Genomic DNA, 89,719 nt, shown 5'->3' with positions numbered 1-89,719 from the left:
CGGGGGGGGGGGGGGGGGGGGGGGGGGGGGGGGGGGGGGGGGGGCCCCCCCCCCCCCGGCCCGGGGGGGGGGGCGGGGCCCCCCCCCCCCCCCCGCCCCCCCCCCCCCCACGACCGGTTTTCACTCGCGATCGCGCGGTGACCGGACTGGACTGGACTGGACCGGATCGCCGGCGGTACGCACCGCGCACCCGGCGGTAACCGGACGGGCTGTGCTCTGTGATTCGGCCAAACACCGTGCGGCGGCAGCCCATGTGATGGGGTGTGAGCGTCTGTAGATCTTTCGTCGGAAGGGCGCCCATGACGCAACGTTCCTTCACACGCAGGAGATTGATCGGCACGGCGGCCGCCGTCGGCGGCGCGGCGCTTCTCGCCCCGCTCGGCGGTACGGCCGCCGCGTCGCAGCCCACCGGGAGGCGGTGGCCCACCGGCTTCCCGCTGCCCGACGGCTTCCGGCCCGAGGGCATCACCATCGGCTCGGAGCCGTACGCCTATGTCGGATCGATAGCCCACGGCTCCGTGCTCCGTGCGAGTCTCGCCACCGGACACGGCCGGATCGTCGTCCCCGGGCTCGGTCCGGATCATCCCGTCATCGGGCTGAAGACCGACTCCCGGGGCCGGTTGTTCCTCTGCGGTGGCGTGAGCCGTGAGATCCGGGTCGCCGACGTGCGCACGGGCCGGATCACGAAGACCTTCACCGTGGGCACGGCCGGCACGATGGTCAACGATGTGATCCTGACGCCCGGCGCCGCCTGGTTCACCGACTCGTTCCATCCACAGCTCTACAGGCTGGCGCTGGGACGCGACGGTGAGCCGGGCGACGAGGTCACCACTCTGCCGCTGAGCGGGGACTGGGCGCAGGGGCCGGCCCTCACCGCGAACGGCATCACGGCCACACCGGACGGCCGGGCGCTGCTCGTGGTCAACAGCTTCGTGAACGGCGGCGGGTTGATGCGGGTCGATCCGGACACGGGTGTCGCGCGTACGGTGGATCTCGGCCCGGCCCGGCTGCCGAACGGCGACGGTCTGCTGCTCCTCGGCCGGACCCTCCATGCCGTGCAGAACCGGCAGAACGCCATCGACGTACTGGAACTCGACGACGCGGGCACGCGGGGCACCGCGATCACCCGGATCACCGCACCGGACCGCTTCCGGGTCCCGACGACGGCCGCGGTCTGGCAGGACCGTATCTATCTGCCCAACGCCCGCTTCGATGTGGCGCAGCCGACGCCGGAGACGGACTACGACGTCGTGTCGGTCGACCGGGTGAGGGCCGCCGGGTCCTGACCGCGTGAGTACGGGAGCGGGGCGGCGCCCGACGGCACCGCCCCGCTCGACGTTTCGGTTCCCGTGCCCGGTTGGACGGGCGGGTCTCGATCTCCTCGGTCCCGGACGGGACTTCGCGATGAGCGGTCTCAGTCCCCGGACGAATCGTCCTTGTCGTCCGTACCGGCACCGGAGTCCGGCTTCGTGTCCTTGCCCGGTGCGGCGTCCTTGCCCGGCCCGGCGTCCCTGTCCGTATCGGCGTCCCCGTCCGGACCGGAATCCTTGCTCTTTTCCGGGCCGGTCTCCGCCTCCGTCCCCGGGCCGGTCTCCGCCTCCGTCCCCGGGCCGCTCTCCGTATCCGCTTCCGGACCGCCGCGCGGTGGCTTCTGCGGACGTGCCCGGCCACCCGGCGCGTCGCGCAGGAAGGGCGCACCGTCACCGCTCTCCGTGGCATGGCTGCCCGCGCCGCCGGGACCACCCGGTCCTCCCGGCGCCGGGCCGGGACCGCCGTCACGCCGTCGCAGATACCGCTCGAACTCCCGGGCGATGGCCTCGCCGGACGCCTCGGGAAGCTCCGCGGTGTCCCGCGCCTCCTCCAGCGACTGGACGTACTCCGCCACCTCGGTGTCCTCGGCGGCCAGTTGGTCCACCCCCAGCTGCCACGCCCGTGCGTCCTCCGCCAGTTCACCCTGCGGGATCCGGAGGCCGATGAGATCCTCCAGGCGGTTGAGCAGCGCCAGCGTCGCCTTCGGGTTGGGCGGCTGCGACACGTAGTGCGGTACGGCGGCCCACAGGCTCACCGCCGGTACGCCCGCGTGCGTGCACGCCTCCTGGAGGATGCCGACGATGCCGGTCGGGCCCTCGTACCGCGTCTCCTCCAGGTCCATCGTCCTGGCCAGGTCCGTGTCCGAGGTGACCCCGCTGACCGGCACCGGCCGGGTGTGCGGGGTGTCGCCGAGCAGCGCGCCCAGGATGACCACCATCTCCACGCCCAGTTCATGGGCGAAGCCCAGCAACTCATTGCAGAACGACCGCCAGCGCATGGACGGCTCGATACCGCGGACCAGCACCAGGTCACGGGGTTTCTCGCCGCCCACCCGCACCACGGAGAGCCGGGTGGTCGGCCAGGTGATCTTCCGCGCTCCGCCGTCCAGGTAGACCGTGGGCCGGTTGACCTGGAAGTCGTAGTAGTCCTCGGCGTCGAGCGCCGCGAACACCTCGCCCTTCCACTCCCGGTCCAGATGCGCCACCGCTGTGGAGGCTGCGTCGCCCGCGTCGTTCCAGCCCTCGAACGCGGCCACCATGACCGGGTCGATCAGCTCGGGAACCCCCTCGAGCTCGATCACCCAGTGCCTCCTTCCGAAGTTCCCTCTCGTACGGACCAACCTTACGGCTTTACCTCTGCCCGTCCGCAGCCCCGTGCACGCTCGGGTGAACTTCGCCGTACGCGCGCATGGGTCGGTGGGCCGCTGGAGATTTACTCCAGCGCTCAACAGTTCGCTCCACCGATTCATCCGAGCTGTGGCCCCGGTCCCTCACCGGGCGCAGCCGGAAATCTCGTCCCGGCCCTGGACGGTCGGGCGTGCCCACCGCTATACATCGGATGACCGAAGAGGTCCGATGTTCTTCTTACGGGAGCGTGCATGAGCCAGACCGTCACGGGGTTCGAGGTCCACGACATCCGCTTCCCCACCTCGGAACAGCTCGACGGCTCCGACGCCATGAACCCGGACCCCGACTACTCGGCGGCCTATGTGGTCCTGCGTACCGACGACGGCGCCGAGGGGCACGGCTTCTGCTTCACCATCGGGCGCGGGAACGAGGTCACCGCCGCCGCCATCGAGGCGCTGCGCCCGTACGTCCTCGGGCACCCGGCCCCGCACGACGCGGCCTCTCTCGCCGCGCTCTCCACCGCACTCACCCACGACTCGCAACTGCGCTGGCTCGGCCCGGAGAAGGGCGTCACGCACATGGCGGCGGGCGCCGTGATCAACGCGGCCTGGGACCTGGCGGCCAAGGCCGCGGCCAAGCCCGTCTGGGAGTTCCTCGCCACGATGACGCCCGAGGAACTCGTCTCGCTGGTCGACTTCCGCTATCTGACCGACGCCCTCACCCCGGACGAGGCGCTGGCCATCCTGCGCGCCGCGGAGCCGGGCCGTGCCGAGCGGACCGCCCGGCTGCTGGCCGAGGGCTACCCCGCGTACACCACCTCACCGGGCTGGCTCGGTTACTCCGACAGCAAACTGGTCGCGCTGGCCGAACAGGCGGTCGCCGACGGTTTCGAGCAGATCAAGCTCAAGGTCGGCGGTGATCTCGCGGACGACGTACGGCGGATGAAGCTGGCCCGCGCCGCCGTCGGCCCCGGCGTCCGGATCGCCGTCGACGCCAACCAGCGCTGGGACGTGCCCGAGGCGCTGCGCCGGCTGTCCGCCCTCGCCCCCTACACACCGCACTGGATCGAGGAGCCGACCAGCCCCGACGACATCCTCGGGCACGCGGCCGTACGGGCGGGCCAGCCGGTCAAGGTGGCCACCGGCGAACACGTCGCCAACCGGGTCGTCTTCAAGCAGCTGCTCCAGGCCGAAGCCGTCGACTACGTCCAGATCGACGCGGCCCGGGTCGCCGGAGTCAACGAGAACCTGGCGATCCTGCTGCTCGCGGCCAAGTTCGCGGTCCCGGTCTGTCCGCACGCCGGCGGCGTCGGACTCTGCGAACTGGTGCAGCATCTCGCGATGTTCGACTACATCGCCGTCTCCGGCAGCCAGGAAGGCCGGGTCATCGAGTACGTCGACCATCTCCACGAGCACTTCGCCGACCCCGTGGTGATCACCTCCGGGCGCTACCGGCCCCCCGTCGCCCCGGGTTTCTCCGCCCGGATGCTCCCCGCGTCGATCGCCGCACACCGCTATCCGGAGGGGCCCGTCTGGCAGGCCCGCCGTACCACCGTCCCGTCCCGGACCGAAGCTCAGGAGGCAGACGCATGACGGCCGTACGCGATTTCGAGGGGCTCGGCGCCCTGGTGACCGGCGGCGCCTCCGGTATCGGGGCGGCCGTCGCGAGACTGCTGCTGGAACGGGGCGCCCTGGTCGCCGTACTGGACCGGGAGTGCGCCGGAGCACCCGCCGGGGCGCTCGCGCTCACGGCCGATGTCACCGACGACACAGCCGTACGGGAGGCGGTGGACGCGGCGGCCGCGGAGTTCGGCGCGCTGCACACGGTCGTCTCCAACGCGGGCATCGGCGCCATCGGCACCGTCGCGGACAACACCGACGAGGAGTGGCGGCGCGTCCTGGACGTCAATGTCCTCGGCATGGTCCGTACCGCCCGCCACGCGCTGCCCCATCTGCGCCGCTCGGCCGTCGACCGGCCCGGCCTCGTCTCGGTCACCCACACCTGCTCCATCGCCGCCACCGCCGGGCTGCCGCAGCGCGCCCTCTACAGCGCCAGCAAGGGCGCGGTCCTGTCGCTGACGCTGGCGATGGCCGCCGACCATGTCCGCGAGGGCATCCGCGTCAACTGCGTCAACCCCGGTACGGCCGACACCCCCTGGGTCGGCCGGCTGCTCGACCAGGCCGAGGACCCGGTGGCCGAGCGCGCCGCCCTCGAAGCCCGCCAGCCCATGGGACGGCTGGTCGGCGCGGACGAGGTCGCCGCGGCCGTCGTCCATCTGGCGAGCCCCGCCTCGGCAGCCGTCACGGGCACGGCGTTCGCCGTCGACGGCGGCATGCAGGGCCTGCGCCTGCGTCCCGCCACCTGACCCGCGTAGACACCCCCGACAGCCCGACAGCCCGACAGCCCGACAGCCCGACAGCCCGACAGCCCGACACTCCCCAGGGACCAAGGACGGGACATCCATGCCACGACACACCGTGGGGCGTTCCCCACTTCGCGGACCACGTCCGGTACTTCGCGGCCCGCGTCCATTACTCCGCGCGCTGCGTACGACGAGCGCCTCGGCCTGCGCCGTACTCCTGGCCGTCACGGCCCTGGCCGGCTGCAACCGCGACCAGGGCAGCGGCGCGGCGGGTGGCGGCAAGGTCGGTATCGATCTGCCGCGCAGCGACAGCGACTTCTGGAACTCCTACCAGGGGTACGTGGAGAAGGGCGTCACGGCGGACGGGATCGACGCGCTCCCGCTGACCAACTCGCAGAACGACATCGGCAAGCTCGTCTCCAACGTCCAGGTCTTCACCGACCAGGGCGCCAAGGCCGTTGTCATGGCCCCGCAGGACACCGGGGCGATCGCCGAGACGCTCCGGACGCTGAGCGAGAAGAAGATCCCCGTCGTCAGCGTGGACACCCGGCCCGACACGGGCGATGTCTACATGGTCGTACGGGCCGACAACCGCGCGTACGGCGAACAGGCCTGCCAGTACCTGGGCGAGCGGTTGAAGGGCAGGGGCAAGGTCGCCGAGTTCCAGGGGGACCTTTCTTCGATCAACGGGCGTGACCGCTCCGAGGCGTTCAAGTCCTGCATGCACCGGAAGTACCCCGGCATCAGGGTCTTCGAGCTGGCCACCGACTGGAAGGGCGATGTGGCCTCGGCCAAGCTCCAGTCGACGCTCGCCGCCCACCCCGACATCAACGGCATCTACATGCAGGCGGGCGGGGTCTTCCTCCAGCCGACCCTGGCCCTGCTGGAGCAGAAGAAGCTGCTCAAGGCGGCCGGCACCCCCGGTCACATCACGATCGTCTCCAACGACGGCATCCCGGAGGAACTGGACGCCATCCGCGCGGGGAAGATCGACGCCACCGTCTCCCAGCCGGCCGACCTGTACGCCGAGTACGCGCTGTACTGGGCCGAACGGGCGCTGGAGGGCAAGACCCCGAAGGCGGGGCCGACCGACCACGGCTCCACGGTCATCAAGATCCCGAACGGCTTCGAGGACCAGCTTCCCGCGCCCCTGGTGACCAAGGAGAACGTGGACGACGACAAGCTGTGGGCCAACCAGCTGGAGAAGAAGAGCTAGCCATGGAGCCGAGGGAGCGGGAGGCCAGGGAGACACGGGAGGTCAGGGAGACACGGGAGGCGAGGGAGGCCCAGGAAGCGCGGGAGGCACAGAAAACCAGGGAGGCAAGGGAAGCGCCGGCCGCCGTGCACGCGGAAGGCATCGTCAAACGTTTCGGCCCCACCGTCGCCCTCGACGGAGTCCGGCTCACGGTGCGCCCCGGCGAGTCCCACGCGCTCGTGGGACGCAACGGCGCGGGCAAGTCCACCCTGGTCGGCGTGGTCACCGGGTTGCACAGGCCCGACGCGGGACGGGTCACCTTCGGTGGCGAGCCCGCGCCCGCCTTCGGAGACACCACGGCCTGGCAGTCCAAGGTCGCCTGTGTCCACCAGAAGTCGATGGTCGTCCCCGACCTGACCGTCGCCGAGAACCTCTTCCTCAACAACTACGGTCTGTCCGGGGCCGGTTCCGGCAAGAGCCGCCGGTTCATCGGCTGGCGGGAATTGCGCGGGCGGGCGCGGGAGCTGCTCGCGGAGTACGGAGTCGAGGTCGACCCGGACACCCGCGCGAGGGATCTCCCCGTGGAACAGCGGCAGTTCGTGGAGATCGCGCGGGCGCTCTCCTTCGGCGCCCGGCTGATCATCCTGGACGAGCCCACGGCGCAGCTCGACGCACGCGGTATCCAGCGGCTGTTCGGCAAGCTCCGCGAACTGCGCGGCCAGGGAGTGGCGTTCCTCTTCATCTCCCACCACCTCCAGGAGGTGTACGAGCTGTGCACCGCCGTCACCGTCTACCGCGACGCCCGCCACGTGCTGACCGCGCCGGTCGCCGAGCTGTCCAAGCCGGACCTGGTGACGGCGATGACCGGCGAGTCCGCCGGTAGGACCGCCACCTGGCACGCCGTACGCGCCACGGGGGTACGGGATCCCTTACCGGATCCCGTACTGGAGGCCGAAGAGCTGGCGCTGGACGGGGAGTTCGAGCCGCTCGACCTCGCGGTACGCCCCGGCGAGGTGCTCGGCGTGGCCGGAGCCGCGGCCAGCGGCAACACCGCCCTCGGAGAGACCCTCGCCGGGATGCGCGCGGCGACCTCGGGACGCATCGCCGTGCACGGCCGCACGGTCAGACCCGGCAGCGTCCCGCACGCGCTGGACGCGGGCATCGGCTACATCCCCGAGGACCGGCACCGCCAGGGGCTGGTCCCGGACCGCAGCGTCGCGGAGAACGCCACGCTCACGGTCGCAGGCCGGCTCGGCCCCTGGGGGACCGTACTGCCCTCCCGTACGCGGGAGTTCGCCCGGTCCCTGATCGCGTCGCTGGACATCAGGACCACCGGCCCCGAGCAGCCGGTCTCGGGCCTCTCGGGCGGAAACCAGCAGAAGGTCGTCGTCGCCCGCGCGCTCGCCCGCGATCCCCATGTCCTGGTCGCCCTGCGGCCCACCGCCGGCGTCGACGTCCGGTCGAAGGACTCGCTGCTCGGCGTGGTGCGCCGGGTGGCGGACGAGGGCGGCGCGGCCGTGATCGTCTCGGACGAACTGGACGATCTGCGGGTCTGCGACCGGGTGCTCGCGCTGTTCCACGGGCGCGTGGTGGCCACATTCGGCAGCGGGTGGACCGACCGGGAACTGGTCGCCGCCATGGAAGGTGTGGGGGAGCGGGAATGACCGGGACCATACGTCCGCCGGTGGCCGAGGACACCAGGAGCGCGAGCCCGCCGAACCGGCTCCGGTTCATCCGGTGGAGCGACTTCTCGCTCGTACCGGTGATCCTGGTGCTGATGGTGATCGGCTTCATCGTCTCGCCGGTCTTCCTCACCGCGGGCAATCTGATCAGCGTCGTCCAGCAGTCCTCGGAGCTGAGCCTGCTCGTGCTCGGCCAGGCGCTGATCCTGATCTGCGGACGGATGGACCTGTCGCTGGAGTCGACGATCGGCATCGCGCCGGTCCTCGCCATGTGGCTGGTGCTGCCCGCGGAGGGAGGCCGCTTCGCCGGGCTCGGTCTGCTGCCGCTCTGGACGGCCGTACCCGCCTGTCTGCTGGTCGGTATGGCCATCGGCGCGGTCAACGGTTTCCTGATGCTCAAGCTGCGGGTCAACGGATTCATCGCCACCCTCGGCATGCTGACCATGCTGCGCGGTCTCCATATCGGCATCACCGAGGGCAAGTCGATCACCGATGTCCCGGAGTCCTTCCGGTACCTGGGCAAGACCGACTGGCTGGGCGCCCCGGCCGCCGTCTGGATCTGCCTGGCGCTGTTCGCCCTCGGTGGCGCCGCGCTGGCCTGGCTGCGGCACGGACGCGCGCTGTATGCCATCGGCGGCAACCCGGAGGCGGCGCGCGCCGCCGGGATCAGGGTGGACCGCGTCACCTGGATCGTCCTCGCGATCGGCGGGCTGCTGGCGGCGTTCGCGGGCATTCTCTACACCGGCCACTACGGCTCGGTCGCGGCCACCCAGGGCAACGGCTGGATCTTCCAGGTCTTCGCCGCGGCCGTCATCGGTGGCATCAGTCTCAAGGGCGGGCGGGGCACGCTCTTCGGGGCGCTGACCGGGGTGCTGACCCTGCAACTGGTGGTCAATGTGATGACGCTGGGGGGCGTACCGGCGCTCTGGAACCAGTTCCTCAACGGCGCGATCATCATCGTCGCGCTGGTCATCTCGCGCTTCGCGAGCGGTGAGAAGCAGGACTGACGCGTGGTGCGAAAGCCCGGGAGGCAGCGGCTCAGAGCGTCGATCTCAGCCACATCTCCACGCTCGCGATGTGCACGGTCGCCCAGGACCTGGCCGCCTCGGCGTCCCGGTCACGGAGCGCCGACAGGATCGCCCGGTGCTCGTGGAGCGTACGGCTGACCGCGTCCTCCTGGGTCAGCCCGCGCCAGATCCGGGCCCGGGTGGTCGGTCCGGAGAGCCCGTCCAGGAGCGAGCAGAGCACCGAGTTGCCCGACGCCTGCACGATGCCGCGGTGGAACTCCAGGTCGGCCGCGACCAGTTGTTCCACCGAGGGAGCGGGACCGAGGGCGTCCAACTGGGCGCTCAGCGCGTCCAGTTCGTCCTCGCCGATCCGGACGCTCGCCATCGCCGTGGCGGCCGGCTCCAGGATGCGCCGTACGGCCAGGAACTCCAGCACGGTGTCGTCCCGGTGGAAGTCCACGACGAAGCTGAGTGCCTCCAGCAGCAGTTGGGGATCGAGGCTCGTGACATATGTGCCGTCGCCCTGCCGTACGTCGAGGATGCGGATGAGGGACAGTGCCCGTACCGCCTCGCGCAGGGAGTTGCGGGACAGCCCCAGCTCGGCGGCGAGCTCGCTCTCCTTGGGGAGACGATCGCCCGGACGCAGCGCGCCGGAGACGATCATTCCCTTGATCCTCTCGATGGCCTCGTCGGTGACAGCCACGGGCGACCTCCATACATCCGATGTATCGGCCCCCATTATGCGTCCCGTGGGAATACGGGTGAGGGGCGCTCCCCGAAGGAAGCGCCCCTCACCCGCGTACCCGTGCCGTCAGTCCCGCTTCTTCAGCAGGTCCTCGACCTTGGAGCGGATCTCGTCCGTGGCCAGGCCGCGGATCGTCAGTGTCGTACGGCGGCGCAGTACGTCGTCCACTGTCTCGGCCCACTCGTGGTCGCGGGCGTAGACGGCCTGCGCCCAGATCTCCGGCGCGTCCGGGTGGATGCGCTCGGCCAGCTCCGGGTGCTCGTTCGCCAGCCGCACGATGTCGAAGGCCAGCGAGCCGTAGTGGGTGGCGAGGTGCCGGGCGGTGTCCCCCGCCATGGAGGGCCCCTCGCCGCCGCCGTCGATCAGCAGCCGGTGGGCGACCGCGTTCGGGCTGGCGATGCCCGGCAGCGGAAGCTTCTTCGGCAGCCGCGCGACCGGCTCCATGCCCTGGCCGAGCGGGTGCCCCGGCAGGGACTCCAGCTTCGCCAGCACCGTACGGCCGATGTGCCGGAACGTGGTCCACTTGCCGCCGGCGACCGACAGCATGCCGCCCCGGCCCTCCGTCACGACCGTCTCGCGCTTGGCCTTGGAGGTGTCGCCGGGCCCGCCGGGCAGCACCCGCAGCCCGGCGAAGGAGTACGTGATCAGATCGCGGGTCAGCTGCTGGTCCCGGACCGAGAACGCCGCCTCGTCCAGGATCTGGTGGATGTCCTTCTCGTTGACCGAGACGTCCGCGGGGTCGCCCTCGTACTCCTCGTCCGTCGTCCCGAGCAGCAGCATGTCCTCCCAGGGGAGGGCGAAGGTGATGCGGTACTTGTCTATGGGAGTGGCGAGCGCGGCCTTCCAGGGCGCGGTGCGCTTGAGGACCAGGTGCGCGCCCTTGGAGAGCCGGATGGAGGGGGCGGCGTCGGGGTTCTCCATCTTCCGCAGGTGGTCGACCCAGGGGCCGGTGGCGTTGAGGACCAGCCGCGCGTTGACGCCGAACTCCGTACCGTCCGTACGGTCCTTGAGTTCCGCGCCCGTCACCCGGCCCTGGGTGAAGCGCAGTCCGGTGACCGAGGCGTGGTTGAGGACGGTCGCCCCGGAGTCGACCGCCGCGCGGACGGTCATCAGCGCCATCCGCGCGTCGTTCATCTGGTCGTCGCCGTAGACGGCCACGGCCTTGAGGTTGTCCGTACGCAGCGCGGGCACGGACTGGCGGGCCTTGGCCGGGCTGATCACATGGCCGACACCGTCACCGAACGCGGAGAGCGCGGAGTAGGCGAAGACGCCCGCGCCGAGCTTTGTCGCGCCGTGCGGGCCGCCCTTGTACACCGGCAGGTAGAACGTCAGCGGGTTGGCCAGATGCGGTGCCACCTGCCGGGACACCGCACGCCGCTCGAAGTGGTTCTCCGCGACCAGCCTCACCGCGCCGGTCTGGAGGTAGCGCAGGCCGCCGTGGAGCAGCTTGGAGGAGGCGGACGAGGTGGCACCGGCGAAGTCGCCGCCGTCCACGAGGGCCACCCGCAGTCCCGACTGGGAGGCATGCCAGGCGGTGGAGATACCCAGGATGCCGCCGCCGATCACCAGGAGGTCGTACGTCGCGTTGGACAGCTGTTCCCGGGTTTCGGCACGGCTCGGCAGGGAACCGCCGGCCGGGTGCGTCCCCAGGGCGGGGACACTCTGCAGGGTGCTCATGTTCTACTCCTCTTCAGCTCTCTCCGGCTGAACCGCCGGCCGGCTGTTGGTTGGTCAGCTGTCGTCGACGTCGAGCCAGCCCATGGTCCGCTCGACGGCCTTGAGCCAGTTCTTGTACTCACGGGCGCGGGTGTCCGCGTCCATCCGGGGCGTCCACTCGGCGGCCCTGCGCCAGTTGGCGCGCAGTGCATCGGTGTCCGGCCAGAAGCCCACGGCCAGACCCGCGGCGTAGGCGGCGCCGAGGCAGGTGGTCTCGGCGACCATCGGGCGCACCACCGGTGCGTCGAGGACGTCGGAGAGCGTCTGCATCAGCAGGTTGTTGGACGTCATTCCGCCGTCGACCTTGAGCGAGGTCAGCTCGACACCGGAGTCCTTGGTCATGGCGTCGCTGATCTCGCGGGTCTGCCAGGCCGTGGCCTCCAGCACGGCGCGCGCGATGTGCGCCTTGGTGACATAGCCGGTCAGACCGGCGATGACCCCACGGGCGTCGGGGCGCCAGTGCGGTGCGAAGAGCCCGGAGAAGGCGGGTACGAAGTACGCGCCGCCGTTGTCCTCGACCGAGGACGCCAGGGTCTCGATCTCGGCCGCGGACTTGATCAGGCCCATCTGGTCGCGCATCCACTGCACCAGCGAACCGGTGACGGCGATGGAGCCCTCCAGGGCGTACACCGCCGGCTGGTCGCCGATGCGGTAGCCGACGGTGGTCAGCAGGCCGTTGTAGGAGTTGACGGGCTTGCCGGCGGTGTTCATCAGCATGAACGTGCCGGTGCCGTACGTCGATTTGGCCTCGCCCTCGGCGAAACAGGTCTGGCCGAACAGCGCGGCCTGCTGGTCGCCGAGCGCCGAGGCGACCGGAATCCCGTCCAGGACGCCGCCCTTGGCCCTCCCGTACACCTCGGCGGAGGAGCGGATCTCCGGCAGCATCGCGGCCGGTACCTCCATCGAGGCGAGGATCTTGGCGTCCCACTGAAGGGTGTGCAGGCTCATCAGCATCGTGCGGGAGGCATTGGTGACGTCCGTGACGTGCACACCGCCGTCGGTGCCGCCGGTCAGATTCCAGATGACCCAGGAGTCCATGGTGCCGAAGAGGATGTCGCCGCGCTCGGCGCGCTCGCGCAGGCCCTTGACGTTGTCCAGCAGCCAGCGGGCCTTGGGACCGGCGAAGTAGCTCGCCAGCGGCAGGCCGGTCTCGCGGCGGAAGCGGTCCTGGCCGACATTGCGGCCGAGTTCGCGACAGAGCGCGTCGGTACGGGTGTCCTGCCAGACGATGGCGTTGTGGACCGGTTCACCGGTGTTCTTGTCCCAGAGCAGGGTCGTCTCGCGCTGGTTGGTGATGCCGATCGCCTTGACGTCGGCGGAGGTGATGCCGGCCTTCTCGATGGCGCGGGCCACGACCTCCTGGACGTTCGTCCAGATCTCGGTGGCGTCGTGTTCCACCCAGCCCGGCTTGGGGAAGATCTGCTCGTGTTCCTTCTGGTCGACGGAGACGATCCGGCCGTCGCGGTCGAAGACGATGCAGCGGCTGGAGGTGGTGCCCTGGTCGATCGCCGCGATGAACGGTCCCGTGCCGTGGGAGGAGGTGCCGGTGGATGTGGTGTCGCTCACGGTGTCTGCTCCTGTTCGATGCGTGGAGGGAGGCGCTTACGCCAGGACCCAGTTGTAGTAACCGCCGGCCAGCGCGCCGCCGATCAGCGGCGCGAGAACCGGTATCCAGGCGTAGCTCCAGTCGGAACCCCCCTTGTTGGGCAACGGCAGCAGCGCGTGCACGATCCGTGGCCCGAGGTCACGCGCCGGATTGATCGCATAGCCGGTGGGGCCGCCGAGCGAGAGGCCGATACCCACCACGACGAACGAGGTGATCAGGACGCCGAGGGTGCCCAGACCGTTGCCGGAGTTGTTCAGACCCTGTGTGAGGATCGCGATGACCAGGACGAATGTGGCGATGATCTCCGTGAGCGCGTTCTGTAGCGGGTTCCGTACCTCGGGTCCCGTCGAGAACACCCCGAGCACGGGCCCCGCCGCGGGCGCCGACTTCTGGTCGACGAGTCCCTCGACCCGCGGCTGCGCCGCGATGATCTCCGGGTCGGTCAGATGAGCCTTGAACTGGCCCATGTAGGCCACCCAGACCAGGAAGGCGCCGATGATCGCCCCCAGCATCTGGGACCCGATGTAGAGCGGGACGTCGCTCCACTTCGTTCCGCCCTCGATGGCGAGACCGATGGTGACCGCGGGGTTGAGGTGGGCTCCGGAGAGCCCGGCCGAGAGATACGCACCGACCATGACGGCGAAGCCCCAGCCGAAGCTGATGGCGACCCAGCCGGCGTTCTGCGCCTTGGAGCGCTTGAGTACGACGCCGGCGACCACGCCGCCACCGAGCAGGATCAGCAGGGCGGTACCTGTGACCTCGCCTATGAAGATGTCGAAGTTGGACACCCGAGACTCCTTCGTCCAGGGAATGGCAAACCGCCGGCTCGCACCAGTGGTCCGCGCCCTCGTGGTGAGGGCGTGATCGGCCCTTGGCGTTGTCACACACTAACTCGTATTGTCGGTAAGTGTTCGACAATGCCGACCGCTGAACGGCAGTTTTGTCCTGCGGCCCGACACTCGTCAAGGGTTCGGTGGTCGAAACCTCGCCTGATTCCGATGATCCGCCATCCGGTTCAGAAGCGCCCGGCGCCGATGTCCCGGGAAACGGCGCGCGCGCACTCCCGTACCGCCGCCACCAGCTCCGAGCGCACCTCCCCGGCCGGGCAGATGCGTTCCACCGCACCGGTGATGGCGATCGCCCCGACGGGCATCCGCCGCCGGTCGTGGATGGGGGCGGCCACCGCGGCCACGCCCTCCCAGGTCTCCTCGACGTCCGCGGCCCAGCCGCGCGCCCTGGTCAGATCGAGCACCTTCTCGAACTCCGCCAGATCGGTCACGGTCCGCGAGGTGAGGGCCAAGCGCTCGCTCTCGACCGCCTCGTGGTGGGCCACCGGGTCGTACGCGGTGAGCACCTTGCCCAGGGCGGTGGAGTGCAGGGGCTGCATGGCGCCCACCTCCAGCACCTGCCGGCTGTCGTCCGGGCGGAAGACGTGGTGGACGATCAGTACGCCCTGCTGGTGCACGACCCCGAGATGGACGCTCTCACCGCTGGAACGGGCGAGGTCGTCCGTCCAGACCAGGGCGCGCGCCCGCAGCTCGTGCACATCCAGATAGCTGTTCCCGAGCCGCAGCAGCTCCGCCCCCAACTGGTAGCGGCCGGACGGGGTGTCCTGCTCGACGAAGCCCTCCGCCTGGAGTGTGCGCAGGATGCCGTGCGCCGTGCCCTTGGCCAGTCCGAGCGAGGAGGAGATCTCGGACAGGCCGAGTCTGCGCTCGCCTCCCGCGAGGAGCCGGAGCATCGCCGCCGCCCGCTCAAGGGACTGGATGTTCTTCGCCATCGGACCCGGTCCTCCACTACGTTCGACAATGCTGAACACTATCGGTCGATGCCGACCTTGTCTCACTGTGGAGAGAGTCTGTCAAGACCGTGTGCCCTGGGTGTTCCCGCGGAACAGGATGCCGTCCGCCCGCTGGGACGCCGCACCGTTATGAGGCGCGCGACGCTACGCTGGCCGGGTGCGCCGTCCATCCGCAGGCGCAAAGCCGACAGCCGTCGCAGCCCCGGGAGTACTTTTATGGCCTCGTCGCCAACCCCCTCGACCGACAGCCGGACCCGTATCGATGCCTTCCGTGAAGCCCTCGCCACCCGCGTGGTGGTGGCCGACGGCGCGATGGGCACGATGATCCAGGCGCAGGACCCGACGCTTGAGGACTTCCAGGATCTCGAAGGCTGTAACGAGATCCTCAACGTGACACGCCCGGACATCGTCCGGGCCGTGCACGAGGAGTACTTCGCCGTCGGCGTCGACTGCGTGGAGACCAACACCTTCGGCGCGAACCTCGCGGCGCTCGGCGAGTACGACATCCCGGAGCGGGTCTTCGAACTCTCCGAGGCGGGCGTCCGGATCGCCCGCGAAGTCGCCGACGAATTCACCGCCTCCACCGGGCAGCAGCGCTGGGTGCTGGGCTCGATGGGCCCCGGCACCAAGCTGCCGACCCTGGGCCACGCCCCGTACACCGCGCTGCGCGACGCCTACCAGCAGAACGCCGAAGGCATGATCGCCGGCGGCGCGGACGCCCTCCTGGTGGAGACCACCCAGGACCTGCTCCAGACCAAGTCCGCCATCCTCGGCGCCCGCCGGGCCCTGGAGGCCACCGGCACCAATCTGCCGATCATCTGCTCCGTGACCGTCGAGACCACCGGCACGATGCTGCTCGGTTCGGAGATCGGCGCGGCCCTGACCGCGCTGGAACCGCTGGGCATCGACATGATCGGTCTCAACTGCGCCACCGGACCCGCCGAGATGAGCGAGCACCTGCGCTATCTCGCCCGGCACTCCCGCGTCCCGCTGTCCTGCATGCCCAACGCCGGTCTCCCGGTGCTGGGCAAGGACGGCGCGCACTACCCGCTGTCGGCCGAGGAACTGGCCGACGCCCAGGAGACCTTCGTACGCGAATACGGTCTCTCGCTGGTCGGCGGCTGCTGCGGTACGACCCCGGAGCATCTGCGCCAGGTCGTCGAGCGCGTCCGCGGCCAGGAGACCGCGGCCCGCGAGCCGCACCCCGAGCCGGGCGCCGCCTCCCTCTACCAGACCGTCCCCTTCCGCCAGGACGCCTCGTACCTCGCCATCGGCGAGCGGACGAACGCCAACGGATCGAAGAAGTTCCGCGAGGCCATGCTGGACGGCCGCTGGGACGACTGTGTGGAGATGGCCCGCGACCAGATCCGCGAGGGCGCGCATCTGCTGGACCTCTGCGTCGACTACGTCGGCCGGGACGGCGTCGCGGACATGGCCGAGCTGGCGGGCCGGTTCGCCACCGCCTCCACCCTGCCGATCGTGCTCGACTCCACCGAACTCCCGGTCATCCAGGCCGGACTGGAGAAGCTGGGCGGCCGCGCGGTCATCAACTCGGTCAACTACGAGGACGGCGACGGCCCCGAGTCGCGCTTCGCCAAGGTCACCGAGCTGGCGGTCGAGCACGGTGCCGCGCTGATCGCGCTGACCATCGACGAGGAGGGCCAGGCCCGCACCGTCGAGCACAAGGTCGCCATCGCCGAGCGCCTCATCGAGGACCTGACCGGCAACTGGGGCGTACACGAGTCGGACATCCTCATCGACTGCCTCACCTTCACCATCTGCACCGGCCAGGAGGAGTCCCGGGGCGACGGCATCGCCACGATCGAGGCGATCCGCGAGCTCAAGCGCCGCCACCCGGACGTCCAGACCACGCTCGGTCTGTCCAACATCTCCTTCGGCCTCAACCCGGCCGCCCGGATCGTCCTCAACTCCGTCTTCCTGGACGAGTGCGTCAAGGCCGGCCTGGACTCCGCGATCGTGCACGCCTCCAAGATCCTGCCGATCGCGCGCCTGGAGGAGGAGCAGGTCAAGGTGGCCCTCGACCTGGTCTACGACCGGCGCGCCGAGGGGTACGACCCGCTCCAGAAGCTCATGGAGCTCTTCGAGGGCGTCAACACCAAGTCGATGAAGGACGGCCGGGCCGAGGAACTCCTCGCCCTGCCGCTGGACGAGCGCCTCCAGCGCCGCATCATCGACGGCGAGAGGAACGGCCTGGAGGCCGACCTGGACGAGGCCCTCCAGACCCGCCCCGCGCTCGACATCGTCAACGCCACGCTGCTGGAAGGCATGAAGGTCGTCGGTGAACTGTTCGGCTCCGGCCAGATGCAGCTGCCGTTCGTGCTCCAGTCCGCCGAGGTCATGAAGACCGCCGTGGCCCACCTCGAACCGCACATGGAGAAGACCGACGACGACGGCAAGGGCACGATCGTGCTCGCCACCGTCCGCGGCGACGTCCACGACATCGGCAAGAACCTCGTGGACATCATCCTCTCCAACAACGGCTACAACGTGGTGAACCTGGGCATCAAGCAGCCCGTCAGCGCGATCCTGGAGGCCGCCGAGGAGCACCGGGCCGATGTCATCGGCATGTCCGGTCTGCTGGTGAAGTCGACCGTGATCATGAAGGAGAACCTGGAAGAGCTCAACCAGCGCCGGATGGCGGCCGACTACCCGGTGATCCTCGGTGGCGCGGCGCTGACCCGGGCGTACGTCGAGCAGGACCTGCACGAGATCTACGAGGGCGAAGTCCGCTACGCGCGCGACGCGTTCGAGGGCCTGCGCCTGATGGACGCCCTGATCGCCGTCAAGCGCGGGGTCCCCGGCGCCACGCTCCCCGAGCTGAAGCAGCGACGGGTCCGCGCGACGGCGAACACCGTGGTGGAGGAGCGGCCCGAGGAGGGCGCGGCCCGCTCCGACGTCGCGGTCGACAACCCCGTACCGGTGCCGCCGTTCTGGGGCACCCGCGTGGTCAAGGGCATCCAGCTCAAGGAGTACGCGTCCTGGCTGGACGAGGGAGCGCTCTTCAAGGGCCAGTGGGGCCTCAAGGAGGCCCGCAAGGGCGGCGGCCCCAGCTACGAGGAGCTGGTGGAGACCGAGGGCCGGCCCCATCTGCGCGGCTGGCTGGACCAGATGCAGACCCAGAACATGCTGGAAGCGGCCGTCGTCTACGGCTACTTCCCCTGCGTGTCCAAGGGCGACGACCTCATCCTGCTCAACGACGACGGCTCCGAGCGCACCCGCTTCACCTTCCCGCGCCAGCGCCGCGGCCGCAGGCTCTGCCTGGCGGACTTCTTCCGCCCGGAGGAGTCCGGCGAGACGGATGTCGTCGGCCTCCAGGTCGTCACCGTCGGCTCGAAGATCGGTGAGGCCACCGCGGAGCTGTTCGAGTCCAACTCCTACCGCGACTACCTCGAACTGCACGGGCTCTCCGTCCAGCTCGCCGAGGCGCTCGCCGAGTACTGGCACGCCCGGGTCCGCTCCGAGCTGGGGTACGCGGGTGAGGACCCCGCCGAGGTCGAGGACATGTTCGCCCTGAAGTACCGGGGCGCCCGCTTCTCGCTCGGCTACGGTGCCTGCCCCGACCTGGAGGACCGCGCGAAGATCGCCGAGCTGCTGGAGCCCGAGCGGATCGGTGTCCAGCTCTCCGAGGAGTTCCAGCTCCACCCCGAGCAGTCCACGGACGCCATCGTCATCCACCACCCGGAGGCGAAGTACTTCAACGCGCGCTGATCCGTCCGCGCTCACCGACGCCTCACACGCGCCCCGGTCCGCTCCGCGGACCGGGGCGCAGGACGAGCGGACGAGTCGTACACTTGTCGGCCCAGCGCAGGCCGGTCGCCTGTCCCGGCGGGGAGACCCGGAGGGAGAGGTGACCGGCCTTCTCGTCCCTCATGGAGGTGTGCCGGATGACCAGTACGGTCCCCGCGTCGATGACCCGAACGGCCGATGGCTCCATGCTTCAGGCCGTCCTGCTCGACATGGACGGCACCCTCGTCGACACCGAGGGATTCTGGTGGGACGCGGAGGTCGAGGTCTTCAAGGCCCTCGGACACGTCCTCGACGAGGCCTGGCGCGATGTGGTGGTCGGCGGGCCCATGACCCGCAGCGCGGGCTTCCTCATCGAGGCCACCGGCGCCGCCGTCACCCTCGCCGAGCTGACTGTGCTGCTCAACGACACCTTCGAGGACCGCATCGGGCGCGGGGTGCCGATGATGCCCGGCGCGGAGCGGCTCCTGGCCGAACTGGCCGCGCAGGGGGTGCCCACCGCCCTGGTCTCCGCCTCGCACCGGCGCATCATCGACCGGGTGCTGGCCTCGCTCGGGCCCCAGTACTTCGCGCTCACCGTGGCCGGTGACGAGGTACCCCGTACGAAGCCGCACCCCGACCCGTACCTCCTCGCCGCCCGGCGCCTGGGCGCCGATCCGTCGCGGTGCGCCGTCATCGAGGACACGGCCACCGGCGTCGCCTCGGCGGAGGCCGCGGGCTGCCGGGTGGTCGCCGTCCCCTCGGTCGCCCCGATCGCACCCGCCGACGGGCGGATGGTCGTCGGGTCGCTGGAGGAGGTCGATCTCGTATTTCTGCGCGAGATGATGACGCGCGGCCACTGATTCGTGTACCGAGCGTTGTGCTTGAATGCGCAACGGAAACTCCCGGCATGGGCACGGACGTTTTCCGTTGCTCTCCCGGGCCGCATTCATGATCCCCGCAAAGGGCTTCGAGAGTGACCTTTGTCACCCTCTCTCTCATCGACAGGCGCGGGCGGGGCTGATCCGCCCCGCCCTGTGGCGGGTCCACCTGGGGCCTTGTGTCCTGATTGATACGGACGTGTACGAAACATTCCGGCGCCCGAATATCCACACGCGGCTATTGCCGATCACTGTGTGATGTCGAATCGCTTCAAGCCCGTTCCGGCATTCCTGGCGCCTCCGACTAATCTCTTCGCGAGCACTTCGCCGCATCAACGACGTGTCCCGGCGGCCACCCAAGTCGCCATGAGCACAGGACCGATCGCCCTGTTTCCCGGCCCGATCGCACTGCCCCGAACGGGCAAACGCGGCGGAGTCTCCCATGTGCACCGCTGTATGTCAGTGCCGGATGAGGGAGTACGTCCAGGATGAACCGCAAGACTTTGGTGCTGTCGGCCGTCATCGGCCTGCTTGCGCCCGTGCTCGCCGGCTGCGGCGACTCGGACGGTGGCTCCGACGGCGGTGACGCCATTGTTGTGGGCACCACGGACCAGTACGCGGCCACGAAGGACGCACCCGCGCCGCTGGACCCGGCCGCCGCATACGACATCGGCACCTGGAACATCCTCCGTCAGACGGTCCAGACGCTGATGCAGATTCCGCGCGGCGGTGGCGCGCCGGTGCCCGAAGCGGCCTCCAAGTGCGGGTTCACGGACCGTGAGAACCAGAGCTACCGCTGCACCCTGCGCGAGGGGCTCCAGTTCGCCAACGGCGACCCCATCACCGCCGAGGACGTGAAGTACTCCATCCAGCGGACCCAGGACATCAAGGCCGCCAGCGGCGTCTACGCGTTGATGGGGAACGTCGACGCGCTGGAGACCAACGGCGACTCCGAGATCATCTTCCATCTCAAGTCCTCCGACGCCACGTTCCCCTACAAGCTGTCCACCCCGGTGGCCGGCATCGTGAGCTCGAAGCTGTACCCCAAGAACAAGGTCCGCGACGGCTTCGAGATCGACGGCTCAGGGCCGTACACCTTCAAGGCCGACGTGAAGGACGACACGATCGTCCAGGCCACCTTCACCAGGAACCCGAACTACAAGGGTGACCGGAACATCCAGAACGACAAGGTCGAACTCCGGTCCTTCAAGGACTCCGACTCCATGGGCAAGGCGCTCGACTCCGCCGACATCGACGTGATGACCCGGGCCATGTCGCCCCAGCAGGTCCAGAAGATGCTCAGGAGCCCCAAGGACGGCATCCAGCTCACCGAGCTGCCCGGCCTGGAGATCCGCTTCCTCGGCTTCGACACGGATGCCCCGGCCGCCAAGGAGAAGGCGGTCCGTCAGGCCGTCGCCTACACCATCGACCGCGGTGACCTGATCAGCAAGGTGTACGACGGCATGGCCGAGCCGCTGTACTCCATCATCCCGTCGAACGTCGCCACGCACACCAACTCGTTCTTCAACAAGTACGGGGACCGCGACCTGGCCAAGGCCGAGTCCACGCTGAGCGACGCGAGCATCAACACCCCGGTGAAGCTGACGCTGCACTACACCAGCGACCACTACGGCGCGGGCACCCAGAAGGAGTTCGAGACCCTCCGGGACCAGCTCAACAGCAGCGGGCTCTTCGACGTCTCCATCAAGGGCGAGGAGTGGAAGAACTTCCGGCCCAACCAGATCGACGGCGACTACGAGGTCTACGGCATGGGGTGGTTCCCGGACTTCCCGGACCCGGAGAACTACATCGTGCCGTTCCTCGACGCGGACAACACCCTCAATTCGCCGTACACCAACAACACGCTGCGCGGGCAGCTGATCCCGCAGTCGCGCCGCGAGGCCGACCGCAGCGCCGCGACGAAGACCTTCGGCAAGATCCAGGACATCGTCGCCGACGATGTGCCGGTGCTGCCGCTGTGGCAGGGCAAGACGTACGTCGCCTCACACGACGACATCGCGGGTGTGGAGTGGGCGGTCAACTCGTCCGCCGAACTCTCGCTGTGGGAGCTGCGCCGCGGATCCTCCGCGCCCGCCGCCTGACCGCTGCCGACACATGCCTGGGGCGCCGCCCGAGCGGCGCCCCAGGCATGTCACGGCGGTGCCGCCGCGTGCTTCACGGCAGCGCCACCGCTCTCACTCACTGGGCGCCGGGGCGTACCAGGCCGCTCTCGTACGCGTACACCGCGGCCTGAACCCGGTCGCGCAGCCCCAACTTGGTCAGCACATGACCGACATGGGTCTTGACCGTGGTCTCACTGACGAACAGATCCGCGGCGATCTCCGCGTTGGACAGCCCGCGGGCGACCAGCTTGAGCACCTCGACCTCGCGCTCGGTCAGCGTGTGCAGCGTGTCGGGCATCGGCTCCTCGCCGGACGGCAGTTGATCCGCGTACTTGTCGAGCAGCCGGCGCGTGATGCTCGGCGCGAGCATCGCCTCGCCCGCCGCGACGACACGGATCGCCTGCACCAGCTCATTGGCGGGCGCGTCCTTGAGCAGGAAGCCGCTGGCACCCGCGCGCAGCGCCTCCACCACGTACTCGTCGAGGTCGAAGGTCGTCAGGACCAGCACCTTCGCCGGACCGTCCCGGCCGGGGCCGGTGATCTGGCGGGTCGCCTCGACCCCGTCCATCCGGGGCATACGGATGTCCATCAGCACCACATCGGGCTGCAACGCGCGGACCTGGTCGATGGCCTGGAGGCCGTCCCCGGCCTCGCCGACGACCGCGATGTCCTGCTCCGCCTCCAGGATCATCCGGAAGCCGGTGCGCAACAGCGGCTGGTCGTCGACCAGTAGGACGCGGACAGTCACGGAGAACTCCTTCAATAGACCGGCCCCATTCTGCCCTGACCGCCCCACCACGACTCCGCCGGGCGCGGAGCCCAGGTCCTGTCCGGTCGATCTCTGCCGGGCCCGGAACGCCGCGGTGACATCAGCCCGCCACCGCGGCGGGCGCTACCTCGCCACGTTGCCGAAACGCCCACAGGAAACCACCCCGCGCGCGCCCTGGCGCTTGCGATCCACGGCACCAGACCCCGCTCCCTGATCCGGCCTGATCCAAACGAAAGACCCTAGGCGCCCTCCGGCACGCTCACGCTCTCCCGCCCCGCCTCCTGCTCCCGCCCGCCGCCGTCCACCGGCGTGGCACCCACCGGCGCGACACTCAGCGGATACACCGGAGGCGTACCGCCGAATTCCGGGCAGAACGCCTGGTGGTCGCACCAGCCGCACAGCTTGGTGGGCCGTGGCCGCCAGTCACCCGTCTCGGTGGCGAGCTTGATCGCGTCCCACAGCGCCAGCAGCTTGCGCTCCACCCGCTCCAGATCAGCCTCCACCGGGTCGTACGTCACGATCTCGCCGCTGCCCAGATACACCAGTTGGAGACGGCGCGGCAGCACCCGCTTCAGCCGCCGGATCACCAGGGCGTAGAACGTCATCTGGAACCGCGCCCCCTCCGCGTACTCCGGACGCGGGGCCTTGCCCGTCTTGTAGTCGACGATCCGCACCTCGCCCGTGGGCGCCACGTCGACGCGGTCGATCACCCCGCGCAGCCGCAGCCCCGAGTCCAGCTCCGTCTCGACGAACAGCTCCCGCTCCGCGGGCTCCAGACGAGTCGGATCCTCCAGCGAGAACCACCGCTCGACCAGCCGCTCCGCCTCCGCCAGCCAGCGCGTCAGCCGCTCGCCCTCCGTGTCCTGCGCGAACAGCTCGCCCAGCTCGGGCCGGGACTCCAGCAGCCGGTCCCACTGACCGGGCACCAGAGCCCTGGCCCGCGGCGCCGTGCGCTCGACGGCGGGCGCGTCGAAGAGCCGCTCCAGCACGGCATGCACCAGCGTCCCCCGCGTCGCGGCCTCGCTCGGCTTCTCCGGCAGCTTGTCGATCACCCGGAACCGGTACAGCAGCGGGCACTGCATGAAGTCGCTCGCACGGGACGGAGACAGCGAAGAAGGCGGCAGGCTCGTACTCATGACGCAGACCCTACGACCCGACACTGACAGCGAGCCGAATACCATCGACTACAGAGCCTCTCGCACTGCATGATCGAGCGAGCGACGCTGCCGACGAAGGGAACCCGTGAAAGAGGAAGACGAGCGCGGCGAGAGCAAGACGCCGCAGCCCGGTAAGGGGGACACGGGCCCCGGTGGGAAGCCGCCGCGGCGCGAAGACCCCGGTGGCGGCATTCTCATGGGCCGCCCCTTCGGCGTGCCCGTCTATGTCGCGCCCAGCTGGTTCCTGGTGGCCGCGCTCATCACCTGGATCTTCGGCGGCCAGCTCGACCGCGTCCTGCCCGATCTGGGCGGCCTCCGGTACCTGGTGTCCCTGTTCTTCGCGGTCGCCTTCTACGCCTCCGTACTCGTACACGAATTGGCCCACACGGTCGCCGCGCTGCGCTTCAAACTGCCCGTGCGCCGGATCCAGCTCCAGTTCTTCGGCGGCGTCTCCGAGATCGAGAAGGAGTCCGAGACACCGGGCCGTGAGTTCATCCTGGCCTTCGTCGGGCCGCTGCTCTCACTGGTCCTCGCCGGCGTCTTCTACCTCGGCCTGCTGGCCGTCGACGCCGGAACGGTCCCCGGGGTCCTGCTCGCCGGTCTGATGATCTCCAACCTCATCGTCGCGGTCTTCAACCTGCTGCCCGGCCTGCCGCTGGACGGCGGCCGGATGCTGCGCGCGGTCGTCTGGAAGATCACCGGAAAGCCGATGAGCGGCACCGTCGCCGCCGCCTGGGTCGGCCGCGCACTGGCCGTCGCCGTCCTCATCGGCCTGCCACTGCTCACCCAGACGGGTGTACTCGGCGCGTCCACCGAACATGTCAGCGGCATGGAGACCGTCACCGACGCGCTGCTCGCCGCGATCCTCGCCGCGATCATCTGGACCGGCGCCGGCAACAGCCTGCGGATGGCCCGGCTCCGCGAACACCTCCCCGAGCTCCAGGCCCGCGCGCTCACCCGCCGCGCGGTGCCGGTCGAGTCCAGTACCCCGCTCTCCGAAGCCCTCCGCCGCGCCAACGAGGCGGGCGCCCGCGCCCTGGTCGTCGTCGACGGCCACGGGGACCCGACGGCGCTGGTCCGCGAGTCCGCGATCGTCGGCGTCCCGCAGCACCGCCGCCCCTGGGTCGCGGTGAGCGGACTGGCGCAGGACCTCACGGAAGGCATGAAGGTGCCGGCGGAACTGGCCGGAGAGGCGCTCCTGGAACGGCTGCGGGCGAGTCCCGCGACGGAGTACCTGGTGCTGGAGGAGACGGGCGAGATCTACGGGGTCCTGTCCACGGCGGACGTGGAGCGAGCCTTCGTCGCGGCGATGGCCCGGCCGCAGTAGGGGCGCCGTACCCGAGGTGCCGCGCACCCCCACCGCCCCCGCCTGACGGCGCGCCGAGCCCGTAAGAAAAGCAGCTAGGCTGGTCGCATGTCCGAACCGACCGGTGCCGCCCGTCGTCGCGGCCCCTTCAAGGTCGGGGACCAGGTCCAGCTCACCGACCCCAAGGGACGCCACTACACCTTCACGCTCGAAGCCGGGAAGAATTTCCACACCCACAAAGGGTCCTTCCCGCACGACGAGCTGATCGGTGCTCCCGAGGGCAGTGTTGTCCGTACCACGGGAAACGTCGCCTACCTCGCGCTGCGCCCCCTGCTCCCCGACTATGTCCTGTCCATGCCCCGCGGCGCCGCGGTGGTCTACCCGAAGGACGCCGGCCAGATCCTGGCCTTCGCCGACATCTTCCCCGGCGCACGCGTCGTAGAGGCGGGTGTGGGCTCCGGCTCGCTCAGCGCTTTTCTGCTGCGTGTCATCGGAGACCAGGGCATGCTGCACTCGTACGAGCGACGCCAGGACTTCGCCGACATCGCCCAGCAGAACGTGGAGCGCTACTTCGGCGAGCCGCACCCCGCCTGGCAGTTGACGGTCGGTGACCTTCAGGACAATCTGTCGGACACGGACGTCGACCGGGTGATCCTGGACATGCTCGCCCCCTGGGAGTGCATCGAGGCCGTCTCCAAGGCGCTCGTTCCCGGCGGCATCCTCTGCGCGTACGTCGCGACGACCACACAACTCGCCCGCACCGTGGAGACGATCCGGGAGTTCGGCACGTTCAACGAGCCGGCCGCCTGGGAGTCGATGATCCGCAACTGGCACGTCGAGGGCCTGGCCGTACGCCCGGACCACCGGATGATCGGCCACACCGGCTTCCTGGTGACCGCCCGCCGTCTCGCCGACGGCGTCGAACCGCCGCTGCGCCGCCGTCGTCCCGCCAAGGGCGCGTACGGCGACGACTACGACGGTCCCGGCAGCGGGAGCGGCGGCTCGCGCGGCTGACCCCAACACGGCAACGCCGCCGTCGAGTTCCCGCTCAGGAAGCGGAACTCGACGGCGGCGTCTTCATGTTGTGCGTACGCACACCCCGCTGTTCCGTCTCACTGTGACGTGTGGCACGATGCTGGCACCTTCCCACCGTTGTTTTTCCCCGGCAACGCCTTCACAGGAGACACTCCGCGTGCAGCTCTCCGACGCCCCGGACCTCCCGCACACCCGGCCCCACCCGATGCACTGGCTCGCGACGGCCACCGCGATGGCCGCTGTCGTCGCCCTGGCGGGACTGATGGAACCAGGCGACGCCAAGGCGTCCCAGTCGGGTGCCGGGACCCTGAGAGCAGCGGCCCCCGGACAGGACCTGTCCGCCCCCGATCCGTCCGGTGCGGACTTCCCGCTGGAGTGCGGGGGAGCGGCCATCGTCGTGGCGCGGAAGGCCTCCGGCGATCTCGACGGGGACGGCGCCCCCGAGACGGTCGCGGCGGTCCGTTGCGACGCCGGCTCGGGCACCCCTCCGAGCGGTGTGTACGTGCTGACCGGCGCGTCGAAGTCCGGGCCGAGGGTCGTGGCGACCCTGGTCGATCCGGCGGACAAGCAGAGCGTCGGACCCGACTTCGCGATACGTGACGGAGCGGTCCTGGCGACCCTGCTCGGCTACTCGGGGCCTGACGTGCCGCGCTGCTGCCCCGACCAGGAGGAGCGGGTCTCCTGGCAGTGGAAGAACGGCGCCTTCGTACGCGGCGAACAGCCCGCGGCACGTGGCATGTGAGCAGTCACTCCGAGTAACGCTCGGGAGCTGGATCCGGCCATCTATGCCGCTATTCCGCGTCGGGTCCGTACACCTCGACACTGTCCGAAACCCGACGTACGTGAATGCAGTCACCCGGGCACTCCTTGGCCGAATCGACGACGTCGTTCAGCAGCGTGAGGGGCACGGGTGTGGTGGCGCCGGGTGACTGGAGCAGTTCGTCCCCGGAACTCTTCACGTAGGCCAGGCCGTCGATGTCCAGCTCGAAGACCTCCGGGGCGTACTGAGCACAGATCCCGTCCCCAGTACAGAGATCTTGGTCGATCCAGACCTCGAGGGGTTCACCGGTCCCGGTGGCGCCTTCGGTGGGGGCCTCCTGCTGCACGCTCATTCTCCTGCCGTTTGCTGCGTCGAGTGGCGCGTTATGAAGTAAATCGCGCCAGCCTTGACGGGTGTTGAACACTTCGACGATACAACCGGCGGCTTTCCGGTGTCGCTGGGTGGGTATTCCCCTGGCGTGAGGGAGAGCGCAAGGGTGAAGATCGGACACACCCCGACAGTCTTTGTGATCTAGGGGTTTCAATCATCACCCACCCAGGTAGGGTCAGGAAGCGTCCAGCTCCCCTTGGAGGAGGTGAGGACCGTGGCAGCCCACGACGACGACATCAACCGCGGCATCCGGCCCGGGCGGGGGTCTGAAGACCCAGCCGGCCAGGTTGCCTATCTCGAGCAGGAAATCGCCGTCCTGCGACGTAAGCTCGCCGACTCTCCGCGGCACACGAGAATTCTCGAAGAGCGGATCGTCGAGTTGCAGACGAACCTGGCGGGTGTGTCCGCGCAGAACGAGCGGCTCGCCAATACGCTGCGTGAGGCCCGCGACCAGATCGTGGCCCTCAAGGAAGAGGTCGACCGGCTCGCGCAGCCGCCGGCGGGCTTCGGGGTCTTTCTGCACGCGAATGAGGACGGTACGGCCGACATCTTCACCGGGGGCCGCAAGCTCCGGGTGAACGTCAGCCCCGGCGTCGAGCTCGAAGAGCTCCGGCGCGGCCAGGAAGTCATGCTCAACGAGGCGCTCAATGTGGTCGAGGCCATGGAGTTCGAGCGCGCCGGGGACATCGTCACCCTCAAGGAGATCCTCGAGGACGGCGAGCGCGCCCTGGTGATCGGGCACACCGACGAGGAACGGGTGGTGCGGCTCGCGGAGCCGCTGCTGGACATCACCATCCGCCCCGGCGACGCCCTGCTGCTCGAACCCCGCTCCGGCTATGTCTATGAAGTGGTTCCCAAGAGCGAGGTCGAAGAGCTGGTCCTCGAAGAGGTACCGGACGTCGACTACGAGAAGATCGGCGGTCTGGGCGGCCAGATCGAGATGATCCGCGACGCGGTCGAGCTCCCGTACCTCCACCCGGACCTCTTCAAGGAACACGAACTGCGGCCGCCGAAGGGCATCCTGCTCTACGGCCCGCCCGGCTGCGGCAAGACACTGATCGCCAAGGCCGTGGCCAACTCCCTTGCCAAGAAGGTCGCCGAGGTGACCGGCCGGCCCGCGGGGAAGAGCTATTTCCTCAACATCAAGGGTCCCGAGCTCCTCAACAAGTACGTCGGTGAGACCGAGCGCCATATCCGCCTGGTCTTCCAGCGTGCCCGGGAGAAGGCGAGCGAGGGTACTCCCGTCATCGTCTTCTTCGACGAGATGGAATCCCTCTTCCGCACCCGCGGATCCGGTGTCAGCTCGGACGTGGAGAACACCATCGTTCCGCAGCTGCTCGCCGAGATCGACGGTGTGGAAGGCTTGGAGAACGTCATCGTCATCGGCGCCTCCAACCGCGAGGACATGATCGACCCTGCGATCCTGCGGCCCGGCCGGCTCGATGTGAAGATCAAGATCGAGCGTCCGGACGCGGAGGCGGCGAAGGACATCTTCGCCAAGTACCTGACCCCCTCGCTGCCGCTGCACGTGGACGACATCTCCGAGCACAAGGGCTCGAAGGAGGCCGCCGCGCACGGAATGATCCAGTCCGTCGTGGAGCAGATGTACGCGGAGTCCGAGGAGAACCGCTTCCTCGAGGTCACGTACGCCAATGGCGACAAGGAAGTCCTCTACTTCAAGGACTTCAATTCCGGCGCGATGATCCAGAACATTGTCGACCGGGCCAAGAAGATGGCCATCAAGGCCTTCCTCGACCACGACCAGAAGGGCCTCAGGGTCTCCCATCTCCTCCAGGCGTGCGTGGACGAGTTCAAGGAGAACGAGGACCTGCCGAACACCACCAACCCCGACGACTGGGCCCGTATCTCCGGCAAGAAGGGCGAGCGGATCGTGTTCATCCGCACCCTGGTGACCGGAAAGCAGGGCGCGGACACCGGGCGCTCCATCGACACGGTGGCGAACACCGGACAGTACCTGTAGAGCGCGGACCGGCTGCGGGTGTCCGGAAGGGCATCCGCAGCCGGTTGTTTTCACCCGCACCGTCCACCCCACGGGCCAACCACCACACCAGGCCAATGACGGAAATGATCTCCCCAGCAGCGCAGAGGCGTTCTAGGCTCTTCCGTACCGCCGCGTCGCGCAGTGCGGGGCCGGGCACCGCACACGCACCGGAGCACCAGCGGTACTTGAGCGCCGCTCCCGGAGGGGAGCGCCGCCGGGCAAGGAGGGCCGCATGACCGTACGGCGAGTAATGGGCATCGAGACGGAGTACGGAATCTCCGTCCCGGGCCACCCGAACGCCAATGCCATGCTCACCTCGTCCCAGATCGTCAATGCCTACGCGGCGGCGATGCACCGGGCGCGACGCGCCCGCTGGGACTTCGAGGAGGAGAATCCGCTGCGGGACGCCCGTGGCTTCGACCTCGCCCGCGAGACAGCCGACTCCAGCCAGCTCACCGACGAGGACATCGGCCTGGCCAATGTCATCCTCACGAACGGCGCGCGGCTGTACGTCGACCACGCCCACCCCGAGTACAGCTCTCCGGAGATCACCAACCCGCGTGACGCCGTCCTCTGGGACAAGGCGGGCGAGCGCATCATGGCCGAGGCGGCCGAGCGGGCGTCCCAGCTTCCGGGCGCCCAGCCGATCCATCTGTACAAGAACAACACCGACAACAAGGGCGCTTCCTACGGCACGCACGAGAACTACCTGATGAAGCGGGAGACCCCGTTCTCGGACATCGTGCGCCATCTGACGCCGTTCTTCGTCTCCCGGCAGGTCGTCACCGGCGCGGGCCGCGTCGGCATCGGCCAGGACGGCCACGAGCACGGCTTCCAGATCAGCCAGCGCGCGGACTACTTCGAGGTCGAGGTGGGGCTGGAGACCACGCTCAAGCGCCCCATCATCAACACCCGCGACGAGCCCCACTCGGACGCGGAGAAATACCGCCGGCTGCATGTGATCATCGGCGACGCGAACCTGTCGGAGATCTCCACCTATCTCAAGCTCGGCACGACCTCGCTCGTCCTGTCCATGATCGAGGACGGCTTCATCAATGTCGACCTGGCCGTGGACCAGCCGGTCCGTACGCTGCACCAGGTCTCGCACGACCCCTCCCTCGGCCGTCTCGTCACGCTCCGCAGCGGCCGGACACTCACCGCTGTCCAGCTCCAGATGGAGTACTTCGAGCTGGCCAGGAAGTACGTCGAGGAGCGGTACGGCGTCGACGCCGACGAGCAGACCAAGGACGTCCTGGGCCGCTGGGAGGACACGCTCAACCGGCTGGAGAACGATCCGATGAGCCTGTCCGGCGAGCTGGACTGGATCACCAAGCGTGAGGTCCTGGAGGGCTACCGCCGCCGCGACGGCCTGGACTGGGACGCGGCACGGCTGCATCTCGTGGACCTCCAGTACGCCGACGTCCGTCCCGACAAGGGCCTCTACAACCGTCTGGCGGCCCGCGGCAAGATGCGGCGGCTGCTGGACGAGCAGGACGTGGAACGGGCCAGAACCAAGCCTCCGGAAGACACCAGAGCGTATTTCCGCGGCCGCTGTCTGGAGCAGTACGCGGACGATGTGGCGGCGGCGTCCTGGGACTCGGTGATCTTCGACCTGCCGGGCCGTGACTCGCTGCAACGGGTGCCCACTCTGGAGCCGCTGCGCGGCACCCGGAACCACGTCAAGGAGCTGCTCGACCGGTGCCGCACCGCGGAAGAGCTGGTCCGGGTGCTGTCCGGAGGCTGAAATGGTCTCCGTCCGGGAATCATGAAGGTGGTCCCCGTACGTTCGAGAAGTACGGGGCCGATGTCGGACCCGGCTTGTAGGGTCTGATCTTGAAGGTCACATCGAGCGGGGCGAACCGAGCGGGGTGAGGGATATGGCGACCAAGGACACCGGCGGCGGACAGCAGAAGGCAACGCGTTCCACGGAGGAGACCGAGGAACAGGCGCAGGACGCGCAGGGCTCCGAGGACCTCAAGGAGCGCCAGGAGAAGCTGTCGGACGACGTCGACTCCGTGCTGGACGAGATCGACGACGTACTCGAAGAGAACGCGGAGGACTTTGTGCGCTCCTTCGTCCAAAAAGGCGGCGAGTAGCAGCCGTTGTCCGTCCCGGGGCCGGCCGGTGAAAGCCGGTGGCACCGGGGCGGATGACCGGCGACGGCGCGGGTAAGGTCCGTGCACAGTGCGAAAGATCGGCCCGGCGCGAGTGGCGGGCCGCCGCCCTTCCGGAAGGAATCGTGTGGAAGCCAATCCTCGGAGCACCGGGCGTCTGCCGGCCGCCTTCCTGACGCCCGGCTCGTCCTCGTTCATGGACTTCTTGTCCGACCAGTCGCCGGACATGCTGCCCGGCAAGCGTTCGCTGCCGCCCCTGCAGGGCGCCATCGAAGCACCGCACGGCACGACGATCGTCGCGGCGTCCTTCCCCGGCGGTGTGGTGCTCGCCGGTGACCGGCGGGCGACCATGGGCAACATGATCGCCCAGCGCGACATCGAGAAGGTCTTCCCGGCCGACGAGTACTCGGCCGTGGGCATCGCCGGCACCGCCGGTCTCGCCGTGGAGATGGTCAAGCTCTTCCAGCTGGAGCTGGAGCACTTCGAGAAGGTCGAAGGGGTCCAGCTGTCCCTGGAGGGCAAGGCCAACCGGCTCTCCACGATGATCCGCAGCAATCTGGCCATGGCCATGCAGGGCCTGGCGGTCGTCCCGCTGTTCGCCGGCTGGGACGTGGACCGGCAGAAGGGCCGCATCTTCTCCTACGACGTGACGGGCGGCCGTTCCGAGGAACACGGCTACGCGTCCACGGGATCCGGCTCGATCTTCGCCCGTGGCGCGATGAAGAAGCTCTTCCGTGAGGACCTGACGGAGCAGCAGGCCACCACTCTGGTCATCCAGGCGCTGTACGACGCCGCTGACGACGACTCGGCGACGGGTGGCCCCGACGTGGCCCGCCGGATCTATCCGATCGTCACCGTCATCACCGATGAGGGCTTCAAGAAGCTCACGGAGGCCGAGTCCTCCGAGATCGCCCGCTCGATCCTCGAGCGTCGGCTGGAGCAGCCCGACGGCCCGCGTGCCGCGCTGCTCTGACGGCCGCCCTCTTCTGAACAAAAATGCCACTGACAGAAAGGGACGGATAGCCGGTGTCGACGCCGTTCTATGTCTCACCCCAGCAGGCGATGGCCGACCGGGCGGAATACGCCCGCAAGGGCATCGCACGCGGTCGCAGCCTGGTTGTGCTGCAGTATGCCGACGGCATTGTCTTCGTCGGCGAGAATCCGTCCCGTGCGCTGCACAAGTTCAGCGAGATCTACGACCGCATCGGTTTCGCGGCCGCGGGCAAGTACAACGAATACGAGAATCTGCGCATCGGCGGCGTCCGCTATGCCGATCTGCGCGGTTACACCTATGACCGCGACGATGTGACGGCCCGTGGCCTCGCCAATGTCTACGCCCAGACGCTCGGCACCATTTTCTCCAGCTCCGCCGAGAAGCCCTACGAGGTGGAGCTGGTCGTCGCCGAGGTCGGCGCGAGCGCGGACGGCGACCAGATCTACCGGCTGCCCCACGACGGTTCGATCGTGGACGAGCACGGCTCGGTCGCGGTCGGCGGCAACGCGGAGCAGATCAGCACCTTCCTCGACCAGCGGCACCGCGACGGGATGTCTCTCGCCGAGGCGCTGAAGCTGGCCGTCCAGGCGCTGTCCCGGGACACCAACGGCGGCGAGCGGGAGATCCCCGCGGAGCGGCTGGAGGTCGCCGTCCTGGACCGTACGCGACCGCAGCAGCGCAAGTTCAAGCGGATCGTCGGTCGCCAGCTCTCCCGCCTGCTGGAGGCGGACGGTGCCGCGTCCACCCCGACGGACGCTCCCTCGGACACCGAGGAGGCGGAGGACACCGACGAGTGACCGGTGTGTTCCCGCCTGTGCCCCGCTCCGCGCCCGCGGAGCGGGGCACAGGCGTCTGAGGGGTCCTTGCGGCCAAGTCGTCCGGGCCGGGCCCGCCCGGCCGGCGTGGTGTGCTCAGGGGCGGGATATCGAGGGCGGCGGCGCTGTCGAGGCGCGGACCACCAGGCGTACCGGCAGATCGCCGGTCTCCGGCCGCTGTCCGTCCAGGACCGCCAGCAGCGCCGACATGCCGCGCTCGCCGATCCGCTCGGCGGGCAGCCGTACGGTGGTCAGCTCCGGTTCCACCGCCGTCGCGAGGGCCAGATCGTCGAAGCCGGTCACGGAGAGGTCCTCGGGCACCCGCAGGCCGAGCCTGCGCACCGCCTTGCAGGCTCCCGCGGCCAGGATGTCGTCGTCGCAGACCAGCGCCGTGGGCCGGGGGCCAGGGGCGGTCAGGGCGCGTTCCACGACCTCTCGTGCGGCGCCCACTTCCAGCGGTGCGTGGACGGTTCGTACGGTCGCGTCGGGGACGCCGCGTACCGCACCGGCCAGCGCGTCGGCGCGTACGTCGAACGTCCAGGAGGCGATCGCGGAGGCGAGATGGACCAGGTGCCGGTGGCCGAGCCCGAGCAGGTGTTCCGTCACCTGCCGCATGCCGTCGGCGACATCCAGATTCACCCGGGCAGCGGCCCCGGGCGCCGCCGGATCGCTGTCCAGCATCACCAGCGGCAGATCCGCGCCGTCCGCGCCGCGGATCGCGTCCAGCGCGCCGGTCGCCATCGAGGAGGCGATCACCCCGTCCAGCGCGGCCCGCGCGGAGGCGAAGGGGTCCCTGGCGGGCCCCACTCCGGCGGGGGAGGGGTAGAGGACCACCCCGAAGCCGTGCTCGCCGGCGACCTCGGCCGCGCCCGTGTAGACCCGGGCGAAGAACTCGTTGGTGAGCGCGGGCACGACCAGGAGCGCCGTCCTGGTCCGGCCCAGCCGCAGGTTGCGGGCCGCGAGGTTGGGGCGGTAGCCGAGCGCGTGCGCCGCCTCCCGCACCAGCCCGGCGGTCCGCTCCGAGACCCGGCCGCGCGACTTGCCGGCGAGCACGAGGGAGACGGTGGCCTGGGACACTCCCGCGGCCCGTGCCACATCTCTGCTGGTGGGCCGGGCGGACTGCTCTGTCATCGTTGCCGTTCTCCGTCGCGCGGTGTGATCGCGGGTGGACCCGCGGACTGCGCACATGGTACGTATGACGCTCGAAGTTATACGTAAAACCCCGGTCGGGCCGGGACGACCTGAGGAAGAGGGGGCGGGACATGGCCACGGGTTATGTGGACATTCTCAAGGCGCCGCACGCCGCACGGCTGCTCACCGGGACGCTCGTGGGCCGGCTGCCGAGCGCCACCGGCCACATCGCGATCGTCATGTTCACCCGCGCCGAGGGCGGCAGCTACACCCTCGCCGGCGCACTCGCGGCGGTGTACGGCATCGCCATGGCCATCGGCCAGCCGCTGCTCGGCCGGGCCGTGGATCTGCTGGGGCAGCCACGGGTGCAGCTCCCCGCGGCCGTGGTCTCCGCGCTGGGCATGGTCGTCTTCGCCGCCGTCGGAACGGACGCTCTGCTGCTCGCCTACGCGGCCGTGACGATCGGTGGCTTCTTCACCCCGCCGCTGGAGGGCGGGCTGCGGGCGCTGTGGCCCAACGTCCTGGGCGGGGACGACCGGGTGCACCGGGCGTACGCCATGGACGCCGTGGCCCAGGAAGTCATGTTCACCGCCGGCCCGCTGCTCGTCACCGTACTGGTCGCGCTCTGGTCCCCGGCCGCCGCGCTCCTGGTCATCAACGTGATCGGGGTGTGCGGCGCGCTCTCCGTCATCCTGTCCAGGCCCTCCCGGGCCTGGCGCTCCGCACCACGCGAGGCGCACTGGCTCGGTGCCCTGCGGTCGCCCGGACTCCTCGCCCTGCTGTGTGCGTTCCTCTTCGTCGGTATGGCGATGGGCTCGATCACGGTCGCGGGCATCGCCTACGCCGACGACCACGGCCGTGAGTCCATCTACGGGTGGCTGATGGCGGCCCTCGGGCTCGGCGCGCTGGTGGGTGGCATGGCGTACGGAGCCCGCGAGTGGGCCGGTACCCCCGAGCGCCGGCTCCGGGCGATCGTCGTCCTGCTGGCCCTCGGCTATCTGCCGTTGACGCTCACGCCGGGCGTGGCCGTGATGACCGTGCTCTGCGCCGTCGCCGGAGTCTTCCTGGCGCCCGCGCTGGCCTGTGCGTTCGTGGTCGTCGACCGGCACGCGCCCCGAGGCACCGTCACCGAGGCGTTCTCCTGGCTCGTCACCACCTTCGGCGTCGGCGCCTCGCTCGGAACGGCCGTGGCGGGCCCGGCCGTCGAGATCGGCGGCACGCCCGCGAGCTTCGGGGTCGCGGGGGCCGGAGGGATCGCCGCTCTGCTGGTGCTGCTGGCCACTCGGCGGGTCCTCGCGGATCCGGTCAGTCCGTCGAATGCCACACCTCCGACGGAAAATGATCGAAGCGGGGCGGCCGAACCCGGTTTCAGCTCAGGCCATCAGGCGTAATGTTCAGACATGGACCGCCGCATTTTCGGGCTGGAGAACGAGTACGGCGTCACGTGCACGTTCAGGGGACAGCGCCGACTGTCACCTGACGAAGTGGCGCGCTACCTCTTCCGCCGTGTTGTCTCATGGGGCCGCAGCAGCAATGTCTTCCTGCGGAACGGTGCCCGTCTCTACCTCGACGTGGGTTCGCATCCGGAATACGCAACTCCCGAATGCGACAACATCTCCGAGCTGGTCACGCATGACAAAGCGGGCGAACGCATTCTCGAAGGCCTGCTCGTCGACGCCGAACGCCGCCTGCACGAGGAGGGAATCGCGGGCGACGTCTATCTCTTCAAGAACAACACCGACTCGGCGGGAAACTCCTACGGCTGCCACGAGAACTATCTGGTCGCCCGTCACGGAGAGTTCTCCCGGCTCGCGGACATCCTCATCCCCTTCCTCGTCACCCGGCAGCTGCTCTGCGGCGCCGGCAAGGTGCTCCAGACCCCGCGGGGTGCCGTCTACTGCGTCAGCCAGCGGGCCGAGCACATCTGGGAGGGCGTCAGCTCCGCCACCACGCGCTCCCGCCCGATCATCAACACCCGCGACGAGCCGCACGCGGACGCGGAGCGTTACCGCCGTCTGCATGTCATCGTCGGCGACTCGAACATGTCCGAAACGACCATGCTGCTCAAGGTCGGCGCCACTGATCTCGTGCTGCGCATGATCGAGGCGGGCACGGTGATGCGTGACCTGACCCTGGAGAACCCCATCCGGGCGATCCGGGAGGTCAGCCACGACCTCACCGGCCAGCGCAAGGTGCGCCTGGCGAGCGGCCGGGAGGCCTCCGCGCTGGAGGTCCAGCGGGAGTACTACGAGAAGGCCGTCGACTTCGTGGACCGGCGGGGCATCCGCACCGGCACCGTCGCACAGGTCCTGGAGCTCTGGGGCCGTACGCTCGACGCGATCGAGGCGGAGGATCTCGACCGTATCGCCACCGAGATCGACTGGGTCATGAAGTACCAGCTCATCGAGCGGTACCGGGCCAAGCACAACATGACCATGTCGCATCCGAGAGTCGCTCAGATAGACCTCGCCTACCACGACATCCACCGCCGTCGTGGTCTCTATTACCTGCTGGAGAAGAAGGGCCAGGCCGCCCGGATCTGCAACGACCTGAAGATCTTCGAGGGCAAGTCCGTGCCCCCGCAGACCACCAGGGCGCGACTGCGCGGCGATTTCATCCGCCGCGCCCAGGAGCAGCGCAGGGACTTCACCGTCGACTGGGTGCACCTCAAGCTCAATGACCAGGCACAGCGCACGGTGCTCTGCAAAGACCCGTTCCGGTCTGTCGACGACCGGGTGGAAAAGCTGATCGCCGGTATGTGATCCGGTATGCCTGGCGGTATGTCAGCAGGCGTGTGACACGCATTGGTGGAATGCGGACCGGGCCCCGTACGTATCGCGTACGGGGCCCTCGTCACGCCTTAGAGTGTCGGGCAACTACTGTGCCGTCTGAGATCTGAGGAACACGTGCGCCGACTTGCCGGCCTGATCGTCGTCCCCTTGCTGCTGCTGTCGACAGCAGCTTGCGGAGACAGCGGAGGCTCCGACTCCACCTCGTCCAAGAACGGACTTCCCGCGGTCACCGCCGGAAGCAAGTTCGGTGAGAAGCCGACCCTCGAGAAGGGGGAGGGGAGCCCGCCCAAGAAGCTGACGGTCGATGTCCTCAGCAAGGGGGACGGCGCCACGGTCAAGAAGGGCGAAGCGCTCCAGGTCAACTACCTCGGTCAGAGCTGGGACTCCGCCAAGCCGTTCGACAACAGCTTCGACCGCAAGCAGCCCCTCGACCTGACCCTCGGTGCCGGACAGGTCATCAAGGGCTGGGACCAGGGCCTGGAGGGCCAGAAGGTCGGCAGCCGCGTCGAGTTGGGGATCCCGCCGGAGCTCGGTTACGGAGCCCAGGGCCAGGGCGACATCAAGCCCAACGCCACGCTGGTCTTCGTCGTCGACATCGTGAAGGCGACCCAGGTCCCGAAGTCCGCCAAGGGCTCGGAGGTCGCGCAGAACGACGCCGACCTGCCGAAGGTGGGGACCAACGACGACGGCAAGGAGCCGACGGTCACGATCCCGAAGACCGACCCGCCCAAGAAGCTGGTCTCCAACTACGTGCTGGAGAGCAAGGGCGCCGAGGTCAAGGCCTCGGACACGGTCGTGCTGAACTACAGCGCGTTCATCTGGAAGGACCGCAAGCAGTTCGACAGCACGTACAAGACGGGCCGTACCGCCACCTTCCCGCTGCCGCAGCTGACCCTGAAGGGTCTCAAGACAGGTGTGGTCGGCAAGAAGGTGGGCAGCAGGGTCCTCATCGTGCTTCCGCCGGACCAGGCTTTCGGCGACCAGGAGCAGCAGGGCATCCCGAAGAACTCCACGCTGGTGTTCGCAGTGGACATCCTGGCGAAGGTGTAACACTGTCCCGGTTGCCCAGTTCATCATTTGGAGGAGCAGTTCAGTGAGCATCGACAAGCCCGAGGTCGACTTCCCGGGTGGCGAGCCGCCGGCCGATCTGGAGATCAAGGACATCACCGAAGGCGACGGCCCGGTGGCCAAGGCGGGCGACACCGTCTCCGTCCACTACGTGGGCGTGGCCTTCTCCAGTGGCGAAGAGTTCGACGCCTCCTGGAACCGCGGCACCCCGCTCCAGTTCCAGCTCGGCGCCGGACAGGTCATCGCCGGCTGGGACCAGGGCGTGCAGGGCATGAAGGTCGGCGGCCGCCGGCAGCTGATCATCCCCGCGCACCTCGCGTACGGCGACCGCGGCGCCGGTGGCGGCCGTATCGCCCCGGGCGAGACGCTGATCTTCGTCTGCGATCTGATCGCGGTCTGATCATCTCCTGCTGATCGCTTCGCTTTCGATCAGGCGATCAGGTCCGGACATCCGAGGGCCCATGCCGTCCGGCGTGGGCCCTCGGCTTGTGTCCGGACGGTTGCCCGGACCGTGGCCACGACTTTGCCGCGACACCCGGGGGCGGTACGGTCAGCGGGCGGATGCGGCACGATCAAGTGGGGTGTGGGGCGTCGATGGCGATTGCCAAGGCCGAGCGGCTGATGAATCTGGCGCTGTGCCTGCTCGGGACCCGGCGTCCGCTCAGCAAGCGCGAGTTGCGCGAATCCATCGAGGCCTACCTCGAAGCGGGCACCGACGAGTCCTTCAACCGGATGTTCGAGCGCGACAAGGACGATCTGCGCGAACTGGGCCTGGTCATCGAGACGGTGGAGAACCTGGAAGGGGAGACCGGATATCTCGCCCGCCGCGACAGCAACCGGCTGCCCGCCATCACGCTCGACGCCGAAGAGGCCGCCGCGCTCGGGCTCGCCGCCAAGGTCTGGCAGCAGGCGCGGCTGGCCGGTGCGGCGAGCGGTGCCCTCCAGAAGCTCCGCGCCGCCGGAATGCCCGAGGCGGAGGACTCGTACGAGGCACACCACAGTGCCCTCGAACCGCGCATCCCCGTCCACGAGGCCGCGTTCGAACCGCTGATGCTCGCCTGCCGCGACCGGCGCCCCGTCGTCTTCGACTACCGCAAGGCCAACGCCGCCCGCCCCGAGCCGCGCCAGGTCGAGCCCTGGACGCTGGAGTGCTGGCGCGGCCACTGGTATCTGGCCGGCTGGGACCGCGACCGCGGCGCCGAGCGCGTCTTCCGGCTCTCCCGCATCACCGGCAAGGTCCGCTCCCGCGCCGGAGTCTTCGGCGCGCCCGTGCCCGATGTGGTCACCGTGCGGGAGACCGTGGAGGGCTGGGCGGGGGAGACCGCGACCCGCTCCGCACTGATCAAGCTGCGCTCCGGGTGCGGCTATCCGCTGCGTTCCAAGGCGCTGTCGTCGAGAGAGCTGGGCGACGGCTGGGACGAACTGGAGATCCCGTACGGCCACGGTCTCGACGCCTGGCTCGTGGAGTTCGGGCCGGACGTGGTCGTACTGGAGCCCGCGGACCTGCGGGCGGACGTCGTGGACCGGCTGCGCGCCGTGGCCAAAGGCTGAGGGGGCTCGTACACACCATGGCAGCCAACGCCATCGACCAGACCCGGCGGATGCTCTCGCTGGTGACCTACCTGCGGGAGCGCCCCGGCGCCCATGTCAGTGATGTCGCGCGCGCGTTCGGTATCAGTGAGGACCAGCTGATCTCCGACCTCGACGTCCTTCCCATGTGCGGGACCAGCTTCCGCGGCGGCGACCTCCTCGACATCGACACCGACGGTGACCGGATCTGGTGGCACAACGCGGACGATGTCGCCGAACCGCTGCGGCTGGCCGCCGACGAGGCCACCGCACTGCTCGTAGCGGCCCGAGCCGTCGCCACCCTGCCCGGTCTGCGCGAGAGCGACCGGCAGGCGCTGCTGCGTGCCACCGCCAAGCTGGAGACCGCGGCCGGGGAGGCGGCGGGCGCCAGCTCCCGGCTCTCGGTGACCTTCGAGGCCGAGGGCGGGGTGTTCGCCGATGTCGACCGCGCCATCTCCGAGCGCCGCAGGCTGTGGCTGCGCTACTACTCCCCGGCGCGGGACGAGCTGACCGAGCGCGAGGTCGACCCGATCCGGCTGTTCGCCGTGGGCCACACCTATATGGAGGCCTGGTGCCGGCTCTCCGAGGCGCGGCGTACGTTCCGGCTCGACCGGGTCGCCGAGATCAGGCTGCTGGATGCTCCGGCGGCGCCCCCGGAGCTGGAGCTCAGGGACCTGTCGGAGGGGCTGGTGCAGCCATCGGCGGAGGACCCCGAGGTGGTGGTCGAGGTCGGCCCCGGCGGCCGGTGGGTGGCGGAGTACTACCCGCACGACTCCGCGGTCGAGCTTCCCGACGGCGGTCTGCGCATCACCCTGCGCACCTCCGTGCCCACCTCGCTGAGACGGCTCGCGCTACGGCTCGGCGGGGACGGACGGATCGTGTCCCCACCGGATCTGGCGAAGAGCGCGCGGCTGGCGGCCGGTGACGCGCTCGCGGCGTACGACGTCCAGCAGTGAACGGCTCAGTGCCGAACGGCTGGGGACAGTGTTGAACGGCTGGGGACAAGGAGAGCCAAGGAACATGTCGGCGATAACTGGACTGCCGGGATTCTCGACCGTTGTCCCGGTCCTCTTCAGAGCGGCCTGCCCCGAGTGCCGTGGCCGCTTCGAACTCTCCCCGGGCGCGCTGCGTCTCGCGATCGGGGCCAGCCGGAAGACCACCTTCTACTCCTTCACCTGCCCCGAGTGCGAGACCGCGGTCCGCAGGCCCGCCGGTGAGCGCATCATCGAACTCCTCACCGGCGGTGGTGTGCGGACGCTGCGCCTCCACTCGACCGTCTAAGGTCTGTCCCGCGAAGATCCGCCGGACAGGCCCTGGCGGCTCTTGCGCGCGGCTCCTCCGTGCCGCACCTCCCTGCGGTTCTTCCGCAAGGTCGTTTCAAGCAATTTCAAGCAGCCTCGGATTCAGCTGTCCGGGGATGAGAAGTCTCTGAGAACGGTCTAGGTTCTGCCCATGTTCTGGCCCATGCTCGCCATCGCTCTGGGGTTCTTCGGCATCGCCGTACTCGGGGTCCTGGCGATCCGTGTCTTCCTCGAAGCCCAGCGACTCGGCCGCCAGGTCGCCGCCACCACGGACCGGATCAACCGGGCCGCCGAGGACCTGGAGCGTGCGGCCACGAGGCTGGCCTCGACCGGAGACGCGCTGCGGTGACGGAGGGCGGAATCGTCTGCGGTCATGAGCGCCGCCGCACTCTCCTCGCCGATCCTTCCTGGCGGTAGGGTGACGATCGTGGCCCGGACTTCGCGGCGAGGGCCGCCGCCGGGCGTATGCACAGGCATTGCCTCACGTTTACTCCCGCGGGTTACGATCGCTGTCGGCACCATTACCGGGCCCGGCCCGGTCGAAAGGGCAGCCCCACTCCAGCCGCCTCAGTGAGAAGGAAGTCGCACATGATCGGCAATCTGAAGCCGCTCGAGATCTTTTTGATCATCGCAGTCGTCCTGCTGCTGTTCGGCGCCAAGAAGCTTCCCGACATGGCGCGTTCGCTCGGCAAGTCGGCCCGCATCCTCAAGAGCGAGGCCAAGGCCATGAAGAAGGACGACGAGAAGACGGCTCCCGCCGCCGACGCCTCGGCCGACACCACCGCCCACCAGCCGGCTGCACCGCGGACGATCCAGGCGTTCCCCGGCGATGTCGCCGGCGCTCGTCCAGTCAGCGAGCCGAACCGCAGCACCACGCAGAGCTGACGCACTTCACCTGACGGCTGCCGGCGGCCGCTGACGGACGCCGCTACGAGACAAGGGACGCGGGTTGCTCAAGTCTGCCCCGAAGCAGGAGAAAGACGCCGAGGGGCGCATGCCACTCGCGGAGCACCTGCGTGAGCTGCGAAACCGACTGCTCAAGTCGGTGCTGGCGATCGTATTCATCGCGATCGTCGCCGCGGTCTTTTATACGGACATCATCGCCTTCCTGATCAAGCCCGTCCTGGAGTCGGTCGGTTGCGCTGGCCCTCTGGGACGTCAGGAGAATGGTCAGCCATGCGCTGACATGACGTTCAATGGCCTGCTCGCGCCCTTCTCGACGGCGCTGAAGGTTTCCCTTGTCGCGGGTGTGGTGCTGTCCACGCCGATCTGGTTGTACCAACTCTGGGGATTCCTGGCGCCGGGCCTGCACAACCACGAGAAGAAGTACGCGCTGATGTTCGCCGCGGTCGGTGTACCGCTCTTCCTCGGTGGTGCCGTTCTCGCCTACGAAATTCTTCCGCAGACCGCCAGGGTCATGCTCGGCTTCACCCCCGAGGACACACGCAACCTGTTGCCGGTGGACGACTACCTCGATCTCGTCGTGCGGATGGTGATCGTCTTTGGGCTGGCCTTCGAGCTCCCCCTGCTGCTCGTGCTGCTCAACTTCACCGGTGTGCTGACGGCGAAGCGGCTCGCCGGCTGGTGGCGCGGTTTTGTGCTGGGTATCACGGTCTTCGCCGCGTTCGCGACCCCGACCGGCGACCCGCTCACGATGCTTTCGCTGGCTGCTCCCATCATCGTTCTGTACTTCATGGCGCTGGGCGTTTGTTTCGTCAATGACCGACGGCGCCGCCGGAACAACCCGGACGCGGATCTCGATGACGACGAGGCATCGGACCTGGACCTGACTCCCGAGAGGATCAGTGCCGTCGAGCCCGTCTCGCCACCCTTCGTGCCTGAGCAGTCCGACACGGGCCGGACCAGCCACCGGCTGAATGGTTACGACGACATCACCTGATTCTCAGGTTGGTGAGCTGGCACGTTGCCGCACCAGGTGTTCTATCCACCGGGGTTGGTGACGAACGCCACGGCTCTGTGGTCCCTGGATAAGTGAGGGCCTTCTTGCTCGGTGTGGATTGCGACATCCGCATCGGTAACCAGAAAGGCGCTCATGCCGCGCCGCGTCTCCCTTAACTGAGATCGCGCGTCTGCGGCAGGCCCGCTGTGTCGTGGATGACGGCTGGCCGCTGCGGCAGGCCGTCGAACGAGTGCTGGCGAAGCGGTACGGGTCGTGGGAAGACCGGCTTCGGGCGGTTCCGTGGCTGTCGACGGATGGAATCGTGGGACCCGCGAAGCGCTCGGACGCTCACACGGCGGACTGAGCACGAAGATTTCTTCTCGCCTGCGACGGTCGCGGACACCCCCTCGCGTTCCTGCGAACGCGGAGCAGGCCGACCCGTGTGGGGTCGGGACGACAATGGCTACTCGGCCCGCGAAAACCACGCCTACCTGTGCAGACGTGACATCGCCTGCACGATCCCCCGAGCGCGTCGACCGGATCAGCGGACGCCGACGCCGCGGCGAAAGCCTGCGCGACCTCGGCTGCCAGGTCTACTGCTGCCGCAACGTCGTCGAACGCTGCTTCAACCGCCTCAAGCAGAAACAACGCTCGCGCGCTACCCGCTACAACAAACGAGACCGCCTCCTTGAAGCCAGACGGGTTGAAGAGCGCATACTTGTGGTGCTCCCGGGTGTTACCAGGTACCGACATGCACCCGGTGACGCCACCGAAGCTGAACTGAAGGCGCTTGGTTGAGCCGCAGTTGTTGGTGGCGTAGATGGTTGTCGAGATGATGCCGCTGTCATCCCAGGAGTAGCTGAAACATGTGGTGCTACCTCTGTGGATTTCCTGCGGTGTGGCTTCGGTGGCTGTGGCCGGACCAACGGTCAGCAGCCCCACGACTGCCGCCGCCGTAGTGCCTATTTCGCAGGTGCGTTCCTGGCTGCGTTAAAGATCGCGCCGACTGTCAGAGGTGGCGGGTAGGCTCGATCGCAAGATGACTGAGGACCTCTCACCCGCCGAGCGCTACGCCGCTGCCCGGATCCGCGCCGCCGAGCAGGCCACGGCGTTCGCTCCCTTCCGCGAGATGTACGACTTCGGCCTGGACCCTTTCCAGATCGAGGCCTGCCAGGCCCTGGAGGCCGGGAAGGGCGTGCTGGTCGCGGCGCCCACCGGCTCGGGCAAGACGATCGTCGGCGAATTCGCCGTACACCTGGCCCTGACCGAGGGCCGCAAATGTTTCTACACCACACCCATCAAGGCGCTCTCCAACCAGAAGTACGCGGACCTGGCCAAGCGCTACGGAGCGGACAAGGTCGGCCTGCTGACCGGCGACAACAGCGTCAATTCCGACGCTCCGGTGGTCGTCATGACCACCGAAGTGCTCCGCAACATGCTCTACGCGGGCTCGCAGTCGCTTCTCGGACTCGGCTATGTGGTCATGGACGAGGTGCACTACCTCTCCGACCGCTTCCGGGGCGCCGTCTGGGAAGAGGTGATCATCCACCTCCCCGATTCGGTCACCCTCGTGTCGCTCTCGGCGACCGTCTCCAACGCCGAGGAGTTCGGCGACTGGCTGGACACCGTCCGGGGCGACACCGAAGTGATCGTCTCCGAGCACCGGCCCGTGCCGCTGTGGCAGCACGTCATGGCCGGACGCCGGATGTACGACCTCTTCGAGGAGGAGACCGACCACGGCGGCCGTGGCGGGGGCCGGCGTGAGGTCAATCCCGATCTGGTCCGGCTGGCCCGGATGGAGAATCAGCGCACCTACAACCCGCGCGAGCGCCGGCGCGGGAAGATGATCCGTGAGGCGGACCGGGAGCGCGAGCGTCGGCAGCGTGGCCGGATCTGGACGCCCGCCAGGCCCGAGGTCATCGAGCGGCTCGACGCCGAGGGCCTGTTGCCCGCCATCACCTTCATCTTCAGCCGGGCCGGCTGCGAGGCCGCCGTACAGCAGTGCATGTACGCGGGCCTGCGGCTCAACAACGACGACGCGCGGCGGCGGGTCCGCGAGATCGTCGAGGAGCGCACGGCCTCCATCCCCGGTGAGGACCTCCATGTCCTGGGCTATTACGAATGGCTGGAGGGCCTGGAGCGGGGCATCGCCGCGCACCACGCGGGGATGCTGCCGACCTTCAAGGAGGTCGTCGAGGAGCTGTTCGTCCGGGGCCTGGTCAAGGCGGTCTTCGCCACCGAGACGCTGGCGCTCGGCATCAACATGCCGGCCAGGTCCGTGGTACTGGAGAAGCTGGTCAAGTGGAACGGGGAGCAGCACGCCGACATCACCCCCGGTGAATACACCCAGCTGACCGGCCGGGCGGGACGCCGGGGCATCGACATCGAGGGCCATGCCGTGGTGCTCTGGCAGCGCGGCATGGACCCGGGCGCGCTCGCCGGACTCGCCGGGACCCGGACGTATCCGCTCCGCTCCAGCTTCCGGCCCTCGTACAACATGGCGGTGAACCTGGTCCAGCAGTTCGGCCGGCACCGTTCGCGCGAGCTGCTGGAGACCTCCTTCGCGCAGTTCCAGGCCGACAAGTCGGTCGTCGGGATCTCCCGGCAGGTGCAGAAGAACGAAGAGGGGCTCGACGGCTACCGCGCCGGTATGACCTGCCACTTGGGGAACTTCGAGGAGTACGCGCGGCTGCGCCGCGATCTCAAGGACCGCGAGACCGAGTTGGCCAAACAGGGCGCGGCGCAGCGCCGGGTCGCCGCCGCCTCGTCGCTGGAGAAGCTCAAGCCGGGCGACATCATCCATGTTCCGACCGGCAAGTTCGCCGGCCTCGCGCTGGTGCTCGACCCCGGGCTGCCGGCCGGGCGCGCCAACGGACACCGCGGATTCGAGTACCAGGACGGGCCCAGGCCACTGGTGCTCACCGCCGAGCGGCAGGTCAAGCGACTGGCGTCGATCGACTTCCCGGTGCCGGTGGAGGCGCTGGAGAGGATGCGGATCCCCAAGTCCTTCAACGCGCGCTCGCCGCAGTCGCGCCGTGATCTGGCGTCCGCGCTGCGTACCAAAGCCGGACACGTGGTGCCCGAGCGGCACCGCAAGCAGCGTGCGCCCGCCGCCGACGACCGGGAGATCGCCCGGCTCCGTACGGAGCTGCGTGCCCACCCCTGCCACGGCTGCGACGAGCGCGAGGACCACGCCCGCTGGGCCGAGCGTTACCACCGGCTCCAGCGGGACACCCGTCAGCTGGAGCGCCGGATCGAAGGGCGGACGAACACCATCGCCCGCACCTTCGACCGGATCGTGGCGCTCCTCACCGAGCTGGACTATCTGCGCGGCGACGAGGTCACCGAGCACGGCAAGCGGCTCGCCAGGCTCTACGGCGAACTGGATCTCCTCGCCAGTGAGTGCCTGCGCGACCGGGTGTGGGAAGGACTGGGCCCGGCCGAACTGGCCGCCTGTGTATCGGCGTTGGTGTACGAGGCCCGGCAGTCCGACGACGCGGTGGCGCCCAAGGTCCCCTCGGGCGCGGCGAAGACCGCGCTGGGGGAGATGGTCCGTATCTGGGGTCGGCTCGACGCCCTGGAAGAGGACCTGAAGATCAGTCAGACGGAGGGTGTCGGGCAGCGCGAGCCCGATGTCGGTTTCGCCTGGGCGGTCTACATGTGGGCGTCCGGCAAGGGGCTGGACGAGGTGCTGCGCGAGGCGGAGATGCCGGCCGGTGACTTCGTGCGCTGGTGCAAGCAGGTCATCGATGTGCTCGGCCAGGTCGCCGCGGCGGCACCGCGCGACAACAGCACGGTCGCGAAGAACGCCCGCAAGGCGGTCGACGCGGTGCTGCGCGGAGTGGTGGCGTACAGCTCGGTGGGCTGAGGCCGTAGGGATAGCACCGTGACAATTGCGGGCCCCGTCGGGATGATCCGACGGGGCCCGCGCGTTGTCCCTGCCTGCCTGCCTGCCTGCCTGCCTGCCTGCCTGCCCGCCTGGCGCGCCGGCCGTGTGGACGTTGCCGCAGGCGACCTTCGCGGAACCGTCGACCGCGTAGGGGCGCTCCGGGCCCGGCGGAGGATCGGCCGGGCGCGCCCTAGTCGACGCCCCGGGCCCGTGCGAAGCGGTCCCTGCCCTCGTCGAGGTCCACGATCGGGTGCGGATAGTCCAGCCGGGCCCGGTCCGTGTCCGGCAGCTTCCACGGCTGATGGACGTCCGGCCCCTTCAGCCCGGCCAACTCCGGGACCCAGCGCCGTACATAGTCGCCACGCGGATCGAACCGCCTGGCCTGGGCAAGCGGGTTGAGGACCCGGTTGGGGCGGGTGTCCGTGCCGGTGCCCGCCGTCCACTGCCAGTTGAGCTGGTTGTTGGCGAGGTCCCCGTCCACGAGCAGGTCCAGGAAGTGCCGCGCGCCGACCCGCCAGTCCACGTACAGCGTCTTGGTGAGGAAACTCGCCACCAGCAGCCGTCCCCGATTGTGCATCCAGCCCTCGTGGAGGAGCTGGCGCATGGCCGCGTCGACCACCGGATAGCCGGTGCGGCCCTCGCGCCAGGCCGCGATCTCCTTCTCGTCCGTACGCCAACGGTCGCCACGCGTGCGGTAGTCCGACCACGCGGACAGAGGCCGGGCCGCGAGCACCTGGTGGTGGAAGTCCCGCCAGGCCAGCTGCCGCAGGAAGGCCGCCGGACCCACGCCCCGTGCCCGATCGGCCCGGTGCGCCAGTTCCACCGGGGAGAGGCAGCCGAAATGGAGGTAGGGGGAGAGCCGGGATGTCGCGTCGCCCGGGAGGTCGTCGTGCCGGTCCTCGTAGGACTCGATTCCCCCGCCGAGCCAGGACGACAGCCGCTTCCGGGCCACCTCCTCACCGCCCTCGGCGAGGCCGGGCGAGACCCCCTTGACCGCCGCGCGCTCCGGCAACGGTTCGCTGTCGACCGCCGGGACCCGCACCGTCCTGGGCGCCGTCATCACCGCACGCCGGCCCGTCTCCTCCCAGCGGCGGAAGTACGGGGTGAAGACCGCGAAGTGGTCCTTGCCCGACGGGGTGATCTGCCCCGGAGGCACCACCGTGACGACCGCGTCGTGCGCCACCAGCGCGCATCCCACGCCCGCCAGCTCCGTGCGGAGCCGCTCCTCCCTGTGTACGGCGTACCAGCTCACCCCGGCGGCGACATGGACCTCCTGGGCACCGCTCTCGCGCACCACCCGGCGGACCTGCTCGCACACCTCACCCGTACGGATGACCAGCCGGCCGTCGCGCTCGCGCAGTCCGGCGTCCAGCGCGGCCAGGCAGTCGGCCAGGAACGCCAGTCGGTTGGGGGCGTCGAAACCCGCCGCGGTCACCCCCGTATCGCGCACGAACAGCGGAATCACCTCGTCGGCGCCGCTCAGGGCGGCGCGCAGCACCGGCTGGTCGTGCACCCGCAGGTCGGAGGTGAAGAGGACGACGGCAACGCTCATGTACGTGTCCTGTCTGTGTGCGCCCGCGCGTCCAGGCGGTTGTGTCGTACGCCCGCCCCTACAGGCCCGGAAAGTTCATCAGCGCCAGTGGGGCGGAGGTGGGCTGCGCGGAGCCGCCCGCCGGTTCCACCGTGATGCCCATCCCTGAGGCCGCGCCAACGGGACCGGCCATCAGGACGGCGTCCGAGCCGGTCGCGGAGTCCATCAGGCCCGCGTCCCGCATCGTTCCGCCGTCGTTGTACCAGAGCTGGTAGACCATGCCGTTCGGCGGTTTCGGCAGCCCGGACGCGAGGAACGCGGCCCGGTTCCGGCTGGGGGAGACGACCACGGTGCCGGTGGCGCCGTTCGTCAGCCTCGCCGTGGTGATCTTGGCGTCCGGAGCGGCGAGCACGACGGCCAGGGCTTCGGACTGTTGCCGCGACGCCTCGGCCCGCCGCTGTGCGTCCCGTGCCTCCTCGTACTGCCATACGGCGACTCCGCCGAAGGCCGCCGCGGCGGCCAGGCAGGCGGCCAGGGTGAAGCGGGACAACGAGCGACCGCGCCCCGCGCCGCCGCCCGAGTGGGACTGTGGGGCGAGCACCGGGGGTTCCTGGCGCTCGGTGGCGATCCGCCGGAGCACCTGCTCCTTGAGGCGGGGCGGCGGTGTCATGGCCACGGCCTGCCCCAGCCGGGCGGCGGTGGCGCTCAGTTCGCGCACCTCCTGGGCGCACGCGTGGCACGCGTTCAGATGGCGTTCGAACTCGGCGCGCTCCTGGGGCTCCAGGGCGTGCAGCGCGTAGGCACCGGTCAGTGTGTGCAGATCCGCGGTCATGCGGACACCCCCAGGCAGTCACGCAGCCGGATGAGACCGTCGCGGAGCCGGGTCTTGACCGTGCCGAGCGGGACGGAAAGTAACTCGGCCACCTCCCGATAGGCCAGACCCTGGTAGTACGCCATGGTCACGGACTGGTGCTGGAGCTCGGTGAGGGTGCGCAGACAGCGGCGTACCTGCTCCCGTTCGAGGCGGCCCTCCACCTGTTCGGTGACCTCGTCGTAGGCCGGGGTCCGTTCCAGCAGTGCGGCCCGGTGCTCCCGGTCGCTGGACGCCTGGGCCGAGCGCACCCGGTCCACCGCGCGGCGGTGGGCGAGGGTGAGTATCCAGGCCATGGCGCTGCCGCGGCTGGGCTGGAAACGGGCAGCGGTACGCCAGACCTCCAACAGCACTTCCTGTGCCACCTCCTCCGACTGGGCGGGATCGCGCAGGACGGTGCGGACCAGGCCGAGGACGGGCGCGCAGACCGCGTCGTACACGTCGGAGAAGGCATCCTGGTCACCCCGGGCCGCCTGGACGAGCAGTTCCTGCAGATCGGGCCTCGCCGAGGCGGGCCCACCGATGTATACGGCTTCTTTCACGCGGCTTTCCTTCACGGTACGGACGGGCGTTCCGGCATCATGTCGCACGGGCCGGCCGGCGTCCCGAGCACACTTCTCCCAAGGGGTTCGGAGCCATGGCCGCCATGGATTGGTCGGGAAGCGTGGGTGGCGCCGTGTGGGTGACGGGCGGCGGGGCCGGCACGTGGTGCCGACGGGCCGGGTGTACGAGCAGCAGGGCCTGCTGGGCGGGTGGCGAGAGCCGGTCACGAACGCGAGGAAACCCCGGCGGCAGGCAGCCCTGCCGCCGGGGTTTCCTCGCGTTCACCAGGCCCTGTCCTGTCCGGGCCGCTCTCTACTCGCCTTTACGTTCTTGTGCTCCGCCGCTTCCCGGACGCGCTCAGGCCGCGGACTCCTGCTCACGTTCCACCTGCTCGTTCCACTCGCGCTTGACGGTCCGCCACGCCTCGTCGGTCTGGCCCAGCCGCCAGTACCCGGAGACCGACAGCCGCTCGCGCGGGATGTTCCGCTCCAGTCGCAGATGACGGCGCAGCTCCTTCACGAAGCCCGCCTCGCCGTGGACGAAGGCGTGCACGTCGCCGTCGGGGAAGTCCAGGCCGCGTACGGCGGCGATCAGCGCCTCGCCCACCGGTCGGTCGCCGCGGTGCAGCCAGGTGATCCCGATTCCGTCGGGCGTCGTGATCTTCTGCTCCTCCTCGGGGCCCGAGACCTCGACGAAGGCGTGGACGACGGCGTCGGCCGGGACCCGCTCCAGCGACGCGGCGATGGCCGGCAGGGCGCTCTCGTCGCCGACCAGCAGATGCCAGTCCGCGGCCGGGTCCGGCGCGTACAGGCCGCCAGGGCCCAGGAACCGTACGGTCTCGCCCGGTCGCGCCCGCGCCGCCCAGGGCCCGGCCAGCCCCTCGTCGCCGTGCACGACGAAGTCGATCGTCATCTCCAGGGCCACCGGATCCCAGGCGCGCACGGTGTAGGTGCGGTTGGCGGGCCACTGGTCGCGCGGGAACTCCGCGCGGATCCGGTCCATGTCGAACGGCTCCGGATAGGTGACACCCTCGGCGCCGAACAGCAGCTTGATGTAGTGATCGGTGGCCTCACCGGCCCGCACACCGGCCAGCCCCGCGCCGCCCACGACCACGCGCACCATGTGCGGAGTGATCCACTCGGTGCGCAGGACCTGCCCCTCGTGGGTCGTCGGTGCTGTACGGACCGGCTGTTCTGCCACGGCGGACTCCCTGACTCACTCTTACGACACTTAGGCTTACCTAACTTAACACTCAGCGCCGGAGTGTGACGAGAAGGCGTTGCAGTGCACCGCCGAGTCCCCATCGGGTGGCGAGCGCGTCGAGCATGGCCGGGTCGAGCGGCGTCGAGGGAAGCGCCGGGTCGAAGGCGGGCAGGGGAACGTCACCCGCGACCCGGACCACCGTGGGCGCCACCGCCACGTAATCCCGGGCTCCGTCGAGCCGCTTGCGCTGGGAGGGGGTGAGCCTGGAGCCCGGATCGTCGACCGCCGCCATGATCCCGGCCAGATCGCCGAAGGCGTCGAGCAGTTTGGCCGCGGTCTTCTCGCCGATGCCCGGGACGCCCGGCAGTCCGTCGCTCGGGTCACCGCGCAGCAGGGCCAGATCGATGTAACCGGCGCCGTCGACGCCGTACTTCTCCCGCAGCGCCGCCTCGTCGGTGAGCTGGAGCGTGCCTACTCCCTTGACCGGGTACAGCACCCGCACTCCCCGGGCGTCGTCGATCAGCTGGTAGAGGTCGCGGTCGCCCGTGACGATGTCCACCGGGCCCGTCGCCCGGCCGGCGAGCGTGCCGATCACGTCGTCCGCCTCATACCCCGCGACGCCCACCCGGGCGATGCCCAGGGCGTCGAGCACGGCCTCGATGATGGGGACCTGCGGGGCGAGGGTGTCCGGGGTGTCCTCCTCGTCGGGTCCTTCCGCGTGCGCCTCGGCCACGCGGTGGGCCTTGTACGAGGGGATCAGCTCCACCCGCCACTCCGGCCGCCAGTCGGCGTCCATGCATGCCACCAGCTCGTCGGGCCGGTGGTCGTGGACCAGGCGGCCGATGAAGTCCAGCAGGCCGCGCACCGCGTTGACCGGGGTGCCGTCCGGGGCCCGCACGGAGTCGGGGACTCCGAAATAGGCCCGGTAGTAGAGGGAAGCGGTGTCGAGGAGCATCAGGCGTCGCGTCACATCCCCGATGATGCCCCACGCCACTGACAGTCACGGTGTGTACGGAAAGCCACCGATGTCACCGACGATGACCGGCGGTCACGGAGTGCCGCGAAACGTCACCCCGCGCGCTCGCGAACGGCCGGCGCGGGCCCTTGGATCACCCGCCGGGTGTGACGTGAATCACAGACTTGTTTGGCTCGTGTAAGTACGGGCAGGCGCGCATGCGGAGCGAACCAGGTTGCATGTTCAAGCATTGTTGCCGGGTGTGGGGCCGACCCCGCGTGCTCCACGGCCCGCCCGCGGGGGTTGCGGGCCGTTTTTCCGTTCAACGCGTGAGGTGTATGTGTCCAGGCTGCAAGCCGAACACCTGTACAAAGTCTTCGGTAGACGACCAGTTGAGGCTGTGAGGAAGCTCGAAAGCGGCACGGACCGTGACGAGCTCCGCACCGATGGTACGACCGCAGCGGTGATCGACGCTTCCTTCTCGGTCGAGCCCGGCCAGATATTCGTGGTCATGGGGCTGTCCGGATCCGGCAAGTCCACGCTGCTTCGCATGTTGAACGGATTGCTCGAACCGACATCGGGACGGGTGCTCTTCGACGGTCAGGATCTGACCGCGCTGAGTCCGCAGGAGCTGCGGCACGTACGCTCCACCAAGATCAGCATGGTCTTCCAGCACTTCGCGCTCTTTCCGCACCGCAGCGTTCTGGAGAACGCCGCGTACGGACTCGAAGTGCAGGGTGTGTCCCGTGAGGAGCGTGAGAAGCGCGCTGCCGAGTCGCTGGAGATGACGGGCCTGGGCGGCTGGGAGACGTCCTGGCCGGACGAGCTCTCCGGCGGTATGCAGCAGCGCGTCGGTCTCGCCCGCGCGCTCGCCACCGACGCCGATCTGCTGCTGATGGACGAGTCCTTCAGCGCGCTCGACCCGCTGATCCGCCGCGATATGCAGGATCAGTTGCTCCAGCTCCAGAAACGGCTCAAAAAGACCATCGTCTTCATCACCCACGACCTCAACGAGGCCATGCGCCTCGGTGACCAGATCGCGGTCATGCGTGACGGTGAGATCGTCCAGATGGGCACCGCCGAGGACATCCTCGTCACCCCGGCCAACGACTACGTCGCCTCCTTCACCCAGGATGTCGACCGTTCCCGGGTGCTCACCGCCGGCGCCATCATGGCCGACGCGGAGACCGCTTTCGGTATCCGTACGGACGGTGGCAAGGAACTGCGTACCGCCGAGGACGTACTCGCCGCCGCGCCCGCCCAGGTGGCCGAGTCCGCGCCGATCATCGAGCTGTTCACGCCCTGCTCCACCAGCGCCGTCCCGGTCGCCGTCACCGACGAGGAGGGCGCGCTCGTCGGAGTCGTCCCGCGCGCCAGGCTGCTGGCCGTCCTCGGTGAGCCGATGGCGCCCGAGGTGCCCGCTGGCGCGCCGGCCGGCACGTCGGTCTCCAAGGACAACAGCGACAAGGCGGTAGCCAGTGCCTAGGCTTGCTCTCGGTGACTGGGTCGACAGCGCCGTCACCTTCCTGCAGAACCACTTCGCCTGGCTGTTCGACGCGATCGGCTCGATCGTCTCCGGTATGTACGACGGCATCAACGCGGTGCTCTCGGCTCCGGAACCGCTGCTCCTCGCGGGCATCCTCGCCGTATTCGCCTGGTGGCTGCGCAGCCTCCTCGCGGGCGTTCTCGCCTTTGTCGGCTTCGCTCTGATCGACTCCATCGAGTTGTGGAGCGAAGCGATGGAGACCCTGTCGCTCGTGCTGGTCGCGACGATCGTGGTGCTCGTCATCGCGGTGCCGCTCGGCATCTGGGCCGCACGCTCCAAGACGGTCAGTTCGCTGGTCCGGCCGGTGCTCGACCTGATGCAGACCATGCCCGCCATGGTCTATCTGATCCCGGGTGTCATCTTCTTCGGTCTGGGAGCGACCCCCGGCATCGTCGCCACGATCATCTTCGCCCTGCCGCCCGGCGTCAGGATGACCGAGCTGGGCATCCGCCAGGTCGACGCGGAACTGGTCGAGGCCGCCGAGGCGTTCGGTACCACCCCGCGCAACACCCTGCTCCGGGTCCAGCTGCCGCTGGCGCTGGAGACGATCATGGCCGGCATCAACCAGGTGATCATGCTGGGCCTGTCCATGGTGGTCATCGCCGGCATGGTCGGCGGTGGCGGTCTCGGTGGCGCGGTCTACCGCGCTCTCGGCAACATCGACATCGGCCTCGGCGCCGAGGCGGGCGTCTCCGTCGTCATCCTGGCCGTGTACCTGGACCGGATGACCGGTGCGCTCAGCCTTCAGGTCTCCCCGGTCGGCCGCCGTGCGCTGGCCAAGGCCCAGGAGATGGCCGGTGGGCTGAAGATCTGGACCCACCGTCCGCAGCCCGTCGTCGCGATCGCCGGTGTGCTCATCCTCGCGCTCGTCGCGGGCAGCATCGGTCTGTTCGGCGGTTCCAAGAGCGCCGACACCACAGCGGACGCCGACAACGTCGGCCAGGGCAAGAAGATCAGCATGGGGTACATCCCCTGGGACGAGGGCATCGCCTCCACCTTCCTCTGGAAGGAACTGCTGGAGCAGCGCGGCTACGAGGTCGACGCCAAGCAGTACGAGGCCGGTCCGCTCTACACCGGCCAGTCGGCCGGCCAGATCGACATCCAGACCGACTCCTGGCTGCCGATCACCCACGCCACGTACTGGGCCAAGTACAAGAACAAGCTGGAGGACATGGGGGCCTGGTACGACAAGACCTCCCTGGAGATCTCCGTGCCCTCGTACGTCAAGGGTGTCAAGTCCCTGGCCGACCTCAAGGGCAAGAGCTCCACCTTCAAGGGCAAGATCATCGGCATCGAGCCCAGCGCCGGTGAGATGGGCCTCCTCAAGAGCAAGGTCCTCAAGGAGTACGGCCTCGACAAGGAGTACACGCTTGTCGACGGTTCCACGCCCGGCATGCTCGCCGAGCTGAAGCGCGCGTACGCGAAGAAGGAACCGATCGCGGTCGTGCTCTGGTCGCCGCACTGGGCCTACAACGACTACGACCTCACCAAGCTGAAGGACCCCAAGAAGGCCTTCGGCGCGGAGAGCGACGGCATCCACACCCTGGCGCGCAAGGGCTTCTCCTCCGAGAACCCGCAGGTCGGCAAGTGGCTCAAGAACTTCAAGATGAACGAGAAGCAGCTCACCAGTCTTGAGGCCAAGATCCAGACGACCGGCAAGGGCAAGGAGCAGGAGGCCGTCCGCGAGTGGCTGAAGGAGAACCCGGGCCTCGCCGACAAGTGGACCCCGGTCGCCAAGGCCGGTAAGGCCGCGAACGGCGAGGACGAGCGCAACCGGCCCGTGCAGGTCGCCTGGTTCCCCTGGGAGGAGGACATCGCCGCCACCTATCTGTGGAAGGCGGTCCTCGAGGAGCGTGGGTACAAGATCGAGCTCAGTCAGTTCGAGCTCGGACCGATGTACGCCGCGATGGCCCAGGGGCAGGTGGACGTTCAGTTCGACGGCTGGCTGCCCAACGCGCAGAAAAAGTACTGGGACAAGTATCAGGGCAGTCTCACCAAGCTCGGCTCCTGGTACGGTCCGACCTCCCGCGAGGTCGCCGTCCCCTCGTACGTCAAGGGCGTCGACTCCCTCGCCGACCTCAAGGGCCGGAGCGACGAGTTCAAGGGGCGGATCGTGGGCATCGAGCCGGGCACCGAGGAGATGAACGTCCTCAAGGACAAGGTGCTGCCGGACTACGGTCTCGACAACGAGTACAAGGTCGTCGACGGCTCCACCCCGGCGATGCTCGCCGAGCTGAAGCGCGCCTACGCGAAGAAGGAACCGATCGCGGTCACGTTGTGGACGCCCCACTGGTCCTACAACGAGTACGACCTGACCAAGCTGAAGGACCCGAAGAAGACCTTCGGCGGCGGTGACCAGCTCACCAACGTCGCGCACAAGGACTTCCCGAAGAACTACCCCCAGCTGACCAAGTGGCTCAAGAACTTCAAGCTCGACGAGCAGCAGCTCGGCAGCCTGGAGAGCGAGATCAAGAAGGCCGGTACGGGGCACGAGGAGGAAGGCGCGAAGGCCTGGATGGCGAAGAATCCGGGCATCGCGGACAAGATGGCCCCGAGGTAGTCGTAGTGGCCGCCTCCTTAGGAGGCGGCCACTACGGGGGAGTGTCTTCGGAAGGGGTGGGCGTCGCCGGTGGGCGAGCCCGCCCCTTCCGCCTGTCCGGGCGCTGAGGCCCGGCCCAGGGCTTTGCGAATCGCCCGGCGGCGCGCATTATTGACCCCGGGGGTCACCCGCTCTCTTCGTCCGTGTGTTCGTACCGGCCGGGGGGGTTCCGTACGGGTGCGGCAGGACAGCCCTTGTACCGGCGTCAACTCTGAGAAGATGACGATCCGGTCGGGAGGGAGCCAGTCATGGACGACAAGGAAGCGCTCAGGGTGGGCGCCGCCGTCCGCAGGCGGCGCAGGTCCCTGGGCCTGACCCTGGCGGCGGTCGCGGCACGCAGTGGGCTGTCCGTTCCCTTCCTCAGCCAGATCGAGAACGAACGCGCCAGGCCCAGCACCCGCTCGCTGGACCGGGTGGCGGACGCCCTGGAGACGACCCCCGCCCAGCTGCACGCGGCCGCCGACTCGGCGCGGACGGTCGATGTCGTACGGGCCGGTGACCTCGGGCCCGGAGTACGCCGGGTGGTGCGCGGCGGACACCAGCTGAACGCCAAGGAATTCACCGGCGAGCAGGACACCGGCCGGGAGTACCAGCACCGCAATGACGAGATCATGTACATCGCCGACGGCGCCGCCGAGGTCGAGGCCGAAGGCCGTGCGTACCGCCTGGAGCGCGGGGACACGCTCTATCTGTCCGGTGGCGTACGGCACCGCTGGCGGGCCACCGAGCCCGGAACCCGCATCCTGGTCGTCGCCGTCGCCGAGCACATCGACGCGACGGTCGACCCCCCTCGCTGACGAGGGCCGGGCCGACGCCCACCGGCGCCCGGCGCCGGTGGGCGTCTCCTCAGCCGGTACGGGCCGTCGCCGGCCGGGGCACCGCGGGCGCGGCGAGCAGCCTTCCGCCGAACAGGCCCCGCAGCGTGCACCACCCGGCCACCGCCCACGCGGTCACCAGCAGCACAAAAAGCGTCACCGCCAGCCACTCCAGAGCCACCAGACCCGTGCGCCTGCCCAGCCCCTCCGCTCCCGTCACACACGTACCGACCGGGAAGGTGAAGGCCCACCACGTCATCGTGAAGCGCATCCCCCGCCGTACCGCACGCACCACCAGAGCCGCCGACAGCGCCAGCCACAGCAGCGCGAACCCCATAACCGGCACGCCGTACACCACGGCGAAGGCGCCCAGCGCGTCCGCGTACGGAGCGCCCAAGGCCGACGGCGCCACATCGGCCACCTGATTGACCGCCGTGGTCGACTGGCCCAGCGGGCCGAGTACGAGAAAGAGCACCGGGGTCAGTGCGAGGGGCAGCGGACCGCGCACCACCAGCCGCGCGAAGACCAGCGGCAGCATCGTCAGCGTCGCGAGCATGCTCAGCCCGAACAGCGCGTAACAGCCGAGCAGCAACGCCTCGCGCCCCTGTCCCGCCGGCAGATACGGCACCAGCGCCGGACCGACCGCCGCCGAGACCATGGGCGTCACCAGCGGCAGCAGCCAGACCGGCGACGCGTCGGCCGCCTCCAGGCGGTGACGTACGACCATCAGGTACGGGATCGTCACGGCGACCGCGACACCGAGAAGCGTCCCCACGCCGAACAGCACCGCGTCGACCGCGACAGCGGCGCCCTCACCGAGCACATCCCGGCCCACGGCGAGGGTGGCGGCCCCGACGGCCAGCAGCGCCATCGCGAGGCATCCGTAGAAGGGCGCCACTGCCGGGTCGAGGAGATGGTCGCGCGCCTGGTCACGGTGGTGCAGCCAGTGCCCCGCGCGCGCGACCAGTACGACGGCCAGCAGAACCGCCGACAGTGCCCACACCACCGCGCAGCCGGCCCGCAGCCCCGGCACATCCAGCGGGAGCCCGGCCCCGGCGGTCGCGACGATCGCGGTCCCCATCACCGTCGCGTACCAGTTGGGCCCGAGATGCCGCAGGGCGGGCAGCCGCGTCCCGGTGGCGCCGCGCGAGGTGGGTGCGGCGGAGAGCGCGGCGCTGTGCGCGAGGGTGACCATGTTCCCACCTTCGCCGTCGCGTACGGCCCCCACCAGCCCCGCCGCCTCTATGAGGCCATAACCTGGGGTTATGGCCGATCCTCCGCCCGCCGTCCCCCTCACCGCTCCGCTCGCGCACCGGGTGCCCGACCTCGGCGCGCTGGAGCTGCTGCTCGCGGTCGCCCGGCTGGGCAGCCTGGGCCGGGCCGCCCGGGAACTCGGCATCAGCCAGCCCGCCGCCAGCAGCCGTGTCCGGGCCATGGAACGCATGCTCGGGGTGGCCCTGGTGGACCGCTCACCGCGCGGCTCCCGGCTCACCGACGCCGGGACACTGGTCACGGACTGGGCCCGACGCGTCGTGGAGGCCGCCGAGGCCTTCGACGCGGGAGCGCAGGCACTGCGCGACCGCCGGGACTCCCGTCTGCGCGTCGCCGCCAGTATGACGATCGCCGAGTATCTGCTGCCCGGCTGGCTGATAGCGCTGCGCCAGGCCCGGCCGGACACCGCGGTCTCGCTGCACGCGGGCAACTCCGCCGCTGTCGCCGAGCGGCTCCTCACGCACGAGGCGGACCTCGGCTTCGTGGAGGGCACGGCGGCGCCGGACGGCCTCGACTCCGCCGTCATCGGCCACGACCGGCTGCTCGTGGTCGCCGCCCCGGGGCATCCCTGGGCCCGCCGCCGTACCCCGCTGGATCCGGCGGAGCTGGCCGGGACCCCGCTGATCCTGCGCGAACCGGGCTCCGGGACGCGTCAGGTACTGGACGCCGGACTCACCGCGTACGGCGGCGTGGCCGAGCCGCTGCTGGAACTCGCCTCCACGACCGCCCTGAAGGCCGCCGCGGTGAGCGGGGCGGGGCCCTGCGTACTGAGCGAACTCGCGGTCGGCGAGGAGCTGGCGGCCCGTCGGCTGGTGAATGTGCCGGTGGAGGGCGTGGGGCTCCGCCGCGACCTGCGTGCGGTCTGGCCGGCGGGCACCCGGCCCGCGGGTCCGGCCCGCGACCTGCTGTCCCTGACGCGCGGAGCGCGCGGCTGACGGCGCCGGGCCCGGCCGCAGGTCACCGGCGGCCGGACGTGTCGGCGGTTCTCCGTCAGCGGCGGCCGGTCACGGCCGGTGTGGCGGCCGCCTCGACCAGCGCGGTCATGACGCGGGTGTCCAGGCCCATCTCCGGATGCCACTGGACGCCCAGCACCCATTGCGGGGCCGGAAGTTCGACGGCCTCCACCGTGCCGTCCGACGCGAACGCCGAGGCGGTCAGCCCCGTACCGAGCCGGTCGACCGTCTGGTGATGATGGGTCGGTACGTCGAACTCCTCGGGCACCAGATCCCCGTAGCGGGTCCCGGGCAGCGGCTTCACCGGATGCTCGCCGAAGCGGCCGACGACCGGTGAGGTGTGCCCCTCCACATGCTGGACGAGCGTCCCGCCGAGCGCCACGTTGAGCAGCTGCATCCCCCGGCAGATCCCCAGCAGCGGGGTGCCGGACGCGAGGGCCGCCTGGATCAGGGCCAGTTCCCAGGCGTCCCGTTCGAGGGCCGGCGGCCCGGTGCGGGGGTGCGGCTCGGCTCCGTACCGTACGGGCTGTACGTCGGGGCCACCCGCGATCACCACCCCGTCGAGCCGCGCCACCGCCGAGGCCGCCTCCGCCGGGTCGTCCGGCGGGAGCATCACGGCCAGTCCGCCGGACCGCTGGACGAGTTGGGGGTAACCGGCGGGCAGCAGAGCCGCGGGCAGTTCCCAGACGCCCCACGCGGCGGATTCCTCCAGGTAGGTGCTGATGCCGATGAGGGGCTTCACGGATGAGTCCTCCGTCGTTCTCGTGCTGTGTGCTGGGTGTGCTGCCTTCGGTGTCGACGTCAGCCGCGTTCCAGTTCGGCCTCGGCCGCGGCCAGGGCCGCGAACTCCTCCTCGGGAGCGGCCGCGACCAGTCGGTGGCGGCTGTAGAAGGTGAAGTAGGCGAGAGCGACGACATAGACGCCCAGCGCGATGAACGCGGCGTCCTTGTCCACCAGGAACGTCGCGACCAGCGCCGAGAGGGCCAGTACGAACGCTACGCCGGAGGTGAGCATGCCGCCGGGCGTGCGGTACGGGCGGGGCAGCCCCGGCTCGCGGCGGCGCAGCACGAGGTGGGACAGGGCCATCAGGGCGTACGAGATGGTCGCGCCGAACACCGCGACGTTCAGCATCCGTCCGCCGTCGCCGGTGCCGGCGGCGAGCGCGAAGCCGATCGCACCCGGGATGAGAAGACCCAGATAGGGGGCTTTTCGGCGGCTCGTCAGGGACAGGAATCGGGGCAGGTAGCCGGCGCGGGAGAGCGCGAACAGCTGCCGGGAGCCCGCGTAGATGAGGGAGAAGAAGGATGCGACCAGACCGGCGAGACCCGCGTAGTTCACGAACCGGCTCAGTGGCGTCGGATCACCGTCTCCCTGAAGGGCGACCACCAGCGGATTGCCCGCGTCCTGGATGGCGGCCGAGCCGCGCGCCCCCGTCGCGGCGAAGAAGGTGATCACCGCGAGCAGCACCAGCACGCCCATGGCGATCGACAGCGCCCGCGGCATCGAACGGACCGGGTCCTTGGCCTCCTCGGCGGCCAGCGGTACGCCCTCCACCCCGAGGAAGAACCACATGGCGAAGGGGAAAGCGGCCCAGATGCCCAGTACGCCGAACGGCAGCCAGGAGCCGGAGCCGAAGGCGTCCTGGTCCACCGGGATGTCGTTGAGGCCGCTCGCGTCGAACTCGGTGAAGGCGCCGACCGCGAAGATCAGCAGCGCCGCCACCGCGATGGCCGTCACCACCAGACTGAAGCGCAGCGCCTCGCCGACGCCCCAGAGATGGATCCCGATGAAGATCGCGAAGCAGGCCAGGTAGACGGGCCAGCCGGCGGTCAGGCCGAAGAGTTCGAGGGACTCGACATACTCACCGATGAAGATGGAGATGGCGGCCGGAGCCAGGATGTACTCGATGAGGATGGCCGTACCGGTGAGGAAGCCGCCCCAGGTGCCGAGCGCGCGCCGGGCGAAGCCGTAACCGCCGCCCGCGGTGGGCAGGATGGCGGACAGCTCGGCGAGCGAGAAGACCAGACAGGCGTACATCACCCCCATCAGCAGCGTGGCGATCGCGAGACCGCCGAAGCCGCCTTCGGAGAGACCGATGTTCCAGCCCGAGAAGTCACCGGAGACGACATAGGCGACGCCGAGACCGGTGAGCAGCAGCCAGCCGGCGCTGCCCCGGCGCAGCGTGCGCCGTTGGAGATACGCGGCGTCCTGCTGGGCGGAGGCGTCTGGGGGCGCGGCCGGGCCGTCGGCCGCTTCGGCTGGTGGAACGCGCGAATCGGTGCCGTCGGACATGAGCAGCTCCTACCTCAGGGGGGTAAAGGTGTGAGGCCATACCATTGCGGCCCCGGTGGCCGCGCGCAAGCCCCGTGCGTTAAACGGCTGTTACGGGTGAGCGGTGCGGGTGGCCGTGGTGTGCGCGGCCGGGGCGCGTCATGGCTTCCGGACGGGGAAGGGCCTTGCCCGGGTGGCGAAGTCCTGCCCCCGGACAGACATGCTCAGTACTCACGCGAGGAAACCCCGCGGTACTCACGCGAGGAAACCCCGCAGCAGCGCCGCCGTACCCCCGCAGTGCTCGCGCGCGATCTCACGCGCTCCGTCCGCGTCCCCGTCGAGCACCGCTTCGGCCAGTGCCGTGTGCTGTCGCTGCGAGTGCTCCAGATTCCGTACGAGCAGCGGGATGCAGTCCAGCAGGACATTCACCTGCGCCCGTACGGAGGCGTACTGGGCGGTCAGGGTCGCGGAGCCGGACAGTTCGGCGAGCGTCAGATGCAGCAGCGTGTCCAGCCTGCGGTAGTCCGCCAGCGGCGCGTCGTGTGTCGCGGCCAGTGCCGAGCGCAGCCGTCCGGCCTGCTCCCCGGTCAGTCCGTGCGTCGCGCACAGCCCCGCCGCGCCGACCTCCAGCACCTCGCGGAAACGCAGGACGTCCTCGATGTCCACGCCCTCCACGCGCCGCCGCAGCTCCTCCCCGGCGCCCCGGGCGGGGGCGTCGGGCCGGCGCCGCACGAAGGTTCCGCCGTACCGTCCCCGCCGGCTCTCCACCAGGCCCTCGTCCTGGAGGACCTTGAGCACCTCGCGGAGGGTGACCCGGCTGATCCGCAGCCGGTCCGCCAGTTCACGCTCGGCGGGCAGCCGTTCGCCCGCCGCCACCAGCCCCAGCCGTACGACCTGAAGGATCTGCTCCAGTGCCTCTTCGAAACCGTTTCCCGCCCGCACGGGCCGCAGTACTGGAGTCAGCGGGTCCATCGGCTCGTTCTTCTTCGCCACGTCGCCGTTTCCCCTTCCCAACCAAAGGTCTTCAGGAATACCTTATGGCTTCCGGCTGACCGAAGGAGGAGCAACCCCGTGGCAGACCGCACACCCCCGCTCAGTGTCGAGGATCTGCGGATCCTGGTGGAGAGCGGCGAGATCGACACGGTCGTTCTGGCCTTCCCCGATATGCAGGGCCGGCTCCAGGGCAAGCGGTTCGCCGCGTCCTTCTTCCTCGACGAGGTCCTGGAGCACGGCACCGAGGGCTGCAACTACCTGCTCGCCGTCGACACCGAGATGAACACCGTCGACGGATACGCGATGTCCTCCTGGGAGCACGGCTACGGCGACTTCGCCATGCGCCCCGACCCCGCCACCCTGCGTCGCGTGCCCTGGAACGAGGCCACGGCGATGCTCGTCGCCGACCTCGCCTGGAACGACGGCTCGCCGGTCGTCGCGGCGCCCCGCCAGATACTCCGCCGCCAGCTGGAGCGCCTCGCCGCCCACGGCTACACCGCGCACGCCGGCACGGAACTCGAATTCATCGTCTTCAAGGACACGTACGAACAGGCCTGGGACAGCGGCTACCACGGTCTGACCCCGGCCAACCAGTACAACGTCGACTACTCCGTCCTCGGCACCGGCCGTGTCGAACCGCTGCTGCGCCGGATCCGTAACGAGATGGCCGGCGCGGGACTGACCGTCGAGTCCGCCAAGGGCGAGTGCAACCCCGGCCAGCACGAGATCACCTTCAAATACGACGATGCCCTCGTCACCTGCGACCAGCACGCCATCTACAAGACCGGCGCCAAGGAGATCGCCTCCCAGGAGGGCGTCTCGCTCACATTCATGGCCAAGTACAACGAGCGCGAGGGCAACTCCTGCCATATCCATCTCTCGCTCCAGGACGAGGACGGCGCCCCGGTCATGGCCGGGGACGGGCCCGACGGCATGTCCCCCGTGATGCGGCACTTCCTGGCGGGCCAGCTCGCAGCGCTGCGCGACTTCTCCCTCCTGTACGCGCCCACCATCAACTCCTACAAGCGCTTCCAGCCGGGATCCTTCGCGCCCACGGCCGTCGCCTGGGGCCACGACAACCGCACCTGTTCACTGCGGGTGGTCGGCCACGGCCGGTCGCTGCGCTTCGAGAACCGGCTGCCCGGCGGGGACGTCAATCCGTATCTCGCCGTCGCCGGTCTGATCGCCGCGGGGCTGTACGGCATCGAGAACGAGCTGGAACTTCCCGAGGCCTGCACGGGCAACGCCTACACCGCCGCGTACGACCATGTCCCCGCCACCCTGCGCGAAGCCGCCGAGCTCTGGGAGAACAGCCCCATCGCCCGCGCGGCCTTCGGCGACGAAGTCGTCGCGCACTACCGCAACATGGCGCGGGTCGAGGTGGATGCCTTCGACGCCGCGGTGACCGACTGGGAGCTTCGCCGCTCCTTCGAACGCCTGTGAGGGAACGCCCCGTGAACGAACACCCCCCGACCGGACACCCAGGGACCGAGCACCGAGCGGCTGAACACCAGGTCCTCAACCCGGCCACCGGCGAGGTCGTCGCCACCGTCCCGGCGACCACCCCGGCGCAGGTCGACGCGGCGGTCCGGCGGGCCGCGACGGCTCAGCGCCGGTGGGCCGCGGCAGCCCCCGCCGACCGCGCGCGACTGCTGCGCCGCTTCGCCGCGGTCGTCGACGCGCACAACGAGGAACTGGCCCGGCTGGAGGTCCGCGAGGCGGGCCACACCCTCGGCAACGCCCGCTGGGAGGCGGGCAACGTCCGTGACCTCCTGGACTACTCCGCCGGGGGAGTGGAGCGGCTGAACGGCCGCCAGATTCCGGTCGCGGGCGGCCTCGACATCACCCTGCTGGAACCGCTCGGGGTGATCGGGGTGATCGCGCCCTGGAACTTCCCCATGCCGATCGCCGCCTGGGGCACCGCCCCCGCCCTCGCGGCCGGCAACGCGGTGCTCCTCAAACCCGCCGAGACCACCCCGCTCACCGCGCTCCGACTGGCCGAACTCGCCCTGGAGGCGGGCCTTCCCGAGCATCTCTTCCAGGTCCTGCCCGGAGCGGGCGACGTCGCGGGCAACGCACTGGTCGAGCATCCGGGCGTGGCCAAGATCGTGTTCACCGGCTCCACCCGCGTCGGCAAGCGGATCATGGAGAAGAGCGCCACGCTGGTGAAGCGCGTGACCCTCGAACTCGGCGGCAAGAGCCCCAACATCGTCTTCGCCGACTCCGATCTGGACGCCGCCGCGGCCACCGCGCCGATGGCCTTCCTCGACAACTCCGGCCAGGACTGCTGTGCCCGTACCCGCATCCTCGTCCAGCGCGAGGTCCACGACCGGTTCCTCGAACTCCTCGCCCCCGCCGTCGAGTCGGTGGTCGTCGGCGACCCCTCCGACGAGCGGACCCAGATGGGCCCGCTGATCTCGGCGGTCCAGCTGGAGCGCGTGCGGTCGTACGTCCCCGAGGGCGCGAAGGGCATCCGGGGCACCGCACCCGGCGGCGCCGGATTCTGGTTCCCGCCGACCGTCCTCACCGATGCCGCCGCCGACTCACCGGTCGCCACCGAGGAGGTCTTCGGGCCCGTGGCCGTCGTGCTGCCCTTCGACGACGAGGAGGACGCGGTCCGGCTCGCCAACGCCACCGACTACGGACTCGCCGGGTCGATCTGGACCCGTGACGTGGGCCGCGCCCTGCGGGTGTCGCGTGCCGTCGCCGCGGGCAATCTGTCCGTCAACTCCCACAGCGCCGTGCGCCACGGCACCCCGTTCGGCGGCTACAAGCAGTCCGGCCTCGGCCGGGAACTGGGCCCCGACGCCCTCGCAGCCTTCACCGAAACCAAGAACGTCTTCATCAGTACGGAGGCCTGAGCCATCATGACCGCCCCCATCAGCGCAGCCACGAACGACCCCGTCTGCCGGCGTCTGACCGGCCGTACCGCAGTCATCACCGGAGCCGGCAGCGGCATCGGCCTGGCCACCGCGCGCAGGCTCGCCTCCGAGGGCGCGCACGTGGTGTGCGGCGATGTCGACGAGACCACGGGAAAGGCCGTGGCGGAGGAGGTCGGCGGGATCTTCGTACCCGTCGATGTCACCGACGCCGAACAGGTCGAGGCGCTGTTCAAGACCGCCTATGACACCTACGGCAGCGTCGATATCGCCTTCAACAACGCGGGGATCTCACCGCCCGACGACGACTCGATCCTCACCACCGGCCTGGAGGCCTGGAAGCGGGTCCAGGAGGTCAACCTCACCTCGGTCTACCTCTGCTGCAAGGCCGCCATTCCCTATATGCGACGCCAGGGCCGGGGCTCGATCATCAACACCGCGTCCTTCGTGGCCCGGATGGGCGCGGCGACCTCGCAGATCTCGTACACCGCGTCCAAGGGCGGTGTGCTCGCCATGTCACGGGAACTGGGGGTGCAGTTCGCGCGCGAGGGGATCCGGGTCAACGCGCTCTGCCCGGGGCCCGTCAACACCCCGCTGCTGCGAGAGCTGTTCGCGAAGGATCCGGAGCGGGCCGCACGGCGGCTGGTGCACATTCCGGTCGGCCGGTTCGCCGAGGCGGAGGAGATCGCGGCGGCGGTCGCGTTTCTCGCCAGCGACGACGCGTCGTTCGTGAACGCCACGGACTTCCTGGTCGACGGTGGTCTCACGGGGGCGTACGTCACTCCTCTGTAGGCGCTCTCCTGATTCCACGCCCCCTGTGGGCACTCTCCTGGTGCCCGCGTGGGCCCCGCACGGCCCTGAGGCGAGGACTCCTCAAGGCGACTCCTGAGCCTGAGGAGTCGCGCTGAGGAGCCCCTCCTCAGAAGATTTCCCCTCGGAGGAGCCCCTCAGAGGAAGGTCCGGCCCTCGCCCCGGTACGTGGGGGCGGTCGCCACCACGCGGTCGCCCTCCACCAGCTGCAACGCGTCGAATCGCTCGCACAGTTCACCGGCCTTGGCATGCCGGAACCACACCTTGTCGCCGATCAGCAGGTCGTCCGCCGCCGAGCCGAGCAGCGGGGTCTGCACCTCTCCGGGGCCTTCCTGGCCGTCGTACCGCAATCCCTCCGGCAGATACGGCGTGGGCAGCCGGTCCCGGCCGGCCGGCCCCGACGCCGGATAGCCGCCGCCGAGCACGGTCACCACGCCGACGCCCGGCCTGCGGACCACGGGCTGGGCGAACAGCGCCGCCGGACGTCCCGTGAACGATGTGTAGTTGTCAAAGAGCCGTGGGACGTAAAGCCCCGAGCCCGCGGCGATCTCCGTCACGGAGTCCTCGGCGGCCGTGTGCTGGACGCTGCCCGTGCCACCGCCATTGACGAACTCCAGCTCCGGCGCGACGGCCCTCACTGCACGAACCACCGCCGCGCGCCGCTCCGCCAGCTCCTTGCGGGCCGCTGTCTGCATCAGTCGGATCGCCCGCGAGCGCAGCGGCTGTCCTGCCAAGGCGTCCCCGACCCCGGCCACATGTCCTTCGTATGCCATAAGCCCGACCAGCCGGAATCCGGGGCGTCGCGCTACAGATCTGGCCAGCTCGGCCAGTTGGCCCGGCTCGCTCAGCGGGGAACGCAGTGCACCAATCCTGACCCGGCCGCCGAACAGCCGCAAGGCCGTGTCCAGTTCCAGACAGACCTTGATCTCCTCCCGGCCGCCCTCGCGTGCCCCGTCGATCAGACCCAGGTGCGCCGGATCGTCGATCATCACGGTGACGGCGGCGGCGAGTTTGGGGTCGGCGGCGAGCTGGGCGTAGGCGGCGCGGTCGGCCGAGGGATAGGCGAGGAGTACGTCCTCGAATCCGGCGCGCGCCAGCCACAGCGACTCGGCCAGGGTGAACGACATGATCCCCGCGAAACCGTCACGCCCCAGGACACGCTCCAGCAGCGCCCGGCAGCGCACCGACTTGCTGGCCAACCGGATCGGTTTGCCCCCGGCCCGCCGGACGAGGTCGTCGGCGTTGGCGTCCAGCGCTTCGAGATCGACGAGGGCGAGCGGGGCGTCGAGATGGGCGGTAGCCCGGTCGTACCGGGCCCGGTCAGTGGCTCGCGGGGGCATGGGCGGAGTCATGGGCCGAGCTTGCCAGACCGGATTACCGCACGGTAGGGGGAGGATTTGGGCAGATCACCACGGGCCTTCGCGCTCGTTCCCGCCGCGCCTGTTCCAGCCCGTAGAGTGACGCACACACCACGCGAACGTGGCCGTTCCGTAAGCGGATCGGCGTGCGGGTGGATCAATCTGTACGGGCGGCTCAGGGGGGCGGATGAGTACCGAAGCGCAACGCGCTCCCGTACCACCCCGCCCCACGACTCCACCGCCGACGCCCGGTGCGTCCGGGCCACCCGTCACACCTGTCCTGCCAGGTGCTTCCGGCCTGCCCGGCACGTCCGGAACGACCGGCACCCCCGGTACGGCGGGAACAGCCCATACGTCTACGGCCCATACGTCTACGACCGATACGTCTGCGTCCGCCGGATCCGAGCCGGGCGCGGGCGCCCCGCGTACGCCGGTCTCGCGCATCACCGACGCCATGCTCCCCCCGTCGGCACCGTCGCGGATACCACCACGGCCTCCTGGCCCTCCGGCGTCGGCGGTGCCTCGGGGCACGGACCGGCGGCCCGGCGATCCTCGCGCCGACACGAGCACCCCGTCCGTGATCCCGCACACCGGTTACGGCCCGCCCGCGGCGGGCCGCCCGCCCGGTGGGCAACGGTCCGGTGCGCAAAGCGGCGGTTCGCAAAAGGGCGGCTCGCAGGCAAGCGGTGAGCAAGCAGGTGCGGGCCGGGCCCCGGGCGCGACGACCGCACGCGGCCTCGGGAGCAATTCGCCATCCGCGGCATCCGGGGACGCTCAGGCCTCGCCGTACGGGCCGTCGTCCACCACGGCTCCGTCCGGCGTCCGGCGTTCGGCCGGCGTGCCGCTTCCCGACGAGCGGGACCCCCGGGCCCCGGCGCCGACGAGCGCCGAATGGTTCGGTACGAGTGGCTCGGCCACCACACCACGCCGTTCGGCCGGCCCGTCCTCGGCCACGCCACCGCGGTCGGCCACGCCACCGCGTTCGGGCACTCCGCGGCCAACCGGCGAGCCGCGCACCAACGCTGCCTCGCGTCCCGCGCAGCGCTCGGCGCAGGCCCCGCCCGTCACCGACCGGTTGAACAACGCGGGCCCCGCGCCTCGTACCGCCGCGACACCACCACGTACCGCCGCCACACCACCACCTACCGTCGCCACTCCGCCGCGTCCGGCCACCTCCCCGGCCGGTTCCCGGACCACCGCATCGTCAGGTTTCCCGACGACCACACCGCCCGCAGGCGCCCGGAGGCCCGGCGGCATGTCCACGCCCCCGCGCGCATCGGCATCCGCGCCCCCGCCCACCCCCGCCGAGACCACCACCCGGCTGCGCCCCGTGCCGCCGGGGCCTCGTACCGGCGCGGTGCCGCCTCGCCCCGTACGGCGGCCCGGTGAGGCGCCTTCCGTACCACCGACGCCGCCCGTGCCCCGGAGCCGTGCTCACGGCGATGCCGGTGCCGGTCGCCCCGCGCCGACGGGGTACCGCTGGGCCGGAGCGCCGCCCGAGACGCCCGCGGAGACCACCACCCGGCTGCGGCCCGTGCCCGCGCGGCGCCCTGCCAGGGCCGTCGCCGCCGTGGCGTGTGTCGTGCTGGGACTCGGGCTGATCGGCGGTGCCGCCACCGGCAGTTGGCTGACCGGGGACTCGGCCGCCGAGTCCCCGGGCCGGGACAGCTTCACCGCCGCCCGCACCCTCTGGCACAGCGTCCCCGTCGACACCCTCTTTCCGCGCACCCTCAAGGGGAACGGAGCCGGACCCGGCGGCGCGGACCGCGACTGGATCCGGATCGCTGTCGCGCCAGACAGCGGCTGCGCCGGCACACTCGACCCCCTGCTGCTGGGAACACTGCGGCCGGCCGGTTGTGTACGGGTGCTCCGCGCCACGTACGCCGACTCCACGTCCAGCAGCGTCACCACCGTCGGGTTCGTCTTCACCCAGGCCGACCCCGACGCCATGGCCTCCCTGCGTGACCGTTTCCGCGACGAGGGGCTGGGCGAACGCGCCGACCTGATGCCCCGTACCTTCCCCGTCGGGAACACCGTCGCCGCCGGATTCGGCGACGCGCAGCGCGCGAGCTGGACGGTGAACGTGCTCACCGACGCGCCCGTCGTCGTGTTCGCCGTCTCCGGTTTCGCCGACGGACGTACGGTCACCTCCCCCCAGCCCGTCGACAAGGCCATGGCCAAGGGAGCCACGACCGCACCCGCGCAAGCCGGCCTGGGACACGAGGCCAAGGGCATCGCCGACCGCATCGAGCGCGGGCTGCGCACGACCGTCAGCGGCGGCACGGCGGCACCCTGATGACCCCGATACCCCGAATGCCTCCGATGCCGAAGAGCCCGAGAATCCCCATGACCCCACCGCGCCCAGGAGCCCCACGGCGCCGCCACCGCCTCGTCGCCGTCCTCGGTGCCGCGTCCTTTCTGCTCGTCCCCGCAGCCCCCGCGCACGCGGACACGATCCGGTCCCAGCAGTGGGCTCTCGAGGCCATGCACACCGAGCAGGCCTGGCGCACCAGCCAGGGCACCGGCGTCACCGTCGCGGTCCTGGACACCGGCGTCGACGACACTCATCCCGACCTCACCGGACAGGTGCTGCCGGGCAAGGACCTGATCGGCTTCGGCGCCACCAGCGGCGACCGGGCCTGGGCCCGGCACGGCACCGCCATGGCCGGGATCATCGCGGGACACGGCCATGGTCTCGAGCGCTCCGACGGGGTCCTCGGGATCGCGCCGCAGGCGAAGATCCTCCCCGTCCGGGTCATCCTCGAAGGCACCGACCCCGCCCGTGACAAGGCCCGCACGTCCAAGGGCGGCGCCCTCGCCGACGGCATCCGCTGGGCCACCGACCAGGGCGCGGACGTCATCAATCTCTCCCTCGGCGACGACAGCGAGTCCGCCCACCCCGAACCCGCCGAGGACGCGGCCGTCCGGTACGCCCTCGACAAGGGCGCCGTCGTCGTCGCCTCGGCCGGCAACGGTGGCGAGAAGGGCGACCACATCTCCTATCCCGCCGCCTACCCCGGTGTGATCGCGGTGGCGGCCGTCGACGAGTACGGCACCCACGCCGCCTTCTCCACCCGCCGCTGGTACGCCACCGTCAGCGCCCCGGGCGTCGACGTCGTCATAGCGGACCCCGACCGCAGCTACTACGAGGGCTGGGGCACCAGCGCCGCCGCCGCGTTCGTCTCCGGGGCCGTCGCCCTCGTGCGCTCCGCTTACCCGGATCTGACCCCCGCCCAGATCAAGAAGCTCCTCGCGGACACGGCGCGTGAGACCCCGCAGGACGGGCGCGACGATGCCAGGGGACATGGCCTCGTCGACCCGGCCGCGGCCATCAAGGCCGGCGCGAAACTGTCCCGTACGGAGTTGGAGAGCGAGGCCGCGGGCTTCGGCAAGCAGTACTTCGGCAGCGGTCCCGACGCCTCGGACGGGGCTTTGGAACCGGCCGGCTGGATCGCCCCGGTGGCGGGCGGCGCCGGCGCCCTGCTGCTGGCGTGCGCGGTGGTGCTCTGGCGCGGCGGGTTCAGCCGCTCCGCTGCCCGACCCGGCGCACGGCGCTGACGGCGGCCTCCTCGACCCGGGCGATTCCCTCCTCCAGCGACGCGTGGCCGTCGGACAACACCGCGACGAGACAGTCCCGTATCCGCCCTGCCGATGTGTCCCGTACGTGCTCTGCCGACCGGCCCCGTAGGTGTTCCGTCGGCCGGCCCCGTACGGGGTCCCGTTCTTGCCCCGTACGGGACCCCCTACGGGACCGGTCCCGTACGAGCCCCACCGAGTGCACGACCCACAGGCCGCTCCCCGTCCTCGGCAGCCAGCCGTTCTTCAGCGCCCAACCGCCGCCTGCTGTTTCGCCTGCCGCTCGGCCCGCCGTTTCGCCCGCCGGGTCACCTCCGGCCGCCGCCGACACGCCCCAGTCCTGTCCGGGCACCACTCGCCCCATCAGCCGCGCCAGAAAGCGGCGCGAGTCGCCGTTCAGCACCGGCGGCCCGCAAGCCCCGCCGAACACCGCCCTCAGCAGCGTCAGTTGATCGCGCGCGGTGGTCCGGGTCAGCCCCCAGGCCGGCGCCGCCGTCGTCCGGGTCATACCGAGCCGCGCGTGCGCCGCGTCCAGTCCCGCCACGCCCCCGGCCGCCGCCCGCAACGCCGTCGCCGCGTCGTTGTCGCTGCGCTCGATCATCGCCGCCGCGAGGCGCTCCTCCTCGGCCGTCAGCCACCGGCCGGTGTCCTGCGCCCGCAGCAGCAGCGCGGCCAGGACCGCCACCTTCACCACGCTGGCGGTGACATACGTCCGGTCCGCGCCGAACGCCGTCTCGCGCCCGCCCTTCATGTCGTACACCGCGACCGAAAGATCCACCCGACGACGGTACGTTGCCGCGCGCGGCCGGGTACGCGTGCGTGCCGCTTCCCCGCGGCCGGGCCTTCGGAAGGACTCGTCTAGTCTCGACGCGTGGCCCTCAAGAACATCCCGGACTCAGGTTTCTCCGACGACGACGGCACCGCTGATCCCGCTCTGACGGAGGCCCTGGCCGCCTGGGCCGGGGACCGGTCGGCCGAACCGCGTGTGCTGGCCGCCCTCAGGAGCGCCCGCCTGCTGGTTCCCGTCGTCGCCGTCCTCGGTGAGACGGAGGAGGACGAGAACGGCCTGCGCCGCGAGAAGACCAGCGACATGGCGGTGCCGACCCTCCGGGCGGGCGACCGGCGCGCACTGCCCACGTTCACCTCCGTCGCGGCGCTGGCCCGCTGGGACCCCGAGGCCCGCCCCGTCGCCGTACCCCTGCACCAGGCGCTCCAGGCCGCCGCCCACGAGAAGGCCGACACGGTGGTGCTCGACCTCGCCGGACCCGTCCCGTACCAGCTCACCGGGCCCGCCCTGCTGGCCCTCGCCGAGGGGCGGCCGAGCACCGATCCGCTCGACGACCCCGCTGTCACCACGGCGGTACGGTCCGCCGTCGCCGCCGAGCCCGCCGTGCTCCGGGCGCACCTCGGCCCCGGTAGCGCGGACGGCACCCTGGCGCTCGTCCTGGACCCGGCCACGCCCCCGGCGGAGGCGGCCCGCCGGGTCGCCGAGGCCCTCGCGGCCGATGACGTACTGAGGGCCCGCCTGGTACGCGGACTCGACCTGGCACTGCTGCCGGCCGAGGCCACGCCTCCCGGCGAGCCCCTCTTCGTACGTGTGTGACGCGAACCGGTCGGCGGACGACATCACACGAATCGGCTTGCTGGCGGACGGTCAGCCGTAGACCGGACCCGTGTACTTCTCGCCCGGACCCTGCCCCGGCTCGTCCGGCACCAGCGACGCCTCGCGGAACGCCAGTTGGAGCGACTTCAGCCCGTCGCGCAGCGGCGCCGCGTGGAACGAGCTGATCTCCGTCGCGCCGGCGTCCATCAGACCGGCCAGCGCGTGGACCAGCTTGCGCGCCTCGTCCAGGTCCTTGTGCTCGGCGCCCTCCTCGGTCAGCCCCAGTTTCACGGCGGCCGCGCTCATCAGGTTCACCGCGACCGTGACGATCACCTCGACGGCGGGAACTTCCGCGATGTCGCGGGTCATGGCGTCGAAGCCGGCGGAATCTTGGGCGGAGGGGGAGGTCGCGTCGTTCATGCCCCACACGATATGCCCCGGCGGTACCCGGCCGTCCCTCGCCTCCGGCAGCGGCCCGGCGGCACCCCGCCGGCCGGTCCTGCGGACCACCGCGGCTTCACGGCGCGCTCGGCGCCCGCTCCTCCGTTAGCTCCTCCGGGCCAATGGTGCTAACCTGGAGTGACGACCGGCCGGACACCTGCGTGCCCGGCCCACAAGTGGAGGCTCCGATCTCCCACCTGGCTGCCCCTTCCGGGCAGCGGGTCACCGGTCAGGCGGTGCCCATCGTTCCGTACGGACGATGGAACCGCCCGATGCGCCCCGTGGCACATGCACGGCGGTGCTCCGGTATTCGAGGAGCTCCTGCCTGTGTGCCGTCCGGGGCATTTTTGATGTTCCGCCGCGGTTGGTCTGATCACAACAGACGTTACGCGGCTGTCTGCCAGACAGTCGTGTGGTGCTACCGAGGAGGATCCATCAGCGCCGAGCCCCGCATCAACGACCGGATTCGCGTTCCCGAAGTGCGACTTGTCGGTCCCAGTGGTGAGCAGGTGGGCATTGTCCCGCTCGCCAAGGCCCTGGAACTTGCGCAGGAGTACGACCTGGACCTGGTCGAGGTCGCGGCGACAGCCCGTCCGCCCGTGTGCAAGCTCATGGACTACGGGAAGTTCAAGTACGAGTCGGCCATGAAGGCCCGTGAGGCGCGCAAGAACCAGGCGCACACGGTCATCAAGGAGATGAAGCTCCGGCCGAAGATCGACCCGCACGACTATGACACCAAGAAGGGTCACGTCGTCCGGTTCCTCAAGCAGGGTGACAAGGTCAAGATCACGATCATGTTCCGTGGTCGTGAGCAGTCCCGCCCCGAGCTGGGCTTCCGACTGCTCCAGCGGCTTGCTTCGGACGTCGAGGACCTCGGGTTCATCGAGTCCAACCCGAAGCAGGACGGCCGGAACATGATCATGGTTCTTGGTCCGCACAAGAAGAAGACCGAGGCCATGGCCGAGGCCCGTGAGGCGCAGGCCGCCCGCAAGGCGGAGCGCCAGGGTTACGCGACCGAGGACTCGGCGGACGCGGGCGCCGAGGCTCCGGCCGAAGCACCTGCCGAGGCCAAGGCCGAGACCCCGGTCGAGGCATCTTCCGAAGCGTGATCCGAGCGGGTTGCCACCCAGGCAGACCCTCGGTTCCGGTCCGGAACCACACACCAGAGACATGACGCTCCCGCGCGCCGGTCGGCCGACCGGCAGGGGGCGCCACTGACGAGGAGAGACGGCGCTATGCCGAAGAACAAGACGCACAGCGGTGCCAGCAAGCGCTTCAAGATCACCGGCTCCGGCAAGGTGCTGCGCGAGCGGGCCGGCAAGCGCCACCTGCTCGAGCACAAGTCGTCCAAGCTGACGCGTCGCCTCAGCGGCAACGCCGAGATGGCCCCGGGCGACGCCAAGAAGATCAAGAAGCTTCTCGGCAAGTGATGTCGCGGCCCCCGGTGACCGGGGGCGCGGCAACAGGACCGGGATCCATTCGTTTCCGGGCCGTGTGAGTCCAACCACGGCCCCGCTACAAGGAGTCAACACGTGGCACGCGTCAAGCGGGCAGTCAACGCCCACAAGAAGCGCCGGGCAATTCTGGAGCAGGCCAGCGGTTACCGCGGCCAGCGTTCGCGCCTGTACCGCAAGGCGAAGGAGCAGGTCACCCACTCCCTCGTTTACAACTACAACGACCGCAAGAAGCGCAAGGGCGACTTCCGTCAGCTGTGGATCCAGCGGATCAACGCCGCTGCCCGCGCCAACGGCATCACCTACAACCGCTTCATCCAGGGTCTGAAGGCCGCCAACGTCGAGGTGGACCGCAAGATCCTCGCCGAGCTCGCGGTCAACGACACCAACGCGTTCGCCGCGCTCGTCGAGGTCGCCCAGAAGGCCCTCCCGAGCGACGTCAACGCCCCGAAGGCCGCTGCCTGATCTCCGTCAGGCCGCAAGGGGCGCTGTGACGGCCCGCCTGGCCTCCGGGCGGATGGCGTCGGCCTCGCGACACCCCTCAGCACTTCCCGCCGGACCCGCAGGCACCGCGCCTGCGGGTCCGGCGCGTTCCACCCGCACATCCGCCTTCTGCGAGGTGCCGGCCGTACGCCCGCTCTCCGCGCCTCCCGTTTCCCCACACGCCCCCCTCGTACGAGAAGTGAGAACCGCCGCTCATGGGCACCCCCGAGCTGATCTCCCCGCGTTCCCCGCGAGTCACGGCCGCGCGCAGGCTCGCCAAGCGCGCCTTCCGAGGCAAGGAACGCCGGTTCATCGCCGAGGGGCCACAGGCCGTACGCGAAGCGGTGGCCCACCGCGGCGGTGACGGGGAGCCCACGCTGGTCGAGCTGTTCACCACCGCCGAGGCCGCCGAGCGGTACGCGGACATCGTCGACGCGGCCCGTGCCACCGGGGCCCGGGTGCACTTCGCGGCCGACGCGGTGCTCGCCGACGTGTCCCAGACCGTCACCCCCCAGGGGCTGCTCGGCGTCTGCCGCTTCCTCGACTCGCCGTTCGAGGAGATCCTCCGGGCCCGCCCCCGGCTCGTCGCCGTCCTGTCGAACGTCCGCGACCCCGGCAACGCCGGTACGGTGCTGCGCTGCGCCGACGCGGCGGGCGCCGACGCCGTCGTCCTCACCGACGCCTCCGTCGACCTCTACAACCCCAAGTCGGTCCGGGCGTCGGTCGGTTCGCTCTTCCATCTGCCCGTCGCCGTCGGAGTCCCCGTCGAGCGGGCCGCCCAGGGGCTCCAGGAGGCCGGCGTCCGTATCCTCGCCGCCGACGGCGCCGGCGAGAGGGACCTGGACGACGAGCTCGACGCGGGCACCATGGGCGGGCCCACGGCCTGGATCTTCGGCAACGAGGCCTGGGGGCTGCCGGCCGAGACCCGCGCCCTCGCGGACGCCGTGGTGCGGGTGCCGATCCACGGAAAGGCCGAGAGTCTGAACCTCGCGACGGCCGCGGCCGTATGTCTCTACGCCTCAGCGCGCGCCCAGAGAGTCCACGGCAAACGCTGAGGGGGTCCGCTCCGTCACGTTCAGCTAGTAGTGTGGCGGTTTCGGAGGCCCACTGAGCACTGAGCGACGCGGAAGAAGGTGGGATGCGGGGATGACTGTCGGTGAGAGCAGGCCCTTACCGCCACCATGTGCCTCCGGAGGTCCCGCCGCGTCGGGGACACGTACGGAGTCCCGGAACGGTACGAACGGGATCAAGGCCGGGGCCGGTACCGATGGGGCCGCCATCGATACGTGGAGTTCCGGGATCGACCCCGACGACCTCCCCGACGGCCTGATCGTCGCCGACGAGACCGGCCGGGTCATCTGCTTCAACGCGGCCGCCACCCGCATCACCGCCGTACCGCCCTCCGACGCCCTGGGGCAGCCGCTCGAACGCGCCCTGCCGCTGGAGGACCTGAAGGGCCGCCGCTGGTGGGCGCTGACCGATCCGTACGGCGGACTCGCCACCCGGGTCGGCCAGCCCGAGCGCAATCTGCTGCTCCCCGGCGGCCGTGAGGTCCTGGTCTCCGCCCGCTACGTGCGGACGTATCCGACCGGTCCCGTCCACCGTGTGGTCGTCTCCGTCCGCGGCACCGAGGCCCGCCGCCGCACCGAACGCAGCCATGCCGAGCTGATCGCCACCGTCGCCCATGAACTGCGCTCCCCGCTGACCTCCGTGAAGGGGTTCACGGCGACGCTGCTCGCCAAGTGGGAACGGTTCACCGACGACCAGAAGCGGCTGATGCTGGAGACCGTCGACGCGGACGCCAACCGGGTGACCCGGCTGATCGCCGAACTGCTGGACATCTCCCGTATCGACTCGGGACGGCTGGAGGTACGGCGCCAGCCGGTCGACATCGGGGCGGCCGTCGGACGCCATGTGCAGGCGCACACCGCCGCGGGACAGTCGCCGGACCGTTTCCTCGTACGGATACAGCAGCCGCTGCCCGACCTGTGGGCCGATCCCGACAAGATCGACCAGATCCTCGGCAACCTGCTGGAAAACGCGGTGCGCCACGGCGAGGGAACCGTCACCATCGAGGTGGCGCCCGCGCGTATCGCACGCGCGGAGAGCGCCACGAAAGCGGCCGGGAGCACGTGCGGCGCCGGGAGCGAGGACAGTGCCGAGAGCGTGGACGGCGCGGAGAAGGGGACGGCGGTCACCGTGTGCGACGAAGGCCCCGGCATCCCCGAGGAATCGATGAGCCGCGTCTTCACGCGTTTCTGGCGGGGGAGCAAACGGGGCGGGACAGGTCTCGGGCTGTATATCGTCAAGGGCATCGTCGAGGCCCACGGCGGTACGATCACGGTCGGCCGCGGACCCGGCGGCGGAGCCCAGTTCCGATTTGTTCTGCCCGTCGCCGCTCCGGCCTATCTGTCCTGAGCGTCCAGGTCCTGCCCCTCCGGTGTGTGAGAGCGGAGAGACAGGCCCACGGGCCACTTCACCCTCGTACGGCCTTGGGGCCCTTACGGAGTGTGCGGCCGGCTCGCGACGCCTGGCACCACGCCTCGCCGCGTTGTCGGAGGCGTCCGAGTACGTCCAGTACGCGGACGATCCTCCGCCTTGCGATGCGCGGCACCAGACGCCGCGAGCTACTCGTCCGCCACTCCGCAAGGACCCCTTAGACTCGACTTTTGGCACCCAGGCCCTGTCGCGGCGCCCCCAGTGTTCGAGCAGGGTCGTTTCGCCAGCCAATCGGAAGTACGGGAAGAGATGTCGGCACCCAACAAGTCGTACGACCCAGTCGAGGTCGAGGCACTGAAACCGGAGCAGATCGAGCGCATGCGGGACGAGGCGCTCGCCGCCTTCGCCGCGGCCGGTGACCTCGACGCACTCGCCCACGCCAAGACCGCCCACACCTCGGGCACCTCGCCGCTCGCCCTCGCCAACCGGGAGATCGGCGCACTGCCGCCGCAGGCCAAGGCCGAGGCCGGCAAGCGCGTCGGCCAGGCGCGCGGGGCCGTCAGCAAGGCCCTCGCCGCCCGTCAGACGGAGCTGGAGGCCGAGCGCGACACCCGAGTGCTGGTCGAGGAGGCGGTGGATGTCACGCTGCCGTACGACCGCACCCCGGCCGGCGCCCGCCATCCGCTGACCACGTTCATGGAGCGGGTCGCGGACGTCTTCGTCGCCATGGGCTACGAGGTCGCCGAAGGGCCCGAGGCCGAGGCGGAGTGGTTCAACTTCGACGCGCTCAACTTCGTGCCCGACCACCCGGCGCGCCAGATGCAGGACACCTTCTTCGTCCAGGGCCCCGAGGGCACCACGGGCGACGAGTCCGGTGTCGTGCTGCGTACGCACACCTCGCCGGTCCAGGCCCGTGCCCTGATCGACCGCGAGCCGCCCGTCTACATCGTCTGCCCGGGGCGGGTCTACCGCACCGACGAGCTGGACGCCACGCACACCCCGGTCTTCCACCAGATCGAGCTGCTGGCCGTCGACGAGGGGCTCACCATGGCCGACCTCAAGGGCACGCTGGACCACATGGTCCAGGCGCTCTTCGGCCCGGACATGAAGACCCGGCTCCGTCCGAACTTCTTCCCCTTCACCGAGCCGTCCGCCGAGATGGACATGGTCTGCTACGTGTGCCGCGGCGCCTCGGTCGGCAACCCCGACCGGCCCTGCCGCACCTGTGGCAGCGAGGGCTGGATCGAGCTGGGCGGCTGCGGCATGGTCAACCCGAAGGTGCTGACCGCCTGCGGCGTCGACCCCCGGAAGTACAGCGGATTCGCCTTCGGGTTCGGCATCGAACGGATGCTCATGTTCCGCCACAACGTCGAAGACATGCGAGACCTGGTCGAGGGTGACGTCCGGTTCACCCGGCCGTTCGGGATGGAGATCTGATGCGCGTCCCGCTTTCCTGGCTGCGGGAGTACGTCGACCTGCCGGTGACGGAGACCGGCCGCGATGTGCAGGCCAAGCTCGTCTCCGCCGGTCTGGAGGTCGAGACCGTCGAGCAGCTCGGCGCCGGCCTCAAGGGCCCCCTCGTCGTCGGCAAGGTGCTCACCATCGAGGAACTGGAGGGCTTCAAGAAGCCCATCCGCTTCTGCACCGTCGACGTCGGCACCGCCAACGGCACCGGTGAGCCGCAGGAGATCGTCTGCGGCGCGCGGAACTTCGCCGTCGGCGACAAGGTCGTCGTGGTCCTCCCCGGCGCGGTGCTGCCGGGCGACTTCGCGATCTCCGCGCGCAAGACGTACGGCAGGACCTCGCACGGCATGATCTGCTCCGGCGACGAGCTGGGCATGGGCGATGACGGCACGGGCGGCATCATCGTGCTGCCGCCCGAGCACGAGGCCGGTACCGACGCCATCGCGCTCCTGGAGCTGGTGGACGAGGTCCTCGACATCGCCGTCACGCCCGACCGCGGCTACTGCCTCTCGCTGCGCGGGGTCGCCCGCGAGACCGCCATCGCGTACGGTCTGCCGCTGCGCGACCCGGCGCTGCTCGACACCCCCGCGCCGAACGCGTTCGGCTACCCGGTGAAGATCGCCGACCCGGCGGGCTGCGACCGCTTCACGGCCCGTACGGTCACCGGTCTCGACCCCGAGGCCCGCAGCCCCATCTGGCTGCGGCGCCGGCTCCAGAAGGCCGGTATGCGGCCGATCTCGCTCGCGGTCGACATCACCAACTACGTGATGCTGGAGCTGGGGCAGCCGCTGCACGCGTACGACCGGTCCCGGCTCGACGGGCCGATCGGCGTCCGGCGCGCGCACGCCGGCGAGAAGATCACCACGCTCGACGGCGCCAAGCGGGTCCTGGACGCCCAGGACCTGGTCATCACCGACGACCGGGGCCCGATCGGCATCGCCGGCGTGATGGGCGGGGCCGACACCGAGATCGCCGATGTCGTCACCGACCCCGAGACGGGTGAGACGCGGGGCACGACGGAGGTGGTCATCGAGGCCGCGCACTTCGACGCGATCACCATCGCCCGCACCGCGCGCCGCCACAAGCTGCCCTCCGAGGCGTCCAAGCGCTTCGAGCGCGGAGTGGACCCGCAGGCCACGGCCGCCGCCGCGCAGCGGACCGTCGACCTGCTGGTGCTGCTCGCCGGCGGCTCCGCCGAGGCCGGTGTCACCGATGTCGTCGCGCCCTCCGGGCCGCACACCATCGCCATGCCCGCCGATCACCCCGACCGCGTCGCGGGTGTCGACTACGGCCGGGAGACCGTCGTACGACGGCTCCAGGAGATCGGCTGCGACGTGTACGGGCAGGACGAGCTGATCGTCACCGTCCCGTCCTGGCGCCCCGACCTCGGCGAGCCCAACGACCTCGCCGAGGAGGTCATCCGCCTGGAGGGGTACGAGAACCTCCCCTCGACGCTGCCCACCCCGCCCTCGGGCCGCGGGCTCACCGACCGTCAGCGGCTGCGCCGCGGGATCGGCCGCGCGCTCGCCGGAGCCGGCTATGTCGAGGCGCTGAACTACCCGTTCATCGGTGACGCGGTGCTCGACGCGTTCGGACTGCCCGCCGACGACGACCGGCGCCGTACGGTCACGCTCGTCAACCCGCTCTCCGACGAGGAACCGGCGCTGCGCACCACGTTGCTGCCGGGTCTCCTCACCGCGCTGCGCCGCAACGACGGGCGCGGTTCGCACGACCTGGCGCTCTTCGAGACCGGTCTGGTCTTCCGGCCGACCGGCGAGGAGACCGTACCGGTCCGGCTGTCCGTCGACGGACGTCCGTCCGACGAGGAACTGGCCGGACTGGACGCCGCGTTGCCGCTCCAGCCGCGGTACGCCGCGGTCGTCCTGGCCGGGGCGCGTGAGCAGGCCGGCTGGTGGGGCAAGGGCCGCCCGGCCGACTGGGCGGACGCCGTCGAGGCCGCCCGTACCGTCGCCAAGCAGGCCGGGGCCGCCCTCGCCGTACGGGCCGGCCGGCGTGAGCCGTGGCACCCGGGCCGCTGCGCGGCCCTGCTCGCCACCGTGAACGGCGAGGAGACGCTCGTCGGCCACGCCGGAGAGCTGCACCCGCGCGTCGTCAAGGCGCTCGGGCTGCCGGAGCGCACCTGCGCCATGGAGATCGACCTCGATCTGCTGGAGCGGGCGGGCACCGGCCCGCTCCAGGCGCCGCGGATCTCCTCCTACCCGGTCGCCACCCAGGACGTGGCGCTGGTCGTCCCCCAGGACGTGCCGGCCGCCGAGGTGGAGCGGGCGCTGCACGAGGGCGCGGGTGAACTCCTGGAGTCCCTGCGGCTGTTCGACGTCTTCGCCGGAGAGCAGATCGGCGAGGGGCGCAAGTCGCTCGCGTACGCCCTGCGCTTCCGCGCGGCGGACCGGACGCTGACGGTCGAGGAGGCCACGGCCGCCCGTGACGCGGCGGTCGCGCTCGCGGCCGAGCGGACCGGGGCGGTGCTGCGCGGAGCGTAGTACCCGGTACTCAGTGAGGGGCGCGTCCGGAATTCCGGACGCGCCCCTCACTCGTCCGGGTGGGCTGTGGGGTCGGCGTCGTCCGCCCCGCGGCGGAGTGTCGGGCAGGACTGCGGGACGGACGACGCCGTTTCGGGCCACCGCACTGATACGAGGGGGAGCCGGCGGCCCGGCGGCCCCGTTGCGGAGCGAGGCGATTCAAGTCAACCCGCCGGGCGGTCCGATGGACAGTGTGCGCACGGTCCGGACGAGGGCATTCCGTTCACACCCCGTGCGATTGCCCCTTCGCTACTCTTGACATGACGAGTCATCGGAGGGGCCACATGCAGCCCAACAGCCTGCTCGATTCCCTGCTCGACGAGGCGGGTATCTCCCACGCCGGTCTTGCCGCCCGTATCAATCAGGCGGGCCGGGCCAGAGGCATCGCGTTGCGGTACGAACACACCGCCGTGTCACGGTGGTTGAAGGGCCAGCGGCCACGCGGCCAGGTGCCCGACCTGATCTGCGCGGTCCTCAGCGACCGGCTGCGCCGCCCGCTCACCCTGGACGACATCGGGCTCGGAGTGGCGGGAGAAGCGCTGATGCCCGGCGCCACACCGCTCGCCGGGTTCGTGGAGCGGGCCACCGCGTTGTGGCGCAGTGACGAACAGCAACGGCCGCACATAGTCGAGGCTCCGGCCGTCACCGGCACGCCCGCGATCATGCCCGTATGGGAGTGGGAGAACCCACCGGAGGACTCCGACGTCTCCCGCAGCGGCTGTACGAGAGTGGGCCCGGCCGACATCAAGTTGATGCGGGCGGCCAGGGCGCACTACGAGCTGATGTACCGAAGAGCCGGCGGCGTCGCCACCCGCGCCCGTGTCGTCGGCTTCCTCAACGCCGAGACCGCGCCCCTGCTGCGCGGCGGGTACAGCGACGCCCTGGGACGTCAACTGCACCGGTCCACGGGCGGGTTGGTCGCGGTGGCCGGTATCTGCGCGTACGACTCCGACGCCCATGGTCTCGCCCAGCGCTACTTCCACCAGGCGCTGCGGCTGGCCAAGGCCAGTGGCGACCGGGGGCTTGGCGCCTATGTGATCGCGTTGCTGGTCAACCAGTCGCTGTTCATGGGGGAGTACCGCCAGGCCGTCGCGTTCGCCGAGGCCGCGCTGCGCACGGCGGGGCGCCAGATCACCCCCGCGCTGGCCGCGGATCTGTACGCGATGCAGGCCAAGGCGTACGCCCATCTCGGCGACAGCGGCGCCGCGCTCGGCTGTATCCGGCTCGCGGAGACGGAAGCGGAGCGTATCCGGCCGTCGGGCGAGCCGGACGAGACGGGCTACGTCCAGCCGGGACTGGTGAACGTACAGGTGGCGGAGGCGCTGCTCAGCCTCGGTGATCTGACAGCCGCTCGGGTGCACGCGGCCGCTGCCGTGGACACACCGGCGCACGACCGCGGGCGCGTGCACCGGCTCGCGATGCTCAGCCATATCGAATTGCGGCAGGGCGAACCGGACCGCGCCGCGAGGACGGCGGCGGAGATGGCCGAACGGGCCAGGGGAATGGAGTCCCAGCGACTGCGGGACCGACTGCGCGCGGTACGGGAACAGCTGGTGGCCAGCGGTTCCGCCGACGCGGAGGAGACGGCCGAACTGATCGACGGGGCGCTCAGTCTCCCTCTCTGAGCCCCATCGCGGGCCCGTGGTCGTCCCCGGGACACGTCCCGCGCCATCACCGTGGGGTTCCTGTGCAGTCCCCGCGTGGTTCCCCGCATAGTCACCGCGGAGTCTGGGTGTAGTCCCTGTGGAGAGCTTCCGTAGTCCCTACGGAGGCCTCGCGGAGGCCCTGCACCGGTCCTCCGTGAGCCCCCTACGCGTTCCCGTGAAGGTGAGCTGCTGCTGCGATATTGCCATCAACTTGTCGGAAGGTGGCAGAAACGTGCAGTGGACGAAACTAACCGAACAGACTGTGTACGAGAATCGCTGGTTCCGGGTCAACCTGGCGGACGTCAAACTCCCTGACGGCCGGCACCTGGACCACTTCCTCATCCGGCTCCGTCCGGTCGCCGTCGCGACCGTGGTCAACCCGGCGAACGAGGTGCTCATGCTCTGGCGGCACCGCTTCATCACCGACAGCTGGGGCTGGGAGCTGGCCGCGGGTGTCGTCGAGGACGGCGAGGACATCGAGACCGCCGCGGCACGGGAGATGGAGGAGGAGACCGGGTGGCGCCCCGGACCGCTCCGGCATCTCCTGACGGTCGAGCCGTCCAACGGCCTGACCGACGCCCGCCATCATCTCTACTGGGCCGAGGACGCCACGTTCATCGGCTATCCCGAGGACGATTTCGAGTCCTCGCGCCGGGAGTGGGTGCCGCTCAAGCTGGTGCCCGACATGATCGCCAGGGGCGAGGTCCCGGCCGCCAATATGGCGGCCGGGCTGCTGATGCTCCATCACTTACGGCTGGGATGACTCCGGTTCGGGGCCCTGCGGGCCGGGTCGAGGCCCGGTGGAGCGGGCGTTCCGGGTGGAGGTCCGGCGGTGGTGAATGATCCAGGTCCGGTCCGGTCGGTCCTGCCGGATCGGACCGGGGCGTCTGGTGCGGTGGTTCGCAAGACGCCGCCGCGCCAGGCGTTCCGTGCCAGGCGTTCCGTGCCCGGCAGGGATCGGCCGGGCGGGGACCTTCGCAACACGTCCTAGTGCCCGATGCCCTGCCAGACCGTCACCGCGAGTGCTGCGACTGAGCAGAGAGCGGCCACGGCGGGCAGCGGCCACCTGGCGTTCTCCAGGGCCGCGACGCGCGCGGCCAGATCGTCCATGTCCTTGTCGGTCTCGTCGTGGCGATGGGCCAGCAGCGCCAGTCTGCCGTCGGTCCTTGCGAGACCGACGTCGAGGCCGCGGCGTAACTCCGCGTGGCTCTCGACGGCCACGGAATAATCGGGGTCGGTGGGCACGAGTCCGCTCCTGTTCGGGAAAGTTGTACGACAGTTCCTTGAGTGGGTGGAACTGAGTCAACTACGCCTGGACGGAGGGCATCAGGGTGCGTGGATGGCATATGCGAGCGCCCTTCGCACACTCCGTGCGAATCACGAACGCGGGGGGTACTCGGAAGTACGGACGGCAGCATTCCGGAGCGGGCACGCCCGCACTCCGGAGCGTGAGCGGGAGTGCTCCGGAGTGCGGGCGGGGCGCGCGGAGGTACGGGGACGGGGCACGCGGAGGTACCGGTGAGCGTGCGTGCTCAGAGGTACGTGTAGAAGCCCGCGCCCGTCTTGCGGCCGAGCCGGCCCGCGTCCACCATCCGCTGAAGCAGCGGGGGAGCGGCGTACAGCGGCTCCTTGAACTCCGCGTACATCGAGTCGGCGACCGAGGCCACCGTGTCCAGGCCGATCAGATCGGCGAGTTTGAGCGGCCCCATCGGGTGGGCGCAGCCGAGCTCCATGCCGTTGTCGATGTCCTCGCGGCTCGCGATGCCCGACTCGAACATCCGGATCGCGGAGAGCAGATACGGAATGAGGAGCGCGTTCACCACAAAGCCCGAGCGGTCCTGCGCCCGGATCGGGTGCTTGCCCAGCAGCTCCCGGACGACGGTGTCGGCGCGCCGGATCGTCTCCTCGGAGGTCGTCAGCGCGGGGATCAGCTCGACCAGCTTCTGCACGGGCGCCGGGTTGAAGAAGTGGATCCCGATGACCTGGTCGGGACGGGAGGTCGCGACGGCCAGCTTGACCAGTGGAATGGAGGAGGTGTTGGAGGCCAGGATCGCGTCGGGGCGGGTCACGACCTGGTCGAGCACCTGGAAGATCTCGGTCTTGACCTGCTCGTTCTCCACGACCGCCTCGATGACGAGGTCGCGGTCGGCGAACTCCCCGAGGTCGGTGGTGAAGCTGAGCCTGCCGAGTGCGGCCTCGCTCTCCTCCTCGGTGATCTTGCCCCGTTCCGCTGCCTTCGAGAGGGAGTTCAGAAGCCGGGTGCGGCCGATTTCCAGGGCTTCCCCGGTGGTCTCGGCGACCATGACCTCCAGGCCGCTGCGAGCGGCGACCTCCGCGATGCCTGCGCCCATCTGGCCGCAGCCCACCACTCCGACGCGGGCGATATCGGTCAGGGTGTCGGTCACATCGTGCCTTTCGCTGGTCCGTGTCCCGGCAGGTCGTCCCGGTGTTTCGGCACCTGCCTCCGGACAGGACGTTACTCCGTCCGGGTGTGTGGACGACGTGCCGGGGCGGGCATGCTCAGCGGACACGGCGGGCCGCGGGCGCCGAGGTCCTGTCCGGACGGACCCGGTGGGAAGGAAGGCGTATGGAGCAAGGAGACAGGGAGCAGCACATGGGGCAGGGGCGCGGTGGCGATCTCGTCGGAAGAACGGGCACGGGGCAGGGCGGCGGACGGATCGGCCGTCGGGAGCTGGCGGTGGCGGCGGCCGGGATGGCGGCCTCGCTGATGATGACCGGGGACGCGGCCGCGGTGGTACGCGCACGAGGGCACGGAGGGCATGGCGGGGGCGGGGGACACCATGCCGCGCGCGGCGAATTGCGCGGTATGTGGATGGCGACCGTCACCAACCGTGACTGGCCCTCGAAACCGGGACTGACAGCCGCGCGGCAGAAGGCCGAACTGATCACATACCTGGACACGGCGGTGGCCCGCAAGCTGAACGCCGTCGTGCTCCAGGTCCGGCCCACGGCGGACGCCCTGTGGCCCTCCCCGTACGAACCCTGGGCGCAGTGCCTCACCGGCACTCAGGGCAAGGACCCGGGCTGGGACCCGCTGGGGACGGCGGTGCGCGAGGCGCACGCGCGCGGGCTGGAGCTGCACGCCTGGTTCAATCCGTACCGCGTCGCCACCCACGCCGATCCGTCGCGGCTTTCCGCGAAACACCCGGCGCGCGTGCACCCGGACTGGGTCCTGCCGTACGGCGGGAAGCTGTACTACAACCCGGGGCTGCCCGAGGTCAGGAAATTCGTCCAGGACGCGATGCTGGACGCCGTCAAGCGCTACGACATCGACGCGGTGCACTGGGACGACTACTTCTACCCGTATCCGGTCGCCGGGCAGACCTTCAAGGACGACGCGGCGTACGAACGCTACGGGGGCGCCTTTGCGAACAAGGCGGCGTGGCGGCGGGACAACACCGACCGGCTGGTACGGGAGACGGCCGACCGGATCAAGAAGATCAAGAAGGATGTGCGGTTCGGGATCAGCCCGTTCGGGGTGTGGCGCAACATCGCCACCGATCCCGCCGGTTCCGACACCCGGGCGGGCGTGCAGACGTACGACGATCTGCACGCCGACACCCGCAAGTGGGTCCAGAAGGGCTGGATCGACTACATCGCCCCGCAGTTGTACTGGAACATCGGCTTCGCCGCGGCCGACTACGCGAAGCTGCTGCGCTGGTGGGACGGGGTGGTACGGGGGACGGGCGTCGATCTCTACATCGGCGAGGCCCTCTACAAGGCGGGGGACCCGGCACAGCCGGCCGCCTGGCAGGACCCGGCCGAGCTGTCCCGGCATCTCACCCTCGCCAAGAAGTACCCCGGGGTGCACGGGCACTGCTACTTCTCGGGGAAGGAAGTCGGTACGGATCCGATCGGGGCGATGACGCGGGTGGTGAAGGACCACTACGGCAAGCGGGCGCCGCTGCGAGGCGGTACGGGCTGAGGCGGTGCGGGCCGAGGCGGTGCGGGCCGCGCTGAGCCGGGGCCCCGTGCGGGGCGGACGGGGGCTGGTCTCCCTCAGCCGCGCGCCCGTTGGGTGACCGCGATGCAGACCAGTACCGCCACGGCCGCCACCGGCGCGGCGGGCGTGAGCTGTTCCCCGAGCAGAAACACCGACCAGACCAGGGTCAGCACCGGCTGGGCGAGCTGAAGCTGGCTCGCCCTGGCGATGCCGATCGACGCCATGCCGCGGTACCAGACGTACAGCCCGAAGAAGGTCGAGACCGCGGCCACCCAGACGAGTCCGATCACCCCGTGGCCCGTCAAGCGCACCGGTTCGAAGGCCAGGGCCACCGCCAGGCCCGTCACCGAGAGCGGCAGACACGCGATCAGCGCCCAGCCGATCACCTGCCAGCCCGGCATCACCCGGGCCAGCCTGCCGCCCTCCGTGTACCCCGCGGCGCACACCAGCAGCGCGCCGAAGAGGTGGACATCGCCGGTGGAGACGGACCCGCCGCTCTGCTGGACCGCGAAGGTGATCACCACGGCGGCGCCGACGAGGGCGGCGACCCAGAACGTACGGGCGGGGCGGCGGCCCGTACGGACGGCGGCGAACGCGGCCGTGGTCAGCGGCAGCAGACCGACCACCACGGCCGCGTGCGAGGTGGTGGAGGTCTCCAGCGCCAGCGTCGTCAGGAGCGGGAAGCCGACCACGACCCCGCCGGCGACCACCGCGAGCCCGCCCCGGTGCCGACGCTCGGGGACCGGGACGCGCAGCGCCAGCAGAAAGCCCCCGGCGATGAGTGCGGCGAGCGCGCTGCGCAGGGCGACGAACGACCAGGGGCCGAAGCTCTCCAGCCCCCACGCGGTGGACGGGAAGGTGAGGGAGAAGGCCACCACGCCCAGCACGGCGAGGAGCGTGCCTCTGCCGGCGGTCTCGTCCGTGCCGCTGTTGACCGCTATCGTCGAGGTGTGAGTAGCGCTATTCTCTGCTGTCATGCAAGAGCGTAGCAGCGTGGCTGAACTGGCAGACTCCCTGAGGCGGGAATTGAACCGCTACTCACCTGGTGGAAAGCTGCCGTCGAGCCGGGTGCTGGTCGACCGGTACCGGGTCTCCCCGGTGACTGTCTCCCGGGCACTCGCCCGGCTCGCGTCCGAAGGGCTGGTCGTGACCCGCCCCGGTGCCGGGGTCTTCCGCGCGCCCGCCCGGACCGGGACGCCGGCGCCCGGTGACACCTGCTGGCAGGAGGTCACCCTCAGCGCCGACGCCGCCACCGAACTCGTGCCGCGCGCCGTCGACGCCTCCGGTGTCCTGATCACCCTGGCCGCGCCGCCGCCCGGCGTCATCGAGTTCACCGGCGGCTATCTCCACACCTCGCTCCAGCCCGAACAGGCGATGGCCGCGGCCCTGGCGCGGGCGGGCAGGCGGCCCGGCGTCTGGAGCAGGCCGCCCGCCGACGGACTGCACGAACTGCGGGCCTGGTTCGCCCGGTGGATCGGAGGCAGCCGCACGGCGGCGGAAGTCCTGGTCACGGGGGGTGGGCAGAGCGCGCTCACCACCGCGCTGCGGGCGCTCGCCCCGCCCGGTGCGCCCATCCTGGTCGAGTCGCCCACGTACCCGGGGACGCTGGCCATCGCCCGCGCCGCCGGGCTGCGCCCGGTGCCGGTGCCGGTGGACCGCGACGGAGTACGGCCCGATCTCCTCGCCGCCGCCTTCCGGGCCTCCGGTGCCCAGGTCTTCGTGTGCCAGCCGCTCTTCCAGAACCCCACCGGAGCCGTGCTCTCCCCGGAGCGCAGGCCCGAAGTGCTGCGCATCGCGCGGGAGTTCGGGGCCTTCGTGATCGAGGACGACTTCGCGCGGCTGATGGTGCACACGGACGCGGGCCCGCTGCCCGAGACGCTCGCCGCGCATGACCCCGACGGCGTCGTCGTCCATGTCTGCTCACTCACCAAGGCGACCTCCCCGAGCCTGCGGATGGGCGCGCTCGCGGCCCGGGGTCCGGTCCTGGAGCGACTGCGCGCCATCCATGTGGTCGACACCTTCTTCGTCCCGCGCCCGTTCCAGGAAGCCACTCTGGAACTGGTGGGATCGGCCGCCTGGAAGCGTCATCTGCGCACCGTGTCCGCCGAGTTGCAGACCCGCAGAAACACCCTGGCCGCCGCGCTGCGCACCGAACTGCCCGAACTCGCCCTCCCGTACGTCCCGTCCGGCGGCTACCACCTCTGGCTCCGCCTCCCCGACGGCACCGACGAGCGGGAGGTCGTCTCCGCCGCTCTGCGCGCGGGCGTCGCGGTGGCCCCGGGCCGCCCGTACTTCAGCGCCGAACCACCGGCCGCACACCTGCGGTTGAGTTTCGCGGCGGTGGCGGGCCCCGCCGAGATCGCCGAGGGGGTACGGCGGCTGCGTACGGCGTGCGACGAGGTGCTCGGGTGAGGGGAGGCACCCGGATCGAGCATGACCGAGCACTCGACATGACCGAGCGCCCGACATGACCGAACACTCGAAGGGTTGATCCCAAGTCGCGTCAGTACAGGCTGAGTTGGCGCGATTATGCCTGCCGGATTCCTCTTGACCCGCTGGGCTTTCGGATCCACGATCGCGGCCATGAGTGTTCGGGTCACGTTGATCGCCGCAGCGCGCAGCTCGGACCTGTTCGACGAGCGCTTCGACGACGACCGTCCGCTCGACCAGGTCGGCTGGCACCAGATGCAGCTCGTCGCCCATGCCCTGGTCCCGCTGGCCGCCGCCGAACTCCGGTACTGCTCACCCACCTTGCGCAGCCGCGCCACCGGTGACGCCCTGGGCTTCGCGCCACTGGCCCAACCCGCCCTGCGCGACTGCGACATGGGCCGCTGGCGCGGTTTCACCCTCGGTGAGGTGATGGCCCGCGAACCGGCCTCCGTGGACACCTGGATCGCCGACCCGCGCTCCGCCCCGCACGGCGGCGAGCCCCTGCTGACCTTCATCTCCCGGATAGGGGGCTGGCTGGACACCCGTCCGGCCGAGGACATCGCCGCCAT

77 protein-coding genes and 1 pseudogene (1 of these 78 cut by a window edge) are annotated in these 89,719 nt (G+C 70.2%); 52 read left to right on the top strand and 26 right to left on the bottom strand.

Annotated features, from left to right (window positions below):
- The first annotated feature begins 299 nt into the window (after window positions 1-299).
- The gene (locus ACIOJD_RS30055; RefSeq protein ID WP_401919192.1) at window positions 300-1,286 is read left to right on the top strand and encodes a superoxide dismutase; all 987 of its coding nucleotides are present in this window, start codon (window positions 300-302) and stop codon (window positions 1,284-1,286) included.
- Window positions 1,287-1,414: 128 nt separating this feature from the next.
- On the opposite strand, the gene ACIOJD_RS30050 is transcribed toward ACIOJD_RS30055, so the two are convergent.
- A complete protein-coding gene (locus ACIOJD_RS30050; RefSeq protein WP_401919191.1) occupies window positions 1,415-2,611 on the bottom strand; it encodes a PAC2 family protein in 1,197 nt (398 codons plus the stop codon).
- Window positions 2,612-2,908: 297 nt separating this feature from the next.
- Between ACIOJD_RS30050 and ACIOJD_RS30045 the strand changes: the two genes are divergently transcribed.
- The 5 genes from ACIOJD_RS30045 (at window position 2,909) to ACIOJD_RS30025 (ending at window position 8,903) form a co-directional block, all read left to right on the top strand.
- Window positions 2,909-4,249, top strand: a complete 1,341-nt coding sequence (locus ACIOJD_RS30045; RefSeq protein ID WP_401919189.1) for an enolase C-terminal domain-like protein — start codon at window positions 2,909-2,911, stop codon at window positions 4,247-4,249.
- Window positions 4,246-5,022, top strand: coding sequence for an SDR family NAD(P)-dependent oxidoreductase (locus ACIOJD_RS30040; protein WP_401919187.1), 777 nt, complete (start codon window positions 4,246-4,248; stop codon window positions 5,020-5,022). Before ACIOJD_RS30045 ends, ACIOJD_RS30040 begins: the two co-directional genes overlap by 4 nt.
- 97 nt (window positions 5,023-5,119) lie before the next feature.
- Window positions 5,120-6,235 carry a sugar ABC transporter substrate-binding protein gene (locus ACIOJD_RS30035; protein WP_401919186.1) on the top strand — a complete coding sequence of 372 codons (1,116 nt, stop codon included), beginning with the start codon at window positions 5,120-5,122 and terminating at the stop codon, window positions 6,233-6,235.
- Window positions 6,236-6,237: 2 nt separating this feature from the next.
- Window positions 6,238-7,878, top strand: a complete 1,641-nt coding sequence (locus ACIOJD_RS30030) for a sugar ABC transporter ATP-binding protein (RefSeq protein WP_401919184.1) — start codon at window positions 6,238-6,240, stop codon at window positions 7,876-7,878.
- Window positions 7,875-8,903 carry an ABC transporter permease gene (locus ACIOJD_RS30025; RefSeq protein WP_401919182.1) on the top strand — a complete coding sequence of 343 codons (1,029 nt, stop codon included), beginning with the start codon at window positions 7,875-7,877 and terminating at the stop codon, window positions 8,901-8,903. Before ACIOJD_RS30030 ends, ACIOJD_RS30025 begins: the two co-directional genes overlap by 4 nt.
- 31 nt (window positions 8,904-8,934) lie before the next feature.
- On the opposite strand, the gene ACIOJD_RS30020 is transcribed toward ACIOJD_RS30025, so the two are convergent.
- The 5 genes from ACIOJD_RS30020 to ACIOJD_RS30000 all read right to left on the bottom strand — a co-directional run bounded on the left by ACIOJD_RS30020 (window position 8,935) and on the right by ACIOJD_RS30000 (window position 14,750).
- A complete protein-coding gene (locus tag ACIOJD_RS30020) occupies window positions 8,935-9,606 on the bottom strand; it encodes a FadR/GntR family transcriptional regulator (protein WP_401919181.1) in 672 nt (223 codons plus the stop codon).
- A 108-nt stretch (window positions 9,607-9,714) separates the two neighbouring features.
- Entirely contained in the window at window positions 9,715-11,325 is a 1,611-nt protein-coding gene (locus ACIOJD_RS30015; protein ID WP_401919179.1) for an FAD-dependent oxidoreductase, read from the bottom strand.
- 54 nt (window positions 11,326-11,379) lie between these two features.
- On the bottom strand, window positions 11,380-12,930 hold the full coding sequence (glpK, locus tag ACIOJD_RS30010) for a glycerol kinase GlpK (protein ID WP_401919178.1): 1,551 nt from the start codon (window positions 12,928-12,930) through the stop codon (window positions 11,380-11,382).
- Between the two features lie 36 nt (window positions 12,931-12,966).
- Window positions 12,967-13,758 carry an MIP/aquaporin family protein gene (locus ACIOJD_RS30005; RefSeq protein WP_401919176.1) on the bottom strand — a complete coding sequence of 264 codons (792 nt, stop codon included), beginning with the start codon at window positions 13,756-13,758 and terminating at the stop codon, window positions 12,967-12,969.
- Between the two features lie 227 nt (window positions 13,759-13,985).
- Window positions 13,986-14,750 carry an IclR family transcriptional regulator gene (locus ACIOJD_RS30000; RefSeq protein WP_401919175.1) on the bottom strand — a complete coding sequence of 255 codons (765 nt, stop codon included), beginning with the start codon at window positions 14,748-14,750 and terminating at the stop codon, window positions 13,986-13,988.
- A gap of 237 nt (window positions 14,751-14,987) precedes the next feature.
- On the opposite strand from ACIOJD_RS30000, the gene metH reads away from it, so the two are divergent.
- The 3 genes from metH (at window position 14,988) to ACIOJD_RS29985 (ending at window position 21,498) form a co-directional block, all read left to right on the top strand.
- The gene (gene metH / locus ACIOJD_RS29995; protein WP_401919173.1) at window positions 14,988-18,500 is read left to right on the top strand and encodes a methionine synthase; all 3,513 of its coding nucleotides are present in this window, start codon (window positions 14,988-14,990) and stop codon (window positions 18,498-18,500) included.
- 176 nt (window positions 18,501-18,676) lie between these two features.
- A complete protein-coding gene (locus ACIOJD_RS29990; protein WP_401919171.1) occupies window positions 18,677-19,378 on the top strand; it encodes an HAD family hydrolase in 702 nt (233 codons plus the stop codon).
- Window positions 19,379-19,884: 506 nt separating this feature from the next.
- Complete coding sequence (locus tag ACIOJD_RS29985; protein WP_401919170.1) at window positions 19,885-21,498, top strand: ABC transporter substrate-binding protein; 1,614 nt, start codon at window positions 19,885-19,887, stop codon at window positions 21,496-21,498.
- Window positions 21,499-21,595: 97 nt separating this feature from the next.
- Here the strand turns inward: ACIOJD_RS29985 and ACIOJD_RS29980 are convergent, their stop codons facing one another.
- On the bottom strand, window positions 21,596-22,267 hold the full coding sequence (locus tag ACIOJD_RS29980) for a response regulator (RefSeq protein WP_401919169.1): 672 nt from the start codon (window positions 22,265-22,267) through the stop codon (window positions 21,596-21,598).
- A 260-nt stretch (window positions 22,268-22,527) separates the two neighbouring features.
- A complete protein-coding gene (locus ACIOJD_RS29975; RefSeq protein WP_401919168.1) occupies window positions 22,528-23,469 on the bottom strand; it encodes a RecB family exonuclease in 942 nt (313 codons plus the stop codon).
- Between the two features lie 61 nt (window positions 23,470-23,530).
- Between ACIOJD_RS29975 and ACIOJD_RS29970 the strand changes: the two genes are divergently transcribed.
- From ACIOJD_RS29970 to ACIOJD_RS29960, 3 genes are all read left to right on the top strand, one after another.
- The gene (locus ACIOJD_RS29970; protein WP_401919166.1) at window positions 23,531-24,772 is read left to right on the top strand and encodes a site-2 protease family protein; all 1,242 of its coding nucleotides are present in this window, start codon (window positions 23,531-23,533) and stop codon (window positions 24,770-24,772) included.
- A gap of 87 nt (window positions 24,773-24,859) precedes the next feature.
- The gene (locus ACIOJD_RS29965; protein WP_401919165.1) at window positions 24,860-25,765 is read left to right on the top strand and encodes a tRNA (adenine-N1)-methyltransferase; all 906 of its coding nucleotides are present in this window, start codon (window positions 24,860-24,862) and stop codon (window positions 25,763-25,765) included.
- Window positions 25,766-25,943: 178 nt separating this feature from the next.
- The gene (locus ACIOJD_RS29960) at window positions 25,944-26,528 is read left to right on the top strand and encodes a hypothetical protein (protein WP_401919164.1); all 585 of its coding nucleotides are present in this window, start codon (window positions 25,944-25,946) and stop codon (window positions 26,526-26,528) included.
- A 49-nt stretch (window positions 26,529-26,577) separates the two neighbouring features.
- Here ACIOJD_RS29960 and ACIOJD_RS29955 read toward each other — a convergent pair whose 3' ends face one another.
- On the bottom strand, window positions 26,578-26,898 hold the full coding sequence (locus tag ACIOJD_RS29955; protein WP_401919163.1) for a ferredoxin: 321 nt from the start codon (window positions 26,896-26,898) through the stop codon (window positions 26,578-26,580).
- Window positions 26,899-27,150: 252 nt separating this feature from the next.
- Here ACIOJD_RS29955 and arc point away from each other — a divergent pair, with 252 nt between their 5' ends.
- From arc to prcA, 5 genes are all read left to right on the top strand, one after another.
- The gene (arc, locus tag ACIOJD_RS29950) at window positions 27,151-28,917 is read left to right on the top strand and encodes a proteasome ATPase (RefSeq protein WP_401883495.1); all 1,767 of its coding nucleotides are present in this window, start codon (window positions 27,151-27,153) and stop codon (window positions 28,915-28,917) included.
- 253 nt (window positions 28,918-29,170) lie between these two features.
- Window positions 29,171-30,682, top strand: a complete 1,512-nt coding sequence (gene dop / locus ACIOJD_RS29945; RefSeq protein ID WP_401883492.1) for a depupylase/deamidase Dop — start codon at window positions 29,171-29,173, stop codon at window positions 30,680-30,682.
- 133 nt (window positions 30,683-30,815) lie between these two features.
- Entirely contained in the window at window positions 30,816-31,034 is a 219-nt protein-coding gene (locus ACIOJD_RS29940; protein WP_384544939.1) for a ubiquitin-like protein Pup, read from the top strand.
- A 145-nt stretch (window positions 31,035-31,179) separates the two neighbouring features.
- Window positions 31,180-32,025, top strand: a complete 846-nt coding sequence (gene prcB / locus ACIOJD_RS29935) for a proteasome subunit beta (protein ID WP_401919162.1) — start codon at window positions 31,180-31,182, stop codon at window positions 32,023-32,025.
- 53 nt (window positions 32,026-32,078) lie between these two features.
- A complete protein-coding gene (gene prcA / locus ACIOJD_RS29930) occupies window positions 32,079-32,843 on the top strand; it encodes a proteasome subunit alpha (protein WP_401919161.1) in 765 nt (254 codons plus the stop codon).
- 114 nt (window positions 32,844-32,957) lie between these two features.
- On the opposite strand, the gene ACIOJD_RS29925 is transcribed toward prcA, so the two are convergent.
- Entirely contained in the window at window positions 32,958-33,992 is a 1,035-nt protein-coding gene (locus tag ACIOJD_RS29925; protein ID WP_401919160.1) for a LacI family DNA-binding transcriptional regulator, read from the bottom strand.
- A 131-nt stretch (window positions 33,993-34,123) separates the two neighbouring features.
- Between ACIOJD_RS29925 and ACIOJD_RS29920 the strand changes: the two genes are divergently transcribed.
- The 13 genes and pseudogenes from ACIOJD_RS29920 (at window position 34,124) to ACIOJD_RS29860 (ending at window position 46,490) form a co-directional block, all read left to right on the top strand.
- Window positions 34,124-35,383, top strand: a complete 1,260-nt coding sequence (locus ACIOJD_RS29920; RefSeq protein ID WP_401919159.1) for an MFS transporter — start codon at window positions 34,124-34,126, stop codon at window positions 35,381-35,383.
- 9 nt (window positions 35,384-35,392) lie between these two features.
- A complete protein-coding gene (gene pafA / locus ACIOJD_RS29915) occupies window positions 35,393-36,754 on the top strand; it encodes a Pup--protein ligase (protein ID WP_401919158.1) in 1,362 nt (453 codons plus the stop codon).
- A 144-nt stretch (window positions 36,755-36,898) separates the two neighbouring features.
- Entirely contained in the window at window positions 36,899-37,834 is a 936-nt protein-coding gene (locus ACIOJD_RS29910; RefSeq protein ID WP_401919157.1) for an FKBP-type peptidyl-prolyl cis-trans isomerase, read from the top strand.
- A 43-nt stretch (window positions 37,835-37,877) separates the two neighbouring features.
- On the top strand, window positions 37,878-38,252 hold the full coding sequence (locus ACIOJD_RS29905) for an FKBP-type peptidyl-prolyl cis-trans isomerase (protein ID WP_401919156.1): 375 nt from the start codon (window positions 37,878-37,880) through the stop codon (window positions 38,250-38,252).
- Window positions 38,253-38,446: 194 nt separating this feature from the next.
- Window positions 38,447-39,403 (top strand): helix-turn-helix transcriptional regulator, encoded by a 957-nt coding sequence (locus ACIOJD_RS29900; protein ID WP_401919155.1) that lies wholly within the window; start codon window positions 38,447-38,449, stop codon window positions 39,401-39,403.
- Between the two features lie 17 nt (window positions 39,404-39,420).
- Entirely contained in the window at window positions 39,421-40,377 is a 957-nt protein-coding gene (locus ACIOJD_RS29895) for a helix-turn-helix transcriptional regulator (protein ID WP_401919154.1), read from the top strand.
- A gap of 64 nt (window positions 40,378-40,441) precedes the next feature.
- A complete protein-coding gene (locus ACIOJD_RS29890; RefSeq protein WP_401919153.1) occupies window positions 40,442-40,702 on the top strand; it encodes a hypothetical protein in 261 nt (86 codons plus the stop codon).
- A 171-nt stretch (window positions 40,703-40,873) separates the two neighbouring features.
- Window positions 40,874-41,071 (top strand): hypothetical protein, encoded by a 198-nt coding sequence (locus ACIOJD_RS29885; RefSeq protein ID WP_401919152.1) that lies wholly within the window; start codon window positions 40,874-40,876, stop codon window positions 41,069-41,071.
- A gap of 239 nt (window positions 41,072-41,310) precedes the next feature.
- On the top strand, window positions 41,311-41,607 hold the full coding sequence (gene tatA / locus ACIOJD_RS29880; protein ID WP_401919151.1) for a Sec-independent protein translocase subunit TatA: 297 nt from the start codon (window positions 41,311-41,313) through the stop codon (window positions 41,605-41,607).
- A 64-nt stretch (window positions 41,608-41,671) separates the two neighbouring features.
- Window positions 41,672-42,622, top strand: coding sequence for a twin-arginine translocase subunit TatC (tatC, locus tag ACIOJD_RS29875; RefSeq protein ID WP_401919150.1), 951 nt, complete (start codon window positions 41,672-41,674; stop codon window positions 42,620-42,622).
- 181 nt (window positions 42,623-42,803) lie between these two features.
- Window positions 42,804-42,917, top strand: a pseudogene (locus tag ACIOJD_RS29870) (IS481 family transposase); the annotation flags it as partial.
- Window positions 42,918-43,123: 206 nt separating this feature from the next.
- Complete coding sequence (locus tag ACIOJD_RS29865; RefSeq protein ID WP_401919149.1) at window positions 43,124-43,420, top strand: hypothetical protein; 297 nt, start codon at window positions 43,124-43,126, stop codon at window positions 43,418-43,420.
- A 241-nt stretch (window positions 43,421-43,661) separates the two neighbouring features.
- Complete coding sequence (locus tag ACIOJD_RS29860; protein ID WP_401919148.1) at window positions 43,662-46,490, top strand: DEAD/DEAH box helicase; 2,829 nt, start codon at window positions 43,662-43,664, stop codon at window positions 46,488-46,490.
- Window positions 46,491-46,701: 211 nt separating this feature from the next.
- Here the strand turns inward: ACIOJD_RS29860 and ACIOJD_RS29855 are convergent, their stop codons facing one another.
- The 5 genes from ACIOJD_RS29855 to ACIOJD_RS29835 all read right to left on the bottom strand — a co-directional run bounded on the left by ACIOJD_RS29855 (window position 46,702) and on the right by ACIOJD_RS29835 (window position 51,614).
- Complete coding sequence (locus ACIOJD_RS29855) at window positions 46,702-48,063, bottom strand: cryptochrome/photolyase family protein (RefSeq protein WP_401919147.1); 1,362 nt, start codon at window positions 48,061-48,063, stop codon at window positions 46,702-46,704.
- Window positions 48,064-48,121: 58 nt separating this feature from the next.
- Window positions 48,122-48,874, bottom strand: a complete 753-nt coding sequence (locus ACIOJD_RS29850; protein WP_401919146.1) for an anti-sigma factor domain-containing protein — start codon at window positions 48,872-48,874, stop codon at window positions 48,122-48,124.
- On the bottom strand, window positions 48,871-49,455 hold the full coding sequence (locus ACIOJD_RS29845; RefSeq protein ID WP_401919145.1) for a sigma-70 family RNA polymerase sigma factor: 585 nt from the start codon (window positions 49,453-49,455) through the stop codon (window positions 48,871-48,873). The genes ACIOJD_RS29850 and ACIOJD_RS29845 overlap by 4 nt, the downstream gene beginning before the upstream one ends.
- 358 nt (window positions 49,456-49,813) lie before the next feature.
- Window positions 49,814-50,656: a siderophore-interacting protein gene (locus ACIOJD_RS29840; RefSeq protein WP_401919144.1), complete on the bottom strand. Its 843-nt coding sequence runs from the start codon at window positions 50,654-50,656 to the stop codon at window positions 49,814-49,816.
- Window positions 50,657-50,708: 52 nt separating this feature from the next.
- Complete coding sequence (locus tag ACIOJD_RS29835) at window positions 50,709-51,614, bottom strand: 5'-3' exonuclease H3TH domain-containing protein (RefSeq protein ID WP_401919398.1); 906 nt, start codon at window positions 51,612-51,614, stop codon at window positions 50,709-50,711.
- A gap of 340 nt (window positions 51,615-51,954) precedes the next feature.
- Between ACIOJD_RS29835 and ACIOJD_RS29830 the strand changes: the two genes are divergently transcribed.
- From ACIOJD_RS29830 to ACIOJD_RS29820, 3 genes are all read left to right on the top strand, one after another.
- Window positions 51,955-53,100 (top strand): glycine betaine/L-proline ABC transporter ATP-binding protein, encoded by a 1,146-nt coding sequence (locus tag ACIOJD_RS29830; RefSeq protein WP_401919143.1) that lies wholly within the window; start codon window positions 51,955-51,957, stop codon window positions 53,098-53,100.
- On the top strand, window positions 53,093-55,720 hold the full coding sequence (locus ACIOJD_RS29825) for an ABC transporter permease/substrate binding protein (protein ID WP_401919142.1): 2,628 nt from the start codon (window positions 53,093-53,095) through the stop codon (window positions 55,718-55,720). The genes ACIOJD_RS29830 and ACIOJD_RS29825 overlap by 8 nt, the downstream gene beginning before the upstream one ends.
- A 287-nt stretch (window positions 55,721-56,007) precedes the next feature.
- Window positions 56,008-56,556, top strand: coding sequence for a helix-turn-helix domain-containing protein (locus tag ACIOJD_RS29820; RefSeq protein WP_401919141.1), 549 nt, complete (start codon window positions 56,008-56,010; stop codon window positions 56,554-56,556).
- Between the two features lie 49 nt (window positions 56,557-56,605).
- Here the strand turns inward: ACIOJD_RS29820 and ACIOJD_RS29815 are convergent, their stop codons facing one another.
- Entirely contained in the window at window positions 56,606-57,769 is a 1,164-nt protein-coding gene (locus tag ACIOJD_RS29815) for a TDT family transporter (RefSeq protein ID WP_401919140.1), read from the bottom strand.
- Window positions 57,770-57,839: 70 nt separating this feature from the next.
- Between ACIOJD_RS29815 and ACIOJD_RS29810 the strand changes: the two genes are divergently transcribed.
- Window positions 57,840-58,781, top strand: a complete 942-nt coding sequence (locus ACIOJD_RS29810) for a LysR family transcriptional regulator (protein ID WP_401919139.1) — start codon at window positions 57,840-57,842, stop codon at window positions 58,779-58,781.
- A 55-nt stretch (window positions 58,782-58,836) separates the two neighbouring features.
- On the opposite strand, the gene ACIOJD_RS29805 is transcribed toward ACIOJD_RS29810, so the two are convergent.
- From ACIOJD_RS29805 to ACIOJD_RS29795, 3 genes are all read right to left on the bottom strand, one after another.
- Window positions 58,837-59,541 (bottom strand): gamma-glutamyl-gamma-aminobutyrate hydrolase family protein, encoded by a 705-nt coding sequence (locus ACIOJD_RS29805; RefSeq protein ID WP_401919138.1) that lies wholly within the window; start codon window positions 59,539-59,541, stop codon window positions 58,837-58,839.
- A gap of 59 nt (window positions 59,542-59,600) precedes the next feature.
- Window positions 59,601-61,091: an ethanolamine permease gene (eat, locus tag ACIOJD_RS29800; RefSeq protein ID WP_401919137.1), complete on the bottom strand. Its 1,491-nt coding sequence runs from the start codon at window positions 61,089-61,091 to the stop codon at window positions 59,601-59,603.
- Between the two features lie 234 nt (window positions 61,092-61,325).
- Complete coding sequence (locus ACIOJD_RS29795; RefSeq protein ID WP_401919397.1) at window positions 61,326-62,042, bottom strand: FadR/GntR family transcriptional regulator; 717 nt, start codon at window positions 62,040-62,042, stop codon at window positions 61,326-61,328.
- 99 nt (window positions 62,043-62,141) lie between these two features.
- Here ACIOJD_RS29795 and ACIOJD_RS29790 point away from each other — a divergent pair, with 99 nt between their 5' ends.
- Genes ACIOJD_RS29790 through ACIOJD_RS29780 form a run of 3 tightly spaced genes read left to right on the top strand, consistent with a single transcriptional unit; the run spans window position 62,142 to window position 65,734 of the window.
- Window positions 62,142-63,506: a glutamine synthetase family protein gene (locus tag ACIOJD_RS29790; RefSeq protein ID WP_401919136.1), complete on the top strand. Its 1,365-nt coding sequence runs from the start codon at window positions 62,142-62,144 to the stop codon at window positions 63,504-63,506.
- 11 nt (window positions 63,507-63,517) lie between these two features.
- Window positions 63,518-64,924, top strand: a complete 1,407-nt coding sequence (locus tag ACIOJD_RS29785; RefSeq protein ID WP_401919135.1) for an aldehyde dehydrogenase family protein — start codon at window positions 63,518-63,520, stop codon at window positions 64,922-64,924.
- Between the two features lie 6 nt (window positions 64,925-64,930).
- Window positions 64,931-65,734: a 3-oxoacyl-ACP reductase gene (locus tag ACIOJD_RS29780; protein WP_401919134.1), complete on the top strand. Its 804-nt coding sequence runs from the start codon at window positions 64,931-64,933 to the stop codon at window positions 65,732-65,734.
- A gap of 155 nt (window positions 65,735-65,889) precedes the next feature.
- Here the strand turns inward: ACIOJD_RS29780 and ACIOJD_RS29775 are convergent, their stop codons facing one another.
- Together ACIOJD_RS29775 and ACIOJD_RS29770 are read right to left on the bottom strand one after the other, a co-directional pair.
- Window positions 65,890-67,092: an amino acid deaminase/aldolase gene (locus tag ACIOJD_RS29775; RefSeq protein ID WP_401919395.1), complete on the bottom strand. Its 1,203-nt coding sequence runs from the start codon at window positions 67,090-67,092 to the stop codon at window positions 65,890-65,892.
- A 792-nt stretch (window positions 67,093-67,884) separates the two neighbouring features.
- Window positions 67,885-68,367 carry a hypothetical protein gene (locus tag ACIOJD_RS29770; RefSeq protein ID WP_401919133.1) on the bottom strand — a complete coding sequence of 161 codons (483 nt, stop codon included), beginning with the start codon at window positions 68,365-68,367 and terminating at the stop codon, window positions 67,885-67,887.
- On the opposite strand from ACIOJD_RS29770, the gene ACIOJD_RS29765 reads away from it, so the two are divergent.
- Together ACIOJD_RS29765 and mycP are read left to right on the top strand one after the other, a co-directional pair.
- Window positions 68,366-69,406, top strand: coding sequence for a hypothetical protein (locus ACIOJD_RS29765; protein ID WP_401919132.1), 1,041 nt, complete (start codon window positions 68,366-68,368; stop codon window positions 69,404-69,406). The genes ACIOJD_RS29770 and ACIOJD_RS29765 overlap by 2 nt on opposite strands.
- A 50-nt stretch (window positions 69,407-69,456) precedes the next feature.
- On the top strand, window positions 69,457-70,668 hold the full coding sequence (gene mycP / locus ACIOJD_RS29760; RefSeq protein ID WP_401919131.1) for a type VII secretion-associated serine protease mycosin: 1,212 nt from the start codon (window positions 69,457-69,459) through the stop codon (window positions 70,666-70,668).
- Here mycP and ACIOJD_RS29755 read toward each other — a convergent pair.
- Window positions 70,631-71,464, bottom strand: a complete 834-nt coding sequence (locus ACIOJD_RS29755) for a serine hydrolase (RefSeq protein WP_401919130.1) — start codon at window positions 71,462-71,464, stop codon at window positions 70,631-70,633. The genes mycP and ACIOJD_RS29755 overlap by 38 nt on opposite strands.
- Window positions 71,465-71,557: 93 nt before the next feature.
- On the opposite strand from ACIOJD_RS29755, the gene ACIOJD_RS29750 reads away from it, so the two are divergent.
- Complete coding sequence (locus tag ACIOJD_RS29750) at window positions 71,558-72,289, top strand: SseB family protein (RefSeq protein WP_401919129.1); 732 nt, start codon at window positions 71,558-71,560, stop codon at window positions 72,287-72,289.
- 51 nt (window positions 72,290-72,340) lie between these two features.
- On the opposite strand, the gene ACIOJD_RS29745 is transcribed toward ACIOJD_RS29750, so the two are convergent.
- Window positions 72,341-72,709 carry a DUF1844 domain-containing protein gene (locus ACIOJD_RS29745; RefSeq protein ID WP_401919128.1) on the bottom strand — a complete coding sequence of 123 codons (369 nt, stop codon included), beginning with the start codon at window positions 72,707-72,709 and terminating at the stop codon, window positions 72,341-72,343.
- A gap of 431 nt (window positions 72,710-73,140) precedes the next feature.
- Between ACIOJD_RS29745 and infC the strand changes: the two genes are divergently transcribed.
- From infC to ACIOJD_RS29700, 9 genes are all read left to right on the top strand, one after another.
- On the top strand, window positions 73,141-73,839 hold the full coding sequence (infC, locus tag ACIOJD_RS29740) for a translation initiation factor IF-3 (protein ID WP_401919127.1): 699 nt from the start codon (window positions 73,141-73,143) through the stop codon (window positions 73,837-73,839).
- 126 nt (window positions 73,840-73,965) lie between these two features.
- Window positions 73,966-74,160 (top strand): 50S ribosomal protein L35, encoded by a 195-nt coding sequence (gene rpmI, locus ACIOJD_RS29735; protein ID WP_401883404.1) that lies wholly within the window; start codon window positions 73,966-73,968, stop codon window positions 74,158-74,160.
- 102 nt (window positions 74,161-74,262) lie between these two features.
- Window positions 74,263-74,649 (top strand): 50S ribosomal protein L20, encoded by a 387-nt coding sequence (gene rplT, locus ACIOJD_RS29730; protein ID WP_401919126.1) that lies wholly within the window; start codon window positions 74,263-74,265, stop codon window positions 74,647-74,649.
- A gap of 233 nt (window positions 74,650-74,882) precedes the next feature.
- Entirely contained in the window at window positions 74,883-75,722 is an 840-nt protein-coding gene (locus tag ACIOJD_RS29725; RefSeq protein ID WP_401919125.1) for a TrmH family RNA methyltransferase, read from the top strand.
- 91 nt (window positions 75,723-75,813) lie between these two features.
- Complete coding sequence (locus tag ACIOJD_RS29720) at window positions 75,814-77,085, top strand: ATP-binding protein (protein ID WP_401919124.1); 1,272 nt, start codon at window positions 75,814-75,816, stop codon at window positions 77,083-77,085.
- 330 nt (window positions 77,086-77,415) lie between these two features.
- A complete protein-coding gene (pheS, locus tag ACIOJD_RS29715; protein ID WP_401919123.1) occupies window positions 77,416-78,543 on the top strand; it encodes a phenylalanine--tRNA ligase subunit alpha in 1,128 nt (375 codons plus the stop codon).
- Window positions 78,543-81,071 carry a phenylalanine--tRNA ligase subunit beta gene (pheT, locus tag ACIOJD_RS29710; RefSeq protein ID WP_401919122.1) on the top strand — a complete coding sequence of 843 codons (2,529 nt, stop codon included), beginning with the start codon at window positions 78,543-78,545 and terminating at the stop codon, window positions 81,069-81,071. The genes pheS and pheT overlap by 1 nt, the downstream gene beginning before the upstream one ends.
- Window positions 81,072-81,394: 323 nt before the next feature.
- Complete coding sequence (locus ACIOJD_RS29705; RefSeq protein ID WP_401919121.1) at window positions 81,395-82,735, top strand: transcriptional regulator; 1,341 nt, start codon at window positions 81,395-81,397, stop codon at window positions 82,733-82,735.
- A 253-nt stretch (window positions 82,736-82,988) separates the two neighbouring features.
- Complete coding sequence (locus ACIOJD_RS29700; RefSeq protein ID WP_401919120.1) at window positions 82,989-83,519, top strand: NUDIX hydrolase; 531 nt, start codon at window positions 82,989-82,991, stop codon at window positions 83,517-83,519.
- Between the two features lie 224 nt (window positions 83,520-83,743).
- Here the strand turns inward: ACIOJD_RS29700 and ACIOJD_RS29695 are convergent, their stop codons facing one another.
- Both ACIOJD_RS29695 and ACIOJD_RS29690 read right to left on the bottom strand, forming a co-directional pair.
- Window positions 83,744-84,001, bottom strand: a complete 258-nt coding sequence (locus ACIOJD_RS29695) for a hypothetical protein (protein WP_401919119.1) — start codon at window positions 83,999-84,001, stop codon at window positions 83,744-83,746.
- Window positions 84,002-84,288: 287 nt separating this feature from the next.
- On the bottom strand, window positions 84,289-85,149 hold the full coding sequence (locus tag ACIOJD_RS29690; protein WP_401919394.1) for a 3-hydroxybutyryl-CoA dehydrogenase: 861 nt from the start codon (window positions 85,147-85,149) through the stop codon (window positions 84,289-84,291).
- Window positions 85,150-85,469: 320 nt separating this feature from the next.
- Between ACIOJD_RS29690 and ACIOJD_RS29685 the strand changes: the two genes are divergently transcribed.
- Window positions 85,470-86,702 (top strand): glycoside hydrolase family 10 protein, encoded by a 1,233-nt coding sequence (locus ACIOJD_RS29685; RefSeq protein WP_401919392.1) that lies wholly within the window; start codon window positions 85,470-85,472, stop codon window positions 86,700-86,702.
- Window positions 86,703-86,776: 74 nt separating this feature from the next.
- Here ACIOJD_RS29685 and ACIOJD_RS29680 read toward each other — a convergent pair whose 3' ends face one another.
- Window positions 86,777-87,697 (bottom strand): DMT family transporter, encoded by a 921-nt coding sequence (locus ACIOJD_RS29680; RefSeq protein ID WP_401919118.1) that lies wholly within the window; start codon window positions 87,695-87,697, stop codon window positions 86,777-86,779.
- Between ACIOJD_RS29680 and ACIOJD_RS29675 the strand changes: the two genes are divergently transcribed.
- On the top strand, window positions 87,696-89,132 hold the full coding sequence (locus tag ACIOJD_RS29675) for a PLP-dependent aminotransferase family protein (RefSeq protein WP_401919117.1): 1,437 nt from the start codon (window positions 87,696-87,698) through the stop codon (window positions 89,130-89,132). The two genes, ACIOJD_RS29680 and ACIOJD_RS29675, sit on opposite strands and share 2 nt — an antisense overlap.
- A 171-nt stretch (window positions 89,133-89,303) precedes the next feature.
- Window positions 89,304-89,719 carry the 5' portion of a histidine phosphatase family protein gene (locus ACIOJD_RS29670; RefSeq protein WP_401919116.1) on the top strand. Its footprint extends 160 nt past the window's final position, so only the first 416 of its 576 coding nucleotides appear in the window; its start codon is at window positions 89,304-89,306; its stop codon lies beyond the right edge, outside the window.

It is taken from the genome of Streptomyces sp. NPDC088116, assembly GCF_044741745.1.
Classification (GTDB): domain Bacteria; phylum Actinomycetota; class Actinomycetes; order Streptomycetales; family Streptomycetaceae; genus Streptomyces.
Note: the sequence above shows the minus strand (reverse complement) of the source record. Positions and strands in the feature narration are given on the sequence as shown.

What these genes read in the sequence shown, in the direction of transcription:
- ACIOJD_RS30025 (WP_401919182.1), top strand. Translation starts at nt 7,875, where the DNA reads ATGACCGGGACCATACGTCCGCCGGTGGCCGAGGACACCAGGAGCGCG.
- ACIOJD_RS30035 (WP_401919186.1), top strand. Translation starts at nt 5,120, where the DNA reads ATGCCACGACACACCGTGGGGCGTTCCCCACTTCGCGGACCACGTCCG.
- ACIOJD_RS29985 (WP_401919170.1), top strand. Translation starts at nt 19,885, where the DNA reads ATGAACCGCAAGACTTTGGTGCTGTCGGCCGTCATCGGCCTGCTTGCG.
- ACIOJD_RS29745 (WP_401919128.1), bottom strand. Translation starts at nt 72,709, where the DNA reads ATGAACGACGCGACCTCCCCCTCCGCCCAAGATTCCGCCGGCTTCGAC.
- metH (WP_401919173.1), top strand. Translation starts at nt 14,988, where the DNA reads ATGGCCTCGTCGCCAACCCCCTCGACCGACAGCCGGACCCGTATCGAT.
- ACIOJD_RS29675 (WP_401919117.1), top strand. Translation starts at nt 87,696, where the DNA reads ATGCAAGAGCGTAGCAGCGTGGCTGAACTGGCAGACTCCCTGAGGCGG.
- ACIOJD_RS29780 (WP_401919134.1), top strand. Translation starts at nt 64,931, where the DNA reads ATGACCGCCCCCATCAGCGCAGCCACGAACGACCCCGTCTGCCGGCGT.
- ACIOJD_RS29835 (WP_401919398.1), bottom strand. Translation starts at nt 51,614, where the DNA reads ATGCTCCTCGACACCGCTTCCCTCTACTACCGGGCCTATTTCGGAGTC.
- ACIOJD_RS29795 (WP_401919397.1), bottom strand. Translation starts at nt 62,042, where the DNA reads ATGGACCCGCTGACTCCAGTACTGCGGCCCGTGCGGGCGGGAAACGGT.
- ACIOJD_RS30015 (WP_401919179.1), bottom strand. Translation starts at nt 11,325, where the DNA reads ATGAGCACCCTGCAGAGTGTCCCCGCCCTGGGGACGCACCCGGCCGGC.
- ACIOJD_RS29810 (WP_401919139.1), top strand. Translation starts at nt 57,840, where the DNA reads ATGGCCGATCCTCCGCCCGCCGTCCCCCTCACCGCTCCGCTCGCGCAC.
- tatA (WP_401919151.1), top strand. Translation starts at nt 41,311, where the DNA reads ATGATCGGCAATCTGAAGCCGCTCGAGATCTTTTTGATCATCGCAGTC.
- ACIOJD_RS29990 (WP_401919171.1), top strand. Translation starts at nt 18,677, where the DNA reads ATGACCAGTACGGTCCCCGCGTCGATGACCCGAACGGCCGATGGCTCC.
- eat (WP_401919137.1), bottom strand. Translation starts at nt 61,091, where the DNA reads ATGTCCGACGGCACCGATTCGCGCGTTCCACCAGCCGAAGCGGCCGAC.
- ACIOJD_RS30055 (WP_401919192.1), top strand. Translation starts at nt 300, where the DNA reads ATGACGCAACGTTCCTTCACACGCAGGAGATTGATCGGCACGGCGGCC.
- mycP (WP_401919131.1), top strand. Translation starts at nt 69,457, where the DNA reads ATGACCCCACCGCGCCCAGGAGCCCCACGGCGCCGCCACCGCCTCGTC.
- ACIOJD_RS29850 (WP_401919146.1), bottom strand. Translation starts at nt 48,874, where the DNA reads ATGACCGCGGATCTGCACACACTGACCGGTGCCTACGCGCTGCACGCC.
- ACIOJD_RS29775 (WP_401919395.1), bottom strand. Translation starts at nt 67,092, where the DNA reads ATGCCCCCGCGAGCCACTGACCGGGCCCGGTACGACCGGGCTACCGCC.
- ACIOJD_RS29895 (WP_401919154.1), top strand. Translation starts at nt 39,421, where the DNA reads ATGGCAGCCAACGCCATCGACCAGACCCGGCGGATGCTCTCGCTGGTG.
- ACIOJD_RS30045 (WP_401919189.1), top strand. Translation starts at nt 2,909, where the DNA reads ATGAGCCAGACCGTCACGGGGTTCGAGGTCCACGACATCCGCTTCCCC.
- ACIOJD_RS29685 (WP_401919392.1), top strand. Translation starts at nt 85,470, where the DNA reads ATGGCGGCCTCGCTGATGATGACCGGGGACGCGGCCGCGGTGGTACGC.
- ACIOJD_RS29900 (WP_401919155.1), top strand. Translation starts at nt 38,447, where the DNA reads ATGGCGATTGCCAAGGCCGAGCGGCTGATGAATCTGGCGCTGTGCCTG.
- rpmI (WP_401883404.1), top strand. Translation starts at nt 73,966, where the DNA reads ATGCCGAAGAACAAGACGCACAGCGGTGCCAGCAAGCGCTTCAAGATC.
- ACIOJD_RS30040 (WP_401919187.1), top strand. Translation starts at nt 4,246, where the DNA reads ATGACGGCCGTACGCGATTTCGAGGGGCTCGGCGCCCTGGTGACCGGC.
- ACIOJD_RS29855 (WP_401919147.1), bottom strand. Translation starts at nt 48,063, where the DNA reads ATGAGCGTTGCCGTCGTCCTCTTCACCTCCGACCTGCGGGTGCACGAC.
- ACIOJD_RS29940 (WP_384544939.1), top strand. Translation starts at nt 30,816, where the DNA reads ATGGCGACCAAGGACACCGGCGGCGGACAGCAGAAGGCAACGCGTTCC.
- pheT (WP_401919122.1), top strand. Translation starts at nt 78,543, where the DNA reads ATGCGCGTCCCGCTTTCCTGGCTGCGGGAGTACGTCGACCTGCCGGTG.
- ACIOJD_RS29705 (WP_401919121.1), top strand. Translation starts at nt 81,395, where the DNA reads ATGCAGCCCAACAGCCTGCTCGATTCCCTGCTCGACGAGGCGGGTATC.
- ACIOJD_RS29955 (WP_401919163.1), bottom strand. Translation starts at nt 26,898, where the DNA reads ATGAGCGTGCAGCAGGAGGCCCCCACCGAAGGCGCCACCGGGACCGGT.
- ACIOJD_RS29820 (WP_401919141.1), top strand. Translation starts at nt 56,008, where the DNA reads ATGGACGACAAGGAAGCGCTCAGGGTGGGCGCCGCCGTCCGCAGGCGG.
- ACIOJD_RS29925 (WP_401919160.1), bottom strand. Translation starts at nt 33,992, where the DNA reads ATGACAGAGCAGTCCGCCCGGCCCACCAGCAGAGATGTGGCACGGGCC.
- ACIOJD_RS29920 (WP_401919159.1), top strand. Translation starts at nt 34,124, where the DNA reads ATGGCCACGGGTTATGTGGACATTCTCAAGGCGCCGCACGCCGCACGG.
- pafA (WP_401919158.1), top strand. Translation starts at nt 35,393, where the DNA reads ATGGACCGCCGCATTTTCGGGCTGGAGAACGAGTACGGCGTCACGTGC.
- ACIOJD_RS29725 (WP_401919125.1), top strand. Translation starts at nt 74,883, where the DNA reads ATGGGCACCCCCGAGCTGATCTCCCCGCGTTCCCCGCGAGTCACGGCC.
- ACIOJD_RS29680 (WP_401919118.1), bottom strand. Translation starts at nt 87,697, where the DNA reads ATGACAGCAGAGAATAGCGCTACTCACACCTCGACGATAGCGGTCAAC.
- ACIOJD_RS30030 (WP_401919184.1), top strand. Translation starts at nt 6,238, where the DNA reads ATGGAGCCGAGGGAGCGGGAGGCCAGGGAGACACGGGAGGTCAGGGAG.
- pheS (WP_401919123.1), top strand. Translation starts at nt 77,416, where the DNA reads ATGTCGGCACCCAACAAGTCGTACGACCCAGTCGAGGTCGAGGCACTG.
- ACIOJD_RS29965 (WP_401919165.1), top strand. Translation starts at nt 24,860, where the DNA reads ATGTCCGAACCGACCGGTGCCGCCCGTCGTCGCGGCCCCTTCAAGGTC.
- ACIOJD_RS29860 (WP_401919148.1), top strand. Translation starts at nt 43,662, where the DNA reads ATGACTGAGGACCTCTCACCCGCCGAGCGCTACGCCGCTGCCCGGATC.
- ACIOJD_RS29975 (WP_401919168.1), bottom strand. Translation starts at nt 23,469, where the DNA reads ATGGTATTCGGCTCGCTGTCAGTGTCGGGTCGTAGGGTCTGCGTCATG.
- ACIOJD_RS29765 (WP_401919132.1), top strand. Translation starts at nt 68,366, where the DNA reads ATGTCCACGCCCCCGCGCGCATCGGCATCCGCGCCCCCGCCCACCCCC.
- ACIOJD_RS30000 (WP_401919175.1), bottom strand. Translation starts at nt 14,750, where the DNA reads ATGGCGAAGAACATCCAGTCCCTTGAGCGGGCGGCGGCGATGCTCCGG.
- ACIOJD_RS29815 (WP_401919140.1), bottom strand. Translation starts at nt 57,769, where the DNA reads ATGGTCACCCTCGCGCACAGCGCCGCGCTCTCCGCCGCACCCACCTCG.
- dop (WP_401883492.1), top strand. Translation starts at nt 29,171, where the DNA reads ATGACCGTACGGCGAGTAATGGGCATCGAGACGGAGTACGGAATCTCC.
- ACIOJD_RS29890 (WP_401919153.1), top strand. Translation starts at nt 40,442, where the DNA reads ATGTCGGCGATAACTGGACTGCCGGGATTCTCGACCGTTGTCCCGGTC.
- ACIOJD_RS29770 (WP_401919133.1), bottom strand. Translation starts at nt 68,367, where the DNA reads ATGCCGCCGGGCCTCCGGGCGCCTGCGGGCGGTGTGGTCGTCGGGAAA.
- ACIOJD_RS29720 (WP_401919124.1), top strand. Translation starts at nt 75,814, where the DNA reads ATGACTGTCGGTGAGAGCAGGCCCTTACCGCCACCATGTGCCTCCGGA.
- ACIOJD_RS29885 (WP_401919152.1), top strand. Translation starts at nt 40,874, where the DNA reads ATGTTCTGGCCCATGCTCGCCATCGCTCTGGGGTTCTTCGGCATCGCC.